This window comes from Variovorax sp. J2P1-31, from assembly GCF_030317215.1.
Lineage (GTDB): Bacteria > Pseudomonadota > Gammaproteobacteria > Burkholderiales > Burkholderiaceae_C > Variovorax.
This window is the reverse complement of sequence record NZ_JASZYA010000002.1, coordinates 1,012,179-1,124,876: the sequence shown is the minus strand read 5'-3', so window position 1 is coordinate 1,124,876 and position 112,698 is coordinate 1,012,179. Positions and strand designations below refer to the sequence as shown.

At 69.0% G+C, this 112,698-nt stretch carries 104 protein-coding genes, 8 tRNA genes and 2 pseudogenes (2 of these 114 running past the window's edge); 56 read left to right on the top strand and 58 right to left on the bottom strand.

Annotated elements, in window-relative coordinates; translation table 11 throughout:
• Positions 1-337, top strand: the end of a protein-coding gene (locus QTI20_RS16350; RefSeq protein WP_286552396.1) for an amidohydrolase family protein. 509 nt of this gene lie to the left of the window's left edge; 337 of the gene's 846 nt are visible here — the last part of the coding sequence; the start codon falls outside the window, past its left edge; its stop codon occupies positions 335-337.
• A gap of 11 nt (positions 338-348) precedes the next feature.
• Here the strand turns inward: QTI20_RS16350 and QTI20_RS16345 are convergent, their stop codons facing one another.
• Positions 349-1,110: an enoyl-CoA hydratase/isomerase family protein gene (locus QTI20_RS16345; RefSeq protein WP_183023800.1), complete on the bottom strand. Its 762-nt coding sequence runs from the start codon at positions 1,108-1,110 to the stop codon at positions 349-351.
• Positions 1,107-1,676 (bottom strand): cupin domain-containing protein, encoded by a 570-nt coding sequence (locus QTI20_RS16340; protein WP_286574224.1) that lies wholly within the window; start codon positions 1,674-1,676, stop codon positions 1,107-1,109. The genes QTI20_RS16345 and QTI20_RS16340 overlap by 4 nt, the downstream gene beginning before the upstream one ends.
• A gap of 145 nt (positions 1,677-1,821) precedes the next feature.
• On the opposite strand from QTI20_RS16340, the gene QTI20_RS16335 reads away from it, so the two are divergent.
• Together QTI20_RS16335 and QTI20_RS16330 are read left to right on the top strand one after the other, a co-directional pair.
• The gene (locus QTI20_RS16335) at positions 1,822-2,625 is read left to right on the top strand and encodes an alpha/beta fold hydrolase (protein ID WP_286552394.1); all 804 of its coding nucleotides are present in this window, start codon (positions 1,822-1,824) and stop codon (positions 2,623-2,625) included.
• A 253-nt stretch (positions 2,626-2,878) separates the two neighbouring features.
• Positions 2,879-3,889, top strand: a complete 1,011-nt coding sequence (locus QTI20_RS16330; RefSeq protein WP_286552392.1) for a porin — start codon at positions 2,879-2,881, stop codon at positions 3,887-3,889.
• 12 nt (positions 3,890-3,901) lie between these two features.
• Here the strand turns inward: QTI20_RS16330 and QTI20_RS16325 are convergent, their stop codons facing one another.
• On the bottom strand, positions 3,902-4,555 hold the full coding sequence (locus tag QTI20_RS16325; protein ID WP_183023804.1) for a GntR family transcriptional regulator: 654 nt from the start codon (positions 4,553-4,555) through the stop codon (positions 3,902-3,904).
• Between the two features lie 163 nt (positions 4,556-4,718).
• Between QTI20_RS16325 and QTI20_RS16320 the strand changes: the two genes are divergently transcribed.
• The 11 genes from QTI20_RS16320 (at position 4,719) to QTI20_RS16270 (ending at position 15,531) form a co-directional block, all read left to right on the top strand.
• Positions 4,719-5,615 (top strand): alpha/beta hydrolase family protein, encoded by an 897-nt coding sequence (locus QTI20_RS16320; RefSeq protein ID WP_286552390.1) that lies wholly within the window; start codon positions 4,719-4,721, stop codon positions 5,613-5,615.
• 41 nt (positions 5,616-5,656) lie between these two features.
• Complete coding sequence (locus QTI20_RS16315) at positions 5,657-7,207, top strand: ABC transporter substrate-binding protein (RefSeq protein WP_286552387.1); 1,551 nt, start codon at positions 5,657-5,659, stop codon at positions 7,205-7,207.
• A gap of 31 nt (positions 7,208-7,238) precedes the next feature.
• Positions 7,239-8,183 (top strand): ABC transporter permease, encoded by a 945-nt coding sequence (locus QTI20_RS16310; RefSeq protein WP_286552386.1) that lies wholly within the window; start codon positions 7,239-7,241, stop codon positions 8,181-8,183.
• The gene (locus QTI20_RS16305) at positions 8,180-8,995 is read left to right on the top strand and encodes an ABC transporter permease (protein ID WP_286552385.1); all 816 of its coding nucleotides are present in this window, start codon (positions 8,180-8,182) and stop codon (positions 8,993-8,995) included. Before QTI20_RS16310 ends, QTI20_RS16305 begins: the two co-directional genes overlap by 4 nt.
• A gap of 3 nt (positions 8,996-8,998) precedes the next feature.
• Positions 8,999-10,624: an ABC transporter ATP-binding protein gene (locus QTI20_RS16300; RefSeq protein WP_286552384.1), complete on the top strand. Its 1,626-nt coding sequence runs from the start codon at positions 8,999-9,001 to the stop codon at positions 10,622-10,624.
• 27 nt (positions 10,625-10,651) lie between these two features.
• Positions 10,652-11,089 carry a cytidine deaminase gene (cdd, locus tag QTI20_RS16295; RefSeq protein ID WP_286552383.1) on the top strand — a complete coding sequence of 146 codons (438 nt, stop codon included), beginning with the start codon at positions 10,652-10,654 and terminating at the stop codon, positions 11,087-11,089.
• A 31-nt stretch (positions 11,090-11,120) separates the two neighbouring features.
• Complete coding sequence (gene deoC / locus QTI20_RS16290; protein ID WP_286552382.1) at positions 11,121-11,897, top strand: deoxyribose-phosphate aldolase; 777 nt, start codon at positions 11,121-11,123, stop codon at positions 11,895-11,897.
• Positions 11,897-13,243: a thymidine phosphorylase gene (deoA, locus tag QTI20_RS16285; RefSeq protein WP_286552381.1), complete on the top strand. Its 1,347-nt coding sequence runs from the start codon at positions 11,897-11,899 to the stop codon at positions 13,241-13,243. The genes deoC and deoA overlap by 1 nt, the downstream gene beginning before the upstream one ends.
• Positions 13,244-13,247: 4 nt before the next feature.
• Positions 13,248-14,456 carry a phosphopentomutase gene (locus tag QTI20_RS16280; protein ID WP_286552379.1) on the top strand — a complete coding sequence of 403 codons (1,209 nt, stop codon included), beginning with the start codon at positions 13,248-13,250 and terminating at the stop codon, positions 14,454-14,456.
• A gap of 111 nt (positions 14,457-14,567) precedes the next feature.
• The gene (locus tag QTI20_RS16275; protein WP_286552375.1) at positions 14,568-14,801 is read left to right on the top strand and encodes a YegP family protein; all 234 of its coding nucleotides are present in this window, start codon (positions 14,568-14,570) and stop codon (positions 14,799-14,801) included.
• 7 nt (positions 14,802-14,808) lie between these two features.
• Positions 14,809-15,531, top strand: coding sequence for a hypothetical protein (locus QTI20_RS16270; protein ID WP_286552374.1), 723 nt, complete (start codon positions 14,809-14,811; stop codon positions 15,529-15,531).
• A gap of 13 nt (positions 15,532-15,544) precedes the next feature.
• Here the strand turns inward: QTI20_RS16270 and QTI20_RS16265 are convergent, their stop codons facing one another.
• From QTI20_RS16265 to QTI20_RS16240, 6 genes are all read right to left on the bottom strand, one after another.
• Positions 15,545-16,549, bottom strand: coding sequence for a tetratricopeptide repeat protein (locus QTI20_RS16265; RefSeq protein WP_286552372.1), 1,005 nt, complete (start codon positions 16,547-16,549; stop codon positions 15,545-15,547).
• Between the two features lie 107 nt (positions 16,550-16,656).
• Positions 16,657-17,856: an MFS transporter gene (locus QTI20_RS16260; RefSeq protein ID WP_286552371.1), complete on the bottom strand. Its 1,200-nt coding sequence runs from the start codon at positions 17,854-17,856 to the stop codon at positions 16,657-16,659.
• Positions 17,853-18,680 (bottom strand): enoyl-CoA hydratase/isomerase family protein, encoded by an 828-nt coding sequence (locus QTI20_RS16255; protein WP_286552369.1) that lies wholly within the window; start codon positions 18,678-18,680, stop codon positions 17,853-17,855. The genes QTI20_RS16260 and QTI20_RS16255 overlap by 4 nt, the downstream gene beginning before the upstream one ends.
• A 44-nt stretch (positions 18,681-18,724) precedes the next feature.
• Entirely contained in the window at positions 18,725-20,233 is a 1,509-nt protein-coding gene (locus tag QTI20_RS16250) for a class I adenylate-forming enzyme family protein (RefSeq protein ID WP_286552367.1), read from the bottom strand.
• Between the two features lie 44 nt (positions 20,234-20,277).
• Entirely contained in the window at positions 20,278-21,273 is a 996-nt protein-coding gene (locus tag QTI20_RS16245; protein WP_286552365.1) for an MDR family oxidoreductase, read from the bottom strand.
• A gap of 54 nt (positions 21,274-21,327) precedes the next feature.
• Positions 21,328-22,731 (bottom strand): TIGR00366 family protein, encoded by a 1,404-nt coding sequence (locus QTI20_RS16240; protein ID WP_286552363.1) that lies wholly within the window; start codon positions 22,729-22,731, stop codon positions 21,328-21,330.
• A 249-nt stretch (positions 22,732-22,980) separates the two neighbouring features.
• Between QTI20_RS16240 and QTI20_RS16235 the strand changes: the two genes are divergently transcribed.
• Complete coding sequence (locus QTI20_RS16235) at positions 22,981-23,601, top strand: TetR/AcrR family transcriptional regulator (protein ID WP_286552361.1); 621 nt, start codon at positions 22,981-22,983, stop codon at positions 23,599-23,601.
• Between the two features lie 57 nt (positions 23,602-23,658).
• Here QTI20_RS16235 and QTI20_RS16230 read toward each other — a convergent pair whose 3' ends face one another.
• The 3 genes from QTI20_RS16230 to gbd form a co-directional block, all read right to left on the bottom strand.
• Positions 23,659-25,251 (bottom strand): aldehyde dehydrogenase (NADP(+)), encoded by a 1,593-nt coding sequence (locus QTI20_RS16230; protein WP_286552360.1) that lies wholly within the window; start codon positions 25,249-25,251, stop codon positions 23,659-23,661.
• A gap of 44 nt (positions 25,252-25,295) precedes the next feature.
• Positions 25,296-26,630 (bottom strand): MFS transporter, encoded by a 1,335-nt coding sequence (locus QTI20_RS16225; protein ID WP_286552359.1) that lies wholly within the window; start codon positions 26,628-26,630, stop codon positions 25,296-25,298.
• A gap of 128 nt (positions 26,631-26,758) precedes the next feature.
• A complete protein-coding gene (gene gbd, locus QTI20_RS16220) occupies positions 26,759-27,895 on the bottom strand; it encodes a 4-hydroxybutyrate dehydrogenase (protein ID WP_286552357.1) in 1,137 nt (378 codons plus the stop codon).
• Between the two features lie 141 nt (positions 27,896-28,036).
• Between gbd and QTI20_RS16215 the strand changes: the two genes are divergently transcribed.
• The 9 genes from QTI20_RS16215 to QTI20_RS16175 all read left to right on the top strand — a co-directional run bounded on the left by QTI20_RS16215 (position 28,037) and on the right by QTI20_RS16175 (position 38,892).
• Positions 28,037-28,966 carry a LysR family transcriptional regulator gene (locus QTI20_RS16215; protein ID WP_286552356.1) on the top strand — a complete coding sequence of 310 codons (930 nt, stop codon included), beginning with the start codon at positions 28,037-28,039 and terminating at the stop codon, positions 28,964-28,966.
• A gap of 233 nt (positions 28,967-29,199) precedes the next feature.
• Complete coding sequence (locus QTI20_RS16210; RefSeq protein WP_286552355.1) at positions 29,200-30,249, top strand: LacI family DNA-binding transcriptional regulator; 1,050 nt, start codon at positions 29,200-29,202, stop codon at positions 30,247-30,249.
• Positions 30,246-31,721, top strand: a complete 1,476-nt coding sequence (gene xylB, locus QTI20_RS16205; protein WP_286552354.1) for a xylulokinase — start codon at positions 30,246-30,248, stop codon at positions 31,719-31,721. Before QTI20_RS16210 ends, xylB begins: the two co-directional genes overlap by 4 nt.
• An 18-nt stretch (positions 31,722-31,739) precedes the next feature.
• Positions 31,740-33,092, top strand: coding sequence for a xylose isomerase (gene xylA, locus QTI20_RS16200; RefSeq protein WP_286552353.1), 1,353 nt, complete (start codon positions 31,740-31,742; stop codon positions 33,090-33,092).
• 28 nt (positions 33,093-33,120) lie between these two features.
• The gene (locus tag QTI20_RS16195; RefSeq protein ID WP_286552351.1) at positions 33,121-34,191 is read left to right on the top strand and encodes a sugar phosphate isomerase/epimerase family protein; all 1,071 of its coding nucleotides are present in this window, start codon (positions 33,121-33,123) and stop codon (positions 34,189-34,191) included.
• Positions 34,188-35,360, top strand: coding sequence for a Gfo/Idh/MocA family protein (locus QTI20_RS16190; RefSeq protein ID WP_286552349.1), 1,173 nt, complete (start codon positions 34,188-34,190; stop codon positions 35,358-35,360). Before QTI20_RS16195 ends, QTI20_RS16190 begins: the two co-directional genes overlap by 4 nt.
• A gap of 1 nt (position 35,361) precedes the next feature.
• Complete coding sequence (locus QTI20_RS16185) at positions 35,362-36,846, top strand: sugar ABC transporter ATP-binding protein (RefSeq protein ID WP_286552346.1); 1,485 nt, start codon at positions 35,362-35,364, stop codon at positions 36,844-36,846.
• Positions 36,827-37,867, top strand: coding sequence for an ABC transporter permease (locus tag QTI20_RS16180; RefSeq protein ID WP_286552344.1), 1,041 nt, complete (start codon positions 36,827-36,829; stop codon positions 37,865-37,867). Before QTI20_RS16185 ends, QTI20_RS16180 begins: the two co-directional genes overlap by 20 nt.
• 71 nt (positions 37,868-37,938) lie before the next feature.
• Entirely contained in the window at positions 37,939-38,892 is a 954-nt protein-coding gene (locus tag QTI20_RS16175) for an ABC transporter substrate-binding protein (protein ID WP_286552342.1), read from the top strand.
• Between the two features lie 21 nt (positions 38,893-38,913).
• On the opposite strand, the gene QTI20_RS16170 is transcribed toward QTI20_RS16175, so the two are convergent.
• From QTI20_RS16170 to QTI20_RS16145, 6 genes are all read right to left on the bottom strand, one after another.
• Complete coding sequence (locus tag QTI20_RS16170; protein WP_286552341.1) at positions 38,914-40,695, bottom strand: IlvD/Edd family dehydratase; 1,782 nt, start codon at positions 40,693-40,695, stop codon at positions 38,914-38,916.
• A 44-nt stretch (positions 40,696-40,739) separates the two neighbouring features.
• Entirely contained in the window at positions 40,740-41,102 is a 363-nt protein-coding gene (locus QTI20_RS16165; RefSeq protein ID WP_183023834.1) for a putative antibiotic biosynthesis monooxygenase, read from the bottom strand.
• A 15-nt stretch (positions 41,103-41,117) separates the two neighbouring features.
• The gene (locus QTI20_RS16160; RefSeq protein ID WP_286552339.1) at positions 41,118-41,873 is read right to left on the bottom strand and encodes an SDR family oxidoreductase; all 756 of its coding nucleotides are present in this window, start codon (positions 41,871-41,873) and stop codon (positions 41,118-41,120) included.
• A complete protein-coding gene (locus tag QTI20_RS16155; RefSeq protein WP_286552337.1) occupies positions 41,870-42,721 on the bottom strand; it encodes a fumarylacetoacetate hydrolase family protein in 852 nt (283 codons plus the stop codon). Before QTI20_RS16155 ends, QTI20_RS16160 begins: the two co-directional genes overlap by 4 nt.
• A gap of 41 nt (positions 42,722-42,762) precedes the next feature.
• Positions 42,763-43,533 carry an SDR family oxidoreductase gene (locus QTI20_RS16150; RefSeq protein ID WP_286552335.1) on the bottom strand — a complete coding sequence of 257 codons (771 nt, stop codon included), beginning with the start codon at positions 43,531-43,533 and terminating at the stop codon, positions 42,763-42,765.
• Positions 43,534-43,598: 65 nt separating this feature from the next.
• Positions 43,599-45,002 carry an MFS transporter gene (locus QTI20_RS16145; protein WP_286552334.1) on the bottom strand — a complete coding sequence of 468 codons (1,404 nt, stop codon included), beginning with the start codon at positions 45,000-45,002 and terminating at the stop codon, positions 43,599-43,601.
• A gap of 195 nt (positions 45,003-45,197) precedes the next feature.
• On the opposite strand from QTI20_RS16145, the gene QTI20_RS16140 reads away from it, so the two are divergent.
• The gene (locus QTI20_RS16140; protein ID WP_286552333.1) at positions 45,198-46,157 is read left to right on the top strand and encodes a 2-hydroxyacid dehydrogenase; all 960 of its coding nucleotides are present in this window, start codon (positions 45,198-45,200) and stop codon (positions 46,155-46,157) included.
• Between the two features lie 63 nt (positions 46,158-46,220).
• On the opposite strand, the gene QTI20_RS16135 is transcribed toward QTI20_RS16140, so the two are convergent.
• The 12 genes from QTI20_RS16135 to folC all read right to left on the bottom strand — a co-directional run bounded on the left by QTI20_RS16135 (position 46,221) and on the right by folC (position 55,264).
• Positions 46,221-47,273: a LacI family DNA-binding transcriptional regulator gene (locus QTI20_RS16135; protein WP_183024126.1), complete on the bottom strand. Its 1,053-nt coding sequence runs from the start codon at positions 47,271-47,273 to the stop codon at positions 46,221-46,223.
• 376 nt (positions 47,274-47,649) lie between these two features.
• Positions 47,650-47,726 (bottom strand) — tRNA-Asp (locus QTI20_RS16130).
• Between the two features lie 69 nt (positions 47,727-47,795).
• A tRNA-Glu gene (locus QTI20_RS16125) sits at positions 47,796-47,871 on the bottom strand.
• A gap of 115 nt (positions 47,872-47,986) precedes the next feature.
• Positions 47,987-48,063 (bottom strand) — tRNA-Asp (locus QTI20_RS16120).
• A gap of 70 nt (positions 48,064-48,133) precedes the next feature.
• Positions 48,134-48,209 (bottom strand) — tRNA-Glu (locus QTI20_RS16115).
• Between the two features lie 60 nt (positions 48,210-48,269).
• Positions 48,270-48,345: transfer RNA gene (locus tag QTI20_RS16110), tRNA-Ala, on the bottom strand.
• A 36-nt stretch (positions 48,346-48,381) separates the two neighbouring features.
• Positions 48,382-49,770, bottom strand: coding sequence for a glutamate--tRNA ligase (gltX, locus tag QTI20_RS16105; protein ID WP_286552332.1), 1,389 nt, complete (start codon positions 49,768-49,770; stop codon positions 48,382-48,384).
• A 7-nt stretch (positions 49,771-49,777) separates the two neighbouring features.
• Positions 49,778-50,995, bottom strand: a complete 1,218-nt coding sequence (locus tag QTI20_RS16100) for an O-succinylhomoserine sulfhydrylase (RefSeq protein WP_286552331.1) — start codon at positions 50,993-50,995, stop codon at positions 49,778-49,780.
• 14 nt (positions 50,996-51,009) lie between these two features.
• On the bottom strand, positions 51,010-52,512 hold the full coding sequence (gene purF / locus QTI20_RS16095; protein ID WP_183023841.1) for an amidophosphoribosyltransferase: 1,503 nt from the start codon (positions 52,510-52,512) through the stop codon (positions 51,010-51,012).
• Between the two features lie 14 nt (positions 52,513-52,526).
• Positions 52,527-53,015 (bottom strand): CvpA family protein, encoded by a 489-nt coding sequence (locus QTI20_RS16090; protein WP_183023842.1) that lies wholly within the window; start codon positions 53,013-53,015, stop codon positions 52,527-52,529.
• A 15-nt stretch (positions 53,016-53,030) separates the two neighbouring features.
• A complete protein-coding gene (locus QTI20_RS16085; RefSeq protein WP_286552330.1) occupies positions 53,031-53,906 on the bottom strand; it encodes an SPOR domain-containing protein in 876 nt (291 codons plus the stop codon).
• Positions 53,907-53,968: 62 nt separating this feature from the next.
• The gene (folC, locus tag QTI20_RS16080) at positions 53,969-55,264 is read right to left on the bottom strand and encodes a bifunctional tetrahydrofolate synthase/dihydrofolate synthase (protein WP_286552329.1); all 1,296 of its coding nucleotides are present in this window, start codon (positions 55,262-55,264) and stop codon (positions 53,969-53,971) included.
• Between the two features lie 46 nt (positions 55,265-55,310).
• Here folC and QTI20_RS16075 point away from each other — a divergent pair, with 46 nt between their 5' ends.
• The 4 genes from QTI20_RS16075 to argG all read left to right on the top strand — a co-directional run bounded on the left by QTI20_RS16075 (position 55,311) and on the right by argG (position 58,293).
• Positions 55,311-55,676: an ArsC family reductase gene (locus QTI20_RS16075; RefSeq protein ID WP_286552328.1), complete on the top strand. Its 366-nt coding sequence runs from the start codon at positions 55,311-55,313 to the stop codon at positions 55,674-55,676.
• 71 nt (positions 55,677-55,747) lie between these two features.
• On the top strand, positions 55,748-56,332 hold the full coding sequence (locus QTI20_RS16070) for a hypothetical protein (protein WP_286552326.1): 585 nt from the start codon (positions 55,748-55,750) through the stop codon (positions 56,330-56,332).
• A gap of 141 nt (positions 56,333-56,473) precedes the next feature.
• Positions 56,474-56,797: a pyrimidine/purine nucleoside phosphorylase gene (gene ppnP / locus QTI20_RS16065; protein ID WP_183023847.1), complete on the top strand. Its 324-nt coding sequence runs from the start codon at positions 56,474-56,476 to the stop codon at positions 56,795-56,797.
• A 158-nt stretch (positions 56,798-56,955) separates the two neighbouring features.
• A complete protein-coding gene (gene argG, locus QTI20_RS16060; protein ID WP_286552323.1) occupies positions 56,956-58,293 on the top strand; it encodes an argininosuccinate synthase in 1,338 nt (445 codons plus the stop codon).
• A gap of 60 nt (positions 58,294-58,353) precedes the next feature.
• Here argG and QTI20_RS16055 read toward each other — a convergent pair whose 3' ends face one another.
• The 3 genes from QTI20_RS16055 to murB are packed head-to-tail and all read right to left on the bottom strand — an operon-like array spanning position 58,354 to position 60,682.
• Positions 58,354-58,743, bottom strand: coding sequence for a thiol-disulfide oxidoreductase DCC family protein (locus tag QTI20_RS16055; protein ID WP_286552321.1), 390 nt, complete (start codon positions 58,741-58,743; stop codon positions 58,354-58,356).
• A 26-nt stretch (positions 58,744-58,769) separates the two neighbouring features.
• Entirely contained in the window at positions 58,770-59,633 is an 864-nt protein-coding gene (locus QTI20_RS16050) for a glycine-rich domain-containing protein (protein WP_286552319.1), read from the bottom strand.
• A complete protein-coding gene (gene murB, locus QTI20_RS16045) occupies positions 59,630-60,682 on the bottom strand; it encodes a UDP-N-acetylmuramate dehydrogenase (RefSeq protein ID WP_286552317.1) in 1,053 nt (350 codons plus the stop codon). Before murB ends, QTI20_RS16050 begins: the two co-directional genes overlap by 4 nt.
• Positions 60,683-60,725: 43 nt before the next feature.
• Between murB and QTI20_RS16040 the strand changes: the two genes are divergently transcribed.
• Together QTI20_RS16040 and QTI20_RS16035 are read left to right on the top strand one after the other, a co-directional pair.
• A complete protein-coding gene (locus QTI20_RS16040; protein WP_183023852.1) occupies positions 60,726-61,211 on the top strand; it encodes a YajQ family cyclic di-GMP-binding protein in 486 nt (161 codons plus the stop codon).
• Positions 61,212-61,213: 2 nt separating this feature from the next.
• Positions 61,214-61,867 (top strand): retropepsin-like aspartic protease family protein, encoded by a 654-nt coding sequence (locus QTI20_RS16035; RefSeq protein ID WP_286552314.1) that lies wholly within the window; start codon positions 61,214-61,216, stop codon positions 61,865-61,867.
• On the opposite strand, the gene QTI20_RS16030 is transcribed toward QTI20_RS16035, so the two are convergent.
• Positions 61,864-62,826, bottom strand: a complete 963-nt coding sequence (locus QTI20_RS16030; protein ID WP_286553445.1) for a LysR family transcriptional regulator — start codon at positions 62,824-62,826, stop codon at positions 61,864-61,866. The genes QTI20_RS16035 and QTI20_RS16030 overlap by 4 nt on opposite strands.
• Positions 62,827-62,956: 130 nt before the next feature.
• Between QTI20_RS16030 and QTI20_RS16025 the strand changes: the two genes are divergently transcribed.
• On the top strand, positions 62,957-64,294 hold the full coding sequence (locus tag QTI20_RS16025) for a DUF3100 domain-containing protein (RefSeq protein WP_286552313.1): 1,338 nt from the start codon (positions 62,957-62,959) through the stop codon (positions 64,292-64,294).
• A 19-nt stretch (positions 64,295-64,313) separates the two neighbouring features.
• Complete coding sequence (locus QTI20_RS16020) at positions 64,314-65,492, top strand: M20 aminoacylase family protein (RefSeq protein WP_286552312.1); 1,179 nt, start codon at positions 64,314-64,316, stop codon at positions 65,490-65,492.
• Positions 65,493-65,511: 19 nt separating this feature from the next.
• Here QTI20_RS16020 and QTI20_RS16015 read toward each other — a convergent pair whose 3' ends face one another.
• From QTI20_RS16015 to msuE, 10 genes are all read right to left on the bottom strand, one after another.
• Positions 65,512-65,865 (bottom strand): Rid family hydrolase, encoded by a 354-nt coding sequence (locus tag QTI20_RS16015; protein ID WP_310936090.1) that lies wholly within the window; start codon positions 65,863-65,865, stop codon positions 65,512-65,514.
• 11 nt (positions 65,866-65,876) lie between these two features.
• Complete coding sequence (plsY, locus tag QTI20_RS16010) at positions 65,877-66,506, bottom strand: glycerol-3-phosphate 1-O-acyltransferase PlsY (protein WP_183023858.1); 630 nt, start codon at positions 66,504-66,506, stop codon at positions 65,877-65,879.
• A gap of 51 nt (positions 66,507-66,557) precedes the next feature.
• Entirely contained in the window at positions 66,558-67,049 is a 492-nt protein-coding gene (locus QTI20_RS16005) for an aminoacyl-tRNA deacylase (protein WP_286552310.1), read from the bottom strand.
• A gap of 2 nt (positions 67,050-67,051) precedes the next feature.
• Positions 67,052-68,113 carry an aldo/keto reductase gene (locus tag QTI20_RS16000; RefSeq protein WP_286552307.1) on the bottom strand — a complete coding sequence of 354 codons (1,062 nt, stop codon included), beginning with the start codon at positions 68,111-68,113 and terminating at the stop codon, positions 67,052-67,054.
• 35 nt (positions 68,114-68,148) lie between these two features.
• Positions 68,149-69,237 (bottom strand): ABC transporter ATP-binding protein, encoded by a 1,089-nt coding sequence (locus QTI20_RS15995; protein ID WP_286552305.1) that lies wholly within the window; start codon positions 69,235-69,237, stop codon positions 68,149-68,151.
• Positions 69,234-70,943, bottom strand: a complete 1,710-nt coding sequence (locus QTI20_RS15990; RefSeq protein ID WP_183023862.1) for an ABC transporter permease — start codon at positions 70,941-70,943, stop codon at positions 69,234-69,236. The genes QTI20_RS15995 and QTI20_RS15990 overlap by 4 nt, the downstream gene beginning before the upstream one ends.
• A gap of 11 nt (positions 70,944-70,954) precedes the next feature.
• A complete protein-coding gene (locus QTI20_RS15985) occupies positions 70,955-72,283 on the bottom strand; it encodes an ABC transporter substrate-binding protein (protein WP_286552304.1) in 1,329 nt (442 codons plus the stop codon).
• 113 nt (positions 72,284-72,396) lie between these two features.
• Entirely contained in the window at positions 72,397-73,434 is a 1,038-nt protein-coding gene (locus QTI20_RS15980; RefSeq protein WP_286552302.1) for a methionine synthase, read from the bottom strand.
• A gap of 100 nt (positions 73,435-73,534) precedes the next feature.
• On the bottom strand, positions 73,535-74,518 hold the full coding sequence (locus QTI20_RS15975) for a DUF1852 domain-containing protein (protein WP_286552301.1): 984 nt from the start codon (positions 74,516-74,518) through the stop codon (positions 73,535-73,537).
• 45 nt (positions 74,519-74,563) lie between these two features.
• Complete coding sequence (gene msuE / locus QTI20_RS15970) at positions 74,564-75,145, bottom strand: FMN reductase (RefSeq protein WP_286552299.1); 582 nt, start codon at positions 75,143-75,145, stop codon at positions 74,564-74,566.
• A 225-nt stretch (positions 75,146-75,370) separates the two neighbouring features.
• On the opposite strand from msuE, the gene QTI20_RS15965 reads away from it, so the two are divergent.
• From QTI20_RS15965 to QTI20_RS15910, 12 genes are all read left to right on the top strand, one after another.
• A complete protein-coding gene (locus QTI20_RS15965) occupies positions 75,371-76,282 on the top strand; it encodes an alpha/beta fold hydrolase (RefSeq protein ID WP_286552298.1) in 912 nt (303 codons plus the stop codon).
• A gap of 111 nt (positions 76,283-76,393) precedes the next feature.
• A complete protein-coding gene (locus QTI20_RS15960) occupies positions 76,394-79,888 on the top strand; it encodes a response regulator (protein WP_286552297.1) in 3,495 nt (1,164 codons plus the stop codon).
• 5 nt (positions 79,889-79,893) lie between these two features.
• Positions 79,894-80,754 carry a CheR family methyltransferase gene (locus QTI20_RS15955; protein ID WP_503011424.1) on the top strand — a complete coding sequence of 287 codons (861 nt, stop codon included), beginning with the start codon at positions 79,894-79,896 and terminating at the stop codon, positions 80,752-80,754.
• Positions 80,751-81,350 (top strand): chemotaxis protein CheB, encoded by a 600-nt coding sequence (locus QTI20_RS15950; RefSeq protein WP_286552295.1) that lies wholly within the window; start codon positions 80,751-80,753, stop codon positions 81,348-81,350. The genes QTI20_RS15955 and QTI20_RS15950 overlap by 4 nt, the downstream gene beginning before the upstream one ends.
• A complete protein-coding gene (locus QTI20_RS15945) occupies positions 81,340-82,542 on the top strand; it encodes a hybrid sensor histidine kinase/response regulator (RefSeq protein ID WP_286552294.1) in 1,203 nt (400 codons plus the stop codon). The genes QTI20_RS15950 and QTI20_RS15945 overlap by 11 nt, the downstream gene beginning before the upstream one ends.
• 72 nt (positions 82,543-82,614) lie before the next feature.
• On the top strand, positions 82,615-83,124 hold the full coding sequence (locus QTI20_RS15940; RefSeq protein WP_286552292.1) for a hypothetical protein: 510 nt from the start codon (positions 82,615-82,617) through the stop codon (positions 83,122-83,124).
• Between the two features lie 93 nt (positions 83,125-83,217).
• Positions 83,218-84,322 (top strand): peptide chain release factor 2 gene (gene prfB / locus QTI20_RS15935; protein WP_219209773.1). Its coding sequence is split into 2 segments (ribosomal slippage): positions 83,218-83,298 and positions 83,300-84,322, totalling 1,104 coding nucleotides; the frame shifts between segments, so codons are not numbered across the junction.
• Positions 84,322-84,999 carry an HAD family hydrolase gene (locus tag QTI20_RS15930; protein WP_286552290.1) on the top strand — a complete coding sequence of 226 codons (678 nt, stop codon included), beginning with the start codon at positions 84,322-84,324 and terminating at the stop codon, positions 84,997-84,999. The genes prfB and QTI20_RS15930 overlap by 1 nt, the downstream gene beginning before the upstream one ends.
• Positions 84,983-87,673: an aminopeptidase N gene (pepN, locus tag QTI20_RS15925; protein ID WP_286552289.1), complete on the top strand. Its 2,691-nt coding sequence runs from the start codon at positions 84,983-84,985 to the stop codon at positions 87,671-87,673. Before QTI20_RS15930 ends, pepN begins: the two co-directional genes overlap by 17 nt.
• Positions 87,674-87,689: 16 nt before the next feature.
• Positions 87,690-88,700, top strand: coding sequence for a class 1 fructose-bisphosphatase (locus QTI20_RS15920; protein ID WP_286552287.1), 1,011 nt, complete (start codon positions 87,690-87,692; stop codon positions 88,698-88,700).
• Between the two features lie 11 nt (positions 88,701-88,711).
• Positions 88,712-88,787 (top strand) — tRNA-Thr (locus tag QTI20_RS15915).
• Positions 88,788-89,038: 251 nt separating this feature from the next.
• Positions 89,039-89,278, top strand: a complete 240-nt coding sequence (locus QTI20_RS15910) for a hypothetical protein (protein WP_286552285.1) — start codon at positions 89,039-89,041, stop codon at positions 89,276-89,278.
• Between the two features lie 967 nt (positions 89,279-90,245).
• Here the strand turns inward: QTI20_RS15910 and QTI20_RS15900 are convergent.
• The 4 genes and pseudogenes from QTI20_RS15900 to QTI20_RS15880 all read right to left on the bottom strand — a co-directional run bounded on the left by QTI20_RS15900 (position 90,246) and on the right by QTI20_RS15880 (position 93,184).
• Positions 90,246-91,361: pseudogene (locus QTI20_RS15900) on the bottom strand (acyltransferase family protein).
• Between the two features lie 396 nt (positions 91,362-91,757).
• The gene (locus tag QTI20_RS15890) at positions 91,758-92,270 is read right to left on the bottom strand and encodes a DUF2514 family protein (protein WP_286552280.1); all 513 of its coding nucleotides are present in this window, start codon (positions 92,268-92,270) and stop codon (positions 91,758-91,760) included.
• A 99-nt stretch (positions 92,271-92,369) separates the two neighbouring features.
• Positions 92,370-92,618: a glycoside hydrolase family protein gene (locus QTI20_RS15885; RefSeq protein WP_503011423.1), complete on the bottom strand. Its 249-nt coding sequence runs from the start codon at positions 92,616-92,618 to the stop codon at positions 92,370-92,372.
• Positions 92,619-92,899: 281 nt separating this feature from the next.
• Positions 92,900-93,184, bottom strand: coding sequence for a holin (locus QTI20_RS15880; RefSeq protein ID WP_286552279.1), 285 nt, complete (start codon positions 93,182-93,184; stop codon positions 92,900-92,902).
• Between QTI20_RS15880 and QTI20_RS15875 the strand changes: the two genes are divergently transcribed.
• The 4 genes and pseudogenes from QTI20_RS15875 (at position 93,183) to QTI20_RS15860 (ending at position 95,331) form a co-directional block, all read left to right on the top strand.
• On the top strand, positions 93,183-93,617 hold the full coding sequence (locus QTI20_RS15875; protein ID WP_353621761.1) for a type II toxin-antitoxin system RelE/ParE family toxin: 435 nt from the start codon (positions 93,183-93,185) through the stop codon (positions 93,615-93,617). The genes QTI20_RS15880 and QTI20_RS15875 overlap by 2 nt on opposite strands.
• Positions 93,589-93,882 (top strand): addiction module antidote protein, encoded by a 294-nt coding sequence (locus tag QTI20_RS15870; RefSeq protein WP_286552277.1) that lies wholly within the window; start codon positions 93,589-93,591, stop codon positions 93,880-93,882. Before QTI20_RS15875 ends, QTI20_RS15870 begins: the two co-directional genes overlap by 29 nt.
• A gap of 425 nt (positions 93,883-94,307) precedes the next feature.
• A pseudogene (locus QTI20_RS30785) lies at positions 94,308-94,487 on the top strand (leucine zipper domain-containing protein); the annotation flags it as partial.
• A 271-nt stretch (positions 94,488-94,758) separates the two neighbouring features.
• The gene (locus QTI20_RS15860) at positions 94,759-95,331 is read left to right on the top strand and encodes a hypothetical protein (protein ID WP_286552276.1); all 573 of its coding nucleotides are present in this window, start codon (positions 94,759-94,761) and stop codon (positions 95,329-95,331) included.
• A gap of 96 nt (positions 95,332-95,427) precedes the next feature.
• Here QTI20_RS15860 and QTI20_RS15855 read toward each other — a convergent pair.
• The 6 genes from QTI20_RS15855 to QTI20_RS15830 form a co-directional block, all read right to left on the bottom strand.
• Positions 95,428-95,503, bottom strand: a tRNA-His gene (locus QTI20_RS15855).
• Between the two features lie 28 nt (positions 95,504-95,531).
• Positions 95,532-97,436: a SurA N-terminal domain-containing protein gene (locus QTI20_RS15850; protein WP_286552274.1), complete on the bottom strand. Its 1,905-nt coding sequence runs from the start codon at positions 97,434-97,436 to the stop codon at positions 95,532-95,534.
• Between the two features lie 329 nt (positions 97,437-97,765).
• Positions 97,766-97,841 (bottom strand) — tRNA-Val (locus QTI20_RS15845).
• A 25-nt stretch (positions 97,842-97,866) separates the two neighbouring features.
• Positions 97,867-98,139, bottom strand: coding sequence for an HU family DNA-binding protein (locus QTI20_RS15840; protein WP_183023946.1), 273 nt, complete (start codon positions 98,137-98,139; stop codon positions 97,867-97,869).
• A 308-nt stretch (positions 98,140-98,447) separates the two neighbouring features.
• Entirely contained in the window at positions 98,448-99,533 is a 1,086-nt protein-coding gene (locus QTI20_RS15835; protein ID WP_286552270.1) for a tartrate dehydrogenase, read from the bottom strand.
• Between the two features lie 2 nt (positions 99,534-99,535).
• Positions 99,536-100,456 carry an alpha/beta fold hydrolase gene (locus QTI20_RS15830; RefSeq protein WP_286552268.1) on the bottom strand — a complete coding sequence of 307 codons (921 nt, stop codon included), beginning with the start codon at positions 100,454-100,456 and terminating at the stop codon, positions 99,536-99,538.
• Between the two features lie 74 nt (positions 100,457-100,530).
• Between QTI20_RS15830 and QTI20_RS15825 the strand changes: the two genes are divergently transcribed.
• The gene (locus QTI20_RS15825; RefSeq protein WP_286552267.1) at positions 100,531-101,457 is read left to right on the top strand and encodes a LysR family transcriptional regulator; all 927 of its coding nucleotides are present in this window, start codon (positions 100,531-100,533) and stop codon (positions 101,455-101,457) included.
• Here the strand turns inward: QTI20_RS15825 and QTI20_RS15820 are convergent.
• From QTI20_RS15820 to uvrC, 3 genes are read right to left on the bottom strand one after another with little or no spacing between them, the layout of a single operon-like run.
• Positions 101,454-102,347: a DMT family transporter gene (locus QTI20_RS15820; RefSeq protein WP_286552265.1), complete on the bottom strand. Its 894-nt coding sequence runs from the start codon at positions 102,345-102,347 to the stop codon at positions 101,454-101,456. The genes QTI20_RS15825 and QTI20_RS15820 overlap by 4 nt on opposite strands.
• Positions 102,344-102,910 (bottom strand): CDP-diacylglycerol--glycerol-3-phosphate 3-phosphatidyltransferase, encoded by a 567-nt coding sequence (pgsA, locus tag QTI20_RS15815; protein ID WP_183024135.1) that lies wholly within the window; start codon positions 102,908-102,910, stop codon positions 102,344-102,346. Before pgsA ends, QTI20_RS15820 begins: the two co-directional genes overlap by 4 nt.
• A 46-nt stretch (positions 102,911-102,956) precedes the next feature.
• A complete protein-coding gene (uvrC, locus tag QTI20_RS15810; protein WP_286552263.1) occupies positions 102,957-104,906 on the bottom strand; it encodes an excinuclease ABC subunit UvrC in 1,950 nt (649 codons plus the stop codon).
• A gap of 170 nt (positions 104,907-105,076) precedes the next feature.
• On the opposite strand from uvrC, the gene QTI20_RS15805 reads away from it, so the two are divergent.
• Both QTI20_RS15805 and earP read left to right on the top strand, forming a co-directional pair.
• Positions 105,077-107,104 (top strand): gamma-glutamyltransferase family protein, encoded by a 2,028-nt coding sequence (locus QTI20_RS15805; protein ID WP_286552261.1) that lies wholly within the window; start codon positions 105,077-105,079, stop codon positions 107,102-107,104.
• Positions 107,105-107,189: 85 nt separating this feature from the next.
• Positions 107,190-108,290 carry an elongation factor P maturation arginine rhamnosyltransferase EarP gene (gene earP, locus QTI20_RS15800; protein ID WP_286552260.1) on the top strand — a complete coding sequence of 367 codons (1,101 nt, stop codon included), beginning with the start codon at positions 107,190-107,192 and terminating at the stop codon, positions 108,288-108,290.
• Here earP and QTI20_RS15795 read toward each other — a convergent pair.
• Positions 108,287-109,063, bottom strand: a complete 777-nt coding sequence (locus tag QTI20_RS15795; protein ID WP_286552258.1) for a fumarylacetoacetate hydrolase family protein — start codon at positions 109,061-109,063, stop codon at positions 108,287-108,289. The genes earP and QTI20_RS15795 overlap by 4 nt on opposite strands.
• A 176-nt stretch (positions 109,064-109,239) precedes the next feature.
• Between QTI20_RS15795 and efp the strand changes: the two genes are divergently transcribed.
• The 4 genes from efp to QTI20_RS15775 all read left to right on the top strand — a co-directional run.
• Positions 109,240-109,794 (top strand): elongation factor P, encoded by a 555-nt coding sequence (gene efp / locus QTI20_RS15790; RefSeq protein WP_183023955.1) that lies wholly within the window; start codon positions 109,240-109,242, stop codon positions 109,792-109,794.
• Between the two features lie 319 nt (positions 109,795-110,113).
• Positions 110,114-111,241, top strand: coding sequence for a YncE family protein (locus QTI20_RS15785; protein ID WP_286552257.1), 1,128 nt, complete (start codon positions 110,114-110,116; stop codon positions 111,239-111,241).
• Between the two features lie 38 nt (positions 111,242-111,279).
• Positions 111,280-112,374, top strand: coding sequence for a YncE family protein (locus QTI20_RS15780; protein WP_286552256.1), 1,095 nt, complete (start codon positions 111,280-111,282; stop codon positions 112,372-112,374).
• 87 nt (positions 112,375-112,461) lie between these two features.
• Positions 112,462-112,698, top strand: partial view of an LOG family protein gene (locus QTI20_RS15775; protein ID WP_286552255.1) — the beginning only. It continues 630 nt past the right edge of the window; only the first 237 of its 867 coding nucleotides appear in the window; its start codon is at positions 112,462-112,464; its stop codon lies off the right edge, out of view.

Sequence of the window (112,698 nt, the reverse complement as noted above, 5' to 3'; positions counted from 1 at the left end):
GATCGACCACATGGGCGGCTTCGACCTCGGCGCGGGCGTGGACGGCCCGGGCTTCCGCTGCCTGCTCGAGCTGCTCGAATGCGGCCATGTCTGGGTCAAGCTCTGCGTCTACCGCAACGTGCCCGGCATGACCGACCTCGAGGCCGGCCGCCCCTTCCACGACCGGCTGGTGCGGGCGAACCCGCAACGCCTGCTGTGGGGCAGCGACTGGCCCCACCTGCGCGTGAGCCCCGCGCCCGATGCCGCCCGGCTGCTGCGGACCTTCACGCAGTGGGTGGGCGACGACGCGACCGTTCGGCGCATCCTGGTGACGAACCCCGCCGCCCTCTACGGCTGAGCGCAGGCGGCTCAGCCGCCGCGATCGGTCGCGGCCAGGCCCTCGAGCGCCAGGCCGTAGCCCAGCAGGTCGTGCATGCGGCGGCGCAGGTCCTGCGTGAGCAGCACGCGGGTGTAGCGCCGCACCAGCCGGGGTTGCTGCAACAGCTGCCGCGCCAGCGCCCAGGCGCGCGGCAACAACTCGTCGGCCTGAAGCACTTCATGGACCAGCCCCCATTCCTGCGCCTGCCGCGCCGACAGCGTCTGGGCCGTGAGCAGGAAATAGCGCCCGCGGTTGCCGCCCAGCAGCGCGGGGAAGACCACATGCATGCCGTCGCCCGGCACCAGGCCGCCGTTGAAGTGCGCCGAGTCCTGGAAGGCGGCCTGCTCGGACGCGAGCACGATGTCGCACAGCACCGGGATCTCGGCATGCCGCACGGCCGGGCCGTTGACGGCGGCGATCATCGGCACCTCGATGTCCAGCAGGTTGTGCAGCAGCCGCTTGCCTTCCCAGTAGAGATGGTCCCAGGTGGTGGGCGTCATGGTGCCGCTGAGCCGATGGCCACCGGGCTGCACCGCCGGGCCCGAGAATGCATCGCCGCAGCCCGTGAGGATGACCACCTCGTTGTCCTTGTCGCGGCCCACGTCGAGGAAGGCCTGCTCCAGTTCGCCATGGGCCTGGAGGTTCCAGCGCAGCGGCCCGCCCTCGGTGTGCAGCATCATCTCGAGGATGCCGTCCTCGCGCCGCATGCGGATGAAGCGGTAGCGCGTCGCATAGTCCTCGAAGCGGCTCATGGCTGCGCCTCCGCGCCGGCCGCCAGCGGCTCGGCATCGATCAGCACGAACAACAGCCGGCAGGGCCGCTCGCTCCGGTTGCTCCAGGCGTGGTTGGTGCCGCGCTGCACCAGCATGTCGCCGGCGCGCATCAGCGTCTCGCCTTCGTCCATCAGCGCCCACACCTCGCCGTCGAGCACCACCGCATAGTCGAGCGAACGGGTGCGGTGGAAGGCCGGGTGGCGCAGGCGTTCGCCCGTCAATGCCTCGGGCGCGCCGTAGACCTCGAACACCTGCCTGAGCCGGGTGAAGTCGCGCTGCGTGTCGGGCGGCAGGTCGATCACCCGCAGCACGGTGCCGCCCTCGGGTGGCGCCAGCCGGAAAGTGTCGGCGAGCGACGGCGAGAAGCCCGCATCGTGGTTGGAGGCCGGCGTCCGCGTGCTCTGCCAGATCTCGTGGATCGCATGGGCGGGGTTCTGGCCCGGGTGGTAGGGCGCGGTCATCGGGGCATCGGAGACGAAGCAGGAACGCCCCTGGGCGTCATGGCCGGTGACGAGGCGTCGGATGGGGGGCAGCGGTACGGGCACGGCAGTGGATCCTTTGGGGGGGAGTGGGTCGAACACGCACACGAGTCTGGCGCGCGACACCCGTGGCTGCTCCCTGCGCGCAGGCGGTTCAGCTATGCGATCGCCGCTATGGCATGCGCGGTTGGCGTTCCTAGAATCGCGGCCCATGACGAACTGGATCGAAGCCAACGGCGCGAGTTTTCGCTACGACCTGCAGCGCCGCGGCGCGGCGCGCACGCTGGTGCTCGTGCACGAGATCGGCGGTGCCATCGAGAGCTGGGACGAGGCCCTGCCGGTGTTCGCGCAGGGCTTCGATGTGCTGCGCTACGACCAGCGCGGCTTCGGCCTGTCGGAGAAATGCGATGCACTGGAGATCGACGGCATGGTGGCCGACCTGCGCGCGCTGCTGGACGCGCTGGCGCTGACCGCGCCGGTGTGCCTGGCCGGCGCGGCCATGGGCGCGGGCATCGCGCTCGCCTTCGCGCATGCCCACCCCGGGCGCACGCAGGGGCTGGCGATCGCCAGTCCGGCGCTGGGCTATGCACCGGGCACGGCGCCAGCCACGCTGGAGCGGCGTGCGGACATCGTGCTGCGCGAAGGCATGCGCGCCACCACCGACCTGGGCTTCGAACGCTCCTACCCCGCGGCGCTGCGCACGCCGCAGGCGGCGCGGCTGCGCTTCGAGCGCTACCGCCGGCGCTGGCTCGGCAACGATCCGCAGGGCGTGGCCGCGATCAGCCGCGTCGCCTCGCGCATGCACCTGGCGCCGCTGCTGGGCACGCTGCAATGCCCCACGCTGGTGATGGGCTGCACGCACGACGAGATCCGGCCGGCCGCGCAGAGCCGCCGCATCGCCGAGCAGATCCCCGGCGCCCGCTTCGTCGAGATCGCCTCGGGCCACTTCGCCGCGGTGCAGACGCCGGCGCTCTTCGCCCACACGGCCTCCGACTTCCTGCTGCCGTTGGCCTGAGCGCGCGCCGCCTGCATCGCCGGCGCCCTCTTCCGCTCCACCCACGCCGCCGCCGCATCGCTTACGGAAGCGGCGCGCCGCGCATGGGCGCGCGCCCCGGCCTCCGATGCGCCGCCGGTCATAACTGCATTGCATCGCACGGTGTGGCTCGACGCGCTCCTTTGCCTAACCTGCTCCACGCCCGACAGAGGGCAAAGCCATCGACAAGAAACCGGAGACCACCTGCATGCGCATCCCCCATTCACCGCTCGCCATGAGCACCATCGCCCTGTGCACCTTCGTCGCCGACGCATCCGCGCAATCGAGCGTCACGGTGTTCGGCGTCATGGACCTGGCGCTGCGCCAGACCCATGTGTCGGGCACCTCGCACAGCACCACGCTGGCCTCGGGCGGCCTGGCCGGCAGCCGCTTCGGCGTGCGCGGCGCGGAAGACCTCGGCGGCGGGCTGGCCGCATCGTTCTGGCTCGAAGCCGATGTCGCGGCCGACACCGGCGCCACCGTCGCATCGGCCTTCTGGAGCCGCCGTTCCACCGTGTCGCTCTCCAGCGCCGACTGGGGCGAGCTGCGCCTGGGCCGCGACTATGTGCCGATCTTCGCGCGGCAGTATTCCTTTCTCTCGCCCTTCGGCCCCAACGGCGTGGCCTCCAACGGCAACCTCTTCTTCGGGCCACCTTCGCTGCTGGGCTCGGGCTCGGGCGGCGGCGTGCGCACCGACAACATGCTCAAGTACGTGCTGCCGCCCGACCTGGGCGGGCTCTACGGCGAAGTCATGGCCAGCATGGCCGAGGGCCGCAACGAGAACCGGCACCGCGGCGGCGTGATCGGCTATGCCGCCGGCCCGCTGATGGTGAACGCGGGCTTCGGCCGGACCGACGACGTGGCGGGACGCGATGCGATCCGGCTCACGACCCTCGGTGCCGCCTACGACGCGGGCTGGGCGAAGTTCATGGCGCTGGTCCAGCGCGCGAGCTACGGCGCGCGCCGCCAGACCACGGTGGAGGTCGGTGCCGCCGTGCCCCTGGCCGGCGGGTCGCTGAAGGCCAGCCTCCGCCGCGCCGACCAGAGCGGCGCGGGCACGGAGGCCAACGACGCGCGCCAGCTCAGCCTGGGCTACGTCTATGCGCTTTCCAAGCGCAGCTCGCTGTACGGCAGCTTCTCGCGCATCGACAACCAGGGTGCGCAGACCTTCGGGCTCGGCGGCACGGTGCCGCCCGCGGGGCGTGGCGTGCGGGGCCTCGAGCTCGGCATCAACCACCTGTTCTGAGCGCCGCCCTCTTCACCCCGCGCGCTTCGAATCGGGCTGCAGGATGTGCAGCCCGATCAGCCGCGTGAGCTCCGCGGCGTCGCGCGCCGCGATCGCGTCGACCATCTGGAAATGCTCTTCGGCCGAGCGTTCGATGCGCGCCTGGGTCCACCACTGGACCACCGGGGTGGTCGGGATGTTGCCGCGCACGTCCAGCGCCAGCTTCGCCAGTTCGCGGTTCGGGCAGAGCTCCGTGAGCCGCACATGGAAGTCGCGGTTGGCCGTGAACTTCTGCGCCGCGTCACCGTCGCGGATGCAGGCCGCGAAGCGCGTCGCCAGCGCGCGCAGGTCGGCGATGTCGGCCTCGGTCGCGGCGGCGACGATGCCGGGCGCGGTCGCGCTCTCCAGCACCACGCGCACTTCCACCAGCTCGCGGTGGCGCGCCTCGTCGATCACCGCCACGTAGAAGCCGCGGTCGGGAATGCGCTGCACCACCCCCTTGACCGCCAGCTTCTCCAGCGCCCGGCGCACGTCCGCGCGCGAGCAGCCGTAGCGCTGCTCGAGGTCCACCTGCTTGAGCCAGGTGCCGTTCGTGAGCCGCCCGGCGGCGATGTCCGAGGTGATGGCGTCGGCGACGGCGTCCGCGCCCCTGGGCGCTTCCTTGATGTCTTGGGTCTGGGTGTTCATGGCCATTCGTGGTGCACGCGCGCGGCGGGCGGCGCGCCAAGCATAGCGGCGCGGCATGGCACCGTTCCTGCGTCGCGGTCGACGCGGCGTGCCGGTGCCGAAACTGGTTGCGGAGCCCGAGTCAAGTCCATAGAATTCGCCGAAACCATTTTTGGATCTAATTTTGGATCACTCATTCTATCCCCCCGCCCGCCCCGGTGCAGCGCCCGCCGCGCCGCCGGTCTTCGGCTACTACGACCTGGGCGCCACCACGGTGTATGCGGCCTCGGCCGATCCCCGCTTCCACTACTGCCTCTACGTGCCACCGGGCTACCAGGCCGGTGCGTCGCCGGCCGAGATCCTGGTGGTGGTCCATGGCAGCCCGCGCACCTTCATGGACTTCCGGGACCAGTTCGCCGACTTCGCCGAGGCGCAGCAGGTGGTGGTGGTCTGCCCACTGTTCCCGGTGGGGCTGGGCGACGACGCCAAGGGCGACGACTACAAGTACCTGAGCCAGGGCGGCATCCGCTACGACGAGGTGCTGCTGGGCATCGTCGAGGACGTGCGGCGGCGCTACGCGCTGGCCGCGCCGCGCTTCGGCCTGTTCGGTTTCTCGGGCGGCGCGCAGTTCGCCAACCGCTTCCTGCTGCTGCAGCCGCAGCACCTGTGGGCCGCGTCGCTGGGCGCGCCGGGCTCGGTCACGCTGGTCGACGACAGCCAGGACTGGTGGGTCGGCACGCGCGACATCGCCGCCTGCTTCGGCCGCCCGCTGGACCGCGCGGCCCTACGCCAGGTGCCGGTGCAGTTGCTGGTGGGCGCCGAGGACCTGGACGGCCGCGAGATCACGCACCGCGAGGGCGGCCGCTTCTGGATGCCCGGCGCCAACCAGGCCGGCGCCTCGCGACCCGAGCGGCTGGAGACGCTGCGGCGCTCGCTGGTCGCGGCCGGCCTCGCGGTGACGCACGAAGTCATCGCCGGGGCGGGCCACGATGCGGCACCGGCCATCCGGCATGCCAAGCCCTACCTGGCCGAACGGCTCGCGCGGCACCGCGCGGCGACCCTGGCCATGACGACGCCCTGAGGCCCTGAGGCCATGCCCCCCACCCCTGGACCGGACCGACGATGAAACCCCTGCTCTTCACCACTGCGTTGCTGCTCGCACTGCCGGCCGTCGGCACGGCCGTCGCCGCCACCCGCATCACCGTCGCGCTGCCGGCGGACATCCGCAGCACCAACCCCGGCGTCAACCGCGACGACAACACCGACGGCGTGATCGCCAACGTCGTCGAGGGCCTGGTCGGCTACGGCGAGGGCGGCGACGTCAAGCCGCTGCTGGCGCGCTCGGTCACGGTCTCGCCCGACGGCCTGAGCTACACCTTCAAGCTGCGTACCGACGTGCGCTTCCACAACGGCGAGAAGCTCACGTCGGCCGATGCGCTGTGGAGCTGGCAGCGCTACATGGACCCGAAGACCGAGTGGCGCTGCCTGGCCGAGTTCGACGGCCGCAACGACCTCAAGGTGACATCGGCCGAAGCGCCCGACGCGCAGACCTTCGTGCTGCGCATCAACCGCCGCAGCGCGCTGCTGCTCGACACGCTGGCGCGCACCGACTGCGGCATGACCGCCATCCTGCACAAGGCCTCGCTCAAGCCCGACGGCAGTTGGGACCGCCCGATCGGCACCGGCCCCTACCGGCTCACCGACTGGAAGCGCGGCCGCGGCGTGACGCTCACGCGCTTCGAGGGCTACCAATCGCCCGAAGGCAGCAAGGCCGACGGCTACGTGGGCCTCAAGACGCCCAGCGTCGACCAGGTCGAGTTCCAGGTGATCCCCGATGCGGCCACGGTCAAGCTGGCGGTGGCGGCGCGCTCGATCGACATCGCGCAGCTGCTGTCCTCCGACGTGGCCGAGACCCGCGGCAACCCGCAGCTGGTGACCATGCCCGAGCCCGACTCGTCCAAGCACGTGCTGCTGTTCCAGACGCGCGACCCGCTGATGTCGGACCCGAAGTTCCGCCGCGCGGTGGCCGCCGCGCTCGACTACAAGCAGCTGGTCGACGTCGCGAGCGACGGGCTGTCCAAGCCCAACAACTCGGCGGTGTTCGAGCGCTCGGTCTACATGGACGCGGTGCAGCGCAAGGGCTTCAAGACCGACCTCGCGCTGGCCAAGTCCCTGCTCAAGGAGAGCAGCTACAAGGGCCAGACGATCAAGCTGGTGGCCAACAAGCGCGCGCCCATGCCCAGCTTCCAGGTCGCGCTGGTGACCCAGGCCATGCTGCAGGCCGTGGGCATCAAGGTCGAGATCGAGGTGCTCGAATGGGCCACCCAGCTCGACCGCTACAACGCGGGCAACTACCAGATGATGTCCTTCTCGTACTCGGGCCGGCTGGACCCGGCGCTGAGCTACGAGCAGTTCGTGGGCGACAAGACGCGCCAGCCGCGCAAGGTCTGGGACAACCCCGAGGCGCTGGCGATGATCGAGGGCGCCAAGGTGGTGAGCGACCCGGCCGAGCGGCGCAAGATCTTCGACCGGCTGCACGAGCTCTCGCTGGTCGACGTGCCGCTGATCACGCTCTACAACGGCCTGACGGTCTGGGTCCGCGCCAAGCGCGTGAGCGGCTTCAGCCCGTGGGAAGGCAAGCCGCGGCTGTGGACCGCGCGCGTGGGGGCCTGAGCATGCGGCACCGTAACGAGGACCTCTCGCGATGATGCGTTTCGTCTCCCGCCGGCTCGCCACCGCGCTGCCCACGCTGTTCATCAGCGCGGTCGCGGTGTTCTTCCTGATCCGCCTGATCCCGGGCGACCCGGCCGCGCTGATGCTCGGCGACCAGGCCGACGCCGCCAGCCTGGCCGACCTGCGCCATCGCCTGGGCCTGGACCTGGGCCTGGCCGCGCAGTTCGGGCGCTGGCTGCTGCAGGTGCTGCAGGGCGACCTCGGCGCCTCCATCCGCACCGGCGAGCCGGTGCTGCCGCTGGTGCTCGAGCATTTCGTGGTGAGCGCGCGCATCGTGTTCATCGCGGTCGCGCTGGCGGCCGCGATCGCCGTGCCCGCGGGCATGCTCGCGGCCTGGCGCCAGAACGGCAAGCTCGACATCGGACTGGTCGGCACCGCCACCGTGCTGCTGTCCATCCCCAGCTTCTGGCTCGGGCTGATGCTGCTCTACGTGTTCGGCCTCAAGCTGGGCTGGCTGCCGGTGGTGGGCTACGTGGCCTTCGCCGAGGACCCGGTGGCCGCGGCGGTCTACATCGTGCTGCCCATCGCCACGCTGGTGCTGCACGAGACCGGCATCCTGATCCGCATGGCGCGCGCCAGCACGCTCGAGGTGCTGCGCCTGGACTACATCACGCATGCCCGCGCCAAGGGCCTGTCCGAATCGGTGGTGCTCTGGCGCCACGCCTTCCGCAATGCCTTCGGCCCGACCTGGACCCTGATCGGCCTGGTGCTGGGCAACCTGCTCGGCGGCATCGCGGTGGTGGAAACCGTCTTCACCATCCCCGGCCTGGGCCGCCTGCTCGTCGACGCGATCTTCGGGCGCGACTACCCCGTGATCCAGGGCTGCCTCCTGTTCGTTGCCTTCGTCTACATCATGATCAATCTCGTGGTCGACCTCTGCTATCCCTTCTTCGACCCACGGGTGGGCGAGGAATGAAAGCCGTCCCCCTCAACGCCGCGATCGGCGCCACGCTCGTGGGCCTGCTGGTCGCCACCGCCGTGACCGGGCTCTTCTGGACCCCCTTCGACCCGCTGGCCATCGGCTACAGCGGCCGCCTCGCCGCCCCCGGCGCCGCCCACTGGCTGGGCACCGACGAGTTCGGGCGCGACGTGCTGAGCCGGCTGATGGCCGCCGCCGCCACCAGCACCCGCATCAGCCTGCTCACCGTGATGCTGGCCGTGTGCCTGGGCACGGTGGCGGGCGTGCTCGCCGGCTACCTGCGCGGCTGGACCGACCGCGTGCTGATGGCCTTCAACGATGCGCTGCTGGCCTTCCCCGGCATCCTGCTGGCGCTCGGCCTGCTGGCCGTGTTCGGCGCCAGCGAATACGGCATCGTGGTCGCGCTGGGCATCGCCTACGCGCCCTCGGTGGCGCGCATCGTGCGCGGCGCGGTGCTGTCGCTGCGCGAGCGCGACTACGTGGCCGCCTCGCGCGTGATGGGCAACTCGGAGCTCTACACCGTGGCACGCCACATCCTGCCGAACTGCATCGCGCCGCTGATCGTGCTCGCGACCTCGATGTTCGGCTGGGCCCTGCTGGCCGAGAGCGCGTTGAGCTTCCTCGGCCTGGGCGTGCCGCCGCCCGCGCCGACCTGGGGCAACATGCTGGCCGCGAGCCGGCCCTTCATCGCCAACGCCGCCTGGCTCGCCGTGCTGCCGGGCCTGTGCATCTCGCTCACCCTGCTGGGCATCAATCTGCTGGGAGACGCGGTGCGCGACCGACTCGATCCCCACATGCGGGGCGCCTGAGCCATGAACAGTCCCGCATTGCTCGAGGTCCGCGACCTCGCCCTCGCCCTGCGCAACGGCACGCCGCTGGTGCACGGGATCGGCTTCGAGGTCCGGCCCGGCGAGATCGTCGGCATCGTCGGCGAATCCGGCAGCGGCAAGACGCTGGCCGCACGCTCGGTGATGGGCCTGGCGCCGCCGGCCATCCAGCGCACCGGCGGCGCGATCCGCTTCGAAGGCCAGGACATCACGCAGCTCGCGCCCGCGGCGCTGCGCAAGCTGCGCGGCGCGCGCATGGGCATGGTGTTCCAGGAACCGATGACCTCGCTCAACCCGTCGATGCCCATCGGCCGGCAGCTCGACGAAGGGCTGGCGCTGCACACGCGGCTCACGCCGGCCGAACGCCGCGCGCGCATCCTGGAGATGCTGGCGCGCGTGCGCATCGACGACCCGGTCGGCGCGCTCGCGGCCTACCCGCACCGCTTCTCCGGCGGCATGCGCCAGCGCATCATGCTGGCCTCGGCCATGCTGCTGCGCCCCGCGCTGCTGATCGCCGACGAACCCACCACCGCGCTCGACGCCATCGTGCAGCGCGACGTGCTGGAGCTGATGGTCGGGCTCACGCGCGAGCACGGCACCGCCGTGCTGATGATCAGCCACGACCTGCCGATGATCGCGCGCTACACCGACCGCATCGTGGTGATGCACCACGGCCGCATCGTCGAGCAGGGGTCGACGGCCGCGCTGGTGACGGCGCCGCGGGAGGCCTACACGCGCAAGCTGCTGGCCGCCATGCCGCAGCGCGGCGCCACCCGCGCGCCCAGTGCCGCGCCGCCGATCCTCGAGGTCGACGGCCTGGTCGTGGACTACCCCGGCAGCGGCGGCCTGTTCACCAAACGCGAAGCGCGCCGCGCGCTGCACGGCATCGACCTGCGCGTGGGCGCGGGCGAGGTGGTGGCGCTGGTCGGCGGCTCCGGCTCGGGCAAGACCACGCTGGGCCGGACCATCGCCGGCCTGATCCGGCCGAGCGCCGGCAGCCTGCGCTTCGAGGGCAAGCCGATCGTGCCGGGCGGCGAGGGCTGGGCGCGCTACCGCGCGCAGTGCCAGATGGTGTTCCAGGACCCGGTCTCCTCGCTCGACCCGCGCATGACGGTGGCGGCGCTGATCGGCGAGGCGCTGCGCACGGTGCCGGGCCTGACGCCCGCCGCAAGGCAGGCGCGCATCGCCGAGGTGCTGGACGAGGTCGCGCTGTCCGCCGACGTCGCGCAGCGCTATGCGCACGAGCTCTCGGGCGGCCAGCGCCAGCGGGTGGCGATCGCGCGCGCGGTGGTGCGGCGGCCGGCCTTCATCGTGGCCGACGAGCCGGTCTCGGCGCTCGACGTCACGGTGCGGGCCCAGATCCTCACGCTGTTCGCGCAGCTGCAGTCGCGCCATGGTTTCTCCTGCCTGTTCATCAGCCACGACCTGGGCGTGGTCGAGCAGATCGCCGACCGGGTGGTCGTGATGCGCCAGGGCGCGATCGTCGAAGCCGGCCTGCGCGACCAGGTCTTCGACCAACCGGCCGACGCCTACACGCAGGAACTGCTCGGCGCCGTGCCGCGCCTGCACACCGCGCTGGCCCAGCGCGTGCTGGCCGACCAAGCGGCCTGACCCCGATCCCCCCTTCCGCCCACGCCCATGCCCGACATCCCCTCCTTCCTGACCGCCGAGCTGCAGGCGCAACTGCAGGCCGCGGCCCGCGACGCCCAGGCCCGCGCCTACGCCCCGTACTCGCGCTTCCAGGTCGGCGCCGCCGTGCTCGACGAGCAGGGCCGCGTCCATGCGGGCTGCAACGTCGAGAACGCGGCCTATCCCGAAGGCACCTGTGCCGAAGCCGGCGCGATCGCCGCGATGGTGCTGGCCGGCGGCACGCGCGTGCGGGCCGTGCTGGTGCTGGGCGAAGGCGCGGCGCCGGTCACGCCCTGCGGCGGCTGCCGCCAGAAGCTGCGCGAATTCGCCGACGGCGCGACGCCGGTGCTGGTGGCCGATCGCCAGCGCCTGCGCGCGCACTTCACCCTGTCCGAACTGCTGCCCGCCAGCTTCGGCCCCGACCACCTGGCGCGGCCCGACGCCTGAGCGCGCGCCCTCTTCCCACCGCAAGGATTCCATGACCCCGCCACTCGACCTGGGCACCGCCGCGCGCATCGCGCTGGCCTGCCTCGACCTCACCAGCCTCAACGACGCCGACACCGAGGCCGACATCGAGCGCCTCTGCCGCCGCGCCCAGGGACCGCACGGCCCCACGGCCGCGGTCTGCGTCTGGCCGCGCTTCGTGGCGCAGGCGCGTCGCCTGCTGCCCGAGCACATCGCCGTGGCGGCGGTGGCCAACTTCCCGGCCGGCGGCACCGACCTCGCACGCGCGGTCGAGGACACGCGGGCCATCGTCGCGGCCGGCGGCAACGAAGTCGACGTCGTGCTGCCCTACGCCGCGCTGCGCGCGGGCGACGAAGCCGCGGTGCGCGCGCTGCTGGACGCGGTGCGCGCGGCCGCGCCGTCGCTGACGCTCAAGGTGATCCTCGAGACCGGGGCGCTGGCCGACGAGGCGCTGATCGCCCATGCTTCGACGCTGTCGATCGCGGCCGGCGCCGACTTCCTCAAGACCAGCACCGGCAAGACACCGGTGAGCGCCACGCCGGCGGCTGCCCGGGCCATGCTGGCCTGCATCGCCTCGACGCCCGCGGCACGCACGGTCGGCTTCAAGGCCTCGGGCGGCGTGCGCACCGTGGCCGACGCCGCGACCTACATCGCGCTGCAGTCGCAGCTGCTGGGCCCCGAAAGCCTGGTGCCGCGGCGCTTGCGCATCGGCGCCAGCAGCCTGCTCGACGACATCGAGGCGGTGCTGGACGGCCGCGGCAGCGCGGTGATGCCGAAGGGCGGCTACTGATGGGCGCGCACGCCACCCCGCCGCCGGCCCTGGCGCAGGAGATCATCCGTGGCAAGCGCGACGGCCAGGCGCTGGCGCAGGCCGAGATCGAGGCCTTCGTCCAGGGCCTGGTCGATGCGTCGTGGAGCGAATCGCAGGCCGCCGCACTGGCGATGGCGATCTACCTCAACGGCATGACGCCGGCCGAGACCGTGGCGCTGACGCACGCGATGGCGCGCTCGGGCGAGGTGCTGAGCTGGGCCGATGCGCAGCTGCCCGGACCGATTCTCGACAAGCATTCGACCGGCGGCGTGGGCGACAAGGTCAGCCTGCCGCTGGCGCCGATCGTCGCGGCCTGCGGCGGCTACGTGCCGATGATCTCGGGGCGCGGCCTGGGCCACACCGGCGGCACGCTGGACAAGCTCGACAGCATCCCGGGCTACCGCAGCACGCCGCCGGTCGCGCAGCTGCGCGCGGCCCTGCAATCGGCCGGCTGCGCGATCGTCGGCCAGACGGCCAGGCTGGCGCCGGCCGATCGCACGCTCTATGCGATCCGCGACGTGACCGCGACGGTCGAGTCGCTGCCGCTGATCACCGCCAGCATCCTCTCGAAGAAGCTGGCGGCCGGCCTGCACGGGCTGGTGATGGACGTGAAGACCGGCAACGGCGCCTTCGCCGCCGAGCGCGCGCAGGCCCAGGCGCTCGCGCAGTCGCTGGTCGGCGTGGCGCAGGGCGCGGGCCTGCCGACGCGGGCCTGGATCACCGACATGAACCAGGTGCTGGGCCACAGCTGCGGCAACGCGCTGGAAGTGCACGAGGCCGTGGCCCTGCTGCGCGGCGAGCCCTGCGAGCCGCGCCTGCTGGAGATCACGCGCATGCTGGGCGCGGAGATGCTGCTGCTCGGCCGGCTCGCGCCAAGCACCGACGAGGCGCTCGCGCGCATCGACGCCGCCCTGGCCAGCGGCCAGGCGCTGGAGCGCTTCGCGCGCATGGTGAGCGCGCTCGGCGGCCCGGCCGACTTCGTCGATCGGCCCAGCCACTACCTGCCCGCCGCGCCCGAACAACAGGTGGTGCGGGCCGCGCACGACGGCTGGGTGGCACGCATGCACACGCGCGAGATCGGCCTGCGGGTGATCGACCTCGGCGGCGGCCGGCGCCAGTCCTCGGACCGCGTCGATCCGCGCGTGGGCTTCTCCGAGATCGCACCGATCGGCCGCCAGGTCGCGCGCGGCGAAGTGCTGGCGCGCGTGCACGCGGCCACGCCCGACGCGGCCGAGGCGGCCGCGGCCGCGCTCGCCCGGCTGATCGAGGTCGACGAGGCGCCGGTGGCACCCCGGCCCGTGATGCTCCAGCGTTCGGCGGACTGAGGCCATGGCACGCGCATTGGTGATCGTGCTCGATTCGCTGGGCCTGGGCGCCACGCCGGACGCGCCGGACTTCGGCGACAGCGGCGCGAACACGCTGGGCCACATCGCGCGGTGGTGCGCCGACGCCGGCCGGCCGCTGCGGCTGCCGACCTTGTCGAGGCTCGGCTTTCCGCAGGCCGCCCACGCCGCGAGCGGGCAGTGGCCGGCCGGCCTGGCCGTGCACCCGTCCCCCGACGGCGCCTTCGGTGCCGCCTGCGAACGCAGCCGCGGCAAGGACACGCCCAGCGGCCACTGGGAGCTCATGGGCTGCCCGGTCGAATTCGACTGGGGCTATTTCCCGGCGCCGGCCGAAGCCGGAGCCCCGGTGTTCCCGGCCGACCTGATGCTGCGCTGGTACCGGGCCTGCGGCCTCGAGGGCAGCCTCTGCAACGGGCATGCGAGCGGCACCGAGGTGCTCGCGGCCTTCGGCGATGCGCACGTCGCCACCGGCCTGCCGATCTGCTACACGAGCAGCGACAGCGTGTTCCAGGTCGCGGCCCACGAACAGCACTTCGGGCGCGAGCGCCTCTACCGGATCTGCGAGATCGCCAAGCCGCTGTTCGACGAGCTCGGCATCGCCCGCGTGATCGCGCGTCCTTTCGACGGCGCCTCGGGCCATTACCGCCGCACGGGCGGACGCCACGACTACACCACGCCGCCGCCCGGCCCGACGCTGCTCGACGGGTTGGCGGCGGCCGGCCGCGAGGTGCATGGCGTCGGCAAGATCCGCGACATCTTCGCCGGCCGCGGCGTCACGCACCACCACCCGGCCGACGGCAACGCCGCGCTGTGCGAGGCGACGCTGGAGGCGCTCGAGGCCTGCGCCGAGGGCGGGCTGGTGTTCACCAATCTGGTGGACTTCGACATGCTCTACGGCCACCGGCGCGACGTGGCCGGCTACGCCGATGCGCTCGAGGCCTTCGATGCCTTCCTGCCGCGGCTGCTGGCAAGGCTGCAGCCCGACGACCTGCTGGCCCTGACGGCCGACCACGGCTGCGACCCGACCTGGCCCGGCAGCGACCATACGCGCGAGCAGGTGCCGCTGATCTTCTGCGGCGCCGGCGTGCCGCGGACCCTGGACCTCGGGCAGCGGGACAGCTTCGCCGACCTGGGCCAGACCGTCGCGGCCCACCTCGCGGTGCCGGCGCTGGCGTCGGGCCGGCGCTGCTGGTAGGACACGGAAGTCCCCGCACCGTGGACGACGCGAGTATCCTCGTCCCCGTGGTCCACCGAGGCGCTCTTCCGGCGCCGCGTTCTCGCGACGCGGGCCATGCCTGGAGGCCTTATGAAATTCGTGATCATTCCCGAGCAGCGAAACCGTTGGTCATGGGAGCTCCGCAACGCGGAGGGCACGGCGATTTCCAGGAGCGTCGGCAGCTACAGCGAACGCGTCCAGGCCGAGCACGCGATCCAGGCCTTGCGGCGCGGGGTTGCCAACGCCAGGGTGCTGGGGCCGACGGGCGCCAGCCTCGACGAGTTCGTGGCGAGGTCCACGCCCGACGAGAAGGCATCCCGATGACATCACCATGCGCGTAGCCGTTTCCCTCGATGCCACCGGCCGCTGGCGATGGGCGCTGCACAGCCCCGACGGGCTGGGCCTGGCGGAGAGCTGCGGCACCTTCGCGACCTACGCGCTCGCCGTGCTCAATGCCGACGAGGTCTGCCGCGGCATCCCCGACGCGCCGGTCGAGGTCGAAGTCCCGCCGAGCCGGATCGGCGCCAGCCCGACGGCGCGCATGACCGAAGCCTTCGCGCAGGTCTGCGGCGCACTGAGGACCCAGGGGCTCCATGCGGCGCTGGGCGTGCTCAACCGGCCGCTGGGCCATCGCTACAGCGCGGTCTACGCGATGACGGCTGCGCAGCGGCTGGTGAACATCGGCTTCTTCGACAAGCGCGGGGAAGCGCTGCCGTCGATGCTGCAATCGGTGGCCTACAACCAGAGCTTCTGCCAGTTCGCGATCCGCGACGGGCAGTTCCGGACCGAGAACTCCGCCCTCGACACGCGGCTGGACGGCAACGTCTACCAGGGCGTGCTGAACTCGTACCACGCGGTGCCGCTGGTCTCGATGCAGGGCCAGGTGCTCGGCACCCTCTGCCACTTCGACACGGCCGCGCTCGCGCTCGACGACGAGGACTTCGAACTGCTGCGGCTGGCGGCCGAGGTGTTCGTGCATTGGCTGCCCGAGCCTGCCGCCACGACGGCCGTGGCGCTGCCGCTGGCGCCGGCCAGCGGGTCGAGCCCGGGCTGAGCCGGGCCCGGCGTCAGCGAGCCGCCTCGAGCGGCCGCCCGGTGATGCGCTCCACCGCCCGCCGGCTGGCGTTGCGCGAAGCCGGTGTCAGGCCCGGGTCCTGCGCGCTGCGCACCAGGGAAGCCAGGGCGACGTTCGGCGCGCGCGAATAGCGGTAGCTCAGGATGTTGGCGGCCATCGCACCGTCTTCCTGCCCGGTCTGGCCGAAAAAATAGCCCAGGTTGATCCAGGCACTGGCACGCCGGGGCGCGAGGGTGAGCGTCGTGACGAGTTTCTGCGCGCCCTCGGCGAGCTGGCCGCGCAGCAGCAGGGCATAGCCGAAGTTGTTGACCGCCTCCTCGTTCCCGCCGTCGGCCTCCGCGGCCTGGCGGAACAGTTCCGAGGCTTCGTCGAGCCGGTTGGCCCGGAACCTGGCCAGCCCCTGCTCGTTGAGCGTGCGCGACCAGCCGCGGTCCATGGGACGGACCGGCTTGGGCAGCGCTTCCAGGCGAAGCACGGCGCGCTCGGCGGCTTCCAGGTCGCCGCTGAGGGCACCGTTGAGGGCTGCATCGATCCAGTCGGTCGGCGCCATCGCGCGTGCCGCCGGCGGTGCCGATGCGGACGGCGGCGCGGGCGGCGGCGGCGGCCGCAGCGGCTCCGATGGCGGCGCCGCGGGTGCGCGCAGTTCGGCCGCGGAAAACGCGCTGCATTGGAGCGCCTCGACCGTGTTGCGCTCGACCGTCAACGCGAGGGCGTCCGGGTCCTTGGCGTGCAGCTTCGGCCCCACCACGTCGACCACGCGCCGGATCACGCCTTGGCGGTACACCGGGTCCTGGCAGGACTTCAGGCGCAGGTAGTGCACCGAGCCGCCCGCGACCTGCTTGGCGATCTGCTGCAGGGCGGCCTTGATGAAGACCTCCATGTAGCCGCCGCTCTTCTTCGCCTCCCCTTCCGCATTGGCCGCCAGGACCTGGACCGGTAGGCAGGCCACGGCCCACACCATCAGGACGGCCGTGCGTTGGAAGCAGTGCGTGTGCATGATCGCCCCTTGGTTTAAACCAAAGTATTCATCATGTCCGCCCAAAAGGCCAGCATGTGCCGCGCCGCAGGGACCGTTCGGGCGGCCGCCAGCGCGGCCCGCCCGGCTCATCGCCGCGACCGCAGCAAAGGCCTGAAGAAGAGAAGGCCCAGCACCGGCCCAGGCAGCAGCAGCCATGCCACGGCGTCGCCCATGCGGTGGAGGTTCGAGGTCACGAGCGTGATCGACAGCACGGTGACGAAGAAGCCCACGCTGTTCTGGATCGCCAGGGCGCTGCCGACCGCATGCGGCGGGCAGGCGCTGGCGGCGATCGCGGAGAACTGCGCCGAGTCTGCAATCACCGCAAAGCCCCACACCAGCAGTGCCAGCACGCAGAGGGCCAGGCCGGCCCGGCTGGCGAAGGGATAGAGCAGGCACATCGCGCCCGAAGCCGCCAGGGCGGCGGCCGCGACCCGCGGGCTGCCGAAGCGCCGGCTCAGGCTGCCGGCCAGGATGCAGCCGAGCGCGCCGACCGCGATGACCGCGAACGACAGCAGGGACACCAGGCGCGGCTGGAACGCGGCCGAGACCCCGGAACGTTCGACCGCGCGCATGACCAGGAAAGGCACCACGGTCCAGAAGGCATACAGCTCCCACATGTGTCCGAAATAGCCGAACGCGCTGGCGCGGAAGGCGCGGTCCTTGAAGACCGCGAGCGCTTCGCCCCAGCGCGCCGCGCGCGGGCCGGACGGCAGCTTCGCATTCAGGTAGGGCCCGTCGCCGAGCAGGAAGACCGCGGCCGCGCCGGCCAGCGCCAGGAAGGAGGAGCTCAGGATCACGCCCTGCCACGACAGGTCGCCCCCGGCCGCGCGGATCGCGTGCGGCAGCGCGGTGCCGAGCGTCAGCATGGCCACCAGCAGCCCCAGCGTGGCGCCGGCGTTGCCACGGCTCCAGGTGATCACCATCTTCATGCCCAGCGGATAGATGCCCGCCAGGCACACGCCCACGGCCATCCGCAGCGCCAGGCCCTGGCCGAAGCCCACCGGCACCAGCGCGAAGGCCGCGTTCAGGGCCGCGCCGAGCACGCTGGAGACGGCGAAGATCCGGCTCGCGGAGAAGCGGTCGGCCAGGCCCGACATCGCGAGCAGCAGGGTGCCGGCGATGAAGCCGATCTGCACCGCGCTGGTGAGCTGGCCGAAGGCGGCCGGCGTGAGCGACCAGGCGCGCATCAGGTCGTCGGCCGCGCTGTTCGGGCTGAACCACAGCGAAGTGCCGAACAGCTGCGCCACCACGATGGTGGCCACCGGCCAGCGCCCGAGCCCCTTCACTCGGCCTCGAAGCGCTGGGCGCGCCAGGCGAGCGCGGCCTGCAGGCCCTTGTCGCGCGCGATGTCCATGAAGGTCACCTTGTCCGGCGAGCCATGCGACTCGATCGAATGGTCGATGTCCAGCGCGGTGGCCAGCGCCGATTCCAGGCCCTGGATGTCATAGGTGCGCTGGATCGCCTTCTTCGTCTGCTGCACGAGCTCGGGGTCCATCTTCGCGATGTTGCGCGCGACCTTCATTGCCGTCTCGAGCTGCTGGCCCACCGGCACCACCTCGCTGACCAGTCCCATCTGCATGGCCAGCGCCGCGCCGACCTTGTCCTGGCCGCTCAGGATGATGCGCTTGGCGTGCTTGGGCGAGGTGATCCAGGGCAGCAGCATGGTCACGATGCCGGCGCCGAAGCGCAGTTCGGGCTCGCCGAAGGTGGCGTCCTCGGCGGCGATGGTGATGTCGCAGGCCAGCGCCATCTCGAAGGCGCCCGCGACGCAGGGCCCGTGCACCGCGGCGATGGTCGGCTTGGGGCTGCGCCAGAAGCGCATCGTGGTGTGGAAGTCGAGGTCCAGGATCTCGCGCCAGACCTGCGAACCCTTGGGGTTGCGGGCCATCTGGTCCTTGAGGTCGAAGCCCGACGAGAAGCCCTTGCCGGCGCCGCTGAGCACGATGGCGCGCACCTCGGGCTGCGCCTCCGCGCTGTTCATCGCGGCGTCGATCTCGAGCAGCATCGTCTTGGACAGCGCGTTCAGCCGCTCGGGCCTGAACAGCTGGATGTGGGCCACGCCGTCGGCGACCTCGAAGCGGATCGTCTGGTAGGCGCTTGTTTCTTGCATGGGGTGACTCCAGGTGGGTGAAGGGTGCCGCGCGATCAGCGCGATCAGCGCGACCAGGCCGCCAGGGGCGGCAGGCTGTCGGTGCGCAGCAGCGATTGCAGTTGGCCGCGGTCGATCTTGCCGGTGCGGCCGGTGGGCAGCTCGGTGCCGACATAGCAGACGTCGGGATGCTTGTACTTCTCGAGCCTGTCCGCCAGCTCGGCCCGCAGCGCCGACGCATCGATCGTCGCGCCGGCTTCCGCGACCAGCAGCGCATGGATGCGTTGCCCGAGCACCGGATCGGGAACGCCCGCGACCAGCGCGGCACCGACCCCGGCGCAGGCGCACAGCGCGCGCTCGACCTCGATCGGCGTGATCTTGTTGCCGCCGCGCACGATGAGTTCCTTGAGCCGTCCCACGATGCTGACGAAGCCCACGGCGTCGCGGGCCGCGAGGTCGCCGGTGCGGAACCAGCCGTCGGCGAAGGCGGCCCGGCTCAGTTCCGGATCGCCCAGGTAGCCGGCCATGATGTAGGGCGTCTGCAGCTGCAGCTCGCCCGCAGCGCCGTCGGCGCATGCCGCGCCCGCGTCGTTCACGATGCGGCAGCGCACGCCCGGTGCCGGCCGGCCGATGGTGGCCGGATGGCCGGGGTAGTCGCGCGGCGCGAGCACGAAGTCGCTGGTCGAGGTTTCGGTCAGGCCGTAGATGTCGTAGAGGCCCGCGGGCGCGATGAAGGCCCTCAGCCGGGCCGACAGCTCCGGCCCCAGCGGCTCGCCGCCGATCACCACGTCGCGCAGGCGGGCCGCGGCGCGGATGCGTGCCGCCGCGGCGTCGAGTTCGGCCGGCGACATCGCGCCGAAGGTGGCGCGCACCATGGTCGGCACCACGCCCACGCGCGTCACGCCCTCGTCGACCAGCAGGTCGACGAACAGCGGCGGGCTGAAGCGCGCGCAGGTCACGACCTGGCCGCCCTGCATCAGCGTGAGCAGCGCCATCCAGATGCCGAAGCTGAAGGTGTTGTTCAGCACCAGCAGCGTGACGTCGTCGGCGCCCAGCCCCAGCAGGCGCTGGTTCTGTTCGAGCTTGCCGGCGAAGGCCTCGTGGCTCAGCACCACGCCTTTGGGCAGGCCGGTGGAACCCGAGGTGAAGATGACCAGCGCCGCGCCCGCGAGCAGCGCGCGGTCGGCGGCCTCGTGCGGTGCCGGCACGACCATCGGCCGGATGCACGCCTCGAGCGCGCCGTCTTCGAGCAGGTCGGCATGGAAACGGCACCGGGCCTTGGCCTGGATCGCATCGACCACGCCCGCGGGCGAGCTGCGATGGACCGGCACGGCCACGGCCGAGGCCATCCAGACGCCCAGCAGGCAGGCGAAGTCCAGCGGGTGGTTCGACGACTTCACCATCACGGTGTCGTCCGCGGCGACGCCCGCGGCCTGAAGCCGCTCGGCGACCGCGCAGGCGCGCGCCCACAGCTGGCCGTAGCTGAGCGCCACGCCTTCGCCGCTGAGCGCCGTGCGCTCGCCGTTCGCGCGCACGGCGCGTTCCAGCGACAGGGTGAGAAGACGGTGTGACATGGTTGAGCCCTCCGGGTGTTCAAGCGCCATCATGGCGGCGCGGCTCAGCCCACGTCCACGAGCACACGGCCGCGGAGCCGGCCGCTCAGCATGTCCGTCGCGGCCTCCTTCACCGCGCCCAGCGGCACGGTCCTGCCGGTGATCGTCTCCAGCACGTCCATCGGCAGCACCTCGACGATGCGCGCCCACGCGGCGAGCCGGGCCGGGCTCGGCAGCATCACCGAATCGACGCCGATCAGCTTCACCCCGCGCAGGATGAAGGGCATGACGCTGGTGGGCAGGTCGCCGCCGCCGGCCAGCCCGCAGGCCGCGACCACGCCGCCGTAGTTCATTTCCGCCAGCACGCGCGCGAGCACCTTCGAGCCCACCGTGTCGATGGCCGCCGACCAGCGCTGGGTTTCCAGCGCGCGCGGCTGCTCGGCCCACTCCGGGCCGTTGGCGATCGCCGCCGCGCCCAGGCCCTTCACGTAGTCTTCCTTGGCCGGGTTGCCGGTGAGCGCCGTCACCGTGTAGCCCAGCCGGCTGAGGATGGCCGTGGCCACGCTGCCGACGCCGCCGGCCGCGCCGGTCACCAGCACCGGCCCCGAGGCCGGCGTCACGCCCGCGGCCTCGAGCGCATCGATGCACAGCATCGCGGTGAAACCGGCCGTGCCGATCATCATCGCCTGCCGGGTCGTGATGCCCCGCGGCAGGGGCACCAGCCACTCGCTGCGCACGCGCTGGTACTGGCTGTAGCCGCCCCAGTACTTCTCGCCCACGCTCCAGCCCGTGAGCACGACCTCCGTGCCCGCCGGCAAGGCCGGGTTGGCCGACTCGACGACCGTGCCGGCGAAGTCGATGCCGGGGACCAGCGGCCAGGTGCGCACGATCTTGCCCTGGCCGGTGACGGCCAGCGCGTCCTTGTAGTTGAGCGTGGAGAAGTCGATCTTCACCAGCGTGTCGAGCGCCGGCAGCGCGGCGAAGTCCAGGTCTTCGACCTCGGCGCGGGTCGCCTTGCCCTCCTCGCGCAGGACGAGGGCTTTGAACGATGCATTGGACATGGGGATTTCCTTTTTTTCGGGGAGAAGTGGTGCCCGGCCTTCGCCGGGCGAAGCTCAGACGTGGGGATACAGGAGCAGCATCCCGCCCATCACGGTGACCATGGCGAAGAAGATGATCAGCGTGAAGCCCATGACGCGCCCCATGCCGACGCCGGCGATGGCGAGCAGCGGGATCACCCACATGGGCTGGATCATGTCGGCGGCGCCTTCGCCCAGCGCGACCGCGATCGCGATCGAGGCCTGCGGCACGCCCAGCTGCACCGCGGCGGGCACGGCGACCGGCGCCTGGACCACCCAGTGGCCGCCGGCGCTGGGCACGAAGACGCTGATGATCAGCGAAGAGACGAAGGTCCAGAACGGCAGGGTCTGCGGCGACGCGTGGTGCACGAAGGCCTGCGACATCACGTCGGCCAGGCCGGTGGCCGACATGATCCCCATGATGCCGCCGTAGAGCGGGAACTGGATCAGGATCGGGCCCGCGATGCGCGCGGCGTTGTTGACCGCGCCGAGGTAGGCCTTGGGCTTCCAGTGCAGCAGCATGCCCAGCAGCAGGAAGATCAGCACCAGCATGTTGAGGTCCAGCTTGAAGGTGCCGGCCAGCACCTTGGTCGCGATGTAGGCGCCGCCGACCCCCACGATCGTCAGGTTGATCAGCCAGGCATGGTCGAGCCAGCCGGCGATGGTCCGGGGGGCCGCGGGCTCGACCTGCACCGTGTCCTCGCGCATCAGCTTCGCCGGATCGGCCGCGACCATGTCCTTCGCGCTCGGCATCATCAGCCGGAAGATCACCGGCAGCGCGAGGCCCAGCACGATCAGCGGCACGTAGTTCAGCGGCGACAGCAGGAAGGCCTTCATGGGCAGGATCTGCCCGGTGTGCTGTTCGATGATGTTCATCGGCGAACCGGCGCTGGCGCTCACCAGCGCGATCGAGCTCGAGATGCCGCAGACATAGAAGGACCAGCCGGCATATGCCGCCGCGACCAGCCAGGCGAAGTCGACCCGCACCCGCTTGGCGACTTCCCGCGCGAACAGCGCCGAGATCACCAGGCCCACGGCCCAGTTCAGCAGCCCGCCGACCATCGAGACGAAGAAGGTGAGCGTCATCGCGCCGGTGGGCGTGGTCGCGAAGGACGCCGTCCGGGTGAGCAGGCGCGCCACCGGCTTCGAGGTCGAGAGGGCATGGCCGGTCACCAGCGTCAGGGCGACCAGGAAGGCGAAGCTGGCGATCTTGAAGACGCCGTCGTACCAGCCGCCCAGGACGGTGTCGACCCCGCCCTTGGGCGCGATCGCGAACGCCAGCGCGCAGGTGAAGGCGGTGAGCAGCACCGCGATGACGAACGGGTCGGGCATCACGCGCTCGACCAGCCGCACGCAGAGCCTGCTGAGTTTCTGAACCAATGTGCCGCCGATGGCGGGCTCCGCCTGAACGAGCGGGATTTCGACCCCCGGGTGATGCATGCGATGTCTCCAGTTTTGGGTGGCTGGCCTGACGAAGCGGATGCTTTGCCCGCTTCACTAGTTGACCAGTCGTCTAGTTATAGGATCCGCATCGACGCCCGTCAACACAAAACTGCAGAAGCAGGGTTTGCACCGAGAAGCGCCGGAATTCTCAATAGTTGACTAGTCGGCTACCGACCTCTAAAGTCAAGCCGGACTTTCCCGCGACAGGCCCTTGCCTGCCGCGGCCCCGCACTTCCCGAGGCCTCCATGCAAGCATCCCCTCCCAAACGCGATTCGGCCAAGAAAGAGATGCTGGTGCGGATCGGTGTCGCCGTCTTCACCGAGAAGGGCTTTCACAACACGCCGATCGACGAACTCGTGGCGCAGGCCGGCGTGCCCAAGGGCTCCTTCGCCTATTACTTCGGCAACAAGGACGCCTACACGCTCACGGTCATCCAGAGCTACGCCGAATACTTCAACAAGAAGCTCGACCGCTGCCTGGGCAACGAGGCGCTCGGTCCCATCGACCGCATCAAGGCCTTCGCCGACGAAGCCACCGCCGGCATGGAGCGCTTCGCCTTCCGGCGGGGCTGCCTGGTCGGCAACCTGGGCCAGGAACTGGGCGCGCTGGACGAGACCTTCCGCACCGCCCTGCTGCGCGCGCTGGTCGGCTGGCAGACACGCATCGAGGCCTGTCTCGAAGAGGCCAAGAAGGCCGGCGAACTGGCGCCCGAGGCCGACGCCGCCGCGCTCGCGAAGCTGTTCTGGTATGCGTGGGAAGGCGCGGTGCTGGGCGCGAAGCTGGAGAAATCCCGCGCGCCGCTGGATGGCGTGAGCGCCGCCTTCATCGGCCACCTGCGTTCGCTTGCGCCCACGCGCCGCGGCTGAAGCCGCACGGGACCGCCGCGGGCGCGGCGATCCTCACGCCGCACCGGCCGCAGGGCCTCAGCCCGCGGCCGCCTGGCTCGGCGCGCCGTCGACCAGGCGCCAGAGCTGGAGCGGATTGGCGCTTTGCACCGCCTCGGGACGCAGCGCATCCGGGAGGTCCTGGTAGCAGACCGGACGCAGGAAGCGGTCGATCGCGCTGGCACCCACCGAGGTGTACATGGCGTTCGAGGTCGCCGGGAACGGGCCGCCGTGCACCATCGCATGGCACACCTCGACGCCGGTCGGGAAGCCGTTGGCCAGGATGCGTCCGCATTTGCGCTCGAGCACCGGCAACAGCGCGCGGGCCGCGTCATGGTCCGCTTCGTCCAGCAGCAGGGTCGCGGTGAGCTGGCCTTCCAGCCGCTTGGCCACCTGCACCAGCTCGTCGAGGCTGCGCGCCTTCACGATCACGGACGCGGGCCCGAACATCTCCGACTGCAGCGCCTCGCTCTGCAGCAGCTGCTGCGCGTCGGTCACGTAGAGCGCGGCCTGCGCGGCATGGGCCTGGTCGCCCGCCCCGGCGCCCAGGCCCACGGGTGCACCCGCTTCGGCCTGCACCTGCGCGCGCGCGCTTTCGTAGGCCGCGTGGATGCCGGCGGTCAGCATCGTCTGTGCGGGCTTCGCACCCAGGGCTGCGGCCGCGGCCTCCACGAAGCGCGCCAGGTCCGGGCCGTCGATGGCGAGCACCAGGCCGGGGTTGGTGCAGAACTGGCCCGCGCCCAGTGCCAGCGAATCGACGAAGCCCTGGGCCAGCGCCTGCGTGCGCGACGCGAGCGCATGCGGCAGCACGAAGACCGGGTTGATGCTGCTCATCTCCGCATAGACCGGGATCGGCTCGTGGCGGCTGTTGGCCGTGCGCACCAGCGCGAGCCCGCCCTGGCGCGAGCCGGTGAAGCCCACCGCCTTGATCTCGGGATGCGCGACCAGCGCCTCGCCGATCTCGCGGCCGGCGCCGATCAGCAGCGAGAACACGCCCTCGGGCATGCCCTGCTGCCGCGCGGCCTTCTGGATCGCGCGCCCCACCATTTCGGAGGTGCCCAGGTGCGCGCTGTGCGCCTTGACGATCACCGGCGCGCCCGCGGCCAGCGCCGAGGCCGTGTCGCCACCCGCCACCGAGAAGGCCAGCGGGAAGTTGCTCGCGCCGAACACCGCCACCGGCCCGAGCGGGATCTTGGCCAGGCGCAGGTCGGCGCGCGGCAGCGGCTGGCGCTGGGGCTGCGCAGGGTCGATGACGGCGCCCAGGAAATGGCCGTCGCGGACCACCTGCGCGAACAGGCGCAGCTGGCCCGTGGTGCGGCCGCGCTCACCGGTCAGCCGCGCGATCGGCAGGCCGCTTTCGGCATGGGCACGCTCGAGCAGCGCATCGCCCAGCGCCATGATCTCGTCGGCGATCGCCTCGAGGAAGGCCGCGCGCCGTTCCAGCGGCAGGCCACGGTAGGTGTCGAACGCGTTCGCGGCCAGGGTCGCGGCGCGGTCCACGTCCTCGCGGCTGCCGAAGCCGAATTCCGGCTCGGCGATGGGGGCGTTCAGCGCGGGGTTGAAAGCGCGCTGCGCGCCGGCCAGGCCGCGCACCGCGGCGTGACCGATCAGCATGTCTCCGGTGATTTGCATGTCAGGACTCCGTTGGATGAAACAGGGGTGGGGAAGGAAAAAGATCAGTCGTCCAGCGGCAGGCCGCTGCGGTCCTTGGCCACGCCCACCGCGACGATGGACACCAGCGCGCAGGCACCGAGGAAGACCACCACCGGCACGTAGCTGCCGCTGAAGTAGGCGATCAGCGCCGTGGCGATCAGGGGCATCGGGCCGCCGACCAGCGCGGCGCCGATCTGGTAGCCCAGCGACATGCCGGTGTAGCGGATGGCCGGCGGGAAGGCCTCGGCCAGCAGCGTGCCGATCATGGCGCCGTAGCTGGCCCAGATCACGCCCAGGCCCACGCCCACCGCCAGCGCCGCGGCCCCCACCGACTTCTGGTCCAGCAGCCAGAAGTACGGAAAGATCCACAGCAGGAAGGCCACGCTGCCGCCGATGAACACCTTCTTGCGGCCGATCCGGTCCGACAGGTGGCCGAAGAACAGCATGCAGGGAAAGGCGAGCAGCGCGCACACCAGCACGATGTTGAGGATCGTCGAGCGCGCGAAGCCGTGGTCCATCATGTAGGAGATGGTGAAGGTGGCGTAGAGGAAGAAGGTCGAGGTCTCGACGGCCTTGGCGCCGATGGCGATCAGCACTTCGCGCCAGTGGTGCTGCAGCGTCTCCTTGAGCGGAATGCGGGCGCTGCTGCGCGTGGCCTGGATCTTCTTGAACGAAGGCGTCTCGCCCACCGCGTTGCGGATCCACATGCCGACCATCACCAGCACGATCGAGCCCACGAAGGGGATGCGCCAGCCCCATGCCAGGAAGGCTTCCTCGCTCATGCTCGCGCTCAGCAGCGAGGTGATGATGTTGCCCAGCGCAAGCCCCAGCACGGCACCGGTCTGCGGCACGGCGCCATAGAAGCCGCGCTTGTGGCGCGGCGAGTACTCCACCGCCAGCAGCACGCCGCCGCCCCACTCGCCGCCCAGCGCCAGGCCCTGCATCAGGCGCAGCAGGGTCAGCAGCACGGGGGCCAGCAGGCCGATCTGCGCGTAGTTGGGCAGGAGCCCCATCAGCACCGTCGACACGCCCATCATCGAGAGCGTCATCGCCAGCGTCTTCTTGCGCCCGATGCGGTCGCCGATGTGCGAGAAGATCACGCCGCCGATCGGGCGGATCAGGAAGGCCAGCGCGAAGGTGGCGAGCGCCATCATCTGGCTCACCAGCGCGTTGTCGCTGGGGAAGAACTGCTTGGCGAAGATGATGGACGACATCGTTCCGTAGAGGAAGTAGTCGTACCACTCGATGGTGCTGCCCACGGCGCTGCCGAGCAGCGCGCGCCGGCGCTCGGCCTCGGGGACCAGGGTTTCCTTGTCGTGGGCGGCCGTGCCCAGGTTGTCGAGAGGGGTGCTGCTCATGTCTCCACCGTCAATTCATTGTTTGGCTGTTGCTGCCGATGCGGTTCATCGGTCGAAGAAAAGCCCGCCGGCCGCCGCGAAGCGAACGCGGCGGGCGGGCATGGGGGCGTGGGATGCGGGAGGCCGATTTACATGGACTGGCGCAGCATCTCGACGTAGTCGGCGGCGCTGGCGTCACGCGGGTTGGTGCGGTGGCTGTGGTCGGCCAGCGCGCCCTGCACGATCTGCGCGAACATGTCCTCGGTCACGCCCAGTTCCGACAGGCCCGTGGGCAGGTTCAGCGCCCGCGACTTGGTGACCAGCGCCTCTTCCACCGAGACCGATGCGGCCAGGCCCATCACTTGCGACAGGCGCGCGATCTTGTCCTCGCGCACCACCGATTCGGCACCGCGATTGAAGCGGATCACCGCCGGCAGCAGGATCGCGTTGAGCGTGCCGTGGTGCAGCCGGGGATTGATGCCGCCCAGCGAATGGCTCAGGCTGTGCACGCAGCCCAGCCCCTTCTGGAAGGCCAGTGCGCCCTGCAGCGACGCGCTCATCATGTTCAGCCGCGCGTCGATGTCGGTGGGCTGGCTCACGGCCACTTCGATGTGACGCCACGCACGCCACAGGCCATCGAGCGCAATGCCGTCGGCGGGCGGATTGAAGGCCGGCGCCAGGAAGGTCTCGATGCAGTGCGCGATCGCGTCCATGCCCGTGGCCGCGGTCAGTCCGGCCGGCAGCGCCAGCGTGAGCTCGGGATCGCAGATCGCGACCTTGGGGATCACATGCGGCGAGATGATGCCGACCTTGCGCCCGTCGTCGAGGATGATGATCGCGCCGCGCCCGACTTCGCTGCCGGTGCCGGCGGTGGTCGGCACCGCGACGATGGGCAGCGTGGCCGCCGTGATCTTGAGCGCGCCGCCTTCGATCAGCGCGAACTGGCGCAGCGGGCCGTCGTGGCGCGCGGCCACGGCCACGGCCTTGGCCAGGTCGATCGAGGAGCCGCCGCCCACGGCCACGATGCCGTTGCAATCGGCGTGCAAAAGGGCTTCCACGCCGGCGCGCACCGCCGACTCGGACGGGTTGGGGGGCGTGCCGTCGAACACCGCCGGCTCCGGCTGGCCCAGCGCCGCGGTCACGCGCTCGACGATGCCGACGGCGCGCACGCCCTTGTCGGTCACGATCAAAGGTTTGGTAATACCCAGCTTCTCGCAAACCTCTTGGAGCTCGACCAGGGATCCGGCGCCGAAGCGGATCTCGGTCACGTAGTTAATCAGTGCCATGTTTCCTCTGTCTACACAAACGCTTCACTTGCGTGGGAAGGCGGGAGTCTAGGAACGAAAGCCGCCTGGGTACACTGACAGCTTTCCATAGCGATATAACTTTCACTCATAGTGGACAGCATTCCCAGCCTGAATTCCGTGATGTCGCGGCTGCACGCCAAGCAGCTTCGGCTGCTGATCGCGGTCGAGGAAAGCGGCTCCCTGCTGGGCGCCGCCGACAAGGTCGGCCTGACGCAACCGGGCGCGAGCAAGGCGCTGCGCGAACTGGAGGCGACCCTGAGCGTGGCGCTGTTCAAGCGCACCAACCGGGGCCTGATTCCGACCGAGGCCGGCCACTGCGCGCTGCGCTTCGCGCGGCTCATCCAGTCCGACATCGACAAGCTGCGCTTCGAGCTGGAGGCCATCGCCAGCGGCGCGGGCGGACACCTGGCGATCGGCACCATCATGGGCGCGGCCCCGCTGCTGTCGGACGCGGTGTCCGGCCTGCTCAAGCAGCAGCCGCACATGTCGGTGGAAATCGTGGAGGACACGAGCGAGACCCTGCTGGGCCTGATCGAACGCGGGCGGCTCGACGCGGCGATCTGCCGCTCTTCGGTGAGCCGCAACCCGGGTGTCTACGAGGCGCTGTTCGTGAAGGACGAAACGCTGTCGGTGATCGCCAACGTGCGCCACCCGGCCATGGGCGCCGAAGCGGTCGAACTCCGGCAACTCCAGGACAGCCGCTGGGTGGTCTACCGCGCCCACATGCCCATGCGCCGCCTGCTCGAGCGCGAGTTCCACGAAGCGCAGCTCAACTTTCCGCAGCACCTGATCGAGACGACCTCGGCGCTCACCACCCTCACCCTGCTGGGGCGCAACACCGACCTGGTGGCGCTGGTCTCGGACGACGTCGCCAACTACTTCTGCCACAACGGCCTCGTGGGCACCCTGGCGCTCAAGCTCACATCCCGCAGCGAGCCCTATGAGCTGGTGCTCAGAAAAGGCGCACCGAGAAGCCCGGCGCTGGTGCTGCTGATGGAGGCGCTCCAGCCAGGCTCCGGCGCGCAGGCCGGCCGAGTCGCGCCGGGATAGCGGGGCCCTGTCGCGGCAAGGCCGGCACGCACGACGCGATCTGCGGCCCGCGCGCACACACACGCGCACCGGCGTCGCGCCGGATGGCGATCCTTGCGCGCGCTGCTGCGTGCATTTATGACGTGCGCCCCTCAAAGGCCGTCATCCAACCGCTTCGGTATTCCAGACAGTGGTGAACCTCTAGGTGAATCCACCTACTTTCATTTTTGACGTACGTACCTCACCATTCGGCCATGTCATTGGAATCCGATCTCTCCAGCCCGCGCGCCACCCTGAGCGACGTGGCGCGCGAGGCGCAGGTCAGCCTGGCCACGGCCGACCGCGTCATCAACAACCGGCCGGGCGTGCATGCGCGCTCGATCGCCCGGGTCAAGGAGGCCATCGACCGCCTGAACTACCGGCCCGACCCCGCGGCCGCCCGGCTGGCGCGCACGCAACTGCACCGCGTGTGCTTCGTGCTGCCCTCGGGCAGCAACAGCTTCGTGGACGTGCTGCGCGAGCAGGTGGTCGAGAACGGTGCCTGGATGGCCGACCACCGCGTGACGGCGCGCACGCTGGAGGTGGACGTCTTCGAGCCCCAGCGACTCGCGGCCCTGATCCTCTCGCTGGAAGAGCAGTGCGAGACGGCGGTCGTCATGGCACTCGACCATCCGCTGGTGCAGCACGCGATCGACCATCTGGTGGCGCGCGGCAAAGGGGTGATCACGCTGGTCTCGGACGTGCCCCGCTCGCGCCGGCAGCACTTCGTGGGCATCGACAACGTGGCCGCGGGCCGGACCGCCGCCACGCTGCTGGGGCGCTTCGCCGGACGCACGCGCGGCGACATCGGCGTCATCGTGGGCAGCCTGTCGCTGCGCGACCATGCGGAGCGCAGCTTCGGCTTCAGCCAGGTGATGGGCGCCGAGTTCGCCCAGCTGCGGGTGCTGCCGCCGCTCGAAGGCAAGGAAGACCCGCGGCTCACGCAGCGGCTCACGGCCCGGCTGCTGGCCGAGCATCCGCAGCTGCGCGGCATCTACAGCGTGGGCGCGGGCAACCCCGGGATCTCGGCCGCGCTCAAGGCCGGCGGCAAGGCCCGCGAGATCGTCTTCGTGGGCCACGAACTCACGCTGGCCGCGCGCGCCGACCTGCTCGACGGCACCATGGATGCGGTGATCAACCAGGACGCGGGTCACGAGATCCGCTCGGCCTTGCGCCTGGCCATCGCGCGCGTCACGCACGAGCCGGTGCATGCGGACCAGGAACGCATCCGCATCGACATCTACCTCAAGGACAACCTGCCGTGATCACGCTGGGCATCGACCTCGGCACCTCCGGCGTCAAGGCACTGCTGCTGGACGACGAGCGCCCGCTCGCGGTCGCGAGTGCGCCGCTGCAGGTCAGCCGCCCGCACCCGGGCTGGTCGGAGCAGGACCCGGCGCACTGGTGGCAGGCGACCTGCGATTGCCTCGATGCGCTGCGCGCGGAGCATCCCCGCGCGCTCGCCGCGGTGCGCGGCATCGGCCTGTCGGGCCAGATGCACGGCGCGACCCTGCTGGATGCGAACGACGAGGTGCTGCGCCCCTGCATCCTGTGGGACGACGGCCGCAGCGCCGCCCATTGCGAGACGCTCGAAGCGCCGGCGCTGCAGCTGCGCGCACGCACCGGCAACCCCGCGATGCCGGGTTTCACCGCGCCCAAGCTGCTCTGGCTGCGCGCGCACGAGCCGCACCATGCCGACCGCATCGCCAAGGTGCTGCTGCCCAAGGCCTGGCTGCGCTGGAAGCTCACCGGCGAATTCGCGGAAGACATGTCCGATGCCTCGGGCACGCTCTGGCTGGACGTCGGGCAGCGGCGCTGGTCTTCCGAACTGCTGGCCGCCTGCGGCCTCGACACATCGCAGATGCCGCGCCTGGTCGAAGGCACCGAGCGCAGCGGCGAACTGCGCCCCGAATGGGTGGCCCGCTGGGGCTTCGACCGCGCGCCGGTCATGGCCGGCGGCGCGGGCGACAACGCGGCCGGCGCGATCGGCGTGGGCGCGGTGGCTGCCGGCGACGCCTTCGTCTCGCTCGGCACCTCGGGCGTGCTGTGGGCCACCACCGCGGGCTTCGCGCCGGCCCCCGCGCGCGCGGTGCATGCCTTCTGCCACGCGCTGCCACGGACCTGGCACCAGATGGGCGTGCTGCTCTCGGCGGCCTCCTGCCTGTCGTGGTGGGCCGGCATCCAGCAGGTGAGCGAGGAAGCGCTGCTGCGCGAACTCGACGCCTCGCCACCGGGCGACCCGGCCTGCTGGTTCGCGCCCTACCTGTCGGGCGAACGCACGCCGCACAACGACACGGCGCTGCGCGCGGGCTTCCTGCAGCTGTCGGCGGCGACCGACCGGCCCGCGATGACGCGTGCCTTGCTCGAGGGCGTGGCCTTCGCCTTCCGCGACGCGCGCGATGCACTGGCGGCCGCCGGCACGGTGCTCACGCAGGCCGACCTGATCGGCGGCGGGGCCCGCTCGGCGACCTGGAACCAGATCCTGGCCGACGTGCTCGACCTGCCGCTGCACCAGGCCGCCGGTTCCCAGCACGGATGCGCGCTCGGCGCGGCCCGGCTCGCCCGCGCGGCGGCCGACGGCGAGCGGCTCTTCGCCAAGCCGCCGCGGCTGCGCAGCTTCGAACCCGATGGCGCGCGTGCGCGCCGCTACGACGCGATGCATGCGCGCTGGCAACAACTCTACGGCCTGCTCCGGCGCGCCCCTTCGGCCCACGCCCTCTCCACCGCTTCTTCCTGACCGACTGGAACCCACGCCATGACCACTGAGCCCTCCGCCGCGGCACGCGCCCCCTTCTTCGGCTTCGAACGCCCGATCGTCTTCCGCGGCCCCGGGTTCCGGCCATCCGCGGAAGAGCCCCTGGCCTACCGCTACTACGACAAGGACCGGCTGGTGCTGGGCAAGCGCATGGAGGACCAGCTGCGCTTCGCGGTCTGCTACTGGCACAGCTTCGTCGGCGCGGGCCTCGACCCCTTCGGCGACGCCACCTTCCAGCGGCCCTGGCACGGTCCCGGCGACCCGATGGAACAGGCGCTGCACAAGGCCGACGTGGCCTTCGACCTGTTCCGGCTGGTCGACACGCCCTTCTTCACCTTCCACGACCGCGACGTCGCGCCAGAGGGCGCGACGCTGGCGGAATCGAACCGCAACCTGCGCCGGGTGGCCCAGGTGTTCGAGCGCCAGATCGCCGACACCGGCGTGCGCCTGCTCTGGGGCACCGCCAACCTGTTCTCGCACCGGCGCTACATGGCCGGCGGCGCGACCAACCCCGACCCGGAGGTCTTCACCCATGCCGCCGCGCAGGTGAAGAACGCGCTCGACGTGACGCACGGCCTGGGCGGTGCCAACTACGTGCTGTGGGGCGGCCGCGAAGGCTACGAGACGCTGCTCAACACCGACCTGAAGCGCGAGCTGGCACAGCTGGGCCGCTTCCTCAACCTGGTGGTCGAGCACAAGCACAAGATCGGCTTCAAGGGCCCGATCCTGCTCGAACCCAAGCCGGCCGAGCCGACCAAGCACCAGTACGACTACGACGTCGCGACGGTCTACGGCTTCCTGCAGGCGCACGGCCTGGAGAAGGAGGTGAAGGTCAACATCGAGCAGAACCATGCGCTGCTCGCGGGCCACAGCTTCGAGCACGAGATCGCGCTGGCCCACGCGCTGGGCATCTTCGGCTCGCTCGACATGAACCGCGGCGACGAGCTGCTGGGCTGGGACACCGACCAGTTCCCCAACAACCTGCAGCACGTCGCGATGGCGCTGTACGAGGTGCTGCGCGCCGGCGGCCTGACAACCGGCGGCCTCAACTTCGACGCCAAGCTGCGGCGCCAGTCGACAGACCCCGACGACCTGGTCTGGGCCCATGCGACCGCCATGGACCTGTGCGCCCGCGGCCTGCTGGTGGCCGAGGCCATGGTGCGCGACGGCGCCCTGCAGCGCCACGTCGACACGCGCTACGCGGGCTGGGACACGCCCCGCGGCCAGTCGATCCTGCGCGGCGAGCTGTCGCTGGCGGACCTGGCACAGGACGCCGAAGCACGTGCCCTCGAGCCACAGCCCCGCTCGGCCGGGCAGGAACGGCTCGAGCACCTCGTCAGCAGCTATCTCTGAAAAAACGAAGCCCACCAAGGAGCGAGACATGGCCAGCAACATCAAGGGCCCAGGCATCTACCTGGCCCAGTTCGCAAGCGACGAAGCCCCCTTCGACTCCTGGCAGTCGATCACGCGCTGGGCCGGCGGCCTGGGCTTCAAGGGGGTGCAGATCCCGTCGTGGGACGCGCGCATCTTCGACCTGCGCCGGGCGGCCGAATCGAAGACCTACTGCGACGAGGTCGCGGGCATCGCCCGCGAGAACGGCGTGGCGATCACCGAACTGGGCACCCACCTGCAGGGCCAGCTGGTGGCCGTGCACCCGGCCTACGACGAAGCCTTCGACGGTTTCGCACCGGAGGCGGTGCGGCGCAACCCCAAGGCGCGCCAGGCCTGGGCGGTGGAGCAGATGCTGCTGTCGGCACGCGCCTCGCGCCACCTGGGCCTCAAGAGCAACGTGAGCTTTCCCGGCGCGCTGGCATGGCCCTACCTCTACCCGTGGCCGCAGCGGCCCGCGGGCCTGATCGAAGCCGCCTTCGACGAGCTGGCCAAGCGCTGGCGCCCGATCTTCGATGCCTTCGACGAAGCCGACTGCAACGTCTGCTTCGAACTGCATCCCGGCGAGGACCTGTTCGACGGCACCACCTTCGAGATGTTCCTGCAGCGCGTGGACGACCACCCGCGCTGCTGCATCAACTACGACCCCTCGCACTTCCTGCTGCAGCAGCTCGACTACCTCGAATTCATCGACATCTACCACGCGCGCATCAAGGCGCTGCACATCAAGGATGCCGAGTTCCGCCCCACCGGCCGCCAGGGCGTCTATTCGGGCTACCAGCCATGGATCGACCGCGCGGGACGCTTCCGCTCGCTGGGCGACGGCCAGATCGACTTCGGCGCCATCTTCTCCAAGATGGCCCAGTACGGCTACGACAGCTGGGCGGTGCTCGAGTGGGAATGCTGCCTCAAGCACCCCGAGACCGGTGCCGCGGAAGGCGCGGCCTTCATCCGCGACCACATCATCCGGGTCACGGAGAAGGCCTTCGACGACTTTGCGGGCGGCCAGAAGGACCCGGCCCAGCTGCGCCGCATGCTGGGCCTGGAGCCGGTGGCGCCATGACCATCGAAGCCAGCTACAGCGATGCGGAGGCGGCGAGCGCCCGCATCCGCCTGGGCATGGTGGGCGGCGGCGAAGGCGCCTTCATCGGCGCCGTGCACCGCATCGCCGCGCGGCTCGACGACCAGTTCGTGCTGAGCGCCGGCGCGCTCTCCTCCACGCCGGAGAAGGCGGCCCGCTCGGCGGCCGCGATCGGCCTCGCGCGCAGCTACCCCGACTACCGCACCATGGCGCGCGAGGAGGCCGCGCGCGCCGACGGCATCGAGGTCGTGACCATCGTGACGCCCAACGACCAGCACGCGGCCGTGGCCGAGGCCTTTCTCGAGGCCGGCATCCACGTGATCTGCGACAAGCCCGTGACCACCACGGTGGCGGACGCACACCGGCTGCGGGCGATCGCGCAGGCGCGCCGTCGCATCTTCGCCGTGACCTACAACTACACCGGCTACCCCATGGTGCGCCAGGCGCGCCGCATGGTGCGCGACGGCGAGCTGGGCGAGATCCGGCTGGTCCAGGTCGAGTACCCGCAGGACTGGCTGACCGAGCCGCTCGAGACCACCGGCCAGAAGCAGGCGGCCTGGCGTACCGACCCGCGGCGCTCCGGCCCGGGCGGCTGCATCGGGGACATCGGTACGCACGCCTACCAGCTCGCGGGCTTCATCGCGGGCATGCAGCCTTCGCAGCTGTGCGCCGAACTCAGCACCTTCGTCAGCGGCCGCGCGCTCGACGACAACGTGCAGATCATGCTGCGCTATGCCAACGGCGCGCGCGGCATGCTCTGGGCCAGCCAGGTCGCGCCGGGCAACGAGAACGCGCTGCGCATCCGCGTCTACGGCAGCCGCGCCGGGCTCGAGTGGCAGCAGGAGCAGCCCAACAGGCTGCAGGTGTCGCGCTTCGGCGAGGCGCCGCAGACCCTCTCGCGCGGCAGCGGCACAGCCCATGCGGACGCGGCCCGCGTCACGCGCCTTCCCGCGGGCCATCCCGAGGGCTACTTCGAGGGCTTCGCCACGCTCTACAGCGAGATCGGCCATGCCATCCGCGCGGCGCGCGACGGCCGCGCGCCGGCCCAGGAAGTGAACTTCCCGACGCTGGAAGACGGCATCCACGGCGTCGCCTTCATCGAAGCGGCCATCCGCTCGTCCGCCGGCGGTGGCCTCTGGGTCGGTGTGTGAGATGAGCCTGCACGTCCGCTTCGACGCGATCACGAAGGACTTCGGGCCGGTGCAGGTGCTGCACGGCGTGAGCTTCGACATCGCGCCCGGCACCGTGCTGGGCCTGCTCGGGGAGAACGGCGCGGGCAAGTCCACGCTGATGAAGATCCTCTCGGGCTACGAGCGCCCCAGCGGTGGCACGCTGTCGATCGACGGCGAAGCGCGCGCCTTCCGGAGTTCGCGCGACGCGGAGGACGCGGGCGTGGTGCTGATCCACCAGGAGTTCAACCTGGCCGAGGATCTCACGGTGGCGCAGAACATCTTCCTCGGGCGCGAGAAGCGCCGCGGCTGGCGGCTCGACGACCCGGGCATGCGCCGCGCGGCACAGGAGGCGCTGGGCGCGGTCGGCCTCGCGGTCGATCCCGACACCCGGGTGCGCGACCTGATCGTGGCCGAGAAGCAGCTGGTGGAGATCGCCAAGGCGCTGTCGCGCAGCGCGCGGCTGCTGGTGATGGACGAGCCCACGGCCACGCTCACGCCGTCCGAGAGCCAGCGCCTCTTCGGCCTGATCCGCACCCTGCGCGCGCAGGGTGTGACCATCGTCTACATCTCGCACAAGCTCGACGAGGTCGCACGGATCACCGACGAGATCGTGGTCATGCGCGACGGCCGCTTCGTCATGCGCGGACCGACCGCGCAGCATTCGCGCCAGCAGATGGCGAACCTGATGGTCGGGCGCGAGCTCTCCAACATGTTCCCTGTCCGGCGCCGGCCCGAGCCGGCGGCGCCGCTGCTGGCCGTGCGCGGGCTGAACGTGCCCGGCTGGGCGCACGACGTGAGCTTCGACGTGCGGCCCGGCGAGATCCTCGGCTTCGCCGGGCTGGTGGGCGCGGGCCGCACCGAACTGTTCGAAGGGCTGCTGGGGCTGCGCGCGCGCGAGGGCGGCACGGTCGAGATCGAAGGGCAAGCGGTTGCGTTCGCCGATCCGCGTGCCGCGGCGCGCGCCGGCCTCACCTACCTGAGCGAAGACCGCAAGGGCTGCGGCCTGCACGTGCGGCTGCCGCTGCAGGACAACCTCACGCTGATGGACCTGGACCGCCACGCCCATCCCTGGCTCGACCGTCGCTCCGAAGCCGCGGCGCTGACGCGCGCGGTGGCGGACTTCGGCATCCGCACGCGCGACCTGGGCGCGCGCGCCGGCGCGCTGTCGGGCGGCAACCAGCAGAAGCTGGCGATGGCCAAGGTGCTGCAGCCGGGCCCGCGCGTGGTGGTGCTGGACGAGCCCACGCGCGGCGTCGACGTCGGCGCCAAGCGCGACATCTATTTCCTGATCGACCAGGTGGCGGCCGAAGGCCGCGGCGTGGTCGTCATCTCGTCGGAGCTGATGGAACTGATCGGCCTGTGCCACCGCGTCGTCGTGATGCGTGCCGGCACGGTCCAGGCCACGCTCGACGCCGACCACCTGACCGAAGAGGAGCTCATCGCGCATGCCACCGGCACCCACTGACAGCCTGACGCCGCCCATCGGCATCGACCCGACGGCGCCCCCTCCGGCGCGACGCGGCGGCACGCCCTGGCGCCAGCGCCTGCGCGAGGTCGGGCCGATCGCCGGCCTGGTGCTGCTGTGCATCGCGGGCACGCTGCTCAACCCCGACTTCGCGACCTGGGACAACGCGATGAACGTGCTCACCCGCACCGCCTTCATCGGCATCATCGCGGTGGGCATGAGCTTCGTCATCATCAGCGGCGGCATCGACCTCTCGGTGGGCTCGATGGCGGCGCTGATCGCGGGCTGCATGATCCTGGTGATGAACGCGCTGGCGCCGCACATCGGCTCGCCGGTGACGGCGGTGCTGCTGGGCATGGCGGTGGCGCTGGTGCTGGGCGCGTCCTTCGGCCTGGCCCACGGCCTGCTCATCACCAAGGGGCGCATCGAACCCTTCATCGTGACGCTGGGCACGCTCGGCATCTTCCGCGCCTACCTCACCTACTTCGCCAACGGCGGTGCGATCACGCTCGACGGCACGCTGTCGGACGTCTACAGCCCGGTGTACTACGCGAGCTGGCTCGGCATCCCGGTGCCGATCTGGGTCTTCGCGGCGATGGCGCTCGCGGGCGCCTTCCTGTTGAACCGCACGCGCTACGGCCGCTACGTGCAGGCCATCGGCTCCAACGAGCAGGTGGCGCGCTACTCGGCGGTGGCGGTCGACCGCGTGAAGATCCTCACCTACGTGCTGCTGGGCTGCTGCGTCGCCGTGGCCACGCTGCTCTACGTGCCGCGCCTGGGTTCGGCCTCGCCCACCACCGGGCTGCTCTGGGAGCTCGAGGCGATCGCGGCCGTGATCGTGGGCGGCACCGCCCTCAAGGGCGGCGAGGGCCGCATCTTCGGCACCGTGATCGGCGCCGTGCTGCTCTCCGTGATCAGCAACCTGTTGAACCTGACCAGCATCATCAGCGTGTACCTGAATGCGGCTGTGCAGGGCTTCGTGATCATCATCGTGGCCTTTCTGCAGAGAGGTCGGCGATGACGATGCGCGCAGTGGCCAGCCGGCAGCGCGCGGACTTTGACGCCCAAGAGATCCCAACCAGGAGACATATCATGGACAGAAGGCTTTTTTCCGCCATCGCACTCGCCGCGTGCGCGCTGTGCAGCACCGCTTCCTTTGCCGACACCAAGCCGGTCATGGGCGTGTCCGTTCCCGCGGCCACGCACGGCTGGACCGGCGGCGTCGTGTACTGGGCCAACCGCACCAAGGCCGAACTGGAGAAGCAGTACCCCGGCATGAAGGTGTTCGTGAAGACCGCCGGCTCGGCCACCGAACAGGCCAACCAGATCCAGGACCTGCAGACGGTCAACAAGATCGACACGCTGGTGATCCTGCCCTTCGAGTCGGCGCCGCTGACCAAGCCGGTCGCGCAGGTCAAGGGCAAGGGCGTGTTCGTGACCGTGGTCGACCGCGGCCTGACCGACCCGGGCGCGCAGGACGCCTACGTGGCCGGCGACAACCCGGGCTTCGGCAAGGTCGCGGCCGAGTACATGGCCAAGGCCATGGGCGGCAAGGGCAACCTCGTGATCCTGCGCGGCATTCCGACCGTGATCGACAACCAGCGCGTCGATGCCTTCAACGAGGTCATGAAGGCGAATCCCGGCATCAAGGTGCTCGACGCCAAGCACGGCAACTGGAACCGCGACGACGCCTTCAAGGTGATGCAGGACTACCTCACGCGCTTCAAGCAGATCGATGCGGTCTGGGCCTCGGACGACGACATGGCCGTCGGCGTGCAGAAGGCGATCGAGCAGGCCAAGCGCAGCGACGTGAAGCTGGTCGTGGGCGGCGCCGGATCCAAGGACTACATCAAGAAGGTGATGGACGGCGACAAGATCGTCTCGGCCGACGTGACCTACGCCCCGAGCATGATCGCCGACGCCATGAAGATGACGGCCGAGGCCCGCGCAAGCGGCAAGCCGATGGCCGCCTCGACGATCATCCCCTCGGTGCTGGTGACCAAGGACAACGCGGCGAAGTACTACTTCCCGGATTCGCCGCACTGAGGATGCGCCGGCCGCGCGCAGTCAATGGTTGTGCCGCGGCGTCTTCTCGGAGATGCGCTGGAAGGACAGCGCGAAATCCATCGTCGCGCCATCCACCAGCTGCCCGGTCTTCTCGCGATAGAGCGCCTCCCAGGGCGAATGGCTCGCGGGCACGGGCGGTGCCGGCAACTCGCGGCGCCGGCGCTCGATCTCCTCGGGTGCCACCAGCGCGTCGCAGCGGCGCGCGTTGAGATCGACCCGGACCCGGTCGCCGGTCTGCAGCCAGCTCAGGCCACCGCCCACCGCGCTCTCGGGCGAGACGTGCAGGATCGACGGGCTGTCCGCCGTCCCCGACTGGCGGCCATCGCCAAGCGTGGGCAGCGTCATGATGCCGCGCTGGATCAGCGCATCGGGCGGCTGCATGTTGACCACCTCCGCCGAGCCGGGCCAGCCGATCGGTCCTGCGCCGCGCATCACCAGGATGCAGCCCTCGTCGATGGCCAGAGCCGGATCGTTGATGCGCCGGTGATAGTCGTCAGAACTCTCGAACACCACGGCCCGCGCCTCGAAGATGCCCTCCTCGCCCGGTCGGTTCAGGTAATGCTCGCGGAAGCGCTCGGAGATCACCGAGGTCTTCAGGATCGCGAAGTCGAACAGGTTGCCCTTGAGCACCACGAAGCCAGCCTGCTGCATCAGAGGCGCCGCGAAAGGAAGGATCACTTCGCGGTCGCTGGCCTCGCGGCCCTGCAGGTTCTCGTCGACGGTCTTGCCGGTGACGCTCAGGCACCCGCCGTGCAGCCGCCCCGCCTGCTGCAGCTCCCACATCACGGCCGGCACGCCGCCCGCGCGGAAGAAGCGCTCGCCCAGGTAGCGGCCCGCCGGCTGCATGTTGACCAGCAGCGGCAGGTCGTAGGCGTGGTCGGTCCAGTCCTGCGCCTGCAGCTCGACGCCGGCATGGCGGGCCATGGCCATGATGTGCACCTGCGAATTGCTGGAGCCGCCGGCACAGCTGACCACCGACAGCGCGTTGAGGAAGCTCTCGCGGGTCAGGATGCGCGAAGGCCGCAGGTCCTCGAAGGCCATCTCGACGATGCGCCGGCCGGTCTCGTAGGCCATCTGGCCGCGCTCGCGGTACGGCGCGGGAATGGCGGCGCAGCCCGGCAACGACATGCCCAGCGCCTCGGCCACGGCATTCATGGTGGAGGCCGTCCCCATGGTGTTGCAGTGGCCCGCCGAGGGCGCGCTGCTGCAGGCGCGCTGCAGGAATTCTTCCTCGTCGATCTCGCCGGCCGCAAGCTGCCGGCGGCTGCGCCAGATCACGGTGCCCGAGCCCACCAACTCGCCGCCGTGCCAGCCGTCGAGCATCGGCCCGCCCGAGAGCACGATGGCCGGGATATCGACCGTGGAGGCGGCCATCAGGCCCGCGGGCGTGGTCTTGTCGCAGCCGGTGGTGAGCACCACCGCATCGATCGGGTAGCCGTACAGGATCTCGACCAGGCCGAGGTAGGCCAGGTTGCGGTCCAGCGCCGCCGTGGGCCGGCGGCAGTTCTCGAAGATCGGATGCACCGGGAATTCCATCGGGATGCCGCCGGCATCGCGGATGCCGTCACGCACGCGGCGCGCCAGGTCCAGGTGGATGCGGTTGCAGGGCGACAGGTCGCTGCCGGTCTGCGCGATGCCGATGATGGGCCGCCCCGAGCGCAGCTCTTCGGGCGTCAGCCCGTAGTTCATGAAGCGCTCGAGATACAGCGCGGTCATGTCCGAGCGCTCCGGATCCGCGAACCATTCGCGGGAGCGCAGCGGGCGGCGGGGGATCTTTTCCATAGGGTTCTTTTCTTGAAATGGGAACGGTGACCAGGCACCGGGATTCATGTCGCGTTCGACGAGAGCGCGAACACCCGTGCGTCGAACACCGTGTGGAAGACCGCGCCTTCGAACATCTCGAGCAGCGCGCGCGAGGCCTGCTGGCTTTCGCGGCGGACCGGCGAGGCCAGGGCGGCCGCGATGTCCTCGTGGCTGTCGAAGTGCATGACGAGCACCAGCGGCAGCGCGGGGTCCGCCACGTCGCTCTGGTGCTGGCGCAGCACGCGCACGTCCCGCACGGCGGGAAAACGCGTCCACAGCGGCACCATGCGTTCATCGACATGGCGATGGAACGCGTCTTCCATGCCCGGCCTGATGCGTCCGTTGAAGAACGCGCAGCGCACGAGCCGCGGCAGGTCTGTTGTCATGGAGATGACCGCGCCTCAGCCGCGCCCGACGAAGGGCATGTGGCTGGCCATCACGTTCATCGACAGCACGTTGGCCTCCAGCGGCAGGCTGTCCATGTAGAGGATCGCGCGCACCACGTTGTCCATGCCCATGCGCGGCTCCGGCTTGAGCGACCCGTCGGCCTGCAGCGTGCCCTGGGCCATGAGCGCGCTCATGTCGCTGACCACGTTGCCGATGTCGATCTGCCCGCAGGCGATGTTGTAGGGACGTCCGTCGAGCGATGCGGCCTTGGTCAGGCCGGTGATGGCGTGCTTGGTCGCGGTGTATGGCGCGGCCTGCGGCCGGGGCGCATGCGCCGAGATCGAGCCGTTGTTGATGATCCGGCCGCCCTGGGGCGACTGCTTCTTCATCAACCGGAACGCGCCCTGCGCGCACAGGAAGGCGCCGGTGAGGTTCACGTTCACGGCCTGGACCCAGTGCGCGTACTCGATGTCTTCCAGCGAACGCTGCGGCGTGAACACGCCGGCGTTGTTGAACAGCAGGTCCAGCCGGCCCCATGTCGCCTCGATGGTGCCGAACAGGCGGCCCACCGCATCGACGTCGCTGATGTCGCAGGGCACGACCAGCGCGCGGTCGGCCGCGCCCGCACCCGCGCTGTCGACGACATCCTGCAATGCCTGCGCCTTGCGGGCGGCCAGCACGACCCGGTAGCCGGCCTCGAGCAGGCCCAGCGCGACACTGCGCCCGATGCCCGAGCTGGCGCCCGTCACCAACGCGATCTTCGGGTTCATGGTCGACTCCATGCGCGCGTGACCTGGCGCTGCTCGCCCAGGCCCTCGATGCCGACCTGCATCACGTCGCCGGCCTTCAGGTAGACCGGCGGCTTCTGGCCCAGGCCGACGCCGGGCGGCGTGCCCGTGCTGATGATGTCGCCGGGCAGCAGGGTCATGAACTGGCTGATGTAGCTGACCAGGTGGGCCACGCCGAAGATCATGGTGGCCGTGCTGCCGTTCTGGTACATGCGATCGTTGACCTTCAGCCACAGGCGCAGCGCCGCCGGATCCGGCACCTCGTCGGGCGTCACCAGCCACGGTCCCACGGGCGAGAAGGTGTCGCAGCCCTTGCCCTTGTCCCATTGGCCGCCGCGCTCGAGCTGGAACGCGCGCTCGGAGACATCGTTGACCACGCAGTAGCCGGCCACGTGGGCCAGCGCGTCCTGCGCGTCCACATAGGAGGCACGGGAACCGATGACCACGCCGAGCTCGACTTCCCAGTCGGTCTTCTCCGAGTCGCGCGGGATCACGACCTCGTCGTCCGGCCCGGTGAGCGAGCTGGTGGCCTTGAGGAACAGCACCGGCTCCTGCGGGATCGGCATGTTGGATTCGGCCGCGTGGTCCGCATAGTTGAGGCCCACGCAGACGATCTTCGACACCGAGGCCACGGGCACGCCGAAGCGCGTCCCCGCGGGTACCTCGGGCAGGCGGTCGACGTCCAGCGCCCGCAGCGCGGCCAGGCCCGCGGGCGACAGCACCTCGGCCGTGATGTCGGGCACCACGCCCGAGAGGTCGCGAATGCGCCCCTGCACGTCCACCAGGCCCGGCTTCTCCTGGCCCGCCGTGCCCCACCTGATCAGCTTCATTTGAAATTCCTCGGTTCGAAAAATGGATGGAACGCGCGGGGTCAGTTCGACCAGCCGCCGTCGATGACGTGAATGGCACCGGTCGTGAAGGCCGATTCGTCCGACGCCAGGTAGGTGACCAGCGCCGCGATCTCCTCGGCGCGGCCGACGCGCCCCAACGGCTGGCGCGCGACGAAGGCGGAGCGCACCTGCGCTTCGTCCTGGCCCGTGGCCCGGGCCTGGGAGGCGATGCGATCGTTGAGCGACGGCGACTCGACCGTGCCCGGACAGATCGCGTTGCACCGGATGCCGGCAGCGACGAAGTCGGCCGCGACGGCCTTGGTCAGCCCGATGACGGCGGCCTTGGTGGCGCCATAGACGAAGCGGTTCGGCACGCCCTTCACGCTGGAGGCCGCCGAGGCCATGTTGATGAGCGAGCCGCCCTGCCCCGCCGCCAGCATGGCCGGCAGGAACGCGCGGATCGTGCGGTACATCGACTTCACGTTGAGGTCGAAGCCGAAGTCCCAGTCCGCCTCGGTGCACTGGAGGATGTTGCCGCCATGCACGAAGCCCGCGCAATTGAAGAGGCCGTCGATGCGGCCCAGTTGCGTCGCGAAGGCACCGACGGCCGCGTCGCTGCGCACATCGAGGTGCGCGATCCGCACGTCGCTGCCCTGGGGCGCCTGGGCCTTCAGGTCGGCCAGCCCGGCCTCGTCCACGTCGGTCGCCCACACCTGCGAGCCTTCGGCGGCCAGCATCAAGGCGGACGCCCGGCCGATGCCCTTGGCTGCCGCGGTGACGACGATCTTCTTTCCTGCTACGCGATCACGCATGCGCGATTTCCTTTCGATGGTGTTTGCTCGCTGCCGTCCGCACCGGAGGACGGCCGTCGGATGGTTCAGTGGATGGCGTCGCGCAGGTCGCTGAGATCGCGCCCGCGGGTCTCGGTGGACATGGCGACGCCGATCAGGGTCAGCACCGACAGTGCGGCCATGTAGGCGCCCATGACCCAGAACGCACCGCCGGCCACGCCGATCAGGTAGATGCCCAGGATGGGGGCCAGCCCGCCCGACAGCATGGCGCCCAGTTCTCTGGACAGCGCCACGCCCGAGTAGCGGTAGCGGTTGCCGAACAGTTCCGCGAAGTGCGCGCACTGGGCGCCGAGCATGCTGTTGGCCCCGATGGCCAGGCCGCCGAACATCGCGATGGCGACCCACATCATTTCGCCGGTGTTGACCATCCACCAGGCCGGGAAGGCCCAGAGCAGCATGAAGATCGCGCCGAAGCGGTAGATGGTCTTGCGGCCGTAGCGGTCGGACAGCGCGCCGAACATCGGCGTGGTGATGACGCTCGACAGGGTCGCGATCAGCGCGGCGCTGGTGCCGATCTTGGTGAGGCTGGCGGCCGGCACGCCCAGCCTCGTCGCCACGGTGCCGCCGAGGAAGGCGATCACGATGGTGGTGTAGATGGTCGAGCCGCCCTGCTCGGCCAGGCGCATGAGCACCGCCGCCAGCACTGGCCGGCGGGCTTCCTTGAGCACCAGCTTCATGGGGGACTGCGCCACCTTGTGCGTGCCTTCGAGCTTGACGAAGGTCGGGCTCTCGCGCAGCCGCAGTCGGATCCAGACCGCCACGCCGATCAGCACGATGCTGGCCAGGAACGGAATGCGCCAGCCCCATGCCAGGATCGTCTCCTGGTCCATCAGGTGCTGCATCACGCTGAAGGTCGCGGTCGCGATGCCGAAGCCCGCGAAGATGCCCACGAAGGGCAGCGCCGCAAAGAAGCCGCGCCGCGACGCGGGCGCCACCTCGGCCATCAGCGTCGAGGCGCCGGCCTGCTCGGCACCGGCGCCGAAGCCCTGCACCAGCCGCAGGATCACCAGGCCGACGGCCCCCATCGGACCGGCCGGCAGCAGGCCGATCAAGGTGGTCGAGATGCCCATGATCGCGATCGTCACCAGCAGCACGAACTTGCGCCCCTTGCGATCGCCCAGCGAGCCGAAGAACAGGCCGCCCAGGGGCCGCGCGAGAAAGCCCACGCCGTAGGTCGCAAAACTGGCGAGCAGGCCGGCGCTGGCGTCGAGCGTGGAGAAGAAGACCCGGCTGAAGATCAGCGCGGTGGCCAGGCCGAAGATGGCGAAGTCGTAGTACTCGAGCGCGCTGCCCACCGAGCTGGTCAGGATCGCGCGCCGGAGCTGGCTGGCTGAAACGGGGGCCTTGTCACCGGCCTGTGCATCGCTGGCCTGCGATGCCTGCGGCATCGACCTCCCCGGCAGGGCACCGGGCTGATATCTCGCTGTCATTCATGTCTCCTGTTTCGATCCGTGTGTGCCAACCCGAGGCATGGCCGCCATGCCAGACACCCGACGCGGCCGCTCCGGCGTTGCCACCGAAGGATCCTCGTCACCATCTGCAAATCGCCCACCAGGCAGCCCGGGTTCGCGTAAAATTGGTTATCGGTATCCGCAGCGACTGAAATCTATCACAAGGAATTTAGGATGCATAAGGAAGAGTTGTTGGTGGTTTCCCGATACCCGGAATCGGACATGGCGTGGTTGGCGCAGCACTACACCCTGCATGTGCTGGCGGATACGACCGACCGCGCCGCCTTGCTGGCGGACGTCGCACCCCGTGTGCGCGTGCTGGCGACGAATGGCGAATCGGGCGCCGATGCCACCCTGATCGATGCGCTGCCGAAGCTGGAAGTGATCGTCTCGTACGGCGTGGGCGTGGACGCCATCGACCTCGCGCATGCCGCGCGGCGCGGCATCCGTGTCACGAACACCCCGGAGGTCCTGACGGGCGACGTCGCCGATTTCGGCATCGCCTTGATGCTCGCGATCGCACGCCAGATCCCGCAGAACGATGCGCTCGTGCGGGCCGGGCAATGGGGCACGGCCTCGTTTCCGCTGACCACGCGCATGTTTGGCAAGCGCCTGGGCATCGTGGGACTCGGCCGCGTCGGCCGCGCGGTCGCGCGTCGTGCCGAGGCCTTCGACATGAAGATCGCCTACCACGACCGCATCCGTTTCGAGGACGTCGCCTACGACTACCACCTCAGTGCGGCGGCGCTGGCGCGGGAGGTGGATTTCCTCATGGTCTGTGCCGCGGCCGACCAGATCCCGCGCGGCGCGATCGGCCTCGAGGTGTTCGACGCGCTAGGGCCCGAGGGCATCCTCGTCAACGTCGCGCGCGGCAGCATCATCGACGAACCGGTACTGCTGGCGTACCTGCGCGAGCGGCGCATTCGCGGCGCCGCGCTCGACGTCTACTGGAACGAGCCCGCGATCGACCTGCGCTGGCGCTCCCTGCCCAACGTCGTGCTGCAGGCGCACCGGGCCAGCGCCACGGTTGAAACCAGGGCTGCCATGGCCCAGCTGGTGCGCGACAACCTGGCGGCCTGCTTCGGCGGCAGGCCGCTGGTCACCGAGTTCACCGGCCATCTCGCCAAGGCCTGAGCGCGGCCAGGTTCGCGCAGACATCCCTGCCGCACCGGGACCTGCTTCTTCGGCGCGAGGGCCTCAGGCGCTCTCGCGCTGAATGATCTCGTAGGGAATACGGACCAGGCGCGGCACATCGTGCAATTCGCGGGCGAACGATGCGAGCTCGCGGCGCGATGTGTTGGGCGGCTCCGAGCCGTCGATCGCGGCCAGCAGCGATTGCCCGGCGGAACGCCCGATGCCGTAGGGGTCCACGGACACCGTGGTGATCGTTGGGTAGCAATGGCGTGAGATCTCGAAGTCGCCGAAGCCGGCCACCGCGACGTCGCCGGGGACCGAGAGCCCGCGACGGTGGCAGGCCATGATCACGCCGAAGGCATGGATGTCGCTGTTGCACACGATGGCGTCGGTGTCGGGCCATTGCTCGAGCAACTGGCCCAACGCAGCGGCGCCGTGGCCCATCGCGGTGCCATGGGCCATGTCGGCGGTCCATTCGGTTCGGCTGATCTCGCGCGGCCCGTGCAGTCCGGCTTCGCGAACGGCGTCGAGATAGCCGTTGCGTCGCGCCGTGCCGCGCAGGTCCAGGTGCGATGCGCTGCTGACGAACGCAATGTGCTTGTAGCCGCGCTCATAGAGATAGCGCGTCATGGCGGCGGCGGCATCGGCATTCGAGAAGCCCACCACGCGGTCGATGGGCCGGCTGGGGATCTCCCAGGTCTCCACCACCGGGATGTGGGCGCCCCGCAGCAGCGAGCGCGCCTTGGTCGTGTGCTGTCCGCCCGTCAGCACGACGCCGCGCGGCTGATGACTCAGCAGCGTGCGGATCAACGACTCCTCCCGGTCCGGCAGATAGTCCGTGTGGGCCAGCAGCAAGCGCATGTTGCGCGTCTCGACCACGTCGTTGATGCCCTGCGTCATCTCCGCGAAGTTCGAGCTCGACAGCGAAGGCACGAGCACCGCCACCATGTTGGTGCGGCCCGACGAAAAAGCGCCCGCCACCGCGTCGGCCACATAGCCTGTCCGGCGTACCGCGTCCATCACGCGAGCGCGGGTGTCTTCGCCCACATGCTGCCCGGTGAGCACGCGCGACACCGACATCTTGGACACGCCGGCCAACTGCGCCACGTCGGCCATGCGAATCGGCGCAGGGGGAGAAGAATTTTTACTGGAACTCATAACTTTCAAGTAGACCGAGCACGACGCTCCCGGGGGATTTCGAACACGCGCCTGGCAAGCGCCTGACGCCGCCCCACCAATGACCGACGACATGCATTCGACTCGAGCGTATCAGCCGGCCGACAAGACACGCGCAGCGGCGGCGCGCGAGCCCCGAAGACGACAACGGCGCAGGAGGTATTCGAACGACCTGGCTTGCATCTCTACCGGATTCGCTCGGATGGCCCCCGCACGCCCCACCGGACCCTTGGCAGCAAGAAAAGCACAACGGGAGCGCACGCAAAAAAGCCACCCTAAGGTGGCTTTTTCTTCATTGGGTGAACCCCAAAGATACTGGCGGAGTGGACGGGACTCGAACCCGCGACCCCCGGCGTGACAGGCCGGTATTCTAACCAACTGAACTACCACTCCTGGTAGACAACGTTCGCTCCTTGCGGAGCCGAGTGCTGACGACTCGTACCTGCTTCACTCGCGTGAAACTGGCGACCCTACGGGGATTCGAACCCCGGTAGCCACCGTGAAAGGGTGGTGTCCTAGGCCTCTAGACGATAGGGTCAAAACCTTGGGAACCGCGCTGCGATCAGCGCCTGTCCTTCGCTCTTGCGAGACTTGTTCGGCACAAAAAAATACCCACTTGCAGTGGGCACTTCCGAGGCGAACCTCGTGAACCTTGGCGGAGTGGACGGGACTCGAACCCGCGACCCCCGGCGTGACAGGCCGGTATTCTAACCAACTGAACTACCACTCCTGGTAGACAACGTTCACTCCTTGCGGAGCCGAGTGCTGACGACTCGTTGCCTGAATCACTTGCGTGAAACTGGCGACCCTACGGGGATTCGAACCCCGGTAGCCACCGTGAAAGGGTGGTGTCCTAGGCCTCTAGACGATAGGGTCAAAACCTTAGGAACCGTGCTGAGATCAGCACTTTTCTTCTTCAATACTCTCGACACTTAATGGTGGAGGTAAGCGGGATCGAACCGCTGACCTCTTGCATGCCATGCAAGCGCTCTCCCAGCTGAGCTATACCCCCGTGTGGGTGTCGAGCCTCGAATTATAGCCCGAAAAATCAGGCCCTTTTCAAACGTTCGATAACTTTTTCGCGGGAAAAAATTTCGATCACTGAATCGAGGGACGGTGTCTGCGATGTTCCCATCACAAGCACTCGTACTGGCATCGCCAACACCGGCATTTTCAATGCATGTGCGGCGAGAACTTCCTTGATCATAGCTGCGATTGAGGCCCGATCCCAGGCGACCGTCATCAATTTTTCAACGAGTGTGGCGATGGCCGGCTTCACCGCGTCGGTGAGGTGCTGCGCACGGTCGGCATCGCTCACCGTGATGTCCGCGTAGAAGGCCGAAGCCCAGTCGGCCAGGGCCACCGTGGTCTCGCAACGGTCCTTGAACAGCGTGCAGATCGCGCTCAGGCGTTCGTCGGCCACGATGCCGCGCTTGTGCAATTGCGCGGCCACCAGCGGCGCGAGTTCGTCGCCGGTCCTGGCCTTGATGTACTGCGCGTTGACCCAGGCCAGCTTGGCCGCATCCCACTGCGCGGGGCTCTTCGACAGGTGCGAGCCGTCGAACCAGCTCACCATCTGCTCGCGCGTGAACAGCTCGTCGTCGCCGTGGCTCCAGCCCAGGCGCGCGAGGTAGTTGAGCATGGCCTCGGGCAGGTAGCCGTTCTCTTCATAGGCGGTGACGCTCACCGCGCCGCGGCGCTTCGACAGCTTCTGGCCGTCGTCGCCCAGGATCACCGGCACATGGCCGAAGGCCGGCAGCGGTGCGCCCAGCGCGCGGAAGATGTTGATCTGCCACGGCGTGTTGTTGATGTGCTCGTCGCCGCGGAACACATGCGTGATGGCCATGTCCCAGTCGTCGACCACCACCGCGAAGTTGTAGGTCGGCACACCGTCGGGCCGCAGGATGATCAGGTCGTCGATCTCGCGGTTGTTGATGGTGATCTCGCCCTTGACCAGGTCGTGCCAGCTCACGTCGCCCTCGGGCGGATTGCAGAAGCGCACCACCGGCGGCACGCCTTCGGGCACGGGCGGCAGCACCTTGCCGGGCTCGGGGCGCCAGCGGCGGTCGTACAGCGTCTTCTCGTTGCGCGCACGTTGCGCCTCGCGCATCTCCTCGAGCTCGGCCGGCGAGCAGTAGCAGTGGTAGGCCTTGCCCTCGGCGATCAGCTGCGCGACCACTTCGCGGTAGCGCTCGAGGCGCTGCATCTGGTAGATCGGGCCTTCGTCGTAGTCCAGGCCCAGCCAGTGCATCGACGCCAGGATCTGGTCGGTCGAGTCCTGCGTGGAACGGGCCACGTCGGTGTCCTCGATGCGCAGCACGAACTCGCCGCCGTGGTGGCGCGCATAGGCCCACGAATAGAGCGCGGTGCGGGCCGTGCCCAGGTGGAGGAAGCCGGTGGGCGACGGTGCGATGCGGGTTCTAACTTTGCCGGTCATGTGTTGCTCAGGAATTCAGGGTGCAGAGGCCGCGCTGCAGGTCGGCCGTGATGTCGTCGATGTACTCGAGGCCGACCGCGAGGCGGATCAGCCCCTGGCCGATGCCCGCGGCCTGGCGCTGCGCTTCGGTGAGGCGGCCGTGCGAGGTCGTGCCGGGGTGGGTGATGATGGTCTTGGTGTCGCCGAGGTTGGTGGCGATGCTCACGACACGCGTGCTGTTGATCACGTGGAAGGCGTTGGCGCGCGCGGTCTCCGGGTCGTCGCCGACCACGTCGAAGGACACCACCGCCCCGCCCTGCCCCGACTGCTGACGCATCGCGAGTTCGTGCTGCGCATGCGAGGCCAGGCCGGGGTAGTGGACGCGCGTGACGCCTGGCTGCTGTTCGAGCCACTGCGCCACGGCCAGCGCATTGGCGCACTGCGCCTTCATGCGGATGCCCAGCGTCTCCATGCCCTTGAGCACCACCCATGCGTTGAAGGGCGACAGCGCCATGCCGGCGGTGCGGACCACCGGGCCGAACACGTCGACGATGAGCGTCGAGGGCCCGCAGATCGCGCCGGCCATCACGCGGCCCTGGCCGTCGAGGTACTTGGTGCCCGAATGGATCACCAGGTCGGCGCCCAGCTCGGTCGGGCGCTGCAGGATCGGCGTGCAGAAGCAGTTGTCGACCGCCAGCAGCGCGCCCGCGCCATGCGCCAGTTCGGCCAGCGCGCGGATGTCGCAGACCTCGGTCAGCGGATTGGTCGGCGTCTCGGCGAACAGCAACTTCGTGTGGGGCTTGAGCGCCGCGCGCCATTCGGCGACGTCGGTCTGCGAGACGAAGGTGGTCTCGACGCCGAACTTGGCGAACTCCTTGCCGAACAGGTTCAGCGTGGAGCCGAACACCGAACGCGAGCAGATCACGTGGTCGCCGGCCTTGAGCAGGCCCATGCACATCATGAGGATCGCGCCCATGCCGGTCGAGGCGCCGATCGCGGCCTCGGTGCCCTCGAGCGCCGCCAGGCGCCGCTCGAAGCTGGCCACCGTGGGGTTCGAGGTGCGCGAGTAGGTGAAGCCGTCCTCGGTGCCGGCGAAGCGGCGCATCGAGGTTTCGGCGTCGGGCTGCACGAAGCCGCTGGTCAGGAACAGCGCTTCGGAATGCTCGCCATGCTGGCTCGGCGCCAGACCGGTGCGCAGCGCGAGCGTGTCGCGGTGCAGGCCTTCGGGCAGGGTGCGATCGGTCACGGGGGGCCTCTTGTTCAGCTCGGGTTGGGCAGGGACAGGCGCGACGAGTCTTCCTCGGTTTCCTCGATGCGCGGACGGCTGCCGTTCATGCGGTTGATGGCGTCGGTGTCGATGTCGCCCGTGACGTACACGCCGTCGAAGCAGGAGGCATCGAAGCCCGCGAGCTTGGGGTTGAGCGAGCCGATGGCGCGCTTCATGGCCTCGACGTCCTGGTAGATCAGCGCATCGCAGCCGATCAGCTCGCGGATCTGCTCGATGGTGCGGTCGTGCGCCACCAGTTCGTCCTTGGTCGGCATGTCGATGCCGTAGACGTTGGGGTAGCGCACCGGCGGCGCCGCGCTCGCGAGGTAGACCTTGCGCGCGCCGGCGTCGCGCGCCATCTGCACGATCTCGCGGCTGGTGGTGCCACGCACGATCGAGTCGTCGACCAGCATCACGTTGCGGCCCTTGAACTCGCTCGCGATCACGTTGAGCTTCTGGCGCACCGACTTCTTGCGCACGCCCTGCCCCGGCATGATGAAGGTGCGGCCCACGTAGCGGTTCTTCACGAAGCCTTCGCGGTACGGAATGCCCAGCAGGTGCGCGAGCTGCGTCGCGCTGGGCCGGCTCGATTCGGGGATCGGGATGATCACGTCGATCTCGTTGGGCGGCACGGTCGAGACCACGCGCTTGGCCAGCGTCTCGCCGAGGTTCAGGCGCGCCTGGTAGACCGAGATGCCGTCGAGCACCGAGTCCGGACGCGCGAGGTAGACGAACTCGAAGATGCAGGGGTTCAGGCTCGGCGACTCGGCGCACTGCATCGAATGCACCTTGCCCGCGAGGTCGATGAACACCGCTTCGCCGGGCTCGATGTTGCGTTCGAACACATGGCCCGAGCCTTCGAGCGCCACCGATTCGCTGGCCACCATCACGGTGCCGTCGGCCGGGTTGCGGCCCATGCACAGCGGGCGGATGCCGTAGGGGTCGCGGAAGGCGAGCAGGCCGTGGCCGGCGATCAGCGACACCACGGCATAGGAGCCGCGCAGGCGCTTGTGCATGCTCTTGACCGCCTCGAAGATCTCGGCCGGGTTCAGCGGCACGCCGCGCGAGGAGCGCTCGAGCTCGTGCGCCAGCACGTTGAGCAGCACTTCGGAGTCGCTCTCGGTGTTGGTGTGGCGGTGGTCGGTCGAGAACAGCTCGGCGCGCAGCGCGTGGGCGTTGGTCAGGTTGCCGTTGTGCACCAGCACGATGCCGAAGGGCGCGTTCACGTAGAAGGGCTGGGCCTCTTCCTCGCTGTAGGCGTTGCCCGCGGTCGGGTAGCGCACCTGGCCCAGGCCGACGTCGCCCGGCAACGCGCGCATGTTGCGGGTGCGGAACACGTCGCGCACCATGCCTTTGGCCTTCTGCATGAAGAACTTGCGTTCCAGCAGCGTGACGATGCCGGCCGCATCCTGGCCGCGGTGCTGCAACAGCAGCAGCGCGTCATAGAGCAGCTGATTGACGGGCGCGTTGCTCACAACGCCGACGATTCCACACATGGGGTCTTTCCTTCTCAGGGCAGGTAACTGGCCAACTTCTCTGGCAATGCAGGCTTCAATCCCTGCAACGCCGCATCCAGGACGACTGCGCTGTGCGATTCGCGCCACCAGGCGCTGTCGCTCAACGTCAGCAAATGAACAACCACCGCCATCGCCAGCAGCGCCACCGCGCCGCGCGCCAGCCCGAAGGCCGCGCCGAGCAGGCGGTCGACCGGGCGCAGGCCCACGGCGGCGATCAGCCTGCGCGTCACCGAGGCCACCAGGCCCACGGCGAAGGCGGCCGCGACGAACAGCAGCACGAAGGCCAGCGCATAGCGCCACGAGGCCTCCGGGTCGCCGTCGATGGGCAGCCAGGCCGCCAGGTCCGCCGCGAACCATTGCGCGCAGAAGAAGGCGACCACCCAGCCGGCCAGCGATATCACTTCGAACACCAGCCCGCGCACCAGGCCGAACATCAACGACACCGCGAGCAGCGCGACGGCGATCCAGTCGAGCAGGGCCACGTCGGCGCGCGGTGACTACAAGCTGAGGACGGCCGCGGGCAAGGACAAGCCCTTGACGCGACCCGCCGCGCGCTCCGCCTCGGCGCGCGAGGCGAAGGGGCCGACCCGCACACGCGTGCGTTCGCCGTCGGCCGTCTTCGCGACGTTGGTGTAGGTCTTGAGTCCGGCCTTCTCCAGCTTCTGGCGCACGTCGCGCGCCTTCTCGGCTTCGGCGAAGGCGCCGACCTGCACCACGAAGCGGCCGTCGTCGTCGGTGGCGGCGGCGGCGGGCTTCACGGCCGCCGCAGCGGCCGCGGCCGGCGGCTTGCCGTCGAGCAGCGCGCGGGCACGGGCACCGTCGTCGGCCGGCGGCTTGGCGGCCACTGCGGGCTTGGGCTCGGGCTTCGGCTCGTGCCGGACCTCGGGCTTCGGTTCGGGCTTCGGTTTGGCTTCGGGCTTGGGTTCTGGCCGGGTCTCGGCCGGCGGCGCGGCCGCCACGGGCCGTTCGGACGGCAGCTCGCGGCCATCGGCGGTCTCGGTGATGATGCCGCCGGACGTGCCGCTGTTGCTGGCCACGCGGGTGCGGTTGTCGGGGGCCGGTGCCGCCGGCGCGGGGGCCGGCGCAGGCGCCTGTGCCACCGGGGCCGCGGGCGCGACCGGTGCGGGCAACGGCGCAACCTTGTTGCGGTCGGGGATCTCGATCGGAATGTCGACCGCCACCGGACGCGGCTGGGTGTCGAACAGCAGCGGGAAGCCGATCACGCCGACCAGCACCAGCACCGCGGCGCCCAGCAGGCGGTGGCGCGCGCGACGCCGCATGGCGTCCACGCTTTCGGCCGGCGCCGCCGCCACGCTGGCGTTGCGCCCTTCATTGGCGGGTTGGCCACGTGAGCGGAACTTGAAAAACGCCATGAGTTCGATCCCTGATGAGAGCAGCGCGGTGTGTGGTTGCGAAGGGCCCGGACACCCGCCGATCAGGCGCCTGAGAGCAGGTGTTTGGCCTGCAGGCGGGGCGTCCCGTGCTCGAGCACGCCACCCACCGTGAAGAACGATCCGAAGACCACGATTCTATCAGTGGGGCTTGCGGCATCGATGGCCGCCTGCAGCGCCGCCATGGGCCCCGCGTGCACGCTGCCGCTCGCGTCCTTGCGCGTGTTCTGGGCCTGCCACCGGGCCAGCAGGTCGGCCGCGGACGCGGCGCGCGGCGTGGGCAGGTCGGTGAAGTACCAGCGGTCGATCAGCGGGCCGATGCGCGCGAGCATCGGCGCCAGGTCCTTGTCGGCCATCACACCGAAGACGGCGTGGGTGGTGGGCGCGAAACCCATCGCGTCGAGGTTCTCGGCCAGCGCGGCCACCGCGTGGGCGTTGTGCGCCACGTCGAGCACCAGCGTGGGCTCGCCCGGCACGATCTGGAAGCGTCCCGGCAGCTCGACCATCGCCAGGCCGGTGCGCACCGCCTGGGCGGTGATCGGCAACCGCTGACGCAGCGCCTCGAGCGCGGCCAGCACGCCGGCCGCATTGAGCAACTGGTTGGCGCCGCGCAGCGCGGGGTAGGCCAGCCCGCTGTAGCGCCGGCCCCGGCCGCTCCAGCCCCACTGCTGCTTGTCGCCCGAGACGTTGAAGTCATGGCCGAAGCGCCACAGGTCGGCGCCGATCGCCTGCGCATGGTCGATCACGCTCTGCGGCGGCACCGGATCGCTGACGATGGCCGGACGGCCGGCGCGCAGGATGCCGGCCTTCTCGAAGCCGATGCTCTCGCGGTCGGGGCCGAGGTATTCCATGTGGTCGAGGTCGATGCTGGTGATCACCGCGCAGTCGGCGTCGATGATGTTGACCGCGTCGAGCCGCCCGCCCAGGCCGACCTCGAGGATCGCGACGTCCGGCTTGCTGTCGGCCATGCAGCGCAGGATGGCCAGCGTGGTCAGTTCGAAATAGGTCAGCGGGATCTCGGCGCGCGTCTGTTCCACGGCCTCGAAGTGCGGCACCAGCGCGGCGCCGTCGATGGCCTCGCCGTCGAGACGCAGCCGCTCCTCGAAGCGCACCAGGTGCGGCGAGGTGAAGACGGCGGTGCGGTAGCCCGCGTGGCGCAGGATCGACTCCAGCATCGCACAGGTCGAGCCCTTGCCGTTGGTGCCGGCCACGGTGATCACCGGGCAGTCGAAGGCCAGGCCCAGTCGCTGGGCCACGGCGCGGATGCGCTCCAGCCCGAGTTCGATGGTCTTGGGGTGCTGTTGCTCGGCGTGCGCGAGCCAGTCGGCGAGGGTTTTCATGGAGGCCGGGATTGTCGCCGACCTGCCGCGTTGGCATGATCCCGCCATGACAACAACCCTCTACGGCATCCCGAACTGCGACACCGTCAAGCGCGCCCGCGCCTGGCTCGACACCCACGGCGTGGGCTATCGCTTCCACGACTTCAAGAAGGAAGGCGTGCCCGAGGCCGAACTCGACCGGTGGCTGCAGGCCCCCGGCTGGGAGGCCCTGGTCAACCGCCGCGGCACGACCTGGCGCAAGCTCGACGAGGACACGCGCGCCGCGGTCGTCGATGCGCCCTCGGCGCGCACGGTGCTGCTGGCGAACCCGAGCCTGATCAAGCGGCCCGTGGTGCACTGGGCCGGCCGGCCAGATGTCACAACCGGTTTCGATGCCGAGGGCTGGGCCGCCCTGGCCAAGACGGACAATTGAACCCGGCCGCGCCAATCGCATCCAACCGGACCGAACGGGAGCCGTCCGCTCCCTTGTTGAAGGAGATTGCCATGCGCAACAAACTGTTTTCACCCGCTTCCGCTGCCGTGCTCGGCCTGTCGCTGGCGGCGGCCCTGGCCAGTGGGGGCGCGTGGGCGCAGACCTCCCTGTCTTCCCAGCCCTCGCAGCAGGTGCAGGCGCGGGTGATCTCCGCGACCCAGGTCACCGACGCGCAGGGCCGCCTGGGCTACGACGTGGCCTACGAATACGAGGGGCGTCGCTACACCACCCACACCGACAGCCACCCGGGCGCCACCATCCCGATCGAAGTCAATGCCTACGGCGTGGCCGCACTGCCGACGTCGCCGCAGCCCGGCGAATACGCGACACAGCCCCCGGGCGGCTCGCCCTGGGACCGCGTGGTGCCCGAGCAGGGCATGGTCGTCTCGGGCGGCGGCGCCCCCCCCGCGCCGGTGTACTACACGCCGCCGGTGGTGTACTCGGCACCGGTGTACGCCCCCGCGCCGGTCTACGTGGCACCAGCGTATGGCTACGGTTACGGCTATGGCTACGCGCCCTACTACCCGCCGGTCGGCCTATCGCTGAACCTGGGCTACTCGCGCGGCTGGGGCGGCGGCCGCGGCCGCTGGCGCTGAGCGCGGACAGGGCCCGGTCCGGGCCGGCGGGCCGCAAGCCCTAAAATCGCGGGCTTATCCACCGGGACGAAGGCCGTTCGCAGTTTGCGGGCGGCGCCCGTCCCTTATCCAGCCCGAGCGCGCCCGCGCCCTGCCCTTCACATGACCATCAACGAATCCCTCGCCTGCACGGCGGTCGCGACCAAGGCCAACGTCTACTTCGACGGCAAGTGCGTGAGCCACAACCTCACGCTGGCCGACGGCACGAAGAAGTCGGTCGGCGTGATCCTGCCCGCCACCCTCACCTTCAACACCGGCGCGCCGGAGATCATGGAAGGCACGTCCGGCCGTTGCGAATACCTGTTGTCGGGCAGCAGCGAATGGGTCGCTTCGGGTGCGGGCGAACAGTTCAGCGTGCCGGGCAACTCCAGCTTCCAGATCCGCGTCAGCGGCGAGCCCTACAGCTACATCTGTCATTTTGGGTAAGCCCCCAGGCTTCGCGCACTTCGTGTCGCTTCTCCCACCCCCTGGAAGGGGGCGATACCAGTGGCCCGGCGAAGCCGGTTCCACGGTATCCCTGGCACCGCGTCGTGCCCCGATGTCATGAACCCTTGAACCGCGCCACCATCCACAGAACACCCATCATGTCGACCATCCTGCAAAACGTTCCCGCCGGCCAGAAGGTCGGCATCGCCTTCTCCGGCGGCCTCGACACCAGCGCCGCGCTGCACTGGATGCGCAACAAGGGCGCGATCCCCTATGCGTACACCGCCAACCTCGGCCAGCCCGACGAGCCCGACTACGAAGAGATCCCGCGCAAGGCGATGCAGTACGGCGCCGAACTGGCCCGCCTGATCGACTGCCGCAGCCAGTTGGCCGCCGAAGGCATCGCCGCGCTGCAGGCCGGCGCCTTCCACGTGACCACCGCCGGCGTGACCTACTTCAACACCACGCCGCTGGGCCGCGCGGTCACGGGCACCATGCTGGTGTCGGCCATGAAGGAAGACGACGTCCACATCTGGGGCGACGGCAGCACCTACAAGGGCAACGACATCGAGCGCTTCTACCGCTACGGCCTGCTGACCAACCCGGCGCTGAAGATCTACAAGCCCTGGCTCGACCAGCTGTTCATCGACGAGCTGGGCGGCCGCGCCGAGATGTCGGCCTTCATGACGGCCGCGGGCTTCGGCTACAAGATGTCGGCCGAGAAGGCCTACTCGACCGACTCCAACATGCTGGGCGCCACGCACGAGGCCAAGGACCTCGAGCACCTGGACAGCGGCATGAAGATCGTGAACCCGATCATGGGCGTCGCGTTCTGGAAGGACGAAGTCGAAGTCAAGCGCGAAGAGGTCACCGTGCGCTTCGAGGAAGGCCGCCCGGTCGCCCTCAACGGCCGCGAGTACCCCGACCTGGTCGAGCTGATCCTCGAGGCCAACCGCATCGGCGGCCGCCACGGCCTGGGCATGAGCGACCAGATCGAGAACCGGATCATCGAGGCCAAGAGCCGCGGCATCTACGAGGCCCCGGGCCTGGCGCTGCTGTTCATCGCCTACGAGCGCCTGGTCACCGGCATCCACAACGAGGACACCATCGAGCAGTACCGCGACAGCGGCCGCAAGCTGGGCCGCCTGCTCTACCAGGGCCGCTGGTTCGACCCGCAGGCCATCATGCTGCGCGAAGCCGCCCAGCGCTGGGTGGCGCGCGCCATCACCGGCGAAGTCACGGTCGAGCTGCGCCGCGGCAACGACTACTCGATCCTCAACACCGTGTCCTCCAACCTGACCTACAAGCCCGAGCGGCTGAGCATGGAAAAGGTCGAAGGTGCGTTCTCGCCGGCCGACCGCATCGGCCAGCTGACGATGCGCAACCTGGACATCATCGACACGCGCGACAAGCTGGGCATCTACACCAAGACCGGCCTGCTCTCGCAGGGCAGCGGCGCGTCGCTGCCTAAGCTGACCAACGACGGCGACAAGTAAGCGCTTGCGGCCCCCCGAAAAAAACCACCGCGAGGTGGTTTTTTTTTCGGGGGTGGCGGATCAGTCGAGAAAGCGCTGCGCGTGGTCGGCCGGCGGCATCAGGCAGGTTTCGCTGCGGCCGAACCAGCGGTAGCGGTGGCGCGCCAGCACCCGGTAGAGCGCATCGCGCAGCGGCGCCGGCACCCCCCACGCAACCCAGGCCAGCCGCCACGGCCAGCCCAGCGCATGCAGCACGCGCAGGATGGCCGCGGTCTGCTGCCAGATGCGCTCACCGTCGACCAGCAACAGCGTCTGCAGGCCGTCGACCTGCAGCCCGGCGCGCGCCAGCAGCGCCTGGCCGTTGGCGCCCTGGATCGAGGCGAATCGCAGCACGCCGCGCCGGTCGTGGCGCAGCAGGAAGCGCACCCAGCCGTCGCACAGAAGGCATTGCGCATCGAAGACGACGGTCATGCGCTCGTCCCTGCGCGCCACCGCCGTCAATCGCCGCCTCCGCCACCCCCGCAGCCGCCGCCACCGCAGCCCGAACCGCTGTCGCTGCCGCCGCCGCTGTCGCTGGCGCCGCCGCCGGCGCTGGAACCGCCGCCGTCGCTGCTGTCGCTGCTGCTGCCGCTGCCCGATTCGCTGCCGCCGAAACCACCGGCGTCGCCCGATCCCGAACCCGAGTGGCCGAAGTCGCTGCCGCAATGGGCGCCCGAGTAAGCCGCCCGGTCGATGGAACCGCAGTCGGGCACGTAGCTGAAGCCGCCCGCGACCGCGAACTTGGCGTCGAGCGCGAACAGCAGCGGCAGCCGGCTCGGCTGGCGCGGGTCGATGCTTTCCTCCTTGCAGGCCCAGTACCAGGTGCGGCGCAGGCCGTCGTTGCGCTGGGCGCTGTGGCCCAGCACCTCGGCCGGCGTGTGGTGCAGCATCCGGCCGAAGGCGAAGCGGCACCACTGGGCATAGGCCTCGGTGTGGAGGATGAATTCGTGCCAGGCGGCGTCGACCACCTTGGAGGGCATGGCGACGAACTTGCGGTCGCTGCGCAGGTGCGCCATGAAGAACTGGCGCAGGCCGCGCAGCACCAGTTCGGCATCGCGCGGCTCCAGCTGCGGATAGGCCGCGCGCAGCTTGCCGAGCAGGAAGGGCGGCAGCCGCGCCTCGCGCACGAACTGCCGGCGGGCGCTGGCCTGCCAGGCCTTGAAAGCCGCGTTGAGCAGGAAACCGACCACCAGCCCCGCCACCAGCACGCCCAGGCTCTGCGTGGCCGCCGCGGCCACGATGGCCACGTACCAAACCGCCCAGCGCGCCCACCGCAGCGCCGTGATGCGCTTGCGGAAATTGAGCGCCGAGAGCGCCGTCACACCACCACCGGCTCGGGCTCGAGCCGGATGCCGAAGCGCTCGTAGACGCTGGTCTGGATCGCCTTGGCCAGGGTCATGACCTCGCCGCCGGTCACCGGGTCCTCGCGGCCGCCGCGGTTGACCAGCACCAGCGCCTGGCGCTCGTAGACGCCGGCGTTGCCGACCGACTTGCCCTTCCAGCCGCAGGCGTCGATGAGCCAGCCGGCCGCGAGCTTGATGCTGCCGTCGGCCATCGGGTAGTGCACGATCTTCGGATCGCGCGCGATGATGTCGGCGCACTGCTCGGGCGTCACCGTCGGGTTCTTGAAGAAGCTGCCGGCATTGCCCAGCACCCGCCAGTCGGGCAGCTTGGCGCGGCGGACCGCGCAGACCCAGTCGAAGATGTCGCGCGCATCGGGCGTGAAGTTGCCCGTTTCTTCCATCTTGCGCTCGAGGTCGAGGTAGCCGACCACCGCCTTCCAGGGTCTGGGCAGGCGGAAGCGCACGCGCGTGATCAGCGCGCGCCCGGCCAGTCCGAAGTCGTTGTCGCCGCTGGCCGCATGCTTGAACACCGAATCGCGGTAGCCGAAGGCGCACTGGGCCGCGTCGAGCGTGAAACTGCGGCCGGTGTCGAGGTCGATCGCGTCGAGCGACTCGAAGCGGTCCTGCAGCTCGATGCCGTAGGCGCCGATGTTCTGCACCGGTGCGCCGCCCACGGTGCCGGGGATCATCGCGAGGTTCTCGAGGCCGGGGAAGCCGTTCGCCACCGTCCACTGCACCATGTCGTGCCAGACCTCGCCGGCACCGGCCTCGACGATCCAGGCGCGCTCGAGCGTCTCGACCAGGCGCAGCCCGCGGATCTCGACCTTGAGCACCAGCGGCTTGACGTCGCCGGTCAGCACGATGTTGCTGCCGCCGCCGAGCACGAATTTGGGCGTGTCGCGCCACTGCGCATCGGCCAGCAGCGCGGCCACGTCCGCCTCGCTGGCGATGCGGACCAGATGCTGCGCACGCGCGACGATGCCGAAGCTGTTGTACGGCTGCAGCGGGACGTTGGACTCCACGATCATGGGAGAATTGTCGCATTCACGTTGAGTCATCCGAGGAGCCTGCATGCCGTCATTCGACACCGTCTGCGAACCGAACCTGCCCGAAGTCAAGAATGCCGTCGAAAACACGGCCAAGGAGATCGGCACGCGCTTCGATTTCAAGGGAACGGCCGCCGCCGTCGAACTGAAGGACAAGGAGATCACGATGATCGGCGACGCCGAGTTCCAGCTGGTCCAGGTCGAGGACATCCTGCGTGCCAAGCTGACCAAGCGCAACGTCGACGTGCGTTTCCTCGACAAGGGCGACGTGCAGAAGATCGGCGGCGACAAGGTCAAGCAGGTCATCAAGGTCAAGAGCGGCATCGAGACCGAAACCTCCAAGAAGATCCAGCGCCTGATCAAGGACAGCAAGCTCAAGGTGCAGGCCGCGATCCAGGGCGACGCGGTGCGCGTGACCGGCGCCAAGCGCGACGACCTGCAGGCGGCGATGGCACTCATCAAGAAAGACGTGCCCGACATGCCCCTGACCTTCAACAACTTCCGCGACTGACCATGCGCGCGCCCCGGCTGGGCATCGTGGCCGCGCTCGCCCTGTGCGCGGGCTGGGCCGCGGCGCAGTCGAACTCGGTCATGCTGACCGGCACCATCGGCAGCCGCGCGATCCTGGTGGTCAATGGCGGCGCGCCCAAGACGGTCGCGGTCGGCGAGAGATTCCAGAACGTCCGTCTCGTTTCGCTGCAGGACGGCCAGGCGGTGGTCGAGTCGGCCGGCCAGCGCCTCACGCTGCGCATGGACACGCCGGTGAGCGTGGGCGCGAGCGGCGGGGGCGGCGGCAACGGCTCGCGCATCGTGCTCAATGCCGACAGCCGCGGCCACTTCATGACGGCCGGCGCGATCAACGGGCGCAGCGTGAGCTTCATGCTCGACACCGGTGCCACCGCGGTGGCGCTGTCGGCCGCCGACGCGACGCGCATCGGCCTCGATTTCCAGAAGGGCACGCCCGTGCAGATGAACACCGCCAACGGTGTGGTGCAGGGCTACCGGCTGCGGCTCGATTCGGTGCGGGTGGGCGACGTCGAGGTGCGCGACATCGACGCCATCGTCTCGCAGCAGCCCATGCCCTACGTGCTGCTGGGCAACAGCTTCATCGGCCGCTTCTCGATGCGGCGCGACGCCGAGCAGATGGTGCTCGAGCGCCGCTTCTAGGCCTTGCGCCGGGCCGCGGGGCGATCGCCCACCGCGGCGGCACCGGGCCCCAGCGTGCCCGCCATGTCGCGCACGATCACGCCCAGCAGCGTGGTGGCCGCGGGCGACAGCACCCGCCCATGGCGCGACACCACCTGGCTGCGGCCCTGGTTCAGCAGCGGATTCTTCATCGGCAACGCGATCAGCTCCGGCGTGTCCAGGTGCGCGGGCAAGGACAGGCGCGTGCCCAGCGCGTAGCCCAGCCCCGCGGCCGCGAAGTGCCCGATGGCGCCGAAGGACGAGGTGGTCAGCAAGGTGTTCAGCCGCACGCCCTCGCTGATCTCGGCGGCTTCGACATGCTGCCGGATGCCGAAGCTGCGATGGAGCATCGCCCCCGGGTAGGGGAGCAGGTCGGACAGCGTCAGCGGCCGGCCGATCCGCGCCAGCGGATGCGAGGCCAGCACCAGCGTCTGGATCGGATGCGCATGCACATGGTGCGAGCGCAGGCGCTCGTCCTGGTGCGGCAGGAACAGCAGCCCGATGTGCGCGCGCTCCTCGACCACCCGCTGCAGGATCTCGTCGCTGCTGCCCACGTCCAGGTTCACGCTGATCTTCGGATGGGAGGCCATGAAGCTGCGCAGGCTGTGGCGCATCAGCCAGTCGACGAAGCCTTCGCCCACGACCAGGTCCACATGGCCGCGCTCGACCTTGCGGATGCTGTCCATCTGCGCCATCAGGCTCTGCTTCTGGTTGTGCTGGCGCCGCACATAGCCCGCGAGCAGCAGGCCCGCATCGGTCGGCACCACGCCGCGTCCACGGCGCTCGAACAGCCGCATGCCGCATTCGTCCTCGAGGATGCCGATCGCCCGGCTCACCGCCGACGGGTCCATGTCCAGCGCCTCGGCCGCGCCCCGGACCGAGCCGCTTTCGATCACCTGCATGAAGTAGCGCATGCGGCGCGCCTCGAGCTTGTCGTCCATGGTGTTCATGTCCCAAGTGTTGCATTGAATGCAACAAAAATCCGGATTCCAAGCCATTGATGCATGAAGGCTCTTGCCGGAGACTCGCCCTCGCTTTCACCGGACGACCCTTCTTACCCCTGCCCAAACCATGACCTCCGCCCGTGCGGCCGCAATGCCCGCCCCTCCCGTCGCCGACGCCGGCCGCGGCAAACTCAAGCTCCTCGTCGTCACGCTGGCCGTGGTGGCGCTGGCCGAATGGATCGGCCCGGCCCAGTTCAAGCTGGGGCCGGGCCGGATCGTGCTGCTGCCGATGCTGTGGGCGCTGCTGCTGGCCGCGGCGCTCGGCCTCGCCCAGCGCCGCATGCCCGCCTTGCTGCAGGTCGGCGCCGGGCTGCAGGCCTATGCCGGCGGCCTGCTCAACGCCGGCCTGCTGCTGTTCGTGGTCAAGCTGGGCCTGACGGTCGGGGCCTTCCTGCCGCAGGTGCGCCAGGCCGGCTGGGCGCTGCTGTTCCAGGAATTCGGCCATGCCTTCGGCACGCTCGCGCTGGGCCTGCCGCTGGCGCTGCTGCTGGGCATCAAGCGCGAGGCCGTGGGCGCCACCTTCTCGGTGGGCCGCGAGGGCAACCTGGTGATCATCGGCGAGAAGTACGGCATGCAGTCGCCCGAAGGCCGCGGCGTGCTGGCCGAGTACATCACCGGCACCGTGCTGGGCGCGCTGTTCATCGCGGTGCTCGCGGGCTTCATCACCAGCCTGGACATCTTCGATCCGCGCTCGCTGGCCATGGGCGCCGGCGTGGGTTCGGGCAGCATGATGGCCGCCGCCATGGGCGCGATCGCCGCGCAGCAGCCCGCCGCACAGGTGCCGCAGCTCACCGCCATCGCCGCCGCCGCGAACCTGATCACGATGGTGGTCGGCTTCTACTTCACGCTCTTCCTCTCGCTGCCGGCCTGTTCCTGGCTCTACGGCAGGCTCGAACCCGTGCTCGGGCGCTTCTCGAAGCGCCAGGGCACCGACGCCGGCGCGCTGCCGGGCGCGGGCGGCGTGGTCGCCAACGAACTGCCGCTGGCCGATGCCGCGCTGGCCTGGCTGCTGATGGCCGCGGCCGTCGTCGTGGGCAATGCGCTGTCGTACCAGGTGGCGCCGCGGGACTCGCTGGTCGGCATGGCGATCGTCGTCGCGATCGTCGCGGCGGTCGACCTGCTCAAGCGCGCCGTGCCCAGGCTGCCGCTGGTGCTCGTGCTCTCGGTGCTCGCGACGCTGGTCGGGGTGCCGGGCCTGCTGCCCTTCTCCGATGCCGTCATCGCGCTGACGGCCAAGCTCAACTTCATGGCCTTCACCACGCCGGTGCTGGCGCTGGCCGGCTTCTCGGTGGCCAAGGACCTGCCGATCTTCCGGCAGCTCGGCTGGCGCATCGTCGTGGTCTCACTGACCGCGACGGCCGGCACCTTCCTGGGCGCCACGCTGATCGCCGAGCTTTTCCACTGATCCGGAGCACAGAAAAACCATGTACCGCGACACCGACACCCCCATCGCCGAAGACACCCGCGCCCGCATGATCGCCTGGCGGCGCGACATCCACGCCCATCCCGAGACCGCCTTCGAGGAACACCGCACCGCCAACGTCGTGGCGCAGGCCCTGGCGCTGATGGGGCTGCCCGTGCACCGCGGCCTGGCCGGCACCGGCGTGGTGGCCACGCTCACCAACGGCGACGGCCCGCGCATCGCGCTGCGCGCCGACCTCGACGCGCTCAACATGCAGGAGCTGGGATCCGCGCCGCATGCCTCGCGCTGCGCCGGCAAGATGCACGCCTGCGGACACGACGGCCACACGGCGATGCTGCTGGGCGCGGCCGAACACCTGGCGCGCCACAAGCCCTTTCGCGGCACGGTGCATTTCGTGTTCCAGCCCGGCGAGGAGAACGAGGGCGGCGGCCGCGTGATGGTCGAGCAGGGCCTGTTCGACCTGTTCCCGGCCGACGCCGTGTACGGCATGCACAACTTCCCGGGCCTGCCGCGCGGCCGGTTCGCGCTTCGCACCGGCACGATGACGGCCTACCTCGACACCTTCGAGATCGTGATCACCGGCAAGGGCGCGCACGGTGCGATGCCCGAAACGGGCATCGATTCCATCGTCGTCGCCGCGCAACTGGTGAACGCGCTGCAGACCATCGTGAGCCGGCGCACCGGCGCCACCGATGCGGCCGTGGTCAGCGTGACGCAGATCCACGGTGGCGACACCTGGAACGTGCTGCCCGAGACCGTGCTGCTGCGCGGCACGGTGCGCACGCTCGACGCGAAGATCCAGGACCGCACCGAGGCCGCGATGCGGGAGATCTGCGCCGGGGTCGGGCAGACGCACGGCGCGAAGATCGGCATCGACTACCGCCGCGGCTACCCCGGCGTGGTGAACACGCCCGACGAGACCGCGGCCGCGGTGGCCGCCGCCGCCAGCCTGGTGGGCGAGGCGCAGGTGCACACCGACATGGCGCCCGCGATGGGCTCGGAGGATTTCGCCTTCATGCTGCAGCAGCGGCCCGGCGCCTACATCGGCATCGGGGCCGGCGAAGGCGAGAACGATCCGCCGGTGCACAACCCCTACTACGACTTCAACGACGCGATCCTGCCGCTGGGCGCGGCCTACTGGGTGGCGCTCGTGAAGCGGCAACTGCCCGCCGACGGCTGAGCGCGGGACCGCGCGGCCTTCAGCGCTGCGCGGCCGTCACCACCACTTCGATCTTGTAGCCCGGCTTGGCCAGCGGCGCCTGCACCGTGGCGCGCGGCGGCGTGTGGCCGGCCGGGACCCAGGCGTCCCACACCTCGTTCATCGCGCCGATCTCGCTGATGTCGGTCAGGAAGATCTGCGTCATCAGGATGCAGGTCTTGTCGCTGCCGGCCTCGGCCAGCAGGCGGTCGATCATGCCCAGCACCTGCTCGGTCTGGCCGCGGATGTCCTGCGTGAGGTCGTCGGGCACCTGGCCCGCGAGGTACACGGTGCCGTTGTGCACCGCCATTTCGCTCAGCCGTGCGCCGACGTGGAAGCGTTGAAGTTCTGCCATGGTCATTTCTTTCAGGTTTTGGCGCCGAGCCTGGACTCGGTGCCGGCCGCGAGGCGGCGGATGTTTTCGCGGTGCCGCCACACCAGCAGCAGGCTGATGGCGATCAGGGTCAGCAGCACCGTGCGATCGAGCGGCCAGACGATGCCGCCGCCGATCAGGTAGAAGGCCGGGGCGAAGAAGGCGGCCACCAGCGAAGCCAGCGAAGAGTAGCGGAAGAAGAAGGCGATGATGAGCCAGGTCAGGCCGGTCGACAGGCCGAGCAGCCAGTCGATGCCCAGCAGCGCGCCGGCCGCGGTCGCCACGCCCTTGCCACCCTTGAAGCCGAAGAAGATCGGGTAGAGATGGCCCAGGAAGGCGGCCAGCCCGGCCAGCGCCGCGGTGCCCAGGCCCATGTCGAAGTCGGGGCCGTACCAGCGGATCAGCGCCACCGGCAGCCAGCTCTTGAGCGCGTCCAGCACCAGCGTGGCCAGCGCCGCGGCCTTGTTGCCCGAGCGCAGCACGTTGGTGGCGCCGGGGTTGCCGCTGCCGTAGCTGCGCGGGTCGGCCATGCCGAGCACGCGGCTCACGATCACGGCAAAGGACAGCGAGCCCAGCAGGTACGACAGGACGATCGCGATGAACGAGGGCAGATGAAAGCTCAAGGGTGGTCTCCGGGTCGGCGCTTCGGGGGAAGCGCCCGGGCGTGGGGCGGCCTATTCTGCCAGCGCGCACTGCACCGGCTTGGCGCCGAGCAGCGTGATGCACACCTGCGGATCGATCCCGATCAGATAGCCGCGCCGGCCGCCGTTGATGGCGATGCGCGGCAGTTCGAGGATGCTCGACTCGATGTACACCGGCATCGCGCGCTTGGTGCCGAAGGGCGAGGTGCCGCCCACCATATAGCCGCTGTGGCGCTGGGCCACCTCGGGCTTGCAGGGCTCGACCGACTTGGCGCCGGTCTGCCGCGCCAGGTTCTTGGTCGAGACCGTGCGGTTGCCGTGCATCAGCACGATCAGCGGCTTCGCGTCCTGGTCCTGCATCACCAGCGTCTTGACCACGGTGAAGGGGTCGAAGCCCAGCACCTCGGCACTGTGCTGGGCGCCACCGTGCTCGAGGTACTCGTAGGGGTGCTCGGTGAAGGCGACGCCGTGGGCGCGCAGCAGCTGCGTCGCGGGCGTCTCGCTCACATGCGCCTTCTTCGCCATGCTCAGACGGCCGGGTCGCGGATCTCCCAGCGGATCTTGTCGATCTCCGCCAGCACCTCGGGCGACAGCGTGGTGCCGTAGGCGTCGAGGTCCTCGTCGAGCTGGGCCACCGAGGTCACGCCGATGATGGTGCTCGCGACCTGCCACTTGGTGTAGCAGAAGGCCAGCGCCATCTGCGCGGGCGTCAGCCCGTGGTCGCGCGCGAGCTGGTTGTAGCGGCGCGCGGCCTTCAAGGCATCGGCCCGGCCCCAGCGCTGCTTGCGCACCGATTCGTAGCTGGCGATGCGCGCGCCCTTGGGGGCGTCGGGTCCGTCGGTGCCGCTCTGGTCGTACTTGCCGGTCAAAAGGCCGAAAGCCAGCGGCGAATAGGCCAGCAGCGAAACGCCGAGGCGGTGCATGGTCTCGTCCAGCCCGTTCTCGAGCGCGCGGCTCACCAGGCAGTAGACGTTCTGCACCGTCGCCACGCGCGGCAGGCCGTGCTGCTCGGCCAGGCGCACGAACTCGTGCACGCCGTAGGGCGTTTCGTTCGACAGGCCGATCTCGCGCACCTTGCCGGCCTTGACCAGGCCGCCCAGCGCCTCGAGCTGCGCATGGATCGAGGTGGCCGATGTCTCCTTGGCCGGGTCGTAGTACATGCTGCCGAAAGCCGGCACGTGGCGCTCGGGCCAGTGGATCTGGTAGAGGTCGATGACGTCGGTCCGCAGGCGCTTGAGGCTGGCGTCGCAGGAGGCCACGATGTCCGCGGCCGTCATGCCCGCGCCCTCGCGCACCCAGGGCATGCCGCGCGAGGGGCCGGCGACCTTGGTGGCCAGCGTGATCTTCTGGCGCAGGCCGGGGTGCTTGGCGAACCAGTCGCCGAGGATGGTCTCGGTGGCGCCGAAGGTTTCCTTGCGCGCCGGCACCGCGTACATCTCGGCCGTGTCGAGGAAATCGACGCCGCGCTCCAGCGCGCGGTCGAGGATGGTGTGGGCGGTGGCGGCATCGACCTGCTCGCCGAAGGTCATGGTGCCGAGGCAGATGGGGGTCACGCGGAGTTCGCTGCGACCGAGTTGGATCTTTTTCATGCGCGGAATGCTACCGTCCCACGCGGATTCCTGCTTCAGGCCGACAGGAAGCGCACCTGGGCCGGGTCGATGCCCAGCCGCACCGCGGTGCCGGGCTGCAGCACCGGCTCGCCGGCGTAGTGCACCTCGTCGGCCACCAGCGACACCCGGCCCACGCGCATCCGGTAGCGCGACACCTCGCCCAGGAACTCGGTGCTCTCGACCGTGCCGTCGAGCCAGAGCCGGGCCGCATCGCCCGGCGTGCCGGCCGCGCGGATGTGCACCTGGTGCGGACGGAAGGCGATCGCGGTCGCGCCATCCGGCGGCACGGCACCGGCGGCCTGCGGCAGGCGCAGCTCGCCCACGCCCTCGGCCTGGAAGCACAACGCCCCGCCCTCGCGCCCGGTCACGCGGCCCTCGAGCAGGTTGGCCGTGCCGACGAAGCCGGCCACGAAGCGGTTGACCGGAAAGTCGAACAGGCCGGTGGCCGGCCCGACCTGCTGCAGCACGCCCTTGTCGAGCACCGCCATGCGGTCGGCCGTGGTCATGGCCTCCTCCTGGTCGTGGGTCACGAAGATGGTGGTCAGGCCCAGCGTGCGCTGCAGGTGCTTGAGCTCGTCGCGCATCTGCACGCGCAGGTTCTTGTCGAGGTTCGACAGCGGCTCGTCGAGCAGCAGCAGCTTGGGCTCGATCACGATGGTGCGCGCCAGCGCCACGCGCTGCTGCTGGCCGCCAGAAAGCTGCCCCGGCCGGCGCTTGGCATAGTCGGCCAGGCCGACCAGTTCGAGCGCCGCGCCGACCTTGCGCTTGATCGCATCGCGCGTCTCGCGCCGCTCGACCAGCCCGAAGGCCACGTTGTCCCAGACCGTCATGTGCGGCCACAGCGCGTAGCTCTGGAACACCATGCCGATGTTGCGCGCGTGCGGCGGGATGTGGGTGATGTCCTGGCCGTCGACCAGCAGCTCGCCGCGCTGGTGCTGGTTGAAGCCCGCGATCAGCCGCAGCAGGGTCGACTTGCCCGACCCGGAGGGCCCGAGCAGCGCGAAGAACTCGCCCGGCTCGATCTTCAGGTTGATGTCGCGCAGCACTTCGGTCGGGCCGTAGCTCAGGCTGATGTGGCGCGCCTCGAGGGAGACCTTGTTCATGGTGTCGTGGCCCTTTCAGGCGTTCGGGTGCGTTCGGCGAAGCGGTGCGAGGCCCAGGTGCCCAGGCCGACCACCACCACCGCGAGCACGCCCAGCGCGGCCCCGGGGCCGCGGCCCGAGGCGCTCTGCATGTAGAGGTAGATGCCGTAGCTCATCGGCGCCTGCGTCTCCGACGAGGTGAGCAGCAGCGTGGCCGACAGCTCGACCGCCGCGGTGATGAAGGAAGTGACGAAGCCCGCCAGCATGCCGCCGACCATCAGCGGCACCATCACGCGGCGCACCGTGCGCCAGCGCGTCGCGCCCAGGCTTTGCGCGGCCTCCTCGAGCGAGATGTGCACCTGCTGCAGGGCCGCCATGCAGGAGCGCAGCGCATAGGGCAGGCGGCGCACCGCATAGGCCAGCATGATCAGCACCGAGCTCGTGACCACCGGCGAATCGGTGAAAGGCAGGTTCACGCCGCGGAACAGGCGCAGGTAGCCGATCGCCAGCACCAGGCCGGGAATGGCCAGCGCGGCCGAGGCCAGGTAGTCGAGCCAGCGCCGCGCGGGCAGCGTGGTGCGCAGGATCAGGTAGGCGATGGCGGTGCCGATCAGCACGTCGAGCCCGGCCGCCAGCACGCAGTAGAGCAGCGTGTTGCCGATCATCTGGCGCGAGTTCTCGAACACGCTCGCGTAGTGCTCGAGCGTGTAGGCATCGGGCAGCACCGAGAAGCTCCAGACCTTGGCGAAGGACATCAGCAGGATGCCCAGGTGCGGCGCCAGCACGATGCACAGCACCAGCGCGATCCAGCCGTAGGCCAGCACCGATTCCCAGCCGCCCAGGCGGCGCCGCTGCAGCGAGCCGCCGCCCTTCTGCAGCGTCGCATAGTCCTTGCCCTTCATCACCCGCGCGGCCATCCACAGCGCGAGGATCGAGAAGCCGATCATCAGCACGCTGGTCACGTAGCCCAGCGGATCGTCGATGCCGACCGAGGTGATGCGCAGGTAGGCCTGCGGCGCCAGCATGTTGGTCACGCCCATCACCAGCGGCGTGCCCAGGTCGTCGAAGACCTTGACGAAGACCAGCGCCGCGCCGGCCAGGAAGCCGGGCATGGCGAGCGGAAAGATGATCCGGCGGAACAGCCGGAAGCCGCGCGCGCCCAGGTTCATCGCGGACTCCTCCATCGCGCCGTCGATGTTGCGCATCGAGGCCACGAGGTTGAGCAGGATGAAGGGGAAGTAGTGGATGCTCTCGACGAAGGTCACGCCGACCAGGCCGTCCATGATCGGGATCTTGAAGCCGAAGTACTGGTCGAGCAGCAGGTTGACCGAGCCGTTGCGCCCGAAGATCAGCTGCAGCGCCACCGCCCCGACGAAGGGCGGCATGATCAGCGGCAGCACGCCCAGCGTCTGGATCAGCAGCGCGCCGCGGAACTCGAAGCGCACCGTGAGGTAGGCCAGCGGCACCGCGATCAGCGAGGCGAAGAACACGCTCGCGAGCGCCACCACCAGGCTGTTGAAGAAGGACTCGCGGAAGATGCTCTGGCCGAAGAAGTTCGCGAAGTGGCCGAGCGTGAAGCCGCCGCCCTCGTCGACGAAGGCGGTGAACACCACCAGCGCCACCGGGATCAGCAGGAAGGCCAGCAGGAACGCGAGCACCGCGCCCGCCAGCGTCCAGGCGCCCCAGCCCGCGCCGGCGCGCCGCACCGCAGCGGGCGCGCCCGCCATCGACGATGCCCTCACTTGACGAGCGCGGCCGCCTGGTTGGCCAGTTCGGTGGCCCGGGCGTAGTTGGCCTTGGCCTTGGTGGCCCAGAGCTCTTCCTGGCCGGTGAGCTGCTTGGAGACCGCGACGTCACGCCGGCTCTTGCGGAACAGTTCGAGGAACTGCTCGTTCTTCACCATCTCCTGGCCGACCAGCGGTGCATAGGCATAGCCGCGCGCCTGCTTCAGCAGCTCGGCGGCCTGCGGATTCGGCTTGGCCTTCTGCTTCCTGTCGGCATCGTGGATCGCCTTGGTCGCGGCCTGCAGTTCCTTGAGCCTGAAGGTCACCATCTGGTCGAACATGCTCACCACCACCTGGTAGCGCGACTCCGACAGCTCGGAGTCGAACTGCACCTTGGCCTTCTTCGCCACCGCCTGGATGTCGGGGTAGCCGGCCGGCACCTTGAGGTCGGCATAGGGCAGCACCGGCAGCCGGCTGATCTTGGGATCGAACAGGATCTGCTGGCCCTCCTTCGACAGCGTGAAGGCGATGAACTTCTTGGCCTCGTCGACGTTCTTCGCGCCCGTGACCAGGCCGATGTTGGCCGGCACCACGGCCGTCACGCTGGGGTAGGCGAACTCGACCGGGAAGCCCGAGTACTTGCCCGCCAGGCCGAAGAAATCGATCACCAGCCCGATGCCGTACTGGCCGCTGTTCACGCCGTCGGGCACGCCGAAGCTGCGGTCGGTCACGGCCGCGCAGTTGCCCATGATCTCGAGCAGCTGCGTCCAGCCGCGCTCCCAGCCCTCGCCCTGCAGCAGCGTCTCGACCGTGAGGTGGGTGGTGCCCGAGCGCGAGGGCGAGGAGATCGCGACGTGGCCGAAGTACTCGGGCTTCGCGAGGTCGCTCCACTCGCGCGGCGCGGCCAGCTTGTTGGCCTGCAGGTAGCGGGTGTTCCACATCATCCCGTAGCCCGCCAGCGCCTGGCCGTAGTAGAGGCCCTTCGGGTCGTTGATGGGGTAGTTGCCGATCTTCGCCGGCACATGCGGATTCTTGACCTCGGGCGCGGCCGTGAGCAGCTTGTCGCGCGCCAGCACCTCGAAGGCGTCGGGGGCCGAAGCCCACATCACGTCGGGCCGCTGGCCCGCGGGCAGCTCCTTGATGTAGGCGATCGAGGCGGTGGTGTTCTTGTTGAGCACCTCGATCTTCACGCCGGCGTTGGCCGCCTCGAAGGCCTTCTTGTAGGCGTCGGTGAGCTCCTTGGGGAAGGAGGTGATCACGGTCACGGTGCCGGCCTGGGCCGCGCCGGACAGCACGACGAGGCAGGCGGTCGCCACGCGGGAAAGAACTCTCTTGAGGGGCATGCGCTGGGTCTCCTTTGAAGGCCCACTGTAGGTCGGCTCTCCGCGCGCCATGAGAGGTTTATCCCTTGGATCGTCCGTCACCCCCGCTCGCTTCCGCGACGACCGGGTGGGCCTCAGGCCGCGCCCAACCGCTCCTTGGCCAGCTTCGTGCCTGCCGCCAGCGCCTGCAGCTTGCGCCAGGCCACGTCGCGCGCCATGGGCGCCAGGCCGCAATTCGTGCACGGGAACAGCCGCTCCTTCGGCACGAACGCCAGCGCCCGGCCGATGGTGTCGGCCACTTCCTCGGGGGTCTCGACCACGTCGCTGGCCACATCGATCACGCCGACCATCACGTCCTTGCCGGCCAGCAGCTTCATCAGGTCCGGCGGCACATGGGAGTGGATGCACTCCAGGCTCACCTGGTCGATGCGGCTCTTGGCAAGCGCGGGGAACACCGCCTCGTACTGGCGCCATTCGTCGCCCAGGGAGCGCTTCCAGTCCGTGTTGGCCTTGATGCCGTAGCCGTAGCAGATATGCACCGCCGTCGTACAGCGCAGGCCCTGCGCCGCGCGCTCGAGCGCCTGCACGCCCCAGTCGGCGGCGTCCTTCATGTAGACGTTGAAGGCGGGCTCGTCGAACTGGATGATGTCGACGCCGTCGGCCTGCAGTGCCAGGGCCTCCTGGTTGAGCAACTCGGCGAAGGCGAAGGCCATCTTGATCCGTCCTTCGGCATTGCCGCCGTAGAAGCGGTCCGCCACCGTGTCGACGATGGTCATCGGGCCAGGCAAGGTGAACTTCAGCTTCTTCTTCGTGTGCGCGCGCGCCAGCTGCGCTTCGAAGGCATGCACGCGGCCCTTCAGGCGCAGCGCCGAGACCACCTGCGGCACCATCGCGTCGTAGCGGTTGTCGCGGATGCCCATCTTCACCTTGTGCTCGAAGTCGATGCCCTCGACCTGCTCGAGGAAGCCGTGCACGAAGTGCTGTCGCGATTGCTCGCCGTCGCACACGATGTCCAGGCCGGCGTCTTCCTGGGCCTTGATCCACAGCAGGGTCGCGTCGGCCTTGGCCTGGCGAAGCGCATCGCCTTCGGCCCTCCACTGAGGCCAGAGCTTGTGGGTTTCGGCCAGCCAGGCTGGCTTCGGCAGGCTGCCGGCGATGGAGGTTTCAAACATCCGAGAATTCCTTTGAAGCAAAGAGAGGGTGGGAAGGAAGAGCGCCGTTCGGCTTTGGCACGCTTCTCTTCATGAAGCATGGACTGTGCATTCTTTCGGGTCAGAACGCGACCTCGGCAGCCCATCGGTCCAGCACGCGCTTGTACGGCTTGATGAAGTGCTCCTCCGCGAATTTGCCCTGCTTGACAGCCAACTGGCTGCGCTCTTCCCGGTCATAGACGATCTGCGTCAGCGAGTAGTCCTGATTCTTCAGACTCGGTCGGTAGAGTGTCCCGGCGGCCGAATTGGCGTTGTAGATTTCGGGGCGATAGATCTTCTGGAAGCTTTCCATCGTGCTGATGGTGCCGATCAACTCGAGATTCGTGTAGTCGCCCGTCAGCTCGCCTTCGGCGTAGAAAGCCAAGGGTGCCACGCCATTCGGAGGCATGAAGAAGCGGACCTGCATCCCCATCTTGGCGAAGTACCGGTCGGTCGGGGACGGCTCATCCTGCCGATACTCGACGCCCAGCACGGGGTGCCGGTTTCCGTTGCGCCTGTAGGTCCTGCTGGTCGAGGCGCTGATGCAGATGACGGGCGGCTTGTGGAAGCGCTCCCTGTACGCGCTCGAGCTGGTGAATTGCCGAAACAGCTTGCCGTGCAGGTCGCCAAAATCGTCCGGCATGCCGAATTCCGCTCGATCGACGTTGTACCCCGGAAGCAGGACGCTGAAGTCGTAATCGCGCACGTAGGAGGAGAAGTTGTTGCCCACGATGCCGTCGATGCGCCTGTTCGTCTTCCTGTCGAGAATGCGGGTCTTCAGTATCTCGATCAACGGAAACACATCGGTGGGGCTGCTCGCATCGATGCCCATCTCGACGGAGATGATCTCGAGTTCGACGGCATAGCGGTCCCCCGTCGGGTTGTCCCAATGCGCCAGCGCATTGAAGCGGTTGTCGATCATGCTCAGCGTGTTGCGCAGGTTCTGCTGCCGGCTCTTTCCGCGGGCCAGGTTGGCAAAGTTGGTGGTGATGCGCGTGCTGTCCGATGGCTGGTAGTTTTCATCGAAACAGAGGCTCTTGAGGTTGAAGCTGAGTTCTTTGTTCATGGCGATCCAGTGACCTGATGTGTGAGAGAAAAGACGACGCCTGCGTCAGGCCACGGCCACGTCCTCGGCCCGGGCGGGCCTGGCGTGGCGCGTCGACTCGAGCCACGGCAGCGCCCGTTGGACCGCCAGCCTGGCCCGCTCGAGGAGGGCCTGGTCCTGCAGGCGGTAGTCGACGAAATCCTTGTCGGTCGCGTAGACGCCCAGCGGCAGGGTGCGCGCCTGGAAGAAGCTGAACAGCGGCCGCAGCTGGTGCTCGATCACCAGCGCATGGCGTTCGCTGCCACCGGTGGCGGCCAGGAGCACGGGCTTGTCGATCAGGGCGTCCTGATGGATGAAGTCGAAGAAGTGCTTGAACAGTCCCGTGTAGGCGCCGCGGAAGACCGGCGTCGCCACCACCAGGACGTCGGCTTGCTCGACCGCCGCCAGTTCCCGCTCCACCGTGTCGGGCAGTTGGGCGCGCCACAGCGCACCGGCAAGCCGCGGTGCGAGCGGACCCAGTTCGACCAGGCGCCGTTCGCACGCGCGTTCGCCTGCGATCAGGTCCATCAGGTGCGCTGCCAGGGCGGCCGACCGCGAGGGGCGTTGCAGCCCGCCGGAAACCGCGACGAGACGGAGTGGACGTGTCATTTCTTCTTTCATCTGTCGCTCAGGAGCCTGGGATGCGCGGATGGTAGGCAGCTGGATCGATGAAGTAAAATGGTTTTAATTCACCCATCCATGAACTTCATTCATGCGATTGCTGGCGTGAACGGGCCACCCGGCATCGCTGCGCTGCCGACGTCGACAGCCAAGGCAATGCGGATGACGCGCAGGCGTCCGCGCGCCGCGGTCGGCTTGCCTATCATCGAAGCGATGTACCCAGCCCTCCGCATCCCCCGCAGCGAATTCGTCCCCGTGCGCCATCTGCGCTACCACGTGCGCCAGTGGGGCACGCCCTCCCCGGCCCGCCCGCCGCTCGTGCTGCTGCACGGCTGGATGGACGTGGCCGCCTCGTGGCAGTTCGTGGTCGATGCGATGGCCGAAGAACGGCACATCGTCGCGCCCGACTGGCGCGGCTTCGGCCTGACCGATGGCGGCGAGGTCGACAACTACTGGATGCCCGACTACCTGGCCGACCTCGACTGGCTGCTCGACCACTTCGCGGGCGACACGCCGGTCGACCTGGTGGGCCACAGCATGGGCGGCAACCTCGCGATGCAGTACGGCGGCATCCGGCCGCAGCGGGTGCGTCGGCTGGTCAACCTCGAGGGCTTCGGCATGCCGCTGCTGCAGCCCGAGCAGGCGCCCGCCCGCTACGGCAAGTGGATCGACGAACTCAAGCGCCTGCACCGCGGCGAGATGGACCTGCAGGGCTATGCCGACGTGCAGGGCGTGGCGCGGCGGCTGATGAAGACCAACCCGCGGCTGTCGCAGGACAAGGCCGACTGGCTGGCCAGCCACTGGGCCGCGCCGCAGGTGCAGGCCGACGGCAGCACGCGCTGGCAGATCCTGGGCACCGCGGCGCACAAGGTGATCAACGCCAACATCTTCCGCGTGGACGAAGCGCTGGCCCTCTATGCCGCCATCGCCGCGCCGGTGCTGGCGGTCGAGGCCTCGGACGACAGCCTGGCGCGCTGGGGCGGCCGCTACACGCTGGCCGAATACCACGAGCGGCTGAAGTCGGTGCCGGACGCGCGCGTGGCCGTCGTGCAGGACGCCGGCCACATGCTGCACCACGACCAGCCGCAGCAGGTGGCGCAGCTGATCGAAGACTTCCTGCGCTGAGCGCGCGGACGGGTGCGCCCGCGGGCGTCGCCCGCATTCAGGGTCTTATCCGACACGCGGGCCCAGCGTTCGCGGGCAGACTTCATGGGTTTTGCTCTTTTTGCGCTCCCCATGACCACCAACGCCGCGACCGCCATCGATCCCCGGGACTTCCAGCGCCTGCTGAGCCGCAACGTGAAGCTCCCGCTGATCGGCGGCGTGCTCGGCGCCGTGGTCTTCGTCGGCCTCATCTTCTACCTGCTGTCGGTGATCTCCTGGGTCGAGCACACCGACCGCGTGACGCGCGACGCCAGCGAGATGCAGCGTCTGACCATCGACCTCGAAACCGGCATGCGCGGCTTCCTGCTCACCGGCGACCAGACCTTCCTGCAACCCAACGAAAGCGCCCAGCCGCGGCTCACGGCCGGCATGATGGCGCTGCGCCGGCTGGTCGCGGACAACCCCGCGCAGGTCGACCGGCTCGACCGCATCATCACGCTGCAGGCCGCCTGGAACCAGTTCGCGGCCGAGATGATCGCGCTGCGGCGCGCCGGCGGCGACTACGAGGCGGCCGTGCGGCAGGGGCGCGGCAAGCGCCTGACGGACGACATCCGCACCGGCTTCAACAACTTCATGAACGTCGAACAGACGCTGCGCTTCCAGCGCAACAGCGAGGCCAACACCACGGCGCTGGCGATCGTCGGCCTGTTCGTCTTCTTCACGCTCGCGCTCACCGGCCTGCTCGCCTTCTTCGGGCGGCGCCAGCTGGTCGCGCTGTCGGAAGGCTACGACACGGTGCTGCAGAAGCAGGCCACGCACGCCGAGGCGCTGCAGCGCCAGGCCTGGCTGCGCGGCGCCCAGACCGAACTCACGGGCGAGCTGGTGGGCGAGCTCAGCGCGCAGGAAATGGGCCGCAAGGTGCTGGGCTTCTTCGCCCACCAGCTGGGCAGCAGCGTGGGCGCGATGTATGTGCGCGAGCGCAACGGCGACCTGCGCCGCGTGGCCAGCTACGGCTTCTCGCCCGAGGCCGACGCCTCTGCGCAGGTCTTCGCCGCCGGCCAGGGCCTGGTCGGCCAGGCGGCCTCGGAGCGGCGGCTCACGGTGGTCGAGCCGGTCGCGGCCGACTACCTGCGCATCAACTCCGGCCTGGGCGACATGGCGCCGCGCGCGGCCGTGCTGATGCCGGTCAGCCACAACGGCTTCGTCAACGGCGTGATCGAACTCGGCCTGCTGCGCGCCCCCGAGGAGCGCCTGACCGAACTGCTCGACCTGGTGGCCGGCAACATCGGCAGCTCGGTGGCCTCGGTGCGCTACCGCGAGCAGTTGCAGGACGCGCTGGCCGAAACGCAGCAGCTCAACGAGGAACTGCAGGTGCAGCAGGAAGAACTGCGCACCGCCAACGAGGAGCTCGAGGAACAGTCGCGCGCGCTGCGCGCCTCGCAGGCCACGCTGGAGAACCAGCAGGCCGAGCTCGAGCAGACCAACAGCCAGCTGTCGGAGCGCACCGAGGCATTGGACCTGCGCAATGCGGCGCTGCGCCGGGTGCAGAACGACCTGGAGGAACGCGCGCAGGAACTGCAGCGCGCGAGCCGCTACAAGTCGGAGTTCCTGGCCAACATGTCGCACGAGCTGCGCACGCCGCTCAACAGCGCGCTGATCCTCTCGAAGCTGCTGGGCGACAACCCGCAGGGCAACCTCACGGCCGAGCAAGTGAAGTTCGCCGAGTCGATCCATTCCTCGGGCAACGACCTGCTGGTGCTGATCAACGACATCCTCGACATCGCCAAGGTCGAGGCCGGCAAGCTGGAGCTGGTGTCCGAGGAGGTGCCGCTGGCGCGCCTGGCCGACAGCCTCTCGATGACCTTCACGCCGCTGGCGCGGCAGAAGCAGCTCACGTTCCGGCTGGCGGTGCAGGCCGACGCGCCCGAGCTGCTGGTGACCGACCGCCAGCGCGTCGAGCAGATCCTCAAGAACCTGCTGTCGAACGCGCTCAAGTTCACCGACCGCGGCGAGGTCTCGCTGACCGTGTCCGGCGCACCGGGTGGCGGCGCGCGCTTCGCGGTCAAGGATTCGGGCATCGGCATCCCGGCCGACCAGCAGGAAGTGATCTTCGAGGCCTTCCGGCAGGCCGACGGCACCACCAGCCGGCGCTACGGCGGCACCGGCCTGGGCCTGTCGATCTCGCGCGACCTGACGGCGCTGCTCGGCGGCCATCTCGTGGTCGACAGCGTGCCGGGCCAGGGCAGCACCTTCACGCTCGAACTGCCGGCCACCGCGCCGATCGCGGTGGCGGGCGAGCGCCCGCCGGCCAAGACGCCCTCGCCGGCCCCGGCGCAGCGCCTCTATGTCGCGCCGACACCGCCGATGCCGATCGCCTCGGACACCGTGCCCGCGCCGCTGATCCCGCAGTTCGCCGACGACCGCGCGCTGCCGCGCGACAGCGCGCGCCGCGTGCTGGTGATCGAGGACGAGCCCCAGTTCGCCCACATCCTCTACGACCTGGCGCACGAGCTGGGCTACCGCTGCGTGGTCGCGCACGGCGCGGCCGACGGCTTCAGCCTGGCGACGCAGTTCCTGCCCGACGCGATCCTGCTCGACATGCGCCTGCCCGACGCGCCCGGGCTCAACGTGCTGCAGCGGCTCAAGGACGATCCGCACACGCGCCACATCCCGGTCCACATCGTCTCGGCGCTGGACCACACCGAGACCGCGATGCACATGGGCGCCATCGGCTATGCGCTCAAGCCCGCCTCGCGCGAACAGCTCAAGCAGGTGTTCCAGAAGCTCGAGGACAAGCTCACGCAGAAGCTCAAGACCGTGCTGCTGGTGGAGGACGACGCGCTGCAGCGCGAGGCCGTGGTGCGGCTGATCGGCGACGAGGACATCGCCATCACCGCCGTGGCCTCGGGCGAAGAGGCGATGGAGCTGCTGCGCAGCCGCGTCTTCGACTGCATGATCACCGACCTGCGCCTGCCCGACATGCAGGGCAGCGAGCTGCTCAAGCGCATGGCGACCGAGGAGATCTGCTCCTTCCCGCCGGTGATCGTCTACACCGGGCGCAACCTCACGCGCGACGAGGAGGCCGAGCTGCTGCGCTACTCGCGCTCGATCATCATCAAGGGCGCGCGCTCGCCCGAGCGGCTGCTCGACGAGGTCACGCTGTTCCTGCACAAGGTCGAGGCCGACCTGTCGACCGAACGCCAGAACATGCTCAAGACCGCGCGCGGACGCGACCGCGTGTTCGAGGGCCGGCGCATCCTGCTGGTGGACGACGACGTGCGCAACATCTTCGCGCTCACCAGCGCGCTGGAGCAGCGCGGCGCGCTGGTCGAGATTGGCCGCAACGGCCGCGAGGCGCTGGAGAAGCTCGACCAGGTGAGCGACATCGACCTGGTGCTGATGGACGTGATGATGCCGGAGATGGACGGCCTCGAGGCCACGCGCCGGCTGCGCCAGGACCCGCGCTTCGCCAAGCTGCCGGTGATCGCCGTCACCGCCAAGGCCATGAAGGACGACCAGGAACAGTGCATGGCCGCCGGTGCCAGCGACTACCTGGCCAAGCCGGTCGACCTGGACCGCCTGTTCTCGCTGCTGCGCGTGTGGATGCCGCGCATGGAGCGCATGTGAGTCCCCTGACCCCCGCGGGCGCGCTGAACCAGCCCAAGCCGCTGACGCCACCCAGCGACGTCGAGATCGAGCTGCGGCTGCTGATGGAGGCGATCTACCTCAAGTACAGCTACGACTTCCGCGACTACACCGGCGCCTCGCAGAAGCGCCGCGTGCTGTATGCGCTCGACCAGCTCAGGCTGCCCAGCGTCTCGGCGCTGCAGGACCTGGTGCTGCACGACGCCTCGGCCTTCGCGCGCCTGCTGCAGTTCCTCACCATCCCGGTCAGCGAGATGTTCCGCGACCCGAGCTACTTCCTGGCGCTGCGCCAGCAGGTGATCCCGGTGCTCCACACCTACCCTTCGGTCAAGGTCTGGGTGGCGGGCTGCAGCACCGGCGAGGAGGCCTGGTCGCTGGCCATCCTGCTGCGCGAGGAAGGGCTGCTGGAGCGCACGCAGATCTACGCCACCGACATCAACCCGCTGTCGCTCGACAAGGCGCGCCAGGGCATCTTCCCGATGGAGGCGGTGCGCAACTACACCGCCAACTACCAGCGCGCGGGCGGCCGCGAGTCGTTTTCCGACTACTACACCGCGGCCTACGACGCCGCGCGCTTCGACCCCTCGCTGTGCACCAACACGATCTTCGCCGACCACAGCCTGGCGACCGACAGCGTGTTCGCCGAGACGCACCTGGTGTCGTGCCGCAACGTGCTGATCTACTTCAACCGGGCGCTGCAGGACCGCGCCCTGGGCCTGTTCCACGAGTCGCTGTGCCACCGCGGCTTCCTGGGCCTGGGCGCCAAGGAGAGCATCGACTTCTCGGCCTACGCCGGCCGCTTCGACGACCTGGTGCGCGCCGAGCGCATCTACCGCAAGGCCACGTGAAGACACCGGCCCCGCCCCTGCGCCGCGTCGACGCGGTGGTGATCGGCACCTCGGCCGGCGGGGTGGACGCGCTCGCCACGCTGCTGCGCGACCTGCCCCTGCCCTGGCACCTGCCGCTGGTGGTCGTGATCCACCTGCCGCAGCGGCGCGACAGCCGGCTGGCCGACGTGTTCCGCCAGCGCCTGCCGATCCCGGTGCAGGAGGCCGAGGACAAGGCGCCGGTGGCCGGCGGCACGCTCTACTTCGCGCCGCCCAGCTACCATCTGTCGATCGAGCGCGAGCGCGTGTTCTCGCTGAGCTGCGAACCGCCGGTGCTCTGGTCGCGTCCCTCGATCGACCTGCTGATGCAGTCGGCGGCCGATGCCTACGGCCCCACGCTGGCGGGCCTGCTGCTGACCGGCGCCAACCCCGACGGCGCCGAAGGCCTGCGCAGGATCCAGCAGGCCGGCGGACTGACCGCGGTGCAGGACCCGGCCGAAGCCGAGGTCGACACCATGCCCCGGGCGGCGCTGGCGCTGCTCACCCCCGACCGCATACTGCCCTTGCGCGGTCTGCACACCCTGCTGGTGGAATTGAATGCTCTTCATGCCGATTGATGTCGAAAGCAAGCTGCTGATCGTCGACGACCTGCCCGAGAACCTGCTCGCGCTGGACGCGCTGATCCGCGGGCGGGGCCGCATCGTGTTCCAGGCCACCTCGGCCGAGGCGGCGCTGGCGCTGATGCTGGAGCACGAGTTCGCGCTGGCCATCCTCGACGTGCAGATGCCGGGCATGAACGGCTTCGAGCTGGCCGAGCTGATGCGCGGCACCGAGCGCACGCGCCACATCCCGATCATCTTCGTGAGCGCCGCGGGCCGCGAGATGAACTACGCCTTCAAGGGCTACGAGAGCGGCGCGGTCGACTTCCTGCAGAAGCCGCTGGATGCCCATGTGGTGGCCAGCAAGGTCAACGTGTTCGTGGACCTGCACCGCCACCGCAAGGCGCTCAAGCACGAGATGGAGGCGCTGGCCGCGGCCCATCGCGAACAGGCCGAGCTGGTCGACAAGCTGCAGGTCGCGCAGGGCGACCTGGAGCGCGCGGTGCGCATGCGCGACGACTTCATGTCGATGGTCTCGCACGAGCTGCGCACGCCGCTCAACACCCTCTACCTCGAGACGCAGGTGCGCAAGCTGCACCTGGGCAAGGGCAACATGGCGCCCTTCGCGGCCGACAAGCTGCCGGCCATGATCGAGCGCGACCAGCGCCAGATCCAGAACATGGTGCGGCTGATCGACGACATGCTCGACGTCTCGCGCCTGCGCAGCGGCTCGCTCTCGATCCGGCCCAAGCCCTTCGACCTGGCGCAGCTCGCGCAGCGGGTGGTGGAAAGCCTGGTCAACCAGGCCGAGGCCGTGGGGTCGAGCATCCAGCTGGACGCGCAAGGCCCCATCGAGGGCCTGTGGGACGAGTTCCGCATCGAGCAGGTGCTGACCAACCTGCTGACCAATGCGCTGCGCTACGGCCGCGGCAGCCCGGTGGCGGTCACGGTGCAGCGGCTGGGCGAGCAGGCACGGATGACGGTGCGCGACCAGGGCATCGGCATCGCGGCCGCCGACCACGGCCGCATCTTCGAGCAGTTCGAACGCACCGACGACAGCCGCAAGCACGCCGCCGGCCTGGGGCTGGGCCTGTACATCACGCGCGAGATCGTGCGCGCGCACGCCGGCGACATCGATCTGGAGAGCGCACCGGGCGAAGGCGCGCTGTTCCGCGTGACCCTGCCGCTGCAGGCGCCCCACCCCGGGTAACTGAAGGAAAACTGAACGGTCGCTTCAGGTCGCGACGGTAGGATTCCTCCATTAAAAAAAGGAGGTTTCCTCATGCAGAAACACGGCGGCCTGCACCGGGCCGCGCTCGCCACGATGGCACTCGCCGGATCGTTCCACCTGAATGCGTTCGCGCAGACCCCCGAGCCCCCGCTTCGCGGCGAAGCCCGGTGGGAACTGTCCTTCTCGCCCTACACCCACCACTGGCATCACGACGACGAACACAAGAACGTCGCGCTGATCGCCGTCGAGCGCATCCAGCCCGACAACGCGCTCTGGGGCGCGGCGCTGTTCAACAACTCCTTCGGCCAGACCTCGGGCTACGTCTACTACGGCCGGCAGTGGGACGGCGTCTTCGGCCAGCCCGCGCTCTACACCAAGCTCAGCGCCGGCGTGATCTACGGCTACCGCGGCAAGTACAAGGACAAGGTGCCCTACAACCACGGCGGCTTCTCGCCCGCGATCATCCCGGCCGTCGGCTACCGGCTGAGCCCGGTCGATGCGGTGCAGGTGGCGATCCTGGGCACGGCGGGCGTGATGTTCTCCTACAGCCGCCGCTTCTGATCGGGGCCATTCTCCGGCGGGCCCGGGGGCATGAGAAAATGTCGGGTTGCCTCCCGGATCGCTCCGGGCCACCCACTTTTTTCAGGACACCCCATGGACGCAGAACAAATCAACCAGATCGAAGCCAACCTTGCGGACCTGAGCGTGCGCACGGTCGATTTACGGAGGTATCTTTGACTACGATGCCAAATCCGAACGTCTGAGGACGGTCAACGCATCGCTCGAGGATCCGACGGTCTGGAACGACCCGAAGAAGGCCCAGGAACTGGGCCGCGAGAAGAAGTCGCTCGACGGCGTGGTGGTCACGCTCGACCGCCTCACCAGCGGCCTGGCCGACAACACCGAGCTGTTCGAGATGTCGAAGGCCGACGGCGACCTGGACGGCCTGCAGGCCATCGCCGATGACGCCGCCACGCTCGAAGCCGACATCAAGCAGCTGGAATTCCGCCGGATGTTCAACAACCCGGCCGATCCGCTGAACTGCTTCGTCGACATCCAGGCCGGCGCCGGCGGCACCGAGGCCTGCGACTGGGCCAGCATGCTGCTGCGCCAGTACCTGAAGTACGCCGAGCGCAAGGGCTTCAAGACGCAGATCGAGGACGAGACGCCGGGCGACACCGCGGGCATCAAGGGCGCGACCATCAAGGTCGAGGGCGACTACGCCTTCGGCCTGCTGCGCACCGAGACCGGCGTGCACCGCCTGGTGCGCAAGTCGCCCTTCGACTCCTCGGGCGGACGCCACACCAGCTTCGCGTCGATCTTCGTGTACCCCGAAGTGGACGATTCGATCGAGATCGAGATCAACCCCTCGGACGTGCGCACCGACACCTTCCGCGCCAGCGGCGCGGGCGGCCAGCACATCAACAAGACCGATTCGGCGGTGCGGCTCACGCACATCCCGACCGGCATCGTGGTGCAGTGCCAGGACGGCCGCAGCCAGCACAGCAACCGCGACGTGGCCTGGAAGCGCCTGCGTTCGCGGCTCTACGACTTCGAGCTGCGCAAGCAGCAGGAAGCGCAGCAGAAGCTGGAAGACACCAAGACCGACGTGGGCTGGGGCCACCAGATCCGCAGCTACGTGCTGGACAACAGCCGCATCAAGGACCTGCGCACCAACGTCGAGGTCTCGGCCACGCAGAAGGTGCTCGACGGCGACCTCGACGTGTTCATCGAAGCCTCGCTGAAGCAAGGCGTCTGATGGCACGCACGGACGCGCTCATCTTCGACATGGACGGCACCATGGTCGACTCCATGCCCTGGCATGCCAAGGCCTGGATCGAGTTCGCGCGTCGGCGCGGGCTCGCGCTCGACGTGCCCGACCTCATGCGCCGCACCACCGGCCGCAACGCCTTCGAATGCGCCTGCGAGCTGATGGAACGCGAGGTGAGCGTGGCCGAGAGCGACGCGATCACGCACGAGAAGGAAAGCATCTACCGCGAGCTGTTCGGCGCGGTGTTCGCCGAAGTCGCGGGCTTCAATGCCTTCGCCAGCGCGGCGGCCGCGCGCGGCCTGAAGATCGCGGTCGGCACCGCGGGCGACCGCCACAACGTGGCCTTCGTGATGGAACGCCTGCACATGGACCCGCTGCCGCTGGCCATCGTGGGCGGCGACGAGGGCTTCACCGGCAAGCCCACGCCGGCCATCTTCCTCGAGGCGGCCCGCCGCATCGGCGTCGCTCCCGCGCACTGCATCGTGTTCGAGGACGCGCCCTTCGGCATCGAAGCCGCCCGCCGCGCCGGCATGCGCGCCGTGGCCGTGTGCACCACCCACAGCGCGGCCGAACTGGCCGGCCCGCACGTGATCGCCGCCGTGCGCGACTACGAAGAACTTGCCCTTTCGAATTTCCTGGAGACACTCGATGCTGCAACTGCGTGATGGACAAGAACAGCCGCTGGCGATCCGCCGCGAGGACTATGTCGCCCCCGCCTGGTGGATCGACACCGTCGACCTGACCTTCGACCTGGACCCGGCCAAGACGCGCGTGCTCAACCGCATGCGCCTGCGCCGCAACCCCGAGCTGCCGGCCGGCCCGCTGCGCCTGGACGGCGACGAGCTGAACCTGGCGCGCGTGCTGGTCGACGGCCAGGGCGCCTCGTTCCGGATGGAGAACGACCAGCTGGTCATCGACAACCTGCCCGACAGCTTCGAACTGGAGATCTTCACCACCTGCTGCCCGGCGAAGAACACCAAGCTCATGGGCCTGTTCGTGAGCGAGAACACCTTCTTCACGCAGTGCGAGGCCGAGGGCTTCCGCCGCATCACCTACTTCCTCGACCGTCCGGACGTGATGGCCAGCTACACCGTGACGCTGCGCGCCGACAAGGCCGCCTACCCGGTGCTGCTGTCGAACGGCAACCTGACCGACAGCGGCGAGCTGCCCGAGGGCCGCCACTTCGCCAAATGGGTCGACCCCTTCCGCAAGCCCAGCTACCTGTTCGCGCTGGTCGCGGGCAAGCTGGTGGCGCGCGAGCAGCGCATCACCACCCGCGCCGGCAAGGAGCACCTGCTGCAGGTCTACGTGCGCGCGGGCGACCTCGACAAGACCGAGCACGCGATGAACTCGCTGGTGCACTCGATCCTCTGGGACGAGACCCGCTTCGGCCTGCCGCTGGACCTGGACCGCTTCATGATCGTCGCCACCAGCGACTTCAACATGGGCGCGATGGAGAACAAGGGCCTGAACATCTTCAACACGAAGTACGTTCTCGCCAGCCAGGCCACCGCCACCGATGCCGACTACGGCAACATCGAGAGCGTGGTCGGCCACGAGTACTTCCACAACTGGTCGGGCGACCGCGTGACCTGCCGCGACTGGTTCCAGCTCTCGCTCAAGGAAGGCCTCACGGTGTTCCGCGACCAGGAGTTCAGCATGGACCTGTGCGCCGATGCCTCGGCGCGCGCGGTCAAGCGCATCGAGGACGTGCGGGTGCTGCGCACCGCGCAGTTCCCCGAAGATGCCGGCCCGATGGCGCACCCGGTGCGCCCCGACAGCTACATCGAGATCAGCAACTTCTACACCGTCACCATCTACGAGAAGGGTGCGGAGGTGGTGCGCATGATGCAGACGCTGGTCGGCCGCAAGGGCTTCGAATCGGGCATCACGCTGTACTTCCAGCGCCATGACGGCCAGGCCGTGACCTGCGACGATTTCGCGCAGGCCATCGCCGATGCCAACCCGGACTCCGAACTGGCGCGCCTGCTGCCCCAGTTCAAGCGCTGGTACGGCCAGGCCGGCACGCCGCGGCTCGCGGCCAGCGGCCACTACGACGCCGAGGCGCGCAGCTACACGCTGCGCTTCGCACAGAGCTGCCCGCCCACGCCGGGCCAGGCGCTCAAGCTGCCCTTCGTGATCCCGGTGAACCTGGGCCTGCTGGCCGCCGATGGCCGCGAGCTGCCGCTGCAGCTGGAGGGCGAAGCACAGGCCGCGCACGGCACCCGCACGCTGGTGCTGACCGAGGCCGAGCAGCAGTTCACCTTCCACGGCCTGGACGCCGAGCCCGTGCCCTCGATCCTGCGCGGCTTCAGCGCGCCGGTGATCCTGGACTTCGGCTACACCGACACCCAGCTGCTCACGCTGCTGGCCAACGACCTCGATCCCTTCAACCGCTGGGAAGCGGGCCAGCGGCTGGCGCTGCGCAGCGCGATCCGAGCGATCGGCGCCACCGAGGCCGGCGCACCGGTGCTCGACGCCGCCTACATCGACGCCATGCGCGCGGTGCTGCGCGACCCGAAGCTCGACGCCGCCTTCAAGGAACTGGTGCTCACGCTGCCCTCGGAGACCTACATCGCCGAGCAGTTGGAGGTGGTCGATCCGCAGCGCATCCACACGGTGCGCGAAGCCATGCGCGCGCAACTGGCCACGGCGCTGTTCGCCGAATGGGAACAGGCCTACGAACAGAACCACGACACCGGCGCCTACACGCCCGACCCGCTGTCGGCCGGCCGCCGCGCGCTGGCCGGCATGGCGCTGACCTTCCTGTGCCTGGCGGCACGCGAGTCGAACGACACCGTGTGGCCGGGCAAGACGCTGCAGCGCTTCAAGGACGCGGGCAACATGACCGACCGCTTCAACGCGCTGTCGGCCCTGGTGTCCTCGGACCATGCGCTGGCCGCGCCGGCGCTGGCGCGCTTCCATGCGCTGTTCAAGGACGAGGCGTTGGTGATCGACAAGTGGTTCTCGCTGCAGGCCGGCGCGCCCGACCGCGGCGGCCATGTGCTGCCGCTGGTCAAGCAGCTGATGAAGCACCCCGACTTCTCGCTCAAGAACCCCAACCGCGCGCGCAGCGTGATCTTCAGCTACTGCAGCGCCAACCCCGGCGCCTTCCACCGCAGCGATGCCGCGGGCTACGTGTTCTGGTCGGACCGCGTGATCGAGCTCGATGCGCTCAATCCGCAGGTGGCGGCGCGGCTGGCGCGCGGCCTCGACCGCTGGAGCAAGCTGGCCGAACCCTACCGCAGCGCCGCGCGCGAAGCCCTCGCGCGCGTGGCTGCGCGTCCCGACCTGAGCAAGGACACACAGGAAGTCGTCACCCGCGCCCTCGCGGACTGATCCCCAAGGAACCTCCATGGCACAACAGAAAATTTCACTCACCCGCTACCTCGTCGAGCAGCAACGCGCCGACGGCCTGATCCCCGGCCAGCTCCGGCTGCTGCTCGAAGTCGTGGCCCGCGCCTGCAAGAGCATCAGCATGGCCGTCAACAAGGGCGACCTGGGCGGCGTGCTCGGCACCGCCGACAGCGAGAACGTCCAGGGCGAAGTCCAGAAGAAGCTGGACATCATCGCCAACGAGGTGCTGATCGAAGCCAACGAATGGGGCGGCCACCTGGCCGCCATGGCCAGCGAGGAGATGGACAGCATCTACGTGGTGCCCAACCGTTATCCGCAAGGCGAATACCTGCTGCTGTTCGATCCCCTCGACGGCTCGAGCAACATCGACGTCAACGTGAGCATCGGCACCATCTTCAGCGTGCTGAAGAAGCCCGACGACCACCCGGGCGTGCAGGAAGCCGACTTCCTGCAGGCCGGCGCCAAGCAGGTCGCGGCCGGCTACTGCATCTACGGCCCGCAGACCACGCTGGTGCTGACCGTCGGCGACGGCGTGGCGATGTTCACGCTCGACCGCGAACAGGGTTCCTTCGTGCTGACCAAGGAGAACATCCAGATCCCGGCCGACACCAAGGAATTCGCGATCAACATGAGCAACCAGCGCCACTGGGACGAACCGGTGAAGCGCTACATCGACGAATGCCTGGCCGGCAGCGAAGGCCCGCGCGGCAAGGACTTCAACATGCGCTGGATCGCCAGCATGGTCACCGACGTGCACCGCATCCTGATGCGCGGCGGCATCTTCATGTACCCCTGGGACAAGCGCGAACCGGGCAAGCCCGGCAAGCTGCGCCTGATGTACGAAGCCAACCCCATGAGCTGGCTCGTCGAACAGGCCGGCGGCATGGCGACCAACGGCCGCGAACGCATCCTCGACCTGCAGCCGGGCAAGCTGCATGAGCGCGTCAGTGTGATTCTTGGCTCAAAAAATGAGGTCGAGCGCGTCACCAGGTACCACGACCCGCTATAATCGAAGGCTTAGCCGGTGTAGCTCAGTCGGTAGAGCAGCTCATTCGTAATGAGAAGGTCGGGTGTTCGATTCATCTCTCCGGCACCAAACGCAGAAAGCCCGTTGTCCCATGGATGACGGGCTTTTTTCGTTGGAGCGGCTTGCTGCAACCAACGGGCGACGCATGCCAGAAGTGAAACATGACGGGGCAAGCCCGACACCCTCCGCGTGCAACCCGCTTCCTATCGCACCATCGCCGGAGCGCGCAATAGGTCACGGCGCTGCGCGCTAACCCTTACGACACATTTGGTTTCAACCGTCAAACTTCTGCTGCCCACTCTCGGGCGGAGGAGAACCCCATGAAGAAGATCGCTTTCGCGTGCGTCTCGCTGTTCATCGGCTGCAGCGCCTTGGCGCACACCGGCGTCCCCGGCAGTTCGAACGCCGTGTCGCTCGATACATCCGCCCTTCAGCGCCTCATGTCCTCGACGGGGGTCTCCTCGCCGGTCATCGAGACCGCCAATCGCACCGGAAGCAGGCGCGTGGGTGGGTCCGGGCGTAGCGGCAAGGGCGGCCGGTACGTCGGCGGACGCAGATAAGAGAGAGCGCCTGCGCCAAGCGCCAAGGCGCGCGCTGCTGACGGCATAGGCGGCCCGGCCCCGGAGACAAAGCCGGGTCGCCAGTCCTGCGCACGAAGGCGACCCATCGAGCCCGCTGCATAGGGCATGGATGGCTGCGTGCGCTCGCGGCCCAGAAACAGAAAAAGGCACCGAGGTGCTTTTTTCATTTTGAGATTGGGGGTGGCTGATGGGACTCGAACCCACGACGACCCGAATCACAATCTGAGTAGCATAGCCAGCATCCATGCGGGTTTGCTCGACTTCCTGGGAATTTCACGTGTGCCAGGCGTCACCGTATATGCAACCTCCCATGTCGGCGTTCCCGCGCCTATGCGCTTGTTTCAGGTCGAGAATCGCGTCATACGACACTGCATTGGCATCGTTCAAGGACCATCATGGGTGCTCTGGTCCACGAAAACGATGCGCCGAAACCGCGCCAGGTGTCGCCGAAGCGGGTGGCCTGGTTAGTGCGCGAGTTGCGCGCGTGGGCCGAGGCACGGCCGATATCGGATCAGCTGCCTCCACCCGCGGCGACCGAGGGCACCCCGTGACACTGAGCATGTTCAGTTCACCTCTTGGCTGTGTCTCGAGCGAAGGCTACCGCGCCCACTTTCCCTGTTGACTAGATCACTTCGGCACCCACACAGTCCGCCGTCTTTATCAGGTCAACCGCGTAGCCCACGTGCTCGATGTGTCCCGGTCAACCATGTGCAGGCTGGTCCGATAAGAAGCTCACGCTGGTCAAAGTCGGCACGCATGACAGCCGCATTACGGCGGCAAGCGCCGAGGAACTCGTCAGGGCGGCTGAGCGTGCGCAGCAGTACCAAGTGATCCGGAGCTTCGGTACGCCCTCAAGGTCTCGGCCGACTTCTTGGTGGCCTGCGAGACCAGCCAGCCGCTGCCCGCCGGCACGAACATCATGCCCCTGAAGCGCGCGGCGGCGCGCTCAGCGGATAGGCACATTAATGGCCGTTGGACTGGAGCCTGTCGTCAGTTTGCAGGCCGTAGCTCGCTGCGGAATCAGGGCGAACAGTCGCCGGAATAGCTGAGACCATACAGAGCGTTTCCGCTCGATTGTCACCCCTAGTACTACGGAGATGAGTGCCGCGACCATCACTGCCGCGATGTACTGTCCGAGGTCATTCAAGCGCGTCCCGAAAAGCACGCGCCACAGCACAAGCAGCGGGAAATGCAGTACGTAGATCGGGAATGTGAGGTCGGCTACTGCGCGCACACGTTGAACCAACGAGCTTGGGATAAGTCGACTGCCTTCAGTTGCGTTGGCGGGCACCAGCCAAAGACCGAGAGCGACGAAGAACCCCACGGCCCAATCGGTGACGAACTGATTGGCGAAGTTAAAGGGGGCATGTCCAATGGGCAGGGGAAAAGGTCGAACAACCGACGCGGCCCAAGCAGCCGCGGACATCGCGAACGCCACGCAAACCCATGATGCTGCTCGCCAGATGCGCGGACGGGGCACCCAGTACGCGGCACACCCTAGAAGCCAAACGGGCATCATTAGCACAATCTTGGGGCCGGCAATCACGCAGGCGCCAAGCGCGAGCGCCCATGATTTCCAGCTTCGCCCTGTGCAAAACCACAAGCCAAAAATCAGGTAATACCAGAACTCAAAACTCAGAGACCACAACGCTATATTGGCGGGCGGCGCGGCCGAGAAGAGCCACAGCTCGTTCATGAACGTGCCGGCTATTCAGTAGCGCGGACCAAATGCTCCGCGAACGTAGGTCTCCATCAGGTGGGCGTTCCCGTCTGCTCGCACAGCCAGCTCGACGACGGCAGTGAGCAATAAGGCGGGTATCACCATGGAGGTCAGCCTTCCCAACCGCGCCTCGAGGTATTCGGACAATGTTCGCCGCTTGGCGCTGGTTGTAAACGCAATCACGAAACCGGAAAGAACAAAGAACACCACGACAGCAGTGTGCGAGAGGTTCCCAAGCATATTCGCGTCATGCGCCTGTTGTGGAAACCACATGTCCTTGGCGTGCCAGAGAAGCACAAGAATCGCTGCTCCTATCCGTAAACTGTCCAAAACGAGGCTCATTCCTGCGTCTACCACTCGCGGTTTAGTCATCTCCGTCCTTTTCTAAGAATCCCAATTCAAAATGAAGTATTTTGTTTTCAATTTGTAAGAATAGCATCATTTCTCAAAGGGTCCGATAAGGCCGTAGTGGAGGATGCTGTCAGCCAGCGCGGCCAGCCACGATGAGTTCCCCCCTCTTTCTCTTTGCCAGCGCTCGCACATAGGCACCGAGCCGGCACGCACGAGTGACGCCTGACAAACACCGTGACCGAGCCAGCCCAAGTCGACCTCGCAGGTTTTATGGGTGTGTGGTGATCGAGATTGACGTTGCGGTGCCGGCACGCTGATCTCTGTGGACGGCACGCCGGTTGGGATGGACGCGTAGCGTTGCCCCCCCGATCTCAGCACGACGGCACGCTATCGGCTGGCAGGCTGTAGCTGGTCGGCGATGCGCTCGCAGGTGCTGTCGGCGATGTGACTGGCGTCAGCGAGCTTTCCAAGCTTCGACAAGTACCGATCCATTCCCGCCGAGCAGGTCGGAAGCAGATCGAGGGCGTTGTCGGCTGGCGCGCTTCTGCCGGCAGCGGTGGGGTCCTCAGAGGCTCGACGGACGGCGGCGCGATAGGCGGCAAGCTGGCGGGACAGCCGGTCAGCAGCAGACTCAGCGCGCACAGTATCGGCGTGAGCCACGGTGGTTTCGTTCTTGACAGCATCGATGGCCTTTCGAGTCCTCTCTTGCAGACGGGTTTCCTCGGCGCGCGCGGCGCGCAGGGCCAGCGCCACGTTCTCGGCAGAGGTTGCGCGGTATGCAGCGAGGTCGGCACGCGCAGCGGCCGTCTCGCCCTTGGAGTCAGCCAGGCGCACGGTTTGCCAGCCGACGGCGGCCACCAGCACGCCGACGGCGACCGGCTTCAAGTCAGCAAATCCCATGGTGCCCTCCGCTGCAATATGTGAGGTACAGCCAAGCCAGCGCGATCGCCGCGACAACGAGCGCGCCGGCGTACCCAGCGCAGATGATCTTGAAGGCGGTCATCGCCCCCACACCTCGCAAAGCTCCTGCTCGGTGCCACGGCGGTCGACCAGACCGGCCAGGGTGATCGGCTCGCCCTTGGCGCGGCTCTTGACCCAGCGCGCCAGCTCGCGGCAGCTGCCATCGATGTCGCCGGCGTTGAACTTCTTCCGCAACGTCGAGCCCTCCAGCGCGCCGGCGCCCAGGGTGTAGACGAAGTCGATCAGCGCGGCCTGCTGCCATTCGTTGAGCCACGGCCACGGCGAGATCAGGAAGCTTCGCCGCAGCCGCGGCCGCCTTCAGGTGCATCGTCTCCAGCGCGCGGCACTTTGCGGCGCTGTAGAGCTTGTCGCGGATCACCTCGGGGCCCATGACGCCGCGGCGGACCGTCGGCACGCCACCGGCGTCCAGGTACACGCGGTGATAGGTCACGCCTTGGCGCACTACCGTCGGGCCGTTTCCCTCGTACCAGTGGCCCAGCACGCCAGCGATGGCGATGGCGATGGCGCCTGTGCCAGCGTCGCAGTCAACCGATTGCGAAGCACGGGGTTCATTCGTCCTCTCCCAGCCCGGCCAGGTCGGTGTCCGTCCGGCAGCCAAGCGCGATGCGATCGACGCGAAGCTTGAACAGCTGCTCTACGCGCTCGCCGGCCCGCCTCTTGTAGTAGAGGTTCACGAGGAAGCCGCCGATGGCAACCAGCATGCCAAGCACCAGGGCGAACTCGTTCGACAACAACCACCCGACGGTGATCGAGCCGGCGCCCACGTAAGTGGCCTTGGAGGCAGCTGCGGCCACGGAGAGTTCTAGCGTTTCATTTGCTATGCAGTCCTTCATGGAATGGAAAAAGGCCGCCGATCTCGCCATGGGCGGGCTGGTTGGGTCGGGCTGTGCCGGCTGGTCGGGAACGGGTGACTTGCGATATGTAGCCGAGAGGCTACAATTGCGCATGTACAGCGTCATCGAAACCGAGGAGTTCTCGGATTGGTTAGGCGGTCTGAAGGACCGCATGACACGGGCCAGGTTGCAGGCCCGCTTGCGCAAGGCCACCCTTGGCAACTTAGGCGACGTCAAGCCCGTAGGCGATGGCGTTTTTGAGATGCGCGAATTCTTCGGCCCGGGCTGGCGAATGTACTACGTGCTGTACAACGGCGTCGCCCTTTTCATGCTGGGTGGCGGTGACAAGTCGTCCCAGGAGCGTGACATTGAACGAGCCAAAGAAATGGCTCAGGAGTTGCAAAATGAGCAAGATCAAGACCCGCCCGTTTGATTCCGCCAACTACCTCCGCGACGACGAAGATGCAGCCGCCTATCTTGCGGTGGCAATCGAGGACGGAGATCCAGCCCTGCTTGCGGCGGCGCTGGGAGATATCGCCAAAGCCAGAGGCATGGCACAACTGGCAAAGGAAACCGGCCTGTCGCGAGAGAGCCTCTACAAGGGCCTATCTGGCGAACGTGCGCCCAGCAGCGACACCCTTTTCAAGGTGATCCGCGCCTTGGGCTTCAAGCTGTCCGTTCTTCCGGCGCATAGCTGAGTTCCGACAAGAACCATCCGACGCGGGTTGGGTGGTGGCGGCTCAATCCCACTCCGCGCCGTCAATAAGCGACTGGAGACCAGTGATGATGAGCGTAGCGTCGAATCCGGCACCATTGTCATTGGCTCCAATGTGCGGGAATAAAGGCTCAGTAAAGAAGCTGAAAGGCACATCGAAAAAGGCGCTCACAAACACACCGTCCAGCACAAAACCGACATACGGATAAGTCGGATTTATGATGGTGCCGAGGCATCTGTTTGGCCCGGAACCATAGATGGATATTCTGGTGCTGCCGCCGTTGATCCATATTTCGCTCCTGTTCTTCCATCTGATCGACCTAGGTGTAGTTTCCCAAGAGGTTGTTCACCCGAGGTGAAAGAAGATGGAGGTTCTCAAGCCGGCCAACTTCCTTCAGGACTCCTCGAATGAACATCCACAAGAATGCCTCAATGACGCCGCGCGGTCGAGCGCATCTGATGAGCGAGATCGATCGAATCGGACCCAGGCCTGCGGCGACAGCCACAGGCCTGAGCGAACGTACCGCACGCAAATGGCGCGGTCGCTGGGCCAATGAGGGTGCACCTGGCTTGTTAGACCGCAGCGCCCTTCGCCGTGCCGTCGCCGATCTGATCGATGTCGATCGTGATCTCAGCGTCGTCTGCCAACGAAGCGTCACTCACGACCGGCGGCGTCGCAGCGTCCGCTCAATGCAGGCGGCATCCGCCGCACTCGACCTCTCGCTTGAAGTGATCCAGGCAGCCGCCTGCGCGCCCGATGCCAGCGAACACAAAATGCTCTGGCTGCGCAGGCGCTCGCTGAGATGAGCAAGCCCAAGCTTGACCTGTGCATCACGGCACTGCAGCAAGGGCAAGCCTCTTGCTTTCCGACGACGAGTTGCACGACATCACGCATCTCAGGCAGCTGGCCGCTCAAGCACGCTTCCTCGTTCGTCGCTTGGGGCCTGCAGCAGGGGCCGAGCGCGATCGTGGTCACCAGCATGACGCAGTTTGCAGCGTTGGCCAGCAACAGGCGCGCCGAGTCCTGGCGCTGCACTGGCCGCAGGTCGACAACGAGGTGATCCGCCTGCAGCGCGCCAAGCAGCGCAGTAAGAAGACTAAGCTGGAGCTGGTTGGGATGAGCGAAGCGCTGAGGGTCGTGCTGGACCGGATGCGGGCGATGCCGACCTACTCGCACATAGGGCCGGTCTTCGCCGCGCCGCGCACCGGGCGCCTACACCGAGAGCGGGTGCAAGACGATGTGGGGCCGGCCGATGGACAAGGCGCTGGAAGAAAAGGTCATCGAGACACGGTTCACGTTCCACGAGCTGCGCGCGCACTACACCACCTACTTCAGTTGCAGTTCGGCGAATTGCCCGGGCTTCATGCCGATCGAAAGACAACGGAAGGGGTGTACGAGCAAAGCCGCGAAGTGAGGCGCGAGGCGCTGTGAATTCCCAATTTGGGAATTGGTGGCCTGCCGCAGAGGGCGATGCAGCTACGGCGGACAAAGAAAAAGGCACCGAGGTGCCTTTTTCATTTCGAGATTTGGGGTGGCTGATGGGACTCGAACCCACGACGACCAGAATCACAATCTGGGACTCTACCAGCTGAGCTACAGCCACCGAAGAGTCTTCTATTCTAACGTGAAAATCAGCGTGCGGAAGCCTCGGCGGGCTGCGGCACGAGAATTTGTGCCTTGAAGCGTTCCTTGAGCAGCTCGTAGTACGCCAGGTTCTCGGCCGCCGTCACGACCTGGACGAACTGGGCGTTCTCCTGCTTGGCGCCGTCGGGCGTGGGCGCCACGCGCGCCACGTCCTTGACCACGCGCACCACGGCATAGCCTTCGCTGCCCAGGTCCACGCCCACCAGCGCCGGCAGGCGCGTGGCATCGGCGCGCAGTGCGGCCTCGACCAGCGCTTGCGGCTGCGACTGCGCATCGAGGCGCGACAGCGTGAGCGGGGCGCCGAGCGCGGCGCTGGCCGGGGTGGCCTGCCAGGCGGCGAGCTTGGCCTCGCCCTCGGCCTTGGCCAATGCCGCGGCGCGCTGCGCGATCAGCAGGGTGCGCACCGATTCCTTGACCTCGGCCAGCGGCAGCGCATGAGCGGCTTCGTACTTGACGACGCGGCCCGAAGCCAGCTGGTTGGGGCCGATCTCGATCGCCTCGGTGTTGTGCTTGCGGGACAGCGAATCGGCTGCGAACAGCGCCGACAGGAAGTTGGTGCTGGCCAGCGCGCCGGTCGCGCCGGGCTGCGGCGTGCGGGCCACGTTGGCGGCGGTGCGGATCGTCAGCTTGAGCGCATCGGCCGCAGGCTTGAGGCTGTCGGGCTGCTGGTAGACGGTGTCGGTGAAGGTCTCGGCGGCCTTGGCGAACTCCTGCGTCGCCTGCTGGCCGCGCACCTCGTTCTCGATCGTCGCGCGCGCCTGCTCGAAGGGCTGCAGCACGGCCGGCTTGATGTCCTTGAGCTGGATGATGTGGTAGCCGAACTCGCTCTCGACGATGTTGCTGATCTCGCCCTTCTTGAGCGCGAACATCGCATCTTCGAAGGGCTTGACCATCGCGCCGCGCGTGACGAAGTCGAGGTCGCCGCCCTTCTCGGCCGAGCCCGGATCCTGCGAGTTCTTGCGGGCCACGTCGGCGAAGGTCTCGGGCGCCTTCCTGACCTGGGCCAGCAGCTGCTCGGCCTTGGCGCGCGCGGCTTCGCGCTCGGACTTCGAGGCGCTCGCGGGTGCGGTGATCAGGATGTGGCTCGCGCGGCGTTCCTCGGGCGTGCCGAAGCGCGCGCCGTTCTGCTCGTAGTAGCTCTTGAGGTCGGCCTCGGTCACGGCGATGTTCTTCTTCGCGGCATCGAGGTCGAGCACCAGGTATTCGACGCTGGCCTGCTCGGGCGCCTGGAACTGCGCCGAGTGGTCCTTGTAGTAGGCCTCGATGTCGGCATCGCTGACCGTGACCTTGGCCTTGAAGTCGGCGGGATTGAAGCGCGCCAGCTGCACCTCGCGGCGATCGTAGAAGGCATTGAAGGTGGCTTGCGCCTGCGCGGGCGTTGCGAAGGCCGTGCCCGACACGCCCAGCAGCACCTGCTGCGTGGCCAGGTCGGAACGCACCGCGGCTTCGTACTGCTCCGGCGTGCGGCCGGTGGCCATCTGGAAGCGCTCGCGGTCGAACTTGCCGTCGGCGGTGCGGAACGAGGCCAGGCTGGTGTCTTCGGCGAACAGGCGGGCGAGCCGGTCTTCCGAGACGGTCATGTTCGACTTGGCGGCCGCGGCGGCCAGCACGCGGTCGCGCACCATGCGCTCCAGCGTGGCATAGCGCGCGGCGTCCGAATCGAGCACCGCGGCCTCGACGTTGGGCATCTGGCGGCGGATGCGGTCGACCTCGTTGCGATGCTGCTGGTCCCACTCGGGGCGGGTGATGTCATGACCGTCGACGCGCGCCACCTTCTCACCCTTCTGGTCGCCCTGGTACCGGTCGACGCCGAACAGCACGAAGGACGGAATGATCAGCAAGAACAAGAAGCCCATGACGATCTTGTTGTACCTGCGGAAGAACTCAAACATGCTTGAAGACTCTCTGTGACGAATGCCGGAAGGCAAAACAAAAAGGCGAACATCTGTTCGCCTGGTTGCCGGGTGGTGAACGCCGAAGGCCTCGCGCCGCGGCTGGCTCCCGGCGAGGGAATTGGCAGGCCCGGCGAATCGACGACTCATCCAGGGCGGCCGACCAGCGTTGCGAACGGCCTGACGGGGCCTGCCCATTTTATCAGCATGGTCGGGCACCTCGCGATCAGCCTCGCGGCAGGGGGCGGTTTAAGCGCTGCGCGGCGTGCCCAACGAAAAAGGGCCCGGATCGCTCCGGGCCCTTTCACATGGATTCACGCACAAACGGGTGGTGGGTGCTGACGGTCTCGAACCGCCGACCTGCGCCGTGTAAAGGCGACGCTCTACCAACTGAGCTAAGCACCCCCGCTGTGCAGCGAAGGATTGTCTCTCAGTTCAGCGCGTCTTTCAGCGCCTTGCCCGGACGAAACTTCGGAATTTTTGCAGCCTTGATCTTGATGGCCTCGCCGGTGCGCGGGTTGCGACCCGTGCGCGCAGCGCGCTTGCCCACAGCGAAAGTACCGAAACCGACGAGCGACACGGAGTTGCCCTTCTTGAGCGTTGTACGAATGGCGCCGATGGTGGACTCGAGCGCGCGCGTGGCGGCGGCTTTGGAGATGTCGGCGTTTTTTGCGATGTGCTCAATCAGTTCGGTCTTGTTCACAAGGGCCCCTCAAAGGAAAAGTGGATCGGTTTTCATCAGATGCACGGCGGGCTCGCGGCGGAACACTCGGCGACGGATACGCAGGCGAATCTGACGTGTCGGCAGCGGACCGCCGACGATGATTACAACCACAGGGCTACGGGGTGTCAATAAGTCGCGCGCCCGTGCCGCCCTGCGGGGACGGCGATTCTAGGGCCTCTTCGCCCGGATTCCGGGATCGCGCGGGATGAACCCCGACCGATGACAGGCGCAAGCGCGCGGCAAGGCTTGCACCTTGCCGCGCGGGCAGCGTCGCGGACGGCAGCGGATCAGAGCGCTTCGGCGATCGCGCGGCCCAGGTCCGCGGTACCGGCCGTGCCGCCGATGTCGGCCGTGCGCGGCGCGCCGCTGTCGGGCGCGAGCACCTTCTCGATCGCACCCAGGATGGCGTCGTGCGCATCCTTGTGGCCCAGGAACTCGAGCATCATCGCGCCGCACCAGATCTGGCCGATCGGGTTGGCGATGCCCTTGCCCGCGATGTCGGGCGCCGAGCCGTGCACCGGCTCGAACAGAGAAGGCGTGGTGCGCTCGGGGTTGAGGTTGGCGCTGGGCGCGATGCCGATGGTGCCGGTGCAGGCCGGGCCCAGGTCGGACAGGATGTCGCCGAACAGGTTGCTCGCCACCACCACGTCGAAGAAGTCCGGGCGCTGCACGAAGTGCGCGGTCAGGATGTCGATGTGGAACTTGTCGAGCGTGATGCCCGGGTAGTTCTTGGCCATCGCGGCCACGCGCTCGTCCCAGTAGGGCATGGTGATCGAGATGCCGTTGGACTTGGTGGCGCTGGTCAGGTGCTTCTTGGGCCGCGACTGCGCGAGCTCGAAGGCGAACTTGAGCACGCGGTCGACGCCGATGCGCGACATCACGGTCTCCTGCACCACGATCTCGCGCGGCGTGCCTTCGTACATGCGCCCGCCGATGCTCGAGTACTCGCCTTCGGTGTTCTCGCGCACGATGTACATGTCGATCTCGCCGGGCTGGCGCGGCGTGCCGTCGCGGCGCACCACGGGCGCGACGATGCCGGGCATCAGGCGCGCGGGGCGCAGGTTGATGTACTGATCGAACTCGCGGCGGAACAGCAGCAGCGAGCCCCACAGCGAGATGTGGTCGGCGATCTTCTCGGGCCAGCCGACCGCGCCGAAGTAGATCGCGTCATGGCCGCCGATCTGGTCCTTCCAGTTGTCGGGCAGCATCTTGCCGTGCTTCTCGCAGTAGTCCCAGCTCGAGAAATCGAAGTGGTCGAACTTCAGGTCGATGCCGAACTTGCGCGCGGCCGCGTCGAGCACGCGCACGCCCTCGGGCATGGTTTCCTTGCCGATGCCGTCACCGGCGATGACTGCGATGCGATGGGTGCTCATGGTCAGATGTCCTTGGAAGAAGAAGAAGAAGAGTTGTCGTCTCTGGATTTTTGAAAGAAGGCCAGCGCCTCGCGCAGCAGCGCGTCGGGCGCTTCCTCGGGGATGTAGTGGCCGCAGGGCAGCGTGCCGCCCGACACGTCGTCGGCGACCTCGCGCCACAGCGCCAGCACGTCGAAGCATTTTCCGACCACGCCGTGTTCGCCCCACATCACGCGCAGCGGCTGCGCGAGGCGACGGCCGGCGGCGATGTCCTCGCGGTCGTGCACCAGGTCGATGGAGGCCGAGGCACGGTAGTCCTCGCACACCGCCTCGGCCGTGCCGGGCAATGCCGCGCAGCGTTCGTATTCAGCCAGGGCCTCGGGCGCGAAGGGCGCGAGGCCCGCATGCCGGCCGCCCATCACGCTGCGCACGTAGCGCGCCGGATCGGAGGACAGCAGGGCCTCGGGCAGCGGCGGCGGCTGGATCAGGAAGAACCAGTGCCAGTAGGCGCGCGCGAAGGCCTCGGAGGTGTTGGCGTACATGGCCAGCGTGGGCGCGATGTCCAGCAGCAGCAGGCGCTCGACCGCGGCCGGATGGTCGGCCGCGAGCCGATGCGCCACGCGCGCGCCGCGGTCGTGGGCCAGCACCTGGAAGCGCTCGAAGCCGTGGTGCCGCATCACGGCCACCGCATCCAGCGCCATCTCGCGCTTGCTGTAGGCGATGTGATCGGCGTCGGCCGCGGGCCGGCCCGAGTCGCCGTAGCCGCGCAGGTCCATCAGCACCACGGTGAAATGCGCCGCCAGCGCGGGCGCCAGGCGGTGCCAGATCGCATGCGTCTGCGGATGGCCGTGCAGCAGCAGCAGCGCCGGGCCGCGGCCGCCGATGCGGCCGTGCAGCGCGACGCCGTCGCGTTGCAGGTCGAAGGGGGTGAAGTCTTTGAACACGCGTCGATTGTGCGTTGCCCTCCCCTTCGGTTCAAGCAACAATCATCGAATTGATTATTTCCCTTGAGGCTTGAATGGAACGCGCCGACCTCGAACTCGTGACCACCGTGCGGCACCGCGGCAGCCTGGCCGCGGCCGCGGCGGCGCTGGGCGTGGCGCCCTCGGTAGTCACCAAGCGGCTGGCCGCGCTCGAGGGCCGGCTGGGCCAGCGCCTGTTCGAGCGCACCACGCGCCGGCTCAACCTCACGGCCGAAGGCGAGGCCGTGTGCCTGCATGCCGACAAACTGCTCGAAGGCTTCGCCGCGCTCGAGGCCGAACTCAGCGAGCGCCACAGCGCGCTGCGCGGCCGGCTGCGCATCGCCGCCACGCTGGGCTTCGGCCGGCGCTGGGTCGGGCCGGCGCTAGCCGAATTCCAGCAGCGCCATCCGGGGCTGCAGATCGACCTGCAGCTCAGCGAGCAACTGCCCGACCTGGGCGCCGACGGCTACGACGGCGCGCTGTGGCTGTGGTCGGTGCAGGGGGCGCACAGCGCGCACTGGATCTCGCGCCGGCTCGCGCGCAACCAGCGCATCCTGGTCGCGTCGCCGGCCTACCTGTCGGCCCACGGCACGCCGCGCGCGCTGGAGGAACTCGCGACGCACGCCTGCCTGATCGTGCGCGAGAACACCGAGGCCCAGGGCGCGGGCCGGGAGCACTGGGCGCTCAAGCACGACAAGGAGAGCGCGCTGTCGCGCGTGCGGGTGCAGGGGCCGCTGTCGAGCAATTCGGGCGAGATGGTGCGCGACTGGTGCCTCGCGGGCCGCGGCATCATGCTGCGCAGCCTCTGGGACATCGCGCCACAACTGGCCGCGGGCGAACTGGTGCGGGTGCTGCCGCACCACGCGATGCCCGACGCCGACATCCACTGGATCGCGCCCTGGCGGCCCAAGACCCCGCGCCGCGTGCGGCTGCTGATCGACTTCCTGGCCGAGCAGTTCCGCAGCGAGCCCTGGAAGCCCTAGCCGGGCCGGCTCTCGCGCACCACCAGGCCCACGCCCAGCGCCGTGACCGCGGTGCCGATCAGTGTCAGCGCCGTGATCTGCTCGGAGAACAGCAGCCAGGCCATGAGCGCGGTGGTGGGCGGCACCAGGTAGAGCAGGCTGGTGACGGCCGTGGCCGTGCCGCGCTGGATCAGCATGTAGAACAGCGAGCTGCCGCCCAGCGACAGCACCAGCACCGACCAGGCCATGGCGCCGCCCGAGTGCAGGTTCCATTGGATCGGCGCGGTCTCCAGCAAGGCCAGCGGCGCCGTGACCAGCAGGGCCGCGCCGAACTGCACCAGGCTCGCGCTGCGCACGTCGCAGGGCGCGACGAAACGCTTCTGGTAGAGCGTGCCGGCGGTGATCGACACCAGCGCGGCCAGGGCCAGGCTCATGGTCAGCAGGCTGACCTCGCCGCTGTCGCCGAACTTGCGCGACACCACCATCACCAGCCCCGCGAAGCCCAGCAGCAGGCCGGCCCACTGCCGCCGCGTGATCGTGCCGCCGCGCATCGACAGCCAGAGGCCGGTCAGCACCGGCTGCAGGCCGACCATCAGCGCCACCAGGCCCGCGCCCATGCCGGCATGGACCGCGGCCCACACGCCGGCCAGGTAGCCCGCGTTCACCAGCACGCCGGTCACGGCCAGGTGCCCCACCTGCCCGCGCGTGGCCGGCAAGGCGACGCGGGCCGCCCCCACCCACACGGCGAAGCACAGCAGGGAGAGCAGGTAGCGCAGCGCCAGGAACTTGAGCGGCGGCGCATAGGGCATGCCGTAGCGCGCGACGATGAAACCGGTGCTCCAGATCAGCACGAACACGCCCGGCAGCACGCGCAGCCAGCCCGCGGTGCGGGCGGCCACCGCCGCCGTCATTTGGTGCGGGCCCGGATCTCGGGGATGGCCTTCTGCAGGTAGTACACCATCGACCAGACGGTGAGCACGGCCGACACCCAGATCAGCCACTGGCCCCAGAGGCCGGTGTCGATGAAGCCGAACAGGTGGCCGTCGAACAGCAGGAAGGGAATGGCCACCATCTGGACCACGGTCTTGACCTTGCCGATCATGTGCACCGCCACGCTCTTGGCGGCGCCGATCTGCGCCATCCATTCGCGCAAGGCCGAGATCGCGATCTCGCGGCCGATGATGATCAGCGCCACGAACACGTCGGCGCGCTGCAGGTGAACCAGCACCAACAGGGAAGCGCAGACCAGGAACTTGTCGGCCACCGGATCGAGGAAGGCGCCGAAGGCCGAGGTCTGGTTGAGCTTGCGCGCGAGGAAGCCGTCGAGCCAGTCGGTGGCGGCGAACACGATGAACATCACCGTGGCGATGAGGTTGCGCATCGGCTCGGCGATGGGCAGGTAGAAGACGCCCACGATCAACGGGATCGCGATGATTCGCGTCCAGGTCATGATCGTCGGCAGGGTCCAGAACATGCCACGATTGTGCATGACGCGAACGGATGTCATCGGGGGCGATCCATCAATGCAGTGCGCGGTAGATTTCCTCGGCCAGATCCGAGGCGATGCCCTCGACCGACGCGATGTCCTCCACGCTCGCGGCCGCCACGCCGCGGATGCCGCCGAAGCGCTGCAGCAGGCGGGCCCGGCGCTTCGGTCCGATGCCCGGGATGTCCTCGAGCTGACTGCCGCCCACGCGCACCTTGGCGCGCTTGGCGCGCATGCCGGTGATCGCGAAGCGGTGCGCCTCGTCGCGGATCTGCGCGACCAGCATCAGCGCGGCCGAGTCCTTGCCCAGGTAGACCTTCTCGCGGCCATCGGCGAACACCAGTTCCTCCAGGCCGACCTTGCGGCCCTCGCCCTTCTCCACGCCGACGATCAGCGACAGCGGCAGGCCGAGTTCGCTGAACACCTCGCGCGCCATCGACACCTGGCCCTTGCCGCCGTCGACCAGCACCAGGTCGGGCATGCGCGCGGCGCGCGTGGCCGGCGGCGCGTCGCTGCCCACGCCGTCGGCATCGCCGGGCGTGGGCGCATCGGTCTCTGACGCCATCGCCTCGGCCAGCTTGGCGTAGCGGCGGTGCAGCACCTGGCGCATGGCCGCGTAGTCGTCGCCGGGCGTGATGCCCTCGATGTTGTAGCGGCGGTACTCGCGGTTCTGCATTGCGTGGTGCTCGAACACCACGCAGGAGGCCTGCGTCGCTTCGCCCGCGGTGTGCGAGATGTCGAAGCACTCGACGCGGAAGCTGTCGAGGTCGTCGGGCGCGAGCTCCAGCGCATCGGTCATCGCCCGGGTGCGCGCCTGCTGCGAGCCTTCCTCGGCCAGCAGCCGCGCGAGCTGCAGGTCGGCATTGGTCTGGGCCATCTCGAGCCAGTGGCGCCGTTGCTCGCGCGGCTGGAACACGGCCGTGACGCGCACGCCGGCCTGCTGCGAGATCGCCTCGACCAGTTCGCGGCCCACGGGCTGGCCCAGCACCAGCGTGGCCGGCACCGGCACGTCGATGTAGTGCTGGGCGATGAAGGCCTCGAGCACCTGCATCTCGATCGGATCGGCGACCGCCGACTCGCCGTCCAGTTCGCCCTCGTGCATCTGGGCCGCGTCCTCCACATGCACCGGGAAATAGGCGCGGTCGCCCAGGTGCCGGCCGCCGCGCACCATCGCGAGGTTGACGCAGGCCTTGCCGCCCTGCACCCGGACCGCGAGGATGTCGACGTCCTTGTCGGAGGCGATCTCGATCGACTGCTGGTGCAGCACGCGCGAGATGGCCGACATCTGGTTGCGCAGTTCGGCCGCCTGCTCGAACTCGAGCTTCTCGGCATGCGTGGTCATGCGCTGCTCGAGCTTCGAGAGCACGGCCTGGGTGTCGCCCATCAGAAAAGCCTCGGCGCTGGCCACGTCCTGCGCGTAGGCCTCGGGGCCGATGTAGCCGACACAGGGTCCGCTGCAGCGCTTGATCTGGTAGAGCAGGCAGGGCCGGGTGCGGTTGGCGTAGACCGTGTCCTCGCAGGTGCGCAGCTTGAAGACCTTCTGCAGCAGCTGGATCGACTCCTTGACCGCCCAGGCGCTGGGGTATGGCCCGAAGAAACGGTGCTTGCGGTCGGTCGCGCCGCGGTAGTAGGCCAGGCGCGGAAAGGCGTGCGCCGCGATCTTCAGGTAGGGGTAGCTCTTGTCGTCGCGGAACAGGATGTTGTAGCGCGGCTTGAGCGTCTTGATCAGGTTGTTCTCGAGCAGCAGCGCCTCGGCCTCGGAGCGCACCACCGTGGTCTCCATGCGCACGATCTTGGAGATCATGTGGCCGATGCGGGTGCCGCCATGGCTCTTCTGGAAATAGTTGGCGACCCGCTTCTTCAGGTTGCGCGCCTTGCCCACATACAGCACGGCGCCGGCCGCGTCGAAATAGCGGTAGACACCGGGCAACTGCGGCAGGGCCGCGACTTCGCTGAGGAGTTGATCGGAGTGCACGTCGGACATGGCGGCTATTGTGGCGTGCAGAAAAAACCGTCGCCGCCGCCAATCGGGACCTCCCCTCTGTCGCGCGGGTGAAAAGCTGGGGCAAGATCGAAGGGTTGGCACGACACGTGCTCAACGAAGAAGTCGCGCCATGCGACTTTTGTTTTTCAGAAATCCCAAAAAAAACAGCTATGAAGAAAAATCAACCCTGGTGGGTCCTCACACCGATCGCCCTGTCGCTCTCGCTCTTCGGATGCGGTGGCAGCGACAACAACAGCGGCGGCGTCAACATCGGCAATCCGCCGACCACCGTCACGCCTCCGGTCACGCCCCCCGTCACGCCCCCGGTCGCGGTCGACAACAGCTGTCTCACGACCAACCCCGGCACCACGCCCGTGGTGGTCGGCTCGGGTGACCCCGGCGACCCGGCCGCGCCCGAACCGGCCTCCGGCTATGTGGTGGGCCACAAGCTGGTCACGGCCAAGAGCTACATGGTGGTGGCCAACCACCCGCTGGCCACCAAGGCCGGTTGCGACGTGCTCAAGGCCGGCGGCAGCGCCGCCGACGCCGCGATCGCGGTGCAGGCCGTGCTCGCGCTGGTCGAACCCCAGTCGAGCAGCCTGGCCGGCGGCGCCTTCATGCTCTATTACGACGTGAAGACCAACAAGGTCCAGGCCTACGACGGCCGCGAGACGGCCCCGGCCGCCGCCACCGCCGACTACCTGCGCTACATCGACGCGTCCAACAAGACGCTTCCGCAGCCCAGCGCGCGCGCCAGCGGCCGCTCCATCGGCACCCCGGGCGTGATGCGCATGCTCGAGATGGCGCACGGCGACCACGGCAAGCTGGCCTGGAAGGACCTGTTCGGCGAGGGCACGCGGCTCGCGACCGATGGCTTCAAGATCGGCGGACGCATGGCCGCCGCCATCGCGGGATCGGCATCGAACCTCAAGCGCGACGCCGAAGCCGCCGCCTACTTCCTCGATGCGTCCGGCGCGCCCAAACCGCTGGGCACGACGCTGACCAACCCGGCCTACGCCGCCGTGCTCAAGGCCATGGCCACCCAGGGCGCCGACGCGATGTACACCGGCAAGATCGCCGAGGACATCGTCGCCAAGATCGGCATCACGCAAGGCGCCGACGGCTCGACCATCACGCCCGGCCTGACCACGCTGGACGACCTGAAGAACTACCGTCCCAAGCGCCGCGACCCGGTCTGCACGACCTACCGCGCCTACTACATCTGCAGCATGTCGCCGCCGTCCTCGGGCGGCATCGGCGTGCTGTCGGCGCTGGGCATCCTTGAGACCTACGACCTCAGCCTGTACAAGCCGACCAGCATCGACCTCGAGGGCGGCAAGCCTTCGGTGCTGGGCGTGCACCTGGTGACCGAGGCCGAGCGCCTGGCCTATGCCGACCGCGACAAGTACGTGGCCGACACCGACTTCGTGCCTCTCCCCGGCGGCAGCGCAAACACGCTGCTCAACAAGGACTACATGCGCGCCCGCGCCAGCCTGATCAAGTACGACCGGTCCATGGGCGTGGCACCGGCCGGCGACTTCGGCCTGCCGCCGATCGGCGTGGACACGACCGTCGAGCACGGCACGACCCACTTCTCGATCGTCGACAAGGAAGGCAACGTGGTCACGATGACGACCACCGTCGAAGCCTCGCTGGGTTCGTACCACATGAGCCACGGCATCATGCTGAACAACCAGCTGACCGACTTCAACGCCTCGCCGACCGACAGCACCGGCGCGCTGGTGCCCAACCGTGTCGCACCGGGCAAGCGCCCGCGCAGCACGATGGCGCCCACGATGGTGTTCAACGGCAGCGGCCCCGGCGACTTCCTGATGGCCACCGGTTCGCCGGGCGGCGGCACGATCATCCAGTACGTGGTCAAGACCGTGGTCGGCGCCCTCGACTGGGGCCTGGATGCACAGCAGGCGACCTCGCTGGTCGATTTCGGTGCGAGCAACTCCGTCACGACCTCGGTGGGCGGCGAGCATCCGAACATCGACACCAGCAACAGCGGCAACAACGACCCGCTGATCACCGGCCTGCGCGCACTGGGACACACCGTCTCGACCGGCTCGCAGTCCAGCGGCATCAGCACCATCATCCGCGTCAAGAACAAGGCCGGCAGCGGCTCGGTGCTGACCGGCGGCGCCGACCCGCGCCGTGAAGGCATCGTGCTGGGCGACGTCATCACGCCCTGACAACGCGCCGCACACCGTGCGGCAATGCGCTAGGCTCCCGCGATCGACAGGCCGCGGGGGCCTTTTTAATTTGCGGGCCGCCTTCATGCGCTGGGACATCTTCTGCCGAGTCATCGACAACCATGGCGACCTGGGCGTCTGCTGGCGCCTCGCGCGCCAGCTGGCCGCGCGCGGTGAAAGCGCGCGCCTGTGGGTCGACGACGGCCGCGCGCTGGCCTGGATGGCGCCCGGCGGATGCCCGGGCGTGGCGGTGGTCGACTGGTCGGACACCGGTGCGGTCGAGGCGGCCGCACAGGCCGCCCCGCCCGACGTGCTGGTCGAGGCCTTCGGCTGCGAGCCCGCGCCGGCGCTGATCGCGCGCTATGCCGGACGCGCGCGCGCGCCGGGCTTCCGCGGCGCCTGGATCAACCTCGAATACCTGTCGGCCGAACCGTATGTCGAGCGGCTGCACACCCTGCCCTCCTCGGTCTTCCGCGGACCGGGCGAAGGACTGACCAAGCGCTTCTTCTATCCCGGCTTCAGCCCGCGCACCGGCGGCCTGCTGCGCGAGCCCGAGCTGGCCGCGCGCCAGGCCGGCTTCGACCGTGCGGCCTGGCTGGCCGCGCAAGGCATCGGGTGGCAAGGGGAGCGGCTGGTGTCGCTGTTCTGCTACGAGCCGAGCCAGCTCGCAGCCCTGCTCCGACAGTGGTCCGCGGGCGACGAAGCGGTGCGCCTGCTGGTCACGGCCGGCCGCGCCGCGCAGGCCGTGCGCGCGGCGCTGGCGCTGGCGGCGGACGCCCCCGCCGCGACCGCGGGCCGCCTGTCGGTCCACTTCCTGCCGCTGCTGACGCAGGACGATTTCGATGCGCTGCTGTGGAGCTGCGACCTCAATTTCGTGCGGGGGGAAGACTCGCTGGTGCGCGCACTCTGGGCCGGCCGGCCCTTCGCCTGGCAGATCTATCCGCAGGACGACGACGCGCACCACGTCAAGCTCGAGGCCTTCCTCGATGCCATCGAGGCGCCGCCCAGCCTGCGGGCGTTCCATCGCGCGTGGAACGACACCCACGATGCCGAGCCATCGGCGCCGGATGCGGCCACGCTCGACGACTGGGCCCGGGCCGCGCAACGCGCGCGTGACGCGCAGCGGGCCCAGGACGACCTGCTGACGCAGCTGATGCGCTTCGTCGGCGCGCTGCCCCGACCCTAGACCAGGGTCAGCGTCGCCTCGCCGATGCCCTCGAAGGCCGCGTGCACCACGGCCGGCCCCTCGAGCCAGACCATGCCGCACCACGAACCGGTGGTCAGCACGCTGCCGGCCGGCAGCCGGTCGTGGCGCGCCACGCCGTGCTGCAGCCACTGCGGCGCCATCCACATCGGGTCGCCGCAGGGGTGCGCGCCCTGGTAGCGCCCGACCTGCTCGCCGTCGATGGCGAGCGTGGCGACCTGCTGCCGCCAGTCGACGGCCTGCATCGGCCGCCAGTCGCCCAGCACCAGCGCGCCGTTGGACTGCAGGTCGGCCATGCGCAGCGGCGCCGGCGCCTGCGCCCCGCCCTGCCAGCGGTAGTCGACCAGTTCGATCGACACGGCCATCGCGTCGAACAGCGCGGCCGGGTCGTTCACCGCGCGGGCCGCCAGGTCGACCGCCGAGACGTCGCGCGCCAGCCGGAACGCGACCTCGATCTCGATGCCCAGGCGGTGGAAGTCGGCGACCGCGAGGCGGCCGGGCGAGGGGCGCACCCACACGGGCGGCAGCTGGGCGAACGCGGCCACCGAGGTCGGCGTCGGACCGCCGCCCTTCCAGGCGCCGGGCGCACCGGGGTCGTCGGACCAGCCCAGTTCGGCGGCCACGCGCTCCTGCACGGTGCTGATGTCTTCGGGCGTCAGCGTCGTGTCTTTCCAAGGGGTCTCGTCGGCGGCGATGCCGCTGCGACGGGCCGCGACGAGCGCGGCGGCGATGTCGTTGAGGGTGTCGTTTTGCACCCGGCAAGTCTGCCCGAAATGGGAAGGCTTCGTGAAAACCGCTAAAATCAGCGGCTATCCAAAATTTGCCGCCGCTGTCCAACTGCGAATCTCCATGTCCGCAGCGTCGCAATCCCTGATTGCGAATAGCTTCGACGGCCTGCCGCAACCCTGCGGCCAACCAGCCAGACAACGTTATGAAAATCGCTCAAGAAATCCGCGCCGGCAACGTGATCATGCACGGCAAGGACCCGATGGTCGTCCTCAAGACCGAATACAGCCGTGGCGGCCGCAACTCGGCCACCGTGCGCATGAAGCTCAAGAGCCTGATCGCCAACTTCAACACCGAACAGGTGTTCAAGGCCGACGACAAGATCGACCAGATCGTGCTCGAGAAGAAGGAGTGCACCTACTCCTACTTCGCCGACCCGATGTACGTCTGCATGGACACCGAGTACAACCAGTACGAAGTCGAAGCCGAGAACATGGGCGACGCCCTGAACTACCTCGAAGACGGCATGCCGGTCGAAGTGGTGTTCTACGACGGCAAGGCCATCTCGGTCGAGCTGCCGACCAGCGTCGAGCGCGAGATCACCTGGACCGAACCCGCCGTCAAGGGCGACACCTCGGGCAAGGTGCTCAAGCCCGCCAAGATCTCGACCGGCTTCGAAGTGCCCGTGCCGCTGTTCGTGTCGCAAGGCGACAAGATCGAAATCGACACGCGCACCGGCGAATACCGCAAGCGCGTCTAAAGAGAAACGGGGCCCTCCGGGCCTTTGTTCCGCACATCCCCAAGGGCTCCGCAAGGAGCCCTTGTCGTTTGTGCACCGGACGGCACCCAGAGGCCGCCCCTGCCTGCCGCGCAGGCCGCGCGGCCCTCCCCCATTTGTCATCGGTTCGTGTCGCCGATGCCGCGCGCGCCTGCCGGTCGTCGCGACCGCTTCCAAAGCGTGATGGATTTGCAGGCCGACGGCCTCCTTGTCGTCGGCGGGACGTTTCACGGCTTCGATGCGCTCCTACCATCGCCGCCGCTTGCACCGTCCTCCAACGCACTCCAAAAAGGTTGCTTTCATGCCATCGCTTCACATCGACCACGGCCGGCGTTCTTCGCGCCGGCCTTCCCTTCTGCGCACCCTGCTCATGGGCCTGTGCCTCGCGGCCGGCCTGGCCCAGGCCCAGCCCCCCGCGCCGGTCGGGCCACCCGGCAGGCTGTACCTGCCCGAGGTGGCGAACGACACGATCGCGGTGATCGACACCGCCACCGCCACAATCACCGAACGCATCCGTGTGCCCTTCCCCGCGGCGCGCCCCGCGGTGATGGCCGCCACGCTCGACGGCAGCAAGCTCTACGTCGACAACTTCGGCCTCGTTCCCGCCACCATCTCGGTGATCGACCGCAAGAGCGGCGGCGTGAAGACCGTGCCGGTCGAAAGCACGCCGCTGGGCGCCTTCACCTCCCTGGACGGCAGCGAGATCTACCTGCCCGAGGTCGGCTTCGTGGTCGAGGTGGTGAGCACCAAGACCGACACCGTGGTGCGCCGGCTGCGCTTCCCGGACATCCCGGTGTCCTCGATCAGCGGGCCCGACGGCAAGCTCTACGTGGGCTTCCAGTCGGGCCTGCTGGGCGTCTACGACCCGCTCACCGGCGCCGAGATCAAGAGGCCGATCTGGAGCGGCGGCCTCGGGCCCTTCTGGTTCAGCTTCACCGCCGACGGCAGGAAGCTCTATGTCGACACGGTCAACCAGATCGGCGTGATCGACGTCGCGAACTGGATGCTGACCAAGACCATCAGCACCAACACCAGCGGCGTCTACCGGCCCTCCGATCCGGGCGCCTTCGTCTCCACCCTGTCGCCCGACGGCACCAAGCTCTATGTCACGGTGTTCGGCGACACCGGCCTGCGCGTGCTGGACGTGGCCACCGACAAGATCGTCAAGGTCATCCCCACCACCGGCTCCACCACCAGCGTGATGTTCAGCGCCGACGGCACGCGCGGCTACATCAGCGACCTGGGCCCCAGCTCGGCCAAGTTCAAGGGCCCGCTGGGCGAGGTGGTGCTGTTCGGGAACCTCGTGACCCTGGGCCTGTTGGGGCCGGGGCAGGTGATCGTGTTCGACCCGAAGACCGACCAGACGGTGGGCGCGCCGATTCCCACCCAGGCCGGCCCGGGCGTCCCGGCCTGGGTGCCCCTGCTCTGAGCGCGTCCGCGCCACGAACGCACCAGGAGACCCCGACCATGAACATCCATCACGCCCTGGCACGCTGGCCGCAGGCCGCCGCCTTGGGGCTGGCGATCGCGCTGCTGCCCGCGGCACGACCGGCAGCCGCCGATCCAAGCCCACCGGCCGCCGCCGCGCGCCAGCGCGGCTATGTGCCGGTCTCCGGCGAGGGCGCGGTCTATGTGATCGACACCGCGGCCCAGACCCTGCTGAAGAAGATCCCCGACGTCGGCTCGCACCCCACGGTGCTGCGCATGCTGCCGGACCGCTCGAAGATCTACGTCGACAACTTCGGGCCGGAGCGCGGCGAGATCGCTGTCATCGACACGCGCACCGACGCCGTGGTGCGCAAGATCCCCACCCACGGCCTGCCCTTCGCCTCGATCCAGCTCGCGCCCGACGGCCGCTTCCTGTACGTGCCCACCTCGGCCTCGCTGATGCAGGTGATCGACACCCGCAGCGACCAGGTGGTGCGCAGCTTCGCCCTGCCGGGATCGCCGATCGCCATCGAGATCAGCCCCGACGGCCAGCGCCTCTACGTGTTCTTCTCCGACAGCACGGTGGCGCCCTACGATGCGCGGACCGGCGCCCCGCTCCGGCCCCGCCTGCCGGTGCAGGGCGTGGGGCCCGACTGGGGCGCGATGAGCGGCGACGGCCGCAAGCTCTATGCGATGAACGAGTTGAGCGACAGCATTTCGGTGATCGACACCGAGGCCTGGGCGGTGGTCAAGACCCTGACGCTGCCGCCGGGCAGCGCGCCGGTCTCGGGCACGCTCACGCCCGACGGCAGCCAGCTCTACATCTGCAACGTCGGCACCCGCGACATCTCGATCGTCGACACGCGAACCGACACCGTCGTCAAGGTGATCCCGACCGCGCACGCGCCGGTGGTCGCCGCCTTCAGCGCGGACGGCCAGCGCGCCTACGTGAGCGACCTGGGCGCGGCATCCCGGGCTTTTGCCGCACCGCTGGGCGGAACGATCGGACTCGCGTTCTTCTCGTTCCAGCCGGGCCTGCCCGGCAACGTCGTCACCTACGACACGCGCAGCCACCAGCCGGTCGGTCGCGCGGTGGTCACCGGCACCGGACCCATCGTCGGCGTGTACGACTGAGCGCAGGCGCGGGCAGGGTCTTGTGGGGGCCGTCCGGGGCGCCGATGGCCAGGCGGCACAATCGGATGCTTCTCGTTCGATTCACCCATGACCAATTCCACACACGACCTCCACGACAAGCGACTGGCCGATGCCTGGGCCACGCTGCAGGCGCATTCGGACAAGGGTCTGCCGCTGGACCGCGACCCTTCGCGCCTGGCCTTCGCCGATCCCGAATTCCTGCTGCGCCGCGAGACCCGCGGCCTGCGCATGCAGCTGGAACTCATGAAGCCCGACCTGCAGATGCGCGAACACGGCATCGAGAACACGGTGGTGGTCTTCGGC

Coding starts and splice junctions, on each gene's coding strand:
- QTI20_RS16180 (WP_286552344.1), top strand. CDS start 36,827: ATGCCACCGGCACCCACTGACAGCCTGACGCCGCCCATCGGCATCGAC.
- QTI20_RS16240 (WP_286552363.1), bottom strand. CDS start 22,731: ATGCATCACCCGGGGGTCGAAATCCCGCTCGTTCAGGCGGAGCCCGCC.
- QTI20_RS15960 (WP_286552297.1), top strand. CDS start 76,394: ATGACCACCAACGCCGCGACCGCCATCGATCCCCGGGACTTCCAGCGC.
- QTI20_RS16035 (WP_286552314.1), top strand. CDS start 61,214: ATGCGCGCGCCCCGGCTGGGCATCGTGGCCGCGCTCGCCCTGTGCGCG.
- QTI20_RS16305 (WP_286552385.1), top strand. CDS start 8,180: ATGAAAGCCGTCCCCCTCAACGCCGCGATCGGCGCCACGCTCGTGGGC.
- QTI20_RS15820 (WP_286552265.1), bottom strand. CDS start 102,347: ATGACGGCGGCGGTGGCCGCCCGCACCGCGGGCTGGCTGCGCGTGCTG.
- QTI20_RS16345 (WP_183023800.1), bottom strand. CDS start 1,110: ATGAGCCGCTTCGAGGACTATGCGACGCGCTACCGCTTCATCCGCATG.
- QTI20_RS16070 (WP_286552326.1), top strand. CDS start 55,748: ATGCGCAACAAACTGTTTTCACCCGCTTCCGCTGCCGTGCTCGGCCTG.
- QTI20_RS15880 (WP_286552279.1), bottom strand. CDS start 93,184: ATGAAGGACTGCATAGCAAATGAAACGCTAGAACTCTCCGTGGCCGCA.
- pgsA (WP_183024135.1), bottom strand. CDS start 102,910: ATGTTCTGGACCCTGCCGACGATCATGACCTGGACGCGAATCATCGCG.
- QTI20_RS16230 (WP_286552360.1), bottom strand. CDS start 25,251: ATGCAAATCACCGGAGACATGCTGATCGGTCACGCCGCGGTGCGCGGC.
- efp (WP_183023955.1), top strand. CDS start 109,240: ATGAAAATCGCTCAAGAAATCCGCGCCGGCAACGTGATCATGCACGGC.
- QTI20_RS16175 (WP_286552342.1), top strand. CDS start 37,939: ATGGACAGAAGGCTTTTTTCCGCCATCGCACTCGCCGCGTGCGCGCTG.
- QTI20_RS16190 (WP_286552349.1), top strand. CDS start 34,188: ATGACCATCGAAGCCAGCTACAGCGATGCGGAGGCGGCGAGCGCCCGC.
- QTI20_RS16225 (WP_286552359.1), bottom strand. CDS start 26,630: ATGAGCAGCACCCCTCTCGACAACCTGGGCACGGCCGCCCACGACAAG.
- murB (WP_286552317.1), bottom strand. CDS start 60,682: ATGATCGTGGAGTCCAACGTCCCGCTGCAGCCGTACAACAGCTTCGGC.
- QTI20_RS15835 (WP_286552270.1), bottom strand. CDS start 99,533: ATGAGCACCCATCGCATCGCAGTCATCGCCGGTGACGGCATCGGCAAG.
- QTI20_RS16250 (WP_286552367.1), bottom strand. CDS start 20,233: ATGTCACACCGTCTTCTCACCCTGTCGCTGGAACGCGCCGTGCGCGCG.
- msuE (WP_286552299.1), bottom strand. CDS start 75,145: ATGACACGTCCACTCCGTCTCGTCGCGGTTTCCGGCGGGCTGCAACGC.
- QTI20_RS16020 (WP_286552312.1), top strand. CDS start 64,314: ATGTACCGCGACACCGACACCCCCATCGCCGAAGACACCCGCGCCCGC.
- QTI20_RS16000 (WP_286552307.1), bottom strand. CDS start 68,113: ATGAAAAAGATCCAACTCGGTCGCAGCGAACTCCGCGTGACCCCCATC.
- QTI20_RS16265 (WP_286552372.1), bottom strand. CDS start 16,549: ATGCACACGCACTGCTTCCAACGCACGGCCGTCCTGATGGTGTGGGCC.
- QTI20_RS16195 (WP_286552351.1), top strand. CDS start 33,121: ATGGCCAGCAACATCAAGGGCCCAGGCATCTACCTGGCCCAGTTCGCA.
- purF (WP_183023841.1), bottom strand. CDS start 52,512: ATGTGTGGAATCGTCGGCGTTGTGAGCAACGCGCCCGTCAATCAGCTG.
- QTI20_RS16215 (WP_286552356.1), top strand. CDS start 28,037: ATGTCGCGGCTGCACGCCAAGCAGCTTCGGCTGCTGATCGCGGTCGAG.
- QTI20_RS16170 (WP_286552341.1), bottom strand. CDS start 40,695: ATGGAAAAGATCCCCCGCCGCCCGCTGCGCTCCCGCGAATGGTTCGCG.
- QTI20_RS15930 (WP_286552290.1), top strand. CDS start 84,322: ATGGCACGCACGGACGCGCTCATCTTCGACATGGACGGCACCATGGTC.
- QTI20_RS15870 (WP_286552277.1), top strand. CDS start 93,589: ATGAGCAAGATCAAGACCCGCCCGTTTGATTCCGCCAACTACCTCCGC.
- QTI20_RS16085 (WP_286552330.1), bottom strand. CDS start 53,906: ATGGCGTTTTTCAAGTTCCGCTCACGTGGCCAACCCGCCAATGAAGGG.
- QTI20_RS16140 (WP_286552333.1), top strand. CDS start 45,198: ATGCATAAGGAAGAGTTGTTGGTGGTTTCCCGATACCCGGAATCGGAC.
- QTI20_RS15850 (WP_286552274.1), bottom strand. CDS start 97,436: ATGTTTGAGTTCTTCCGCAGGTACAACAAGATCGTCATGGGCTTCTTG.
- QTI20_RS15940 (WP_286552292.1), top strand. CDS start 82,615: ATGCAGAAACACGGCGGCCTGCACCGGGCCGCGCTCGCCACGATGGCA.
- QTI20_RS16245 (WP_286552365.1), bottom strand. CDS start 21,273: ATGTCCAATGCATCGTTCAAAGCCCTCGTCCTGCGCGAGGAGGGCAAG.
- earP (WP_286552260.1), top strand. CDS start 107,190: ATGCGCTGGGACATCTTCTGCCGAGTCATCGACAACCATGGCGACCTG.
- argG (WP_286552323.1), top strand. CDS start 56,956: ATGTCGACCATCCTGCAAAACGTTCCCGCCGGCCAGAAGGTCGGCATC.
- QTI20_RS16315 (WP_286552387.1), top strand. CDS start 5,657: ATGAAACCCCTGCTCTTCACCACTGCGTTGCTGCTCGCACTGCCGGCC.
- QTI20_RS16145 (WP_286552334.1), bottom strand. CDS start 45,002: ATGACAGCGAGATATCAGCCCGGTGCCCTGCCGGGGAGGTCGATGCCG.
- QTI20_RS15780 (WP_286552256.1), top strand. CDS start 111,280: ATGAACATCCATCACGCCCTGGCACGCTGGCCGCAGGCCGCCGCCTTG.
- deoC (WP_286552382.1), top strand. CDS start 11,121: ATGACCCCGCCACTCGACCTGGGCACCGCCGCGCGCATCGCGCTGGCC.
- deoA (WP_286552381.1), top strand. CDS start 11,897: ATGGGCGCGCACGCCACCCCGCCGCCGGCCCTGGCGCAGGAGATCATC.
- QTI20_RS16270 (WP_286552374.1), top strand. CDS start 14,809: ATGCGCGTAGCCGTTTCCCTCGATGCCACCGGCCGCTGGCGATGGGCG.
- QTI20_RS16335 (WP_286552394.1), top strand. CDS start 1,822: ATGACGAACTGGATCGAAGCCAACGGCGCGAGTTTTCGCTACGACCTG.
- QTI20_RS16310 (WP_286552386.1), top strand. CDS start 7,239: ATGATGCGTTTCGTCTCCCGCCGGCTCGCCACCGCGCTGCCCACGCTG.
- QTI20_RS15875 (WP_353621761.1), top strand. CDS start 93,183: ATGGAATGGAAAAAGGCCGCCGATCTCGCCATGGGCGGGCTGGTTGGG.
- QTI20_RS15785 (WP_286552257.1), top strand. CDS start 110,114: ATGCCATCGCTTCACATCGACCACGGCCGGCGTTCTTCGCGCCGGCCT.
- QTI20_RS15965 (WP_286552298.1), top strand. CDS start 75,371: ATGTACCCAGCCCTCCGCATCCCCCGCAGCGAATTCGTCCCCGTGCGC.
- ppnP (WP_183023847.1), top strand. CDS start 56,474: ATGACCATCAACGAATCCCTCGCCTGCACGGCGGTCGCGACCAAGGCC.
- QTI20_RS15990 (WP_183023862.1), bottom strand. CDS start 70,943: ATGGCGGGCGCGCCCGCTGCGGTGCGGCGCGCCGGCGCGGGCTGGGGC.
- QTI20_RS16075 (WP_286552328.1), top strand. CDS start 55,311: ATGACAACAACCCTCTACGGCATCCCGAACTGCGACACCGTCAAGCGC.
- QTI20_RS16330 (WP_286552392.1), top strand. CDS start 2,879: ATGAGCACCATCGCCCTGTGCACCTTCGTCGCCGACGCATCCGCGCAA.
- QTI20_RS16150 (WP_286552335.1), bottom strand. CDS start 43,533: ATGCGTGATCGCGTAGCAGGAAAGAAGATCGTCGTCACCGCGGCAGCC.
- cdd (WP_286552383.1), top strand. CDS start 10,652: ATGCCCGACATCCCCTCCTTCCTGACCGCCGAGCTGCAGGCGCAACTG.
- QTI20_RS15980 (WP_286552302.1), bottom strand. CDS start 73,434: ATGTTTGAAACCTCCATCGCCGGCAGCCTGCCGAAGCCAGCCTGGCTG.
- QTI20_RS15825 (WP_286552267.1), top strand. CDS start 100,531: ATGGAACGCGCCGACCTCGAACTCGTGACCACCGTGCGGCACCGCGGC.
- QTI20_RS15920 (WP_286552287.1), top strand. CDS start 87,690: ATGGCACAACAGAAAATTTCACTCACCCGCTACCTCGTCGAGCAGCAA.
- QTI20_RS16275 (WP_286552375.1), top strand. CDS start 14,568: ATGAAATTCGTGATCATTCCCGAGCAGCGAAACCGTTGGTCATGGGAG.
- QTI20_RS16255 (WP_286552369.1), bottom strand. CDS start 18,680: ATGCAAGAAACAAGCGCCTACCAGACGATCCGCTTCGAGGTCGCCGAC.
- QTI20_RS16005 (WP_286552310.1), bottom strand. CDS start 67,049: ATGGCGAAGAAGGCGCATGTGAGCGAGACGCCCGCGACGCAGCTGCTG.
- QTI20_RS15985 (WP_286552304.1), bottom strand. CDS start 72,283: ATGCCCCTCAAGAGAGTTCTTTCCCGCGTGGCGACCGCCTGCCTCGTC.
- QTI20_RS16325 (WP_183023804.1), bottom strand. CDS start 4,555: ATGAACACCCAGACCCAAGACATCAAGGAAGCGCCCAGGGGCGCGGAC.
- QTI20_RS16280 (WP_286552379.1), top strand. CDS start 13,248: ATGGCACGCGCATTGGTGATCGTGCTCGATTCGCTGGGCCTGGGCGCC.
- folC (WP_286552329.1), bottom strand. CDS start 55,264: ATGAAAACCCTCGCCGACTGGCTCGCGCACGCCGAGCAACAGCACCCC.
- QTI20_RS16185 (WP_286552346.1), top strand. CDS start 35,362: ATGAGCCTGCACGTCCGCTTCGACGCGATCACGAAGGACTTCGGGCCG.
- QTI20_RS15890 (WP_286552280.1), bottom strand. CDS start 92,270: ATGGGATTTGCTGACTTGAAGCCGGTCGCCGTCGGCGTGCTGGTGGCC.
- QTI20_RS16015 (WP_310936090.1), bottom strand. CDS start 65,865: ATGGCAGAACTTCAACGCTTCCACGTCGGCGCACGGCTGAGCGAAATG.
- QTI20_RS16235 (WP_286552361.1), top strand. CDS start 22,981: ATGCAAGCATCCCCTCCCAAACGCGATTCGGCCAAGAAAGAGATGCTG.
- QTI20_RS16155 (WP_286552337.1), bottom strand. CDS start 42,721: ATGAAGCTGATCAGGTGGGGCACGGCGGGCCAGGAGAAGCCGGGCCTG.
- uvrC (WP_286552263.1), bottom strand. CDS start 104,906: ATGTCCGACGTGCACTCCGATCAACTCCTCAGCGAAGTCGCGGCCCTG.
- QTI20_RS15805 (WP_286552261.1), top strand. CDS start 105,077: ATGAAGAAAAATCAACCCTGGTGGGTCCTCACACCGATCGCCCTGTCG.
- QTI20_RS16210 (WP_286552355.1), top strand. CDS start 29,200: ATGTCATTGGAATCCGATCTCTCCAGCCCGCGCGCCACCCTGAGCGAC.
- gltX (WP_286552332.1), bottom strand. CDS start 49,770: ATGACCGGCAAAGTTAGAACCCGCATCGCACCGTCGCCCACCGGCTTC.
- gbd (WP_286552357.1), bottom strand. CDS start 27,895: ATGGCACTGATTAACTACGTGACCGAGATCCGCTTCGGCGCCGGATCC.
- xylA (WP_286552353.1), top strand. CDS start 31,740: ATGACCACTGAGCCCTCCGCCGCGGCACGCGCCCCCTTCTTCGGCTTC.
- QTI20_RS15910 (WP_286552285.1), top strand. CDS start 89,039: ATGAAGAAGATCGCTTTCGCGTGCGTCTCGCTGTTCATCGGCTGCAGC.
- QTI20_RS16160 (WP_286552339.1), bottom strand. CDS start 41,873: ATGAACCCGAAGATCGCGTTGGTGACGGGCGCCAGCTCGGGCATCGGG.
- pepN (WP_286552289.1), top strand. CDS start 84,983: ATGCTGCAACTGCGTGATGGACAAGAACAGCCGCTGGCGATCCGCCGC.
- QTI20_RS16040 (WP_183023852.1), top strand. CDS start 60,726: ATGCCGTCATTCGACACCGTCTGCGAACCGAACCTGCCCGAAGTCAAG.
- QTI20_RS15975 (WP_286552301.1), bottom strand. CDS start 74,518: ATGAACAAAGAACTCAGCTTCAACCTCAAGAGCCTCTGTTTCGATGAA.
- QTI20_RS16025 (WP_286552313.1), top strand. CDS start 62,957: ATGACCTCCGCCCGTGCGGCCGCAATGCCCGCCCCTCCCGTCGCCGAC.
- QTI20_RS16030 (WP_286553445.1), bottom strand. CDS start 62,826: ATGGACGACAAGCTCGAGGCGCGCCGCATGCGCTACTTCATGCAGGTG.
- QTI20_RS16055 (WP_286552321.1), bottom strand. CDS start 58,743: ATGACCGTCGTCTTCGATGCGCAATGCCTTCTGTGCGACGGCTGGGTG.
- QTI20_RS16135 (WP_183024126.1), bottom strand. CDS start 47,273: ATGGCCGACGTGGCGCAGTTGGCCGGCGTGTCCAAGATGTCGGTGTCG.
- QTI20_RS15945 (WP_286552294.1), top strand. CDS start 81,340: ATGCCGATTGATGTCGAAAGCAAGCTGCTGATCGTCGACGACCTGCCC.
- QTI20_RS16300 (WP_286552384.1), top strand. CDS start 8,999: ATGAACAGTCCCGCATTGCTCGAGGTCCGCGACCTCGCCCTCGCCCTG.
- QTI20_RS15995 (WP_286552305.1), bottom strand. CDS start 69,237: ATGAACAAGGTCTCCCTCGAGGCGCGCCACATCAGCCTGAGCTACGGC.
- QTI20_RS16165 (WP_183023834.1), bottom strand. CDS start 41,102: ATGACAACAGACCTGCCGCGGCTCGTGCGCTGCGCGTTCTTCAACGGA.